Origin of the sequence: Isoptericola luteus (assembly GCF_020297055.1) — a bacterium.
Taxonomy (GTDB): domain Bacteria; phylum Actinomycetota; class Actinomycetes; order Actinomycetales; family Cellulomonadaceae; genus Isoptericola; species Isoptericola luteus.
The window spans coordinates 230,358-344,608 of sequence record NZ_JAIXCQ010000002.1; the positions used below are offsets into that span (position 1 = coordinate 230,358).

98 protein-coding genes, 2 pseudogenes and 1 riboswitch (2 of these 101 cut by a window edge) are annotated in these 114,251 nt (G+C 73.1%); of the genes and pseudogenes, 37 read left to right on the forward strand and 63 right to left on the reverse strand.

Annotated features, from left to right (window positions below):
- Positions 1-190, forward strand: the end of a protein-coding gene (locus LEP48_RS04065; protein ID WP_225564302.1) for a hypothetical protein. Its footprint begins 803 nt before the window's first position; only the last 190 of its 993 coding nucleotides appear in the window; its start codon lies off the left edge, out of view; its stop codon occupies positions 188-190.
- A gap of 3 nt (positions 191-193) precedes the next feature.
- On the opposite strand, the gene LEP48_RS04070 is transcribed toward LEP48_RS04065, so the two are convergent.
- The 11 genes and pseudogenes from LEP48_RS04070 to LEP48_RS04115 form a co-directional block, all read right to left on the reverse strand.
- Positions 194-1,222, reverse strand: coding sequence for a LacI family DNA-binding transcriptional regulator (locus LEP48_RS04070; RefSeq protein WP_225564491.1), 1,029 nt, complete (start codon positions 1,220-1,222; stop codon positions 194-196).
- A gap of 34 nt (positions 1,223-1,256) precedes the next feature.
- Positions 1,257-1,832, reverse strand: coding sequence for a GNAT family N-acetyltransferase (locus LEP48_RS04075; protein WP_225564303.1), 576 nt, complete (start codon positions 1,830-1,832; stop codon positions 1,257-1,259).
- Positions 1,833-2,368: 536 nt separating this feature from the next.
- Positions 2,369-3,322 carry an IS30 family transposase gene (locus LEP48_RS04080; RefSeq protein WP_422723798.1) on the reverse strand — a complete coding sequence of 318 codons (954 nt, stop codon included), beginning with the start codon at positions 3,320-3,322 and terminating at the stop codon, positions 2,369-2,371.
- A 207-nt stretch (positions 3,323-3,529) separates the two neighbouring features.
- A pseudogene (locus LEP48_RS04085) lies at positions 3,530-4,365 on the reverse strand (transposase family protein); the annotation flags it as partial.
- 99 nt (positions 4,366-4,464) lie between these two features.
- Positions 4,465-4,944: a hypothetical protein gene (locus LEP48_RS04090; protein WP_225564304.1), complete on the reverse strand. Its 480-nt coding sequence runs from the start codon at positions 4,942-4,944 to the stop codon at positions 4,465-4,467.
- A complete protein-coding gene (locus LEP48_RS04095) occupies positions 4,944-7,154 on the reverse strand; it encodes a polymorphic toxin-type HINT domain-containing protein (protein WP_225564305.1) in 2,211 nt (736 codons plus the stop codon). Before LEP48_RS04095 ends, LEP48_RS04090 begins: the two co-directional genes overlap by 1 nt.
- A 7-nt stretch (positions 7,155-7,161) precedes the next feature.
- Complete coding sequence (locus tag LEP48_RS04100; protein WP_225564306.1) at positions 7,162-7,569, reverse strand: DUF7878 domain-containing protein; 408 nt, start codon at positions 7,567-7,569, stop codon at positions 7,162-7,164.
- Positions 7,570-7,732: 163 nt separating this feature from the next.
- On the reverse strand, positions 7,733-7,960 hold the full coding sequence (locus LEP48_RS18920) for a DUF7683 domain-containing protein (RefSeq protein ID WP_422723793.1): 228 nt from the start codon (positions 7,958-7,960) through the stop codon (positions 7,733-7,735).
- Positions 7,960-11,148 (reverse strand): colicin E3/pyocin S6 family cytotoxin, encoded by a 3,189-nt coding sequence (locus tag LEP48_RS04105; protein WP_225564307.1) that lies wholly within the window; start codon positions 11,146-11,148, stop codon positions 7,960-7,962. The genes LEP48_RS18920 and LEP48_RS04105 overlap by 1 nt, the downstream gene beginning before the upstream one ends.
- A complete protein-coding gene (locus LEP48_RS04110) occupies positions 11,048-11,716 on the reverse strand; it encodes a hypothetical protein (protein WP_225564308.1) in 669 nt (222 codons plus the stop codon). Before LEP48_RS04110 ends, LEP48_RS04105 begins: the two co-directional genes overlap by 101 nt.
- Positions 11,717-12,287: 571 nt before the next feature.
- Positions 12,288-14,006 (reverse strand): RHS repeat-associated core domain-containing protein, encoded by a 1,719-nt coding sequence (locus LEP48_RS04115; RefSeq protein ID WP_225564309.1) that lies wholly within the window; start codon positions 14,004-14,006, stop codon positions 12,288-12,290.
- Between the two features lie 274 nt (positions 14,007-14,280).
- Between LEP48_RS04115 and purU the strand changes: the two genes are divergently transcribed.
- Entirely contained in the window at positions 14,281-15,156 is an 876-nt protein-coding gene (purU, locus tag LEP48_RS04120) for a formyltetrahydrofolate deformylase (protein ID WP_225564310.1), read from the forward strand.
- 121 nt (positions 15,157-15,277) lie between these two features.
- Here the strand turns inward: purU and LEP48_RS04125 are convergent, their stop codons facing one another.
- Together LEP48_RS04125 and LEP48_RS04130 are read right to left on the reverse strand one after the other, a co-directional pair.
- Positions 15,278-16,147 (reverse strand): VOC family protein, encoded by an 870-nt coding sequence (locus LEP48_RS04125; RefSeq protein ID WP_225564311.1) that lies wholly within the window; start codon positions 16,145-16,147, stop codon positions 15,278-15,280.
- A gap of 46 nt (positions 16,148-16,193) precedes the next feature.
- Positions 16,194-16,805 carry an NADPH-dependent F420 reductase gene (locus LEP48_RS04130; protein WP_225564312.1) on the reverse strand — a complete coding sequence of 204 codons (612 nt, stop codon included), beginning with the start codon at positions 16,803-16,805 and terminating at the stop codon, positions 16,194-16,196.
- A gap of 102 nt (positions 16,806-16,907) precedes the next feature.
- Between LEP48_RS04130 and LEP48_RS04135 the strand changes: the two genes are divergently transcribed.
- A complete protein-coding gene (locus LEP48_RS04135) occupies positions 16,908-17,399 on the forward strand; it encodes a MarR family winged helix-turn-helix transcriptional regulator (RefSeq protein ID WP_225564313.1) in 492 nt (163 codons plus the stop codon).
- On the opposite strand, the gene LEP48_RS04140 is transcribed toward LEP48_RS04135, so the two are convergent.
- From LEP48_RS04140 to LEP48_RS04175, 8 genes are all read right to left on the reverse strand, one after another.
- Positions 17,383-18,117, reverse strand: a complete 735-nt coding sequence (locus LEP48_RS04140) for an ATP-binding cassette domain-containing protein (RefSeq protein WP_225564314.1) — start codon at positions 18,115-18,117, stop codon at positions 17,383-17,385. The genes LEP48_RS04135 and LEP48_RS04140 overlap by 17 nt on opposite strands.
- Complete coding sequence (locus LEP48_RS04145) at positions 18,114-19,307, reverse strand: ROK family transcriptional regulator (protein WP_225564493.1); 1,194 nt, start codon at positions 19,305-19,307, stop codon at positions 18,114-18,116. Before LEP48_RS04145 ends, LEP48_RS04140 begins: the two co-directional genes overlap by 4 nt.
- Positions 19,308-19,433: 126 nt before the next feature.
- A complete protein-coding gene (mmsB, locus tag LEP48_RS04150) occupies positions 19,434-20,612 on the reverse strand; it encodes a multiple monosaccharide ABC transporter permease (RefSeq protein WP_225564315.1) in 1,179 nt (392 codons plus the stop codon).
- Positions 20,609-22,168 carry a multiple monosaccharide ABC transporter ATP-binding protein gene (mmsA, locus tag LEP48_RS04155; protein WP_225564316.1) on the reverse strand — a complete coding sequence of 520 codons (1,560 nt, stop codon included), beginning with the start codon at positions 22,166-22,168 and terminating at the stop codon, positions 20,609-20,611. Before mmsA ends, mmsB begins: the two co-directional genes overlap by 4 nt.
- A 133-nt stretch (positions 22,169-22,301) precedes the next feature.
- Entirely contained in the window at positions 22,302-23,459 is a 1,158-nt protein-coding gene (chvE, locus tag LEP48_RS04160) for a multiple monosaccharide ABC transporter substrate-binding protein (protein ID WP_225564317.1), read from the reverse strand.
- 312 nt (positions 23,460-23,771) lie between these two features.
- Complete coding sequence (gene pulA / locus LEP48_RS04165) at positions 23,772-29,684, reverse strand: pullulanase-type alpha-1,6-glucosidase (RefSeq protein ID WP_225564318.1); 5,913 nt, start codon at positions 29,682-29,684, stop codon at positions 23,772-23,774.
- A gap of 157 nt (positions 29,685-29,841) precedes the next feature.
- Positions 29,842-33,414, reverse strand: a complete 3,573-nt coding sequence (locus LEP48_RS04170) for an ATP-binding cassette domain-containing protein (RefSeq protein ID WP_225564319.1) — start codon at positions 33,412-33,414, stop codon at positions 29,842-29,844.
- A gap of 101 nt (positions 33,415-33,515) precedes the next feature.
- On the reverse strand, positions 33,516-34,502 hold the full coding sequence (locus tag LEP48_RS04175; protein WP_225564320.1) for a malate dehydrogenase: 987 nt from the start codon (positions 34,500-34,502) through the stop codon (positions 33,516-33,518).
- Between the two features lie 289 nt (positions 34,503-34,791).
- Between LEP48_RS04175 and LEP48_RS04180 the strand changes: the two genes are divergently transcribed.
- On the forward strand, positions 34,792-35,874 hold the full coding sequence (locus tag LEP48_RS04180; protein ID WP_225564321.1) for an aquaporin: 1,083 nt from the start codon (positions 34,792-34,794) through the stop codon (positions 35,872-35,874).
- Positions 35,875-36,120: 246 nt separating this feature from the next.
- Positions 36,121-37,227 (forward strand): hypothetical protein, encoded by a 1,107-nt coding sequence (locus LEP48_RS04185; RefSeq protein WP_225564322.1) that lies wholly within the window; start codon positions 36,121-36,123, stop codon positions 37,225-37,227.
- A gap of 4 nt (positions 37,228-37,231) precedes the next feature.
- Here the strand turns inward: LEP48_RS04185 and LEP48_RS04190 are convergent, their stop codons facing one another.
- Positions 37,232-37,582, reverse strand: coding sequence for a DUF3017 domain-containing protein (locus LEP48_RS04190; RefSeq protein ID WP_225564323.1), 351 nt, complete (start codon positions 37,580-37,582; stop codon positions 37,232-37,234).
- Between the two features lie 24 nt (positions 37,583-37,606).
- Here LEP48_RS04190 and LEP48_RS04195 point away from each other — a divergent pair, with 24 nt between their 5' ends.
- The gene (locus LEP48_RS04195; protein ID WP_225564324.1) at positions 37,607-38,953 is read left to right on the forward strand and encodes an NAD(P)/FAD-dependent oxidoreductase; all 1,347 of its coding nucleotides are present in this window, start codon (positions 37,607-37,609) and stop codon (positions 38,951-38,953) included.
- Between the two features lie 139 nt (positions 38,954-39,092).
- Here the strand turns inward: LEP48_RS04195 and purH are convergent, their stop codons facing one another.
- Entirely contained in the window at positions 39,093-40,727 is a 1,635-nt protein-coding gene (gene purH, locus LEP48_RS04200; protein WP_225564325.1) for a bifunctional phosphoribosylaminoimidazolecarboxamide formyltransferase/IMP cyclohydrolase, read from the reverse strand.
- A 159-nt stretch (positions 40,728-40,886) separates the two neighbouring features.
- Complete coding sequence (locus LEP48_RS04205; RefSeq protein WP_225564326.1) at positions 40,887-41,468, reverse strand: helix-turn-helix domain-containing protein; 582 nt, start codon at positions 41,466-41,468, stop codon at positions 40,887-40,889.
- 83 nt (positions 41,469-41,551) lie between these two features.
- Here LEP48_RS04205 and LEP48_RS04210 point away from each other — a divergent pair, with 83 nt between their 5' ends.
- Positions 41,552-42,562, forward strand: coding sequence for an SDR family NAD(P)-dependent oxidoreductase (locus LEP48_RS04210; protein WP_225564327.1), 1,011 nt, complete (start codon positions 41,552-41,554; stop codon positions 42,560-42,562).
- A gap of 118 nt (positions 42,563-42,680) precedes the next feature.
- Here LEP48_RS04210 and LEP48_RS04215 read toward each other — a convergent pair whose 3' ends face one another.
- Positions 42,681-43,976, reverse strand: a complete 1,296-nt coding sequence (locus LEP48_RS04215) for an MFS transporter (RefSeq protein ID WP_225564328.1) — start codon at positions 43,974-43,976, stop codon at positions 42,681-42,683.
- A gap of 96 nt (positions 43,977-44,072) precedes the next feature.
- On the opposite strand from LEP48_RS04215, the gene LEP48_RS04220 reads away from it, so the two are divergent.
- Positions 44,073-44,663: a winged helix-turn-helix domain-containing protein gene (locus LEP48_RS04220; RefSeq protein WP_225564329.1), complete on the forward strand. Its 591-nt coding sequence runs from the start codon at positions 44,073-44,075 to the stop codon at positions 44,661-44,663.
- Between the two features lie 72 nt (positions 44,664-44,735).
- Here LEP48_RS04220 and purN read toward each other — a convergent pair whose 3' ends face one another.
- From purN to sucC, 4 genes are all read right to left on the reverse strand, one after another.
- Positions 44,736-45,392, reverse strand: a complete 657-nt coding sequence (gene purN, locus LEP48_RS04225) for a phosphoribosylglycinamide formyltransferase (RefSeq protein WP_225564330.1) — start codon at positions 45,390-45,392, stop codon at positions 44,736-44,738.
- 10 nt (positions 45,393-45,402) lie between these two features.
- The gene (locus LEP48_RS04230; RefSeq protein WP_225564331.1) at positions 45,403-46,653 is read right to left on the reverse strand and encodes a cell division protein PerM; all 1,251 of its coding nucleotides are present in this window, start codon (positions 46,651-46,653) and stop codon (positions 45,403-45,405) included.
- A gap of 96 nt (positions 46,654-46,749) precedes the next feature.
- Positions 46,750-47,646 carry a succinate--CoA ligase subunit alpha gene (sucD, locus tag LEP48_RS04235; RefSeq protein ID WP_225564332.1) on the reverse strand — a complete coding sequence of 299 codons (897 nt, stop codon included), beginning with the start codon at positions 47,644-47,646 and terminating at the stop codon, positions 46,750-46,752.
- A gap of 39 nt (positions 47,647-47,685) precedes the next feature.
- On the reverse strand, positions 47,686-48,855 hold the full coding sequence (sucC, locus tag LEP48_RS04240) for an ADP-forming succinate--CoA ligase subunit beta (RefSeq protein ID WP_225564333.1): 1,170 nt from the start codon (positions 48,853-48,855) through the stop codon (positions 47,686-47,688).
- Between the two features lie 259 nt (positions 48,856-49,114).
- Between sucC and LEP48_RS04245 the strand changes: the two genes are divergently transcribed.
- From LEP48_RS04245 to LEP48_RS04255, 3 genes are read left to right on the forward strand one after another with little or no spacing between them, the layout of a single operon-like run.
- Complete coding sequence (locus LEP48_RS04245; RefSeq protein ID WP_225564334.1) at positions 49,115-49,816, forward strand: DUF6518 family protein; 702 nt, start codon at positions 49,115-49,117, stop codon at positions 49,814-49,816.
- Between the two features lie 32 nt (positions 49,817-49,848).
- Positions 49,849-50,055: a helix-turn-helix domain-containing protein gene (locus LEP48_RS04250; RefSeq protein WP_225564335.1), complete on the forward strand. Its 207-nt coding sequence runs from the start codon at positions 49,849-49,851 to the stop codon at positions 50,053-50,055.
- A complete protein-coding gene (locus tag LEP48_RS04255; protein WP_225564336.1) occupies positions 50,055-50,609 on the forward strand; it encodes a Clp protease N-terminal domain-containing protein in 555 nt (184 codons plus the stop codon). Before LEP48_RS04250 ends, LEP48_RS04255 begins: the two co-directional genes overlap by 1 nt.
- Before the next feature lie 166 nt (positions 50,610-50,775).
- On the opposite strand, the gene LEP48_RS04260 is transcribed toward LEP48_RS04255, so the two are convergent.
- The 3 genes from LEP48_RS04260 to LEP48_RS04270 form a co-directional block, all read right to left on the reverse strand.
- On the reverse strand, positions 50,776-53,466 hold the full coding sequence (locus LEP48_RS04260; protein WP_225564337.1) for a UvrD-helicase domain-containing protein: 2,691 nt from the start codon (positions 53,464-53,466) through the stop codon (positions 50,776-50,778).
- Between the two features lie 548 nt (positions 53,467-54,014).
- Positions 54,015-54,779 (reverse strand): class I SAM-dependent DNA methyltransferase, encoded by a 765-nt coding sequence (locus LEP48_RS04265; protein WP_225564338.1) that lies wholly within the window; start codon positions 54,777-54,779, stop codon positions 54,015-54,017.
- 52 nt (positions 54,780-54,831) lie between these two features.
- Positions 54,832-55,326 (reverse strand): GNAT family N-acetyltransferase, encoded by a 495-nt coding sequence (locus LEP48_RS04270; protein WP_225564339.1) that lies wholly within the window; start codon positions 55,324-55,326, stop codon positions 54,832-54,834.
- 61 nt (positions 55,327-55,387) lie between these two features.
- Between LEP48_RS04270 and LEP48_RS04275 the strand changes: the two genes are divergently transcribed.
- Positions 55,388-55,852: a hypothetical protein gene (locus LEP48_RS04275; RefSeq protein ID WP_225564340.1), complete on the forward strand. Its 465-nt coding sequence runs from the start codon at positions 55,388-55,390 to the stop codon at positions 55,850-55,852.
- 42 nt (positions 55,853-55,894) lie between these two features.
- Here LEP48_RS04275 and LEP48_RS04280 read toward each other — a convergent pair whose 3' ends face one another.
- Together LEP48_RS04280 and LEP48_RS04285 are read right to left on the reverse strand one after the other, a co-directional pair.
- Positions 55,895-56,377: a DUF456 domain-containing protein gene (locus LEP48_RS04280; protein WP_225564341.1), complete on the reverse strand. Its 483-nt coding sequence runs from the start codon at positions 56,375-56,377 to the stop codon at positions 55,895-55,897.
- 40 nt (positions 56,378-56,417) lie between these two features.
- A complete protein-coding gene (locus tag LEP48_RS04285; RefSeq protein ID WP_225564342.1) occupies positions 56,418-56,789 on the reverse strand; it encodes a hypothetical protein in 372 nt (123 codons plus the stop codon).
- 385 nt (positions 56,790-57,174) lie between these two features.
- Here LEP48_RS04285 and LEP48_RS04290 point away from each other — a divergent pair, with 385 nt between their 5' ends.
- Genes LEP48_RS04290 through LEP48_RS04305 form a run of 4 tightly spaced genes read left to right on the forward strand, consistent with a single transcriptional unit; the run spans position 57,175 to position 61,884 of the window.
- Positions 57,175-58,908, forward strand: coding sequence for a nitrite/sulfite reductase (locus tag LEP48_RS04290; protein WP_225564343.1), 1,734 nt, complete (start codon positions 57,175-57,177; stop codon positions 58,906-58,908).
- A complete protein-coding gene (locus LEP48_RS04295; protein ID WP_225564344.1) occupies positions 58,905-59,762 on the forward strand; it encodes a phosphoadenylyl-sulfate reductase in 858 nt (285 codons plus the stop codon). The genes LEP48_RS04290 and LEP48_RS04295 overlap by 4 nt, the downstream gene beginning before the upstream one ends.
- Before the next feature lie 17 nt (positions 59,763-59,779).
- On the forward strand, positions 59,780-61,060 hold the full coding sequence (cobA, locus tag LEP48_RS04300) for a uroporphyrinogen-III C-methyltransferase (protein ID WP_225564345.1): 1,281 nt from the start codon (positions 59,780-59,782) through the stop codon (positions 61,058-61,060).
- Between the two features lie 56 nt (positions 61,061-61,116).
- Complete coding sequence (locus LEP48_RS04305) at positions 61,117-61,884, forward strand: sirohydrochlorin chelatase (protein ID WP_225564346.1); 768 nt, start codon at positions 61,117-61,119, stop codon at positions 61,882-61,884.
- Here the strand turns inward: LEP48_RS04305 and LEP48_RS04310 are convergent.
- Both LEP48_RS04310 and LEP48_RS04315 read right to left on the reverse strand, forming a co-directional pair.
- A complete protein-coding gene (locus LEP48_RS04310; protein WP_255640662.1) occupies positions 61,842-62,456 on the reverse strand; it encodes a LuxR C-terminal-related transcriptional regulator in 615 nt (204 codons plus the stop codon). The two genes, LEP48_RS04305 and LEP48_RS04310, sit on opposite strands and share 43 nt — an antisense overlap.
- A gap of 71 nt (positions 62,457-62,527) precedes the next feature.
- Complete coding sequence (locus LEP48_RS04315) at positions 62,528-63,844, reverse strand: ATP-binding protein (RefSeq protein ID WP_225564348.1); 1,317 nt, start codon at positions 63,842-63,844, stop codon at positions 62,528-62,530.
- A 137-nt stretch (positions 63,845-63,981) separates the two neighbouring features.
- Between LEP48_RS04315 and LEP48_RS04320 the strand changes: the two genes are divergently transcribed.
- A complete protein-coding gene (locus LEP48_RS04320) occupies positions 63,982-65,472 on the forward strand; it encodes a PspC domain-containing protein (RefSeq protein WP_225564349.1) in 1,491 nt (496 codons plus the stop codon).
- Complete coding sequence (locus LEP48_RS04325) at positions 65,469-66,068, forward strand: hypothetical protein (RefSeq protein WP_225564350.1); 600 nt, start codon at positions 65,469-65,471, stop codon at positions 66,066-66,068. The genes LEP48_RS04320 and LEP48_RS04325 overlap by 4 nt, the downstream gene beginning before the upstream one ends.
- Positions 66,069-66,097: 29 nt before the next feature.
- On the opposite strand, the gene LEP48_RS04330 is transcribed toward LEP48_RS04325, so the two are convergent.
- On the reverse strand, positions 66,098-66,850 hold the full coding sequence (locus tag LEP48_RS04330) for a hypothetical protein (RefSeq protein ID WP_225564351.1): 753 nt from the start codon (positions 66,848-66,850) through the stop codon (positions 66,098-66,100).
- Between the two features lie 133 nt (positions 66,851-66,983).
- Here LEP48_RS04330 and LEP48_RS04335 point away from each other — a divergent pair, with 133 nt between their 5' ends.
- On the forward strand, positions 66,984-68,159 hold the full coding sequence (locus tag LEP48_RS04335; protein ID WP_225564352.1) for a glycosyltransferase family 4 protein: 1,176 nt from the start codon (positions 66,984-66,986) through the stop codon (positions 68,157-68,159).
- Between the two features lie 118 nt (positions 68,160-68,277).
- Here LEP48_RS04335 and guaA read toward each other — a convergent pair whose 3' ends face one another.
- The 4 genes from guaA to thiE form a co-directional block, all read right to left on the reverse strand.
- On the reverse strand, positions 68,278-69,858 hold the full coding sequence (gene guaA, locus LEP48_RS04340; RefSeq protein ID WP_225564353.1) for a glutamine-hydrolyzing GMP synthase: 1,581 nt from the start codon (positions 69,856-69,858) through the stop codon (positions 68,278-68,280).
- A 51-nt stretch (positions 69,859-69,909) separates the two neighbouring features.
- On the reverse strand, positions 69,910-70,626 hold the full coding sequence (locus LEP48_RS04345; RefSeq protein WP_225564354.1) for an OmpA family protein: 717 nt from the start codon (positions 70,624-70,626) through the stop codon (positions 69,910-69,912).
- A 2-nt stretch (positions 70,627-70,628) separates the two neighbouring features.
- Complete coding sequence (locus tag LEP48_RS04350) at positions 70,629-71,312, reverse strand: hypothetical protein (protein WP_225564355.1); 684 nt, start codon at positions 71,310-71,312, stop codon at positions 70,629-70,631.
- 219 nt (positions 71,313-71,531) lie between these two features.
- Positions 71,532-72,212, reverse strand: a complete 681-nt coding sequence (gene thiE, locus LEP48_RS04355) for a thiamine phosphate synthase (protein ID WP_422723794.1) — start codon at positions 72,210-72,212, stop codon at positions 71,532-71,534.
- A gap of 13 nt (positions 72,213-72,225) precedes the next feature.
- A riboswitch (TPP riboswitch) is annotated at positions 72,226-72,329 on the forward strand.
- Between thiE and thiO the strand changes: the two genes are divergently transcribed.
- The 3 genes from thiO to LEP48_RS04370 all read left to right on the forward strand — a co-directional run bounded on the left by thiO (position 72,320) and on the right by LEP48_RS04370 (position 74,660).
- Positions 72,320-73,600 (forward strand): glycine oxidase ThiO, encoded by a 1,281-nt coding sequence (thiO, locus tag LEP48_RS04360; protein ID WP_225564357.1) that lies wholly within the window; start codon positions 72,320-72,322, stop codon positions 73,598-73,600. (Overlaps the previous riboswitch by 10 nt.)
- A complete protein-coding gene (thiS, locus tag LEP48_RS04365; RefSeq protein WP_225564358.1) occupies positions 73,597-73,833 on the forward strand; it encodes a sulfur carrier protein ThiS in 237 nt (78 codons plus the stop codon). The genes thiO and thiS overlap by 4 nt, the downstream gene beginning before the upstream one ends.
- Before the next feature lie 8 nt (positions 73,834-73,841).
- Entirely contained in the window at positions 73,842-74,660 is an 819-nt protein-coding gene (locus LEP48_RS04370; protein ID WP_225564359.1) for a thiazole synthase, read from the forward strand.
- Positions 74,661-74,822: 162 nt separating this feature from the next.
- Here the strand turns inward: LEP48_RS04370 and LEP48_RS04375 are convergent, their stop codons facing one another.
- Together LEP48_RS04375 and LEP48_RS04380 are read right to left on the reverse strand one after the other, a co-directional pair.
- The gene (locus tag LEP48_RS04375) at positions 74,823-76,022 is read right to left on the reverse strand and encodes a ThiF family adenylyltransferase (protein ID WP_225564360.1); all 1,200 of its coding nucleotides are present in this window, start codon (positions 76,020-76,022) and stop codon (positions 74,823-74,825) included.
- On the reverse strand, positions 76,019-76,429 hold the full coding sequence (locus tag LEP48_RS04380) for a DUF3817 domain-containing protein (RefSeq protein WP_225564361.1): 411 nt from the start codon (positions 76,427-76,429) through the stop codon (positions 76,019-76,021). Before LEP48_RS04380 ends, LEP48_RS04375 begins: the two co-directional genes overlap by 4 nt.
- A 64-nt stretch (positions 76,430-76,493) precedes the next feature.
- Here LEP48_RS04380 and LEP48_RS04385 point away from each other — a divergent pair, with 64 nt between their 5' ends.
- The 3 genes from LEP48_RS04385 (at position 76,494) to LEP48_RS04395 (ending at position 81,061) form a co-directional block, all read left to right on the forward strand.
- Positions 76,494-78,272, forward strand: coding sequence for an ABC transporter ATP-binding protein (locus tag LEP48_RS04385; RefSeq protein WP_225564362.1), 1,779 nt, complete (start codon positions 76,494-76,496; stop codon positions 78,270-78,272).
- Positions 78,269-80,017: an ABC transporter ATP-binding protein gene (locus LEP48_RS04390; protein ID WP_225564363.1), complete on the forward strand. Its 1,749-nt coding sequence runs from the start codon at positions 78,269-78,271 to the stop codon at positions 80,015-80,017. Before LEP48_RS04385 ends, LEP48_RS04390 begins: the two co-directional genes overlap by 4 nt.
- A 78-nt stretch (positions 80,018-80,095) precedes the next feature.
- Complete coding sequence (locus LEP48_RS04395; protein ID WP_225564364.1) at positions 80,096-81,061, forward strand: hypothetical protein; 966 nt, start codon at positions 80,096-80,098, stop codon at positions 81,059-81,061.
- Between the two features lie 49 nt (positions 81,062-81,110).
- Here the strand turns inward: LEP48_RS04395 and LEP48_RS04400 are convergent, their stop codons facing one another.
- Positions 81,111-81,722, reverse strand: coding sequence for a GyrI-like domain-containing protein (locus LEP48_RS04400; protein WP_225564365.1), 612 nt, complete (start codon positions 81,720-81,722; stop codon positions 81,111-81,113).
- A gap of 79 nt (positions 81,723-81,801) precedes the next feature.
- Positions 81,802-82,701: an SURF1 family protein gene (locus LEP48_RS04405; protein WP_225564366.1), complete on the reverse strand. Its 900-nt coding sequence runs from the start codon at positions 82,699-82,701 to the stop codon at positions 81,802-81,804.
- 184 nt (positions 82,702-82,885) lie between these two features.
- On the opposite strand from LEP48_RS04405, the gene LEP48_RS04410 reads away from it, so the two are divergent.
- The 3 genes from LEP48_RS04410 (at position 82,886) to LEP48_RS04420 (ending at position 88,916) form a co-directional block, all read left to right on the forward strand.
- Positions 82,886-85,378 (forward strand): phosphoketolase family protein, encoded by a 2,493-nt coding sequence (locus LEP48_RS04410; protein ID WP_225564367.1) that lies wholly within the window; start codon positions 82,886-82,888, stop codon positions 85,376-85,378.
- Between the two features lie 104 nt (positions 85,379-85,482).
- Complete coding sequence (gene pta / locus LEP48_RS04415; RefSeq protein WP_225564368.1) at positions 85,483-87,633, forward strand: phosphate acetyltransferase; 2,151 nt, start codon at positions 85,483-85,485, stop codon at positions 87,631-87,633.
- Entirely contained in the window at positions 87,630-88,916 is a 1,287-nt protein-coding gene (locus LEP48_RS04420; RefSeq protein WP_225564369.1) for an acetate/propionate family kinase, read from the forward strand. The genes pta and LEP48_RS04420 overlap by 4 nt, the downstream gene beginning before the upstream one ends.
- 32 nt (positions 88,917-88,948) lie before the next feature.
- On the opposite strand, the gene LEP48_RS04425 is transcribed toward LEP48_RS04420, so the two are convergent.
- Positions 88,949-90,328: a GntP family permease gene (locus LEP48_RS04425; RefSeq protein ID WP_225564370.1), complete on the reverse strand. Its 1,380-nt coding sequence runs from the start codon at positions 90,326-90,328 to the stop codon at positions 88,949-88,951.
- 13 nt (positions 90,329-90,341) lie between these two features.
- Positions 90,342-90,869 carry a gluconokinase gene (locus tag LEP48_RS04430; protein ID WP_225564371.1) on the reverse strand — a complete coding sequence of 176 codons (528 nt, stop codon included), beginning with the start codon at positions 90,867-90,869 and terminating at the stop codon, positions 90,342-90,344.
- 193 nt (positions 90,870-91,062) lie between these two features.
- Between LEP48_RS04430 and LEP48_RS04435 the strand changes: the two genes are divergently transcribed.
- Genes LEP48_RS04435 through LEP48_RS04445 form a run of 3 tightly spaced genes read left to right on the forward strand, consistent with a single transcriptional unit; the run spans position 91,063 to position 93,518 of the window.
- Positions 91,063-91,755: a FadR/GntR family transcriptional regulator gene (locus LEP48_RS04435; RefSeq protein WP_225564372.1), complete on the forward strand. Its 693-nt coding sequence runs from the start codon at positions 91,063-91,065 to the stop codon at positions 91,753-91,755.
- Positions 91,756-91,783: 28 nt separating this feature from the next.
- On the forward strand, positions 91,784-92,752 hold the full coding sequence (locus tag LEP48_RS04440; RefSeq protein WP_225564373.1) for a DUF4031 domain-containing protein: 969 nt from the start codon (positions 91,784-91,786) through the stop codon (positions 92,750-92,752).
- A 19-nt stretch (positions 92,753-92,771) separates the two neighbouring features.
- The gene (locus tag LEP48_RS04445; RefSeq protein WP_225564374.1) at positions 92,772-93,518 is read left to right on the forward strand and encodes an enoyl-CoA hydratase; all 747 of its coding nucleotides are present in this window, start codon (positions 92,772-92,774) and stop codon (positions 93,516-93,518) included.
- Between the two features lie 41 nt (positions 93,519-93,559).
- Here LEP48_RS04445 and LEP48_RS04450 read toward each other — a convergent pair whose 3' ends face one another.
- The 3 genes from LEP48_RS04450 to LEP48_RS04460 form a co-directional block, all read right to left on the reverse strand.
- On the reverse strand, positions 93,560-95,182 hold the full coding sequence (locus tag LEP48_RS04450) for a succinic semialdehyde dehydrogenase (protein ID WP_225564375.1): 1,623 nt from the start codon (positions 95,180-95,182) through the stop codon (positions 93,560-93,562).
- 104 nt (positions 95,183-95,286) lie between these two features.
- Positions 95,287-95,742, reverse strand: a complete 456-nt coding sequence (locus LEP48_RS04455; protein WP_225564376.1) for a GNAT family acetyltransferase — start codon at positions 95,740-95,742, stop codon at positions 95,287-95,289.
- On the reverse strand, positions 95,739-96,863 hold the full coding sequence (locus LEP48_RS04460) for a GuaB3 family IMP dehydrogenase-related protein (RefSeq protein WP_225564377.1): 1,125 nt from the start codon (positions 96,861-96,863) through the stop codon (positions 95,739-95,741). Before LEP48_RS04460 ends, LEP48_RS04455 begins: the two co-directional genes overlap by 4 nt.
- Positions 96,864-96,986: 123 nt before the next feature.
- On the opposite strand from LEP48_RS04460, the gene LEP48_RS04465 reads away from it, so the two are divergent.
- Positions 96,987-97,727, forward strand: coding sequence for an exonuclease domain-containing protein (locus LEP48_RS04465; RefSeq protein WP_225564378.1), 741 nt, complete (start codon positions 96,987-96,989; stop codon positions 97,725-97,727).
- Between the two features lie 21 nt (positions 97,728-97,748).
- Here LEP48_RS04465 and guaB read toward each other — a convergent pair whose 3' ends face one another.
- The gene (gene guaB / locus LEP48_RS04470) at positions 97,749-99,266 is read right to left on the reverse strand and encodes an IMP dehydrogenase (RefSeq protein ID WP_225564379.1); all 1,518 of its coding nucleotides are present in this window, start codon (positions 99,264-99,266) and stop codon (positions 97,749-97,751) included.
- Positions 99,267-99,347: 81 nt separating this feature from the next.
- Positions 99,348-100,481, reverse strand: coding sequence for a MerR family transcriptional regulator (locus tag LEP48_RS04475; RefSeq protein ID WP_225564380.1), 1,134 nt, complete (start codon positions 100,479-100,481; stop codon positions 99,348-99,350).
- A gap of 202 nt (positions 100,482-100,683) precedes the next feature.
- On the opposite strand from LEP48_RS04475, the gene LEP48_RS04480 reads away from it, so the two are divergent.
- Positions 100,684-100,974: a WhiB family transcriptional regulator gene (locus tag LEP48_RS04480; RefSeq protein ID WP_225564381.1), complete on the forward strand. Its 291-nt coding sequence runs from the start codon at positions 100,684-100,686 to the stop codon at positions 100,972-100,974.
- A 115-nt stretch (positions 100,975-101,089) separates the two neighbouring features.
- Here LEP48_RS04480 and groES read toward each other — a convergent pair whose 3' ends face one another.
- On the reverse strand, positions 101,090-101,386 hold the full coding sequence (gene groES, locus LEP48_RS04485) for a co-chaperone GroES (protein ID WP_225564382.1): 297 nt from the start codon (positions 101,384-101,386) through the stop codon (positions 101,090-101,092).
- Between the two features lie 196 nt (positions 101,387-101,582).
- On the opposite strand from groES, the gene LEP48_RS04490 reads away from it, so the two are divergent.
- Both LEP48_RS04490 and LEP48_RS04495 read left to right on the forward strand, forming a co-directional pair.
- Entirely contained in the window at positions 101,583-102,806 is a 1,224-nt protein-coding gene (locus tag LEP48_RS04490) for a class I SAM-dependent methyltransferase (RefSeq protein ID WP_225564383.1), read from the forward strand.
- A gap of 50 nt (positions 102,807-102,856) precedes the next feature.
- Positions 102,857-104,011 (forward strand): glutamate--cysteine ligase, encoded by a 1,155-nt coding sequence (locus LEP48_RS04495; RefSeq protein ID WP_225564384.1) that lies wholly within the window; start codon positions 102,857-102,859, stop codon positions 104,009-104,011.
- Here the strand turns inward: LEP48_RS04495 and LEP48_RS04500 are convergent, their stop codons facing one another.
- On the reverse strand, positions 104,012-104,968 hold the full coding sequence (locus LEP48_RS04500) for a class I SAM-dependent methyltransferase (RefSeq protein WP_225564385.1): 957 nt from the start codon (positions 104,966-104,968) through the stop codon (positions 104,012-104,014).
- A gap of 85 nt (positions 104,969-105,053) precedes the next feature.
- Positions 105,054-106,106, reverse strand: a complete 1,053-nt coding sequence (gene tsaD, locus LEP48_RS04505) for a tRNA (adenosine(37)-N6)-threonylcarbamoyltransferase complex transferase subunit TsaD (RefSeq protein ID WP_225564386.1) — start codon at positions 106,104-106,106, stop codon at positions 105,054-105,056.
- 114 nt (positions 106,107-106,220) lie between these two features.
- Here tsaD and LEP48_RS04510 point away from each other — a divergent pair, with 114 nt between their 5' ends.
- Positions 106,221-106,829, forward strand: coding sequence for a malonic semialdehyde reductase (locus LEP48_RS04510; RefSeq protein WP_308009975.1), 609 nt, complete (start codon positions 106,221-106,223; stop codon positions 106,827-106,829).
- Positions 106,830-106,856: 27 nt separating this feature from the next.
- Here LEP48_RS04510 and LEP48_RS04515 read toward each other — a convergent pair.
- The 6 genes and pseudogenes from LEP48_RS04515 to LEP48_RS04540 all read right to left on the reverse strand — a co-directional run.
- Positions 106,857-107,708, reverse strand: a pseudogene (locus tag LEP48_RS04515) (sulfurtransferase); the annotation flags it as partial.
- Entirely contained in the window at positions 107,705-108,394 is a 690-nt protein-coding gene (gene rimI, locus LEP48_RS04520; protein ID WP_308009964.1) for a ribosomal protein S18-alanine N-acetyltransferase, read from the reverse strand. The pseudogene LEP48_RS04515 and the gene rimI, both read right to left, overlap by 4 nt.
- Positions 108,391-109,122 carry a tRNA (adenosine(37)-N6)-threonylcarbamoyltransferase complex dimerization subunit type 1 TsaB gene (tsaB, locus tag LEP48_RS04525; protein ID WP_225564388.1) on the reverse strand — a complete coding sequence of 244 codons (732 nt, stop codon included), beginning with the start codon at positions 109,120-109,122 and terminating at the stop codon, positions 108,391-108,393. The genes rimI and tsaB overlap by 4 nt, the downstream gene beginning before the upstream one ends.
- Positions 109,123-109,171: 49 nt before the next feature.
- The gene (gene tsaE, locus LEP48_RS04530) at positions 109,172-109,723 is read right to left on the reverse strand and encodes a tRNA (adenosine(37)-N6)-threonylcarbamoyltransferase complex ATPase subunit type 1 TsaE (protein WP_225564389.1); all 552 of its coding nucleotides are present in this window, start codon (positions 109,721-109,723) and stop codon (positions 109,172-109,174) included.
- Positions 109,720-110,997, reverse strand: coding sequence for an alanine racemase (alr, locus tag LEP48_RS04535; RefSeq protein WP_225564390.1), 1,278 nt, complete (start codon positions 110,995-110,997; stop codon positions 109,720-109,722). The genes tsaE and alr overlap by 4 nt, the downstream gene beginning before the upstream one ends.
- Positions 110,998-111,005: 8 nt before the next feature.
- Complete coding sequence (locus LEP48_RS04540; RefSeq protein WP_225564391.1) at positions 111,006-112,016, reverse strand: pseudouridine synthase; 1,011 nt, start codon at positions 112,014-112,016, stop codon at positions 111,006-111,008.
- Between the two features lie 45 nt (positions 112,017-112,061).
- On the opposite strand from LEP48_RS04540, the gene LEP48_RS04545 reads away from it, so the two are divergent.
- Entirely contained in the window at positions 112,062-112,544 is a 483-nt protein-coding gene (locus tag LEP48_RS04545) for a glutathione peroxidase (RefSeq protein WP_225564392.1), read from the forward strand.
- A 21-nt stretch (positions 112,545-112,565) separates the two neighbouring features.
- On the opposite strand, the gene LEP48_RS04550 is transcribed toward LEP48_RS04545, so the two are convergent.
- Positions 112,566-113,189 carry an acetyltransferase gene (locus tag LEP48_RS04550; protein ID WP_225564393.1) on the reverse strand — a complete coding sequence of 208 codons (624 nt, stop codon included), beginning with the start codon at positions 113,187-113,189 and terminating at the stop codon, positions 112,566-112,568.
- Between the two features lie 32 nt (positions 113,190-113,221).
- Positions 113,222-114,251: the 3' portion of a bifunctional ADP-dependent NAD(P)H-hydrate dehydratase/NAD(P)H-hydrate epimerase gene (locus tag LEP48_RS04555; RefSeq protein ID WP_225564394.1), read on the reverse strand. Its footprint extends 575 nt past the window's final position; 1,030 of the gene's 1,605 nt are visible here — the last part of the coding sequence; its start codon lies beyond the right edge, outside the window; it ends in the stop codon at positions 113,222-113,224.

A 114,251-nucleotide genomic window follows, 5' to 3' on the forward strand; every position in this document is an offset into this window, starting at 1 on the left:
CTACCTCGGCCGACCGTTCGTGCGGCAGCCGAGCGTGCGCGACGGCGTCGGCGACGTGCCCTACTACGCCCTGCTCCTGGCGGTGTCCCAGCAGGACCCCGCCGTGCTGCGCGAGCACTTCGACTGGTACCGGAACCCCGAGGACGACGCTCCCGACGTCGTCTACCAGGAGGAGGACGACGCCCGGTAGGCCCTACCTCACCGGCGGTGCCCCGGTGCTGGAGCGCACCACCAGCTCGGGGGCGATCCGTTCCGTGGGCACCGCCTCGCCCGCGAGCGCAGCCACCACCATCGCGACGCACCGCTGGCCCAGCACCTCGAACGGCTGCCGCACGGTGGTCAGCGGCGGCACGAAGTAGGCCGACCCGGCGACGTCGTCGAACCCCGCCACCGAGACGTCGTCGGGCACCGACAGCCCCCGCTCCCAGAACGCCCGCAGCATGCCGAGAGCCAGCTGGTCGTTGCCCGCGAGGACCGCCGTCGGGCCCTCCCCCGCCGCGATCGCCTCGGCCAGGTCGCGGCCCACCGCATACCCGTCGTCCGCCGCCCACGAGCACGTCCGGGGGCGCGTCGGCACGACGCCGCGCGCCTCCAGGGCCTCACGCCAGCCGGCGGCGCGGGCACGCGCGTCGAACCAGTCCTGCGGTCCGGCGACGTGCAGCACGTCCTCGTGCCCCAGGTCGAGCAGATGCTCGGTCGCGGCACGCGCTCCGGCGCGCTGGTCGACGGCGAGCGACAGCGTCGTCGGGCCGGCCGGCGTCGTGCCTGCCGCCGCGGGCACGTGCTCGAGCGCGGCGACGACGAGCACCGGCACCGGGGCCCGGAAGGTCTCGACCGCGGCCGCCACGTCGTCCTGCGGCGCGATGACGACGATCGCCTCGACGTCCTGCGCCATGAAGTGCTCCAGCACCTCGTGCATGGCCTCCGCGTCGTAGCGGTGCAGCGTCGCGACCGAGACGAAGTAGCCCTGGTCGCGCGCCGCGCCCTCGATCGCGATGAGCGTGCTCGTGGGCCCGAACAGCGCAGACCCCGTCGCGACGACGCCGAGGGTCGTGGAGCGCGACGTCGCGAGAGCGCGGGCGGCGCTGTTGCGGCGGTACCCGAGGCTCGTGATCGCCGCCAGCACCCGCTCCCGCGTCTCGCCACGCACGCTCGGGTGCTCGTTGAGGACCCGCGAGACCGTCTGGTGCGACACCCCCGCGACGGCGGCGACGTCCGACATCGACGGGCGCCGCCCCGAACGAGGTTCGGACACGTCAGCCCTGCAGCTCGGCGTCGTCGGACCCCGACGCCTCGTTGCGCGCGTCGACCTCGCCGAGCACACGACGCAGGTACGTGAGCGTGAGCTTGCCCGCCGCCTGCTCGTACTGCTCCTGATAACCGTGCTTGGAGTACATGGCGAGGTTCTTCTTCGAGTCCTTGCCGGTGAACGCCCACACCTCGGTGACCTGCTCGGGCAGGTAGTTGAGGATCGCGAACATCAACGACGTGCCGAGGCCCTTGCCCTGCTGGTCCGGCGCCACCGCGAGCCGGCCGATCGTGGCCTTCGGGCCCTCGATCTCCAGGCGCAGCGACCCGACGAGCCGGTGCCCCTCCCACGCGCCGACCGTCACCACGTCGTCGCGCGCCATGTCCTCGCGCAGCTCGTGCAGCGTCTGCGTCAGCGGCGGAATGTGCGGGTCGTCGTACAGCTGCGCCTCGCTCACGAACGCCGCCCGGCGCAGCGTGAGCAGCTCGCCCGCGTGCGCGTCGTCGACCAGCTCGATCCGCAGCGTGTCGGTGCCCTTCTCGTGCTGGTCGTCGGGGGCGTCGGTGCCTGGTGCCTCGCTCATGGGGACATCGTTGCAGACGGCGCGCGGATGCGCCGACCCCATCTCCAGATGCTGCGTCGCTTGGCGGCTGCGACTGACCCTCCAGGTCAAGAACTGAACCTCATCATGCCTCGGGGCGTTTCACACGGGCACGTCGTGATCGGACAACATCACGCATTCCCGCACTACCTTGCACCCCTTTCGGAACAAGCCAACCCGGCTTCGCAAACTCATATTCAAGCCAACCCCAAAGTCCGATTATCGCCCACGTCGTCAGCATAAACAGGAGCAACTCGGCTTGAATATCTCGGACCCTTTGACCAAGGGCGGACCACACGAAAAGGGTAACACCAAGGCTGATCATGAAGAAACAACTCTGGGGCGAGGCTCTGATCTGAGATCTTGCACGGTCCAGATCGCCGCCAGTACGAGATCTCGCATACCGCAACACCGCACCCTCGTCATAGGTCGCGCGAAGTATGGCGTACACGCACCAAACGAAGTAGGCGACGCATACGATCCCGACCGCGCCAAAAATGAGCCTGCTGACGGCGGTGTCAATTGGTCGTAGCAACGGCCTCGTCGAGGAGTAGCCGTTCGAACGCTTCGCGTGGGGTGAGGAAGCCGAGGCTTGCGCGGGGTCGTTCGTTGAGTTCTTCGGCGATCGCGTCGAGGTAGGGCTGGTGGTCGGTGATCTCGGTGCCCTTGGGCAGGTACTCACGGATCAGCCCGTTCGTGTTCTCGTTGGAGGGCCGCTGCCACGGTGAACGGGGGTCGGCGAAGTAGACCGGCATGCTCGTGGCCACGGTGAGGGCGGCGTGGCGGGCCATCTCGGTGCCCTGGTCCCAGGTCAAGGACTTGCGCACCAGGGCGGGTAGCTCGTTGAACTCCTCGATCAGCACGTCCGCGAGCCCGTCGGAGTTCTTGACCTGCGGCAGGGCCTTGATCGTCACGAACCGGGTAGTGCGTTCGACCAGGGTCGCCGCGGCGCTCTTGCCGCCCTTGCCGATGATCAGGTCGCCCTCCCAGTGCCCGGGCACCCTGCGCCCGGCCGCCTGCGGGTCGCGGTCGTCGATCGAGATCATCGCGACGATCCGCGCGCTGCGTTCACCAGCCGCCTTGCGGGGCCGGCGAAGGGTGCGCTTGGAACGCAGCATGATCCCCGCGGCGGCGAGCTCACCCTTGGGCAGGGCGTACACGTACTGGTAGATCGCCTCGTGGCTGACCGTGCGGCCCCGGGCGTCGGGCGAGTGCTTCATCGTCGCAACGCTCGCGTCCGTGGCCTCCCGGCGCAACCGTCCCGCGATCTGGCGCGGCGTGCGCGAGCGTCTCAGGTCCGCACGCACCCGCGCCGCCAGCACCGGATCGGCTCCGACCTTGCGCACCTTGGGCCGCATGCGGGACCGCTCGGCACGCGCATCCGCGGTGACCGGCTTGTACGTCCCGTCCGAGAGCCGGTGCCGTCTCAGCTCACGCGAGATGAACCGCCCCAGGTTCTGTGCCGCTCCTATGCGGGTTGAACCTGCTGGTTGAGAGCAGCGTAGTGGGCGTCCTCGTACTCGACGGGGGTGGTCATCCCGAGCGAGCCGTGCAGGCGCCGGTTGTTGTACCAGTCGACCCAGCCGGCGGTCGCGAACTCGACGTCGCCGATGGTGCGGTAGGCGCCATCGTGGAACACGGTGGTACGGATGCACTCGGCCTTGTACAGGCCGTTGATCGATCTTCTGGGCGAACACGTCGACGATGAACGCGACGTAGACCCACCCGGCCCAGGTCCGCACGTAGGTGAAGTCGGTCACCCAGGCGACGTTCGGTGCGGGCGCGGTGAAGTCACGATTGAGCAGGTCACCGGCCCGGATACCGTCCTTCGCGGGGATCGTCGTGCGTAGCTTCTTGTCCCTGCGCACCCCCGACAGCCCCAGCGTCCGCATGGCCCGGTCGACCGCACCCCAGGACGCGTCGGGCAGGTGGTGGCGGCGCACGTACGCCGTCATCTTCCGGCGCCCGTACAACCCCTCCGGGGTCAGCTTGCGGCGCCCGTGCGGCCCGGTCGTCCACGCGATGTCCCGGACCGTGTCCGTCACCACCGCGTCGCTGAGGGTGCGCGCGGCCAGCGGCCGAGACGGCTGCCGCCAGGACCGGTAGGTGCGTGCCGCGACCGTGACGCCCTGCTCACGCAGCACGGCCAGGATCGACTCGACGGCATACCCCTTCGAGCGCATCTGATCGATGAAGCCCACGATCAGCGGTTGCGGGGGTCGAGTTCCCCCGCGAAGAAAATCGAGGCCGCCTTCAAGATCTCGTTGGCCTCACGCAGCCGCTTGTTCTCGGCCTTGAGCCGCTTGATCTCAGCGGACTCCTCGGTCGTGACACCGGGCCGGGAGCCGCCGTCGACCTGGGACTGGATCACCCAGCGACGCACCGACTCCTTCCCGACGCCGAGCTGCTTCGCGACCGCGGCCGACGCCGCGGTCAACGTCGGGTACTCCCCGAGGTGGTCGGTCACGAGACGCACAGCACGCGCCTTAATCTCCGGATCGATCTTCTTGGGCACGAGCCCATCCTTCCTGGTCGGTGACTCAGAAAGGAACGGCATCAAACCTGGGGCGGTTCACCCGGGGCGCAACACAGTCCCGACACCGTCCACCGCCCCTTACAAGCGCTCGTGCGCGAGTCGGCGGATGCGCTTCGTCGCGCCGATGCGTGACAGTTCGTCGAGCACCCAAACGATGTTGCTTTGCTCTGCGGCTCGCAGTTGTAGCCACTGGGACCATCCACCAAGTTCGCCCCGACGAGATTCCCCCAACGCCCCGTCTGCCAAGTCGTCCCACACATGCAGTTCGGCAGCCCGTGTCCTAGCAAATTCCTGAAGGCGCCCGGGTGGTAGCAGATCCACCCACTGTCCACGCTCTCCATCTGAGATCGCCTCTAGCACACGCGTCACGACAGCCGACGCCAATGGCGCATTCACTTCGCCGCAGACCGCCACCTGAAGCAACCGATGCCGTTCAGGATCAGAAACGGATGCCTCATACACGGCCCAGCGAACATGCTCGTCTTCCAGAGCCAGGCTCGGATCTACTCGGGCCAACACCGCGAGTTCCTGCACCGCCTCATTGAACGACTCAGCCATCAGCAGCCCGGATTCTGCTTGTACCAGCTCATGTAGCCACGAATCGAACTACGGATCGCCTTCAGGTTGCTATCAACAACCCGCTGCTGAGCCGAGTTCAACTCGATGTTCGGATCCAGCGGCTTCCCATTCTGACCGATCTGGATGCCATGCCCCTTGATCCCTGGCCCTTGAAGGTGCCCATGCGCCGGCGCGTGGTCGTTCGAGAAGATCTGGAACCGGTAGGCCCCATCCCGGAACACCTCACCAACCGGGCTGTCGTCGCCCGCGTTGTGAACAAGGATGGCGTCAGCGCTGACGTGATACGTGTGCAGGTCTGCGATCGTGAGGTTGTAGGCCATCAAGTCGTACCGGCTGCCCCGGACGCTCGTCACGTTGAGCGTCGAACCGGACGCTGTCACGACCACGTCACCGACCGCCAAGTCGATCGCGTCCACCCACGCGTCCTCGGAGACAACCCAGAACGGGTGCTCGTCGGTCGCGTCGACCTGCCCGCCTCCGAAGAACTCGATGTCGACCATCGTGTGGACCCCGCCGTGGCGGATCACGTCGATGACCTTGCGCGACCCTCGTTCCCCGGTCTCCGGGTCGGTCGCGATGACTTCGTCCCCAAGCTCGACGTCCTCGATCGACTTGCGGGTTCCGTCGGCCATGAGCACGAGGGTTCCCGCGTCGAAACTGTTCGGTAGACGGCATGCAGCCCCAGCGCCTTCGATGACTTCGTCGGCGCTTCTGCCCGCGGCGTTTGCGGCTCGTGTGCCGTCGATCGCGGCGTCGGCGACTTCGAAGCCGGCTTTGCCGAGTCTTGCAAGCTTTCCTGCTGGGATGAAGCTTGCCAGGAGCCATGCGCAGGACTGCCATCTGCCGTCGACGAGGCATCCGATGGCGTCCTCGATGCCGAGCACACCTGCCAGGATGGGGTGGTCTTGTTCGAAGTCGCGGGCCCAGGTGACGATCTCTTCAATGACGCCCTCGTGTGAGTTCCCGACCACGGATGACTGTGTCGACGAGGAGTTTGCAGTACTCGGTGAACCGCCATTTGATGCGCGACCGTCGCCCGAGTCCTTAGTCCTTACCGGCGGCTTGGGTCCGCCGCAACCTGCCATGGCACCGGCGCAGGGGTCGCCGCCTTGGGGGCCGGACTTGGTCGGTGTGTAGCCCACATGTCCGGCACCGACAGGCCGCAGGCCGGTGGGGTCCGACAGGGTGACGGGGTTGTTGTTCGCGTACGCGTAGCCGTGCCATTGCTGGGGGTCGGCGAGGTCCATGATCGGGTCGACGCTGGTGAACCGGCCGATGGTGGGGTCGTAGTAGCGGGCGCCGATCGCGGTCAGGCCGGTGGTGTCGGTGGGCTTGTCGAGGAATCCGTGGTCTCCGGACCAGGCGGTGGGTGTGGTGCCGCGGGTGTTGCCGAACGGGTCTTGGTACCGGTGGGTGATGGTCGCGGTCACGTTCGTGATGGACAGGCCCGCGGTGCCGTGGTGGTCGTTGACCAGGGTTGAGACGTCGTCGAAGCCCGCTCCGGTGCGCACCGCGATGGTCTGCCCGGCCCACGTGTAGTACCGGGTGGCTTTTGTGGTCCCGGCCGCGGTCAGGGTGAGTTCCTGCCCGCCGGGCAGATGCACGGTGGTCGTGCCGTCTTGCTTGCGGATCAGGCGGTCGCCGTCGGCGGTGTAGACGAAGCTCGCGTCCGTGCTGGCGTCCGTCTCCCCGTCCCCGGTGACCTGGGCGAGCTCGCCCTCGGCGTCCCAGGTCAACGTCTGGGCCGCGGCGCCCGCTGGGGCGCGGGTGGTGGTGTTGCCCGACGCGTCATAGGCGTAGCTCGAGACCGCGGTGCCGTCAGTGCCGTTGGTGACCTGGGTGACGGCGTGTGGTTGCTCCTGGCCCGGGGCCGGGTAGGTGTACGAGGCCGTGCTGGTGCCCGAGGTGGTGTGTTCGGTGACGCTGGTGCGGTTGCCGACCGGGTCGTAGGTGTAGTCCATCCAGTACTGCGCCGGGCCGCCCAACCCGGGCACGGTCTTGGCGGTGGTGCAGGACGCGTCCTGGGGGGTCCAGGCCGATGTCAGCCTGCCCAGCCCGTCGTTCGTGAAGCACTGGGTGTCCCGTGCCGGCGCACCCGTAGCGGTCGGGTTGTTGTCGATCCGGGTGACGTTCCCCGCATCGTCATAGGTGTAGGACGCTGCCAGGTCCGTGCCGGTGTCCCGCGTCAAGTTGCCATCACCGCCGAAGCACCTCGACGGGATCGAGCCCCAGCGCGTCAAGGTCGGCCTCGACCCGCGCGATGATTCGACGGCAGCACTCGTCGATGTCGAGCCTGTCTGCTAGCACGGTTCGAGCGCCGGGGGCAAGCACAGAGCCAATTGACCACCGCGCAGGGACCTTCCAGATGGAGATCGCGCCCCGCTCCTCGTATGACATCGAGTCGAACTCAAAGTCGTCCCGCTCGGGATCCACCAGCCAGGCAAGCAAGCTGCGAGCAAGTTCGACCACTGGGAAACCTGGTTCGTCGAGGACATTCGCTCCGCCGTCCACGAGGCGAAGGTGCGCGTCGAGGGAGATGAGGTAGTCCGCTTGCGTGGTGCCCCGCAGTTCGTCGGTGCGCAGGCTGTCGTATATCAGTTCCACCTCGCTACCTCACGTTCACAGGGAAGGCATTGATGTGTTCTCACCAGGGCGGCGTCAAGGAGTCAAAGCAACAGGACATTCGAGAATGCTACTTTTGGACGATGCTGTTGCTATGACCAATTGACACCGTCCCAACCCAGTAGTCAAATTCAGAGACGAACCACTAGGGCCTCAAGAACACAATGAAGAATTCGAGTTCGCCTATAAACTTGGAGTGATCAACCCAACTCGATAATAGATCGCGGATCTGATCGTTTACAGGCCACACTGCCCCGAAGAGCTGATCCGGGTGCCCCAGAATTGCGGCCAGCGCCTCCTCATCGAGTCCCGGGAGATCGACCTCAATTTCAAGGGTGCCGCTGGCTCGGCTGTATCCCTCCAAGTGCCACATTAGGTGTTGCACGTCCTTCCAGGGTCGGCGGGTTTGGTTTGCTCACCCGTCATCGCGTCAAACTCGCCGATGTGCTTGCCTCGCTTGTTGTACTGCTCGACAGTTCCGTGTTGCGAGTCCCACTCAAGGATCGACCTTTCCCAGGTCCACCGCCGGCGCAGGCCACCGCCGCCCGTAATTGGCGTCATCGGCTTCGCGCGTTGCGCACCCGGGAATCCTGGAAGGTCCTTCGGCGCGGGAATGTAGTCCTGGTTGTGCACGAGGACGTCGCCAACGCCCACGTGATATGTATGCAGGTCTGCAATCGTAAGGTTGTAGGCCGTCAGATCGTACCGGCTGTCCCGGACGCTCGCCACGGTCAGCGTCGAACCGGACGCTGTCACGACGACGTCACCGACGGTCAGGTCGATCGCGTTGACCCACGCGTCCTCGGAGGCGACCCAGAAGGGGTGCTCGTCGGTCGCGTCGACCTGCCCGCCTCCGGAGAACTCGATGTCGACCATCGTGTGGACCCCGCTGTGGCGGATCAGGTCGATGACCTTGCGCGGCCCTCGTTCCCCGGTCTCGGGATCGGAGGCTATGACCTCGTCCCCGAGCTGCACGTCCTCGATCGACTTGCGGGTTCCGTCGGCCATGAGCACGAGGGTTCCCGCGTCGAAACTGTTCGGTAGACGGCATGCGGCCCCAGCGCCTTCGATGACTTCGTCCGTGCTCCGGGCCGCGGCGTTCGCGGCTCGTGTGCCGTCGATTGCGGCGTCGGCGATTTCGAAGCCGGCTTTGCCGAGTTTTGCGAGCTTTCCTGCTGGGATGAAGCTTGCCAGGAGCCATGCGCAGGACTGCCATCTGCCGTCGACGAGGCATCCGATGGCGTCCTCGATGCCGAGCACGCCTGCCAGGATGGGGTGGTCTTGTTCGAAGTCGCGGGCCCAGGTGACGATCTCGCCAATGACGCCGTCGTGGGAGTTTCCGACCACGGCTGATTGTGTCGACGAGGAGCTTGCGGTACTCCTTGAACCGCCACTCGAATCGCCACCGCCGCCGGTGTCTTTCACTGTGACCGGGGGGTCGACCTCCTTCTTGCCGCCGCATTCGCTCGTCGCGCCTGCGCAGGGGTCGCCGCCTTGGGGGCCGGACTGGGTCGGTGTGTAGCCCACGTGTCCGGCACCGACAGGCCGCAGGCCGGTGGGGTCCGACAGGGTGACGGGGTTGTTGTTCGCGTACGCGTAGCCGTGCCATTGCTGGGGGTCGGTCAGGTCCATGATCGGGTCGACGCTGGTGAACCGGCCGATGGTGGGGTCGTAGTAGCGGGCGCCGATCGCGGTCAGGCCGGTGGTGTCGGTGGGCTTGTCGAGGAATCCGTGGTCTCCGGACCAGGCGGTGGGTGTGGTGCCGCGGGTGTTGCCGAACGGGTCTTGGTACCGGTGGGTGATGGTCGCGGTCACGTTCGTGATGGACAGGCCCGCGGTGCCGTGGTGGTCGTTGACCAGGGTTGAGACGTCGTCGAAGCCCGCTCCGGTGCGCACCGCGATGGTCTGCCCGGCCCACGTGTAGTACCGGGTGGCTTTTGTGGCCCCGTCCGCGGTCAGGGTGAGCTCTTGCCCGCCGGGCAGGTAGACCGTGGTCGTACCGTCTTGCTTGCGGACGAGGCGGTCGCCGTCGGCGGTGTAGACGAAGGTCGCGTCCGCTTCACCGTCCTGGGTGACCTGGGCGAGCTCGCCCTCCGCGTCCCATGTCAACGCCTGGGTCGTGCCGCCTGCCGGGGTGCGGGTGGTGGTGTTGCCCGACGCGTCATAGGCGTAGCTCGAGACCGTCGAGCCCTCGGTGACCTCAGAGACCGCGTGCGGTTGCTCCTCACCCGGTGCCGGGTAGGTGTACGAGGCCGTGCTGGTGCCCGAGGTGGTGTGTTCGGTGACGCTGGTGCGGTTGCCGACCGGGTCGTAGGTGTAGTCGGTCCAGTAGGTGGCCGGGCCACCCAACCCGGGCACGGTCTTGGCGGTGGTGCAGGACGCGTCCGCCGGGGTCCAGGCCGACGTCAGCCTGCCCAGCCCGTCGTTCGTGAAGCACTGGGTGTCGCGTGCCGGCGCGTCCGCGGCGGTCGGGTTGTTGTCGATCTTGGTGACGTTCCCCGCATCGTCATAGGTGTAGGTCGCTGCCAGGTCCGTGCCGGAGACGCCCTCTTGGTCCAGGCTGATCCCCATCAGCCGCCGGGTGCCCGGGTCCCAGTTGTTCGTGACCACGTAGGAGCGCGTGCTGCCCAGGTCCATCGCCTCGACCTGACCCGTCGAGGTATACCGGGTCGTGGCCACATATACCCCGACGCCGCCGCCGCTGGACAATCGTTGCGGCATTCCCGCGGCGTCGAAGTAGGTCACGACATTCTCCGCGGGCAGGTTGCCCAGAGCAGGCAGCGCCGCCCCCCGATAGGCACCAGAGTCCGTGTAGTGGAAGTTTGCGGAGTAGGAACCCGCGAGCTCACCTTCCGCTGTCGGGAGCGTCACCGTCTGTCCCGTGGCGTGATACCCGTCGTCATACCCGGTGACGGCGGTGACGTACTGGGCGCCGTCAACGTACCGGGTCGCCGAGGTGATCTGCCCCTTGGCCACCGTGTCGTACGCCCAGGAGGCCACGAGGGTCCCGGTCGCTGAGCCGGAACGCCGTTCGGTCGCCCGTCCCAACGCGTCATAGGTGTAGGCAAGGGTCTTGCCGCGGGCATCGGTACTCGTCAGGGTCTGCCCGGCATCGTCGAACGTCGAGGTGGTGGTGCCCTTGTCCGGGTCGATGGACGAGACCAGCCTGCCCAACAGGTCGTAGGAGTATGTCCAGTCGTTCCCGGCAGGATCGGTGACCTTCGCCAGATTCCCCGCCTTGTCGTAGGCGTAGGTGGTGTCCTGGTGCGCGCCGGACGGGGAGCCACCGAGGTACTGGCGCAGCGTGCTGGTCCGGCCCCGGGCATCGCTGATCGTCGTGGTCGGCGTGCCCCCGGCCGGCGGGTCCACGACCACGCGGTCACCGCCGTACCTGGTGGTGGTGCGCCACTTCTCGGCCTCGTTGACCTCAAGCACCTGCGCCACGACCCGCCCGGCGCCATCATGGTCGAATCTGGTGCGGGTGGGCACCGCCGAGTCCGGGGTCACCGCCGTGGTGGCCGGAGCCCCATCGGTGGCCCATGGGGCGACGTCGTAGGCCACCAGACCCCCGCGAGTCGTACAGGGTGTCGGCCACCATCCGGCCGCCGATGTCACGGTTCGCTCCGTCGGCCTGAGTCTGTCGCGCGCGCAGCAGCCCGTCGTAGATGCTCACCAAGGTGCGATACGCGTTGTTCGTGTCCAGGGTCTTGGTCGTCACGGCGTTGTGCCCGGTAGAGCGCACCGTGTACGTGTACTGCACGTGCGCGGTCTCGCTGGCCTTGGCCCGGCCCGGCTTCCACACCTTGGCCAACCGGCCCAGCGCGTCGTAGGTGGCCTCGGTGACCTTACCGTTGGGGTCGCTCACCTTGACCGGCACCCCCCAGGCAGGATCCAAGGTGGTCGTGGTGACCAACGACGCCGCTGCTCCGGCCCCGTCCGGGTCCGGGGTCGTGGTCTTCGTCCCGGTCACCGGGCCACCGGTGGCCGGCACGTAGGCCGTGGTGGACTTGCGCCCCAAGACGTCGGTCACCGAGGTTGACCGCCCCAGTGCGTCATACGTGGTCCGCGACGCGGGGACGTAGACCGGCTCACCGTTCTGGTACTCCTTGAGCGACTCGGTGCGTGTCACCAGCCCAGCCGAACCCAGGGCGCAGCAATCGAGGCTGCGTCATGCCTGCGATTCAATCGCGTTTGCGACAAGGCGCCTCCCTGCTCACCCTACTGCCCGCTCCCCTAGGGGAGCTCCGCGATAGATCTCGCACGGCTCGGCGTTTTGCTAGCGCCTCCGGCAGCGCTCCAGCGTCGCTCCGCATATGGGGCGGCACCACAAACCTCGGTCGATTAAAGAGCACCACGGAAATCTCTAGGAGTAGCGGCCCAACTATCAATGCGATAATGACAAACATTATCGCCCTGCCGGTCGTCGCTCCAGAAGCATGGTCGCCCCCGCTGGGGATCATACTCCAAATCACGCCGATAACGAGGCCCCAGAGCGTCACCGCGGTGAGCGCCGCGGCTCGGACTTCTCCCCGCTTACCTGATTCACCTAGCGGCAGAATCGATAGCGAAATCATAAAAAACTCGACCTGTTTCGGATCCTTCCACAACTTTATGGTCATCCATGACCAAAATGCCGAGATGGCGACGCCAACAATCAGCACAATACCGATGGCCACCTAGTCACACCCTCTCGACACCCTCTACCATTTCTCCTCGATCCTCTGGTTGATAGCACTCGCCGTGAAGAACCCGATGCCTGCACCAATTACTCCCCCGACTCCTGCCCCAATTGCCGTACCGACTCCAGGGAACAGCGATCCGATCGCGGCGCCCACAACCGCACCACCCTTTGCTAAACCCATGATTGCCGCAGTGTCGACCGCGGTCTTGGTTGCGGCCTCGCCCCATCCGTCTCCCGACTCATGGTAAGCCCAGACACCGATACCCACACCGGCGACCCCCAAGGCGCGCCCACCCCACTTGAGAGCCGGACTCTGCGCAAGGCTATTTACGGTCTGTGTAGTGCGGCTCGTCTTGAAAGATTGGGTCTGGCGTCCCCACGCGCTACGCATGCGCGTCTGGAGCCAGTAGGGGCGCACCTCTACCCGGTTCCACCGCTTCACACGCTCCAGGGCCGCAGCCGTCTCTTGCGGCCCCGACATCGCAACGGAGGCTGCGGTTGTTGTCGCCATGGCAGTCGCGTGCGCTCTCGATCGAATGTTCTTCGTGTGAGCTACAACCGACTTGTCCTTATACTTATTGAAGTGTCGATAAGCATGCCTCGTATAGCTCTCGCGCACCCGCACCGTCCCCCCAGCCTTCTTGGCCGTCTTCACACAGGAGGTGGCCTTTGAGCAGGTGTCGTACTTGCGCTTGTCGTTCTTCTGCTTCGGGTTGTATCCCACGTGCCCGGCGCCGATGGGGATCATCCCCGACGGGTCTGACCATGTCAGCGGGTTGTTGTTGGAGTACGCGTACGCGTTCCATTGCTGGGGGTCGGCCAGGTCCATGACGGGGTCGACTGAGATGAAGCGGCCGATGATCGGGTCGTAGTACCTCGCGCCGACCGCGACGAGACCGGTCGCGTCGGCGGTCTTGTCGAGGAACGTGCGGTCACCAGTCCAAGCCGCGGCAGCGCCTCGTGCCTGCCCGTACGGGTCGGTGTACCGACGTGAGACCGAATTGTTCGCCTGCGCCACCTGCAGGACACCGGTGCCGTGATGGTCCGCCACGATCGTGGTCTGGCCCGACGCACCGGCATCGGTACGCACCGCAACCGATTGTCCGTTGAACGCGAAGTACCGCTGAGCCGTCACCGTCGTGCCTGACAGTGACAGTTCCATCCCGCCAGGGAGGAGTACCGTCGTCGTCCCGTCCTGGGTGCGTGTCAACCGGTCACCGTCGGCCGTGTAGACGAACTGGCCCTTGGTCGTGTCACCTTCGGCGACCTTCGACAGCTCACCCTCGGCATCCCACGTCAACGTCTGCGCGGTCTTGCCCGCTACCTGCCGGGTGGTGGTGTTTCCGGTCGCGTCGTAGGAGTATGACGAGGTTCCCGAGGCCGTGCCGGAGGCCGTGACTGAGCTCACTGCGTGCGCCTGGGCCGATCCGGCCGCCGGATACGTGTAGGCCAGGGTGGTGTCCGTCCCACCCGCCGCGGTCGCGTGTTCCACCACGGCAGTGCGGTTGCCGACCTGGTCGAACGTGTAGCTCGTCCAGTACCCTGCTGCACCGCCGACCACCGAGGTGCTGGGCGTGGCCGCGCACGTGGCAGAGTCCTGCGACCAGGCCTGCGTGAGCCGCCGCAGCCCGTCATAGTCGAAGCACTGCACGTCTGCAGTCTCGCCTTCTGGTGCATCGGCGACACTCAGCACGTTCCCTGCCGCGTCGTACGTGTAGTGCGCGTCGTAGTCCCACACGCTCGCCTTCGCGCGCACCACCCACGAGTCCGTCAGCCGGCGATGCCTGACATGACCAGCGCAAGAAGACCACTTGACGCGACGACCCGTCCAAACCGCACCGAAGGCACCATCCCTGATATTCGACTGTGAACGACCCAAAACCTAGCGGTGAAGGTTGCCCACGGCACGGGGAACAGAGGGTGAAAGATTCGGACAATTCGGACTCCCCCAAGAGGCCGCCGTCCGCGGACACGTCGGGCGACGCACTCCGCGCGCGGGCCACAATGTCCCGGTGACGACCTTCGACCCTTCAGTACCGCCGCCCGCCACCGAGTGGGTGCTGACGCTGTCCTGCCCGGACCAGCCCGGCATCGTGCACGCCGTCGCGGGCGCGCTGGCCGAGCGCGGCGGGAACATCACCGAGTCCCAGCAGTTCGGCGACCCGGCGTCGGGTCTGTTCTTCATGCGTGTCCAGGTGCAGGCGGACGCCGGCCGTGCGGAGCTCGAGGCGGCCCTCGCCCCGGTGGTGGAGCGGTTCGCCATGACCTGGGAGCTGGACGTCGTCGGCCGACGACGCCGCACCCTGGTGCTGGTCAGCAAGGCGCCGCACTGCCTGGTGGACCTGCTGTACCGCGAGCGCTACCAGTCGATGCCGATCGACGTCGTCGGCGTGGTGGGCAACCACCGTGACCTGGAGGAGATCGCCGACTTCTACGGCAAGCCGTTCCACCACGTCCCGGTCACCCGGGACACCAAGGCGCAGGCGGAGGGCCGGCTGCGCGAGCTGGTCGCCGAGCTCGACGTCGAGGTCGTCGTCCTCGCCCGCTACATGCAGATCCTCTCGGACGAGCTGTGCCGCGACCTGTCCGGGCAGGTCATCAACATCCACCACTCGTTCCTGCCGTCGTTCAAGGGTGCACGCCCGTACGCCCAGGCCTACGACCGGGGCGTCAAGCTCATCGGCGCCACGTCGCACTACGTCACGGGCGACCTCGACGAGGGGCCGATCATCGAGCAGGACGTCGAGCGGGTCGACCACTCCCGCGCCGTGACGGACCTGGTGGCCATCGGTGAGGACGTCGAGCGCCGCACCCTGGCACGCGCCGTCCGGTGGCACGCCGAGCACCGCGTGCTGCTCGACGGCCACCGCACCGTCGTCTTCCACTGAGAGCTGCCTGAGCCCCGAGCGCCGAACAGGAGATTGACACCGTTATGCGGGCTGATCGGCCCGCATAACGGTGTCAATCTCCTGTTCGGCGCAAGAGCGAGGGCCGCAAGAACGGGGGCGGTCAGGCCACGGAGACCTCGACGAGGGTGTTCCACGGGTCGTCGAACCGCAGTGTCCGGCCGTCGTCGCGCAGCGGGATGCCGGCGTGCCGCAGCCGGTCGGCGAGGGCGCCGACCTCGTCGCGCGTCGGCACGGTGAGCGCCACCTGCCCGAGCCCGAGCGTGGCGGCCCGCGGCCCGGCCCCGGCACTGTTCCAGGTGTTCATCGCCATGTGGTGGTGGTATCCGCCCGCGGCGACGAACAGCGCGCCGTGGAAGGTGGCCATGACCTCGAACCCGAGCGTGTCCACGTAGAACTTCCGCGCCGTCGGGACGTCGCCCACCTGCAGGTGCACGTGCCCCACGTGGGCGGCCTGGTCGGCGGCGCCGGCCATCGCGTCCTCGGTGAGGTGGTGGCGCAGGAACTCCTGCGGGTCGAAGTAGTCGGAGCCCATCGCGACGCCCTGGCCGTCGCGCTGCCAGGTGTCGCGCGGCCGGTCCCAGTACAGCTCGATGCCGTTGTCCTCGGGGTCGGTGAAGTAGAACGCCCGCGAGACCCAGTGGTCCGCGTTGCCCGCGAACCGGGACAGCGGGTGCTGCGCGGCGTGCGCGACGGCGGCCGCGAGGCTCTCCTCGGTGTCGAACAGGATGGCGGTGTGGAACAGGCCCGCCTGGTTCCGCGCCGTCGGGGGCAGTCCCGGCGTGTGCCGGAGCACGACGACGGGGGTGCCGCCGCGACCGAGCACCACCCGGTCGGGCGCGCCGAGTGCCGGGATCTCCTCGAGCGCGATCGCCTCGCGGTAGTAGGCGCTCATCGCGCCGAGGTCCCCCACGTGCAGGGTGACGGCGCCCATCGCGGTCTCGGCCGCGAGCAGGTCGGTGGTGCTGGTCATGGTCGGCTCCTGACGCTGGTGCGAGGACGGGGCGGGGCGGGGCGGCTCAGAGCAGTGCGAACCCGGTGGTCCACTGCGTCCTCTCGCCGGCGGCGAGGGTGAGCTGCAGGAACCCGAGGGCTTCGAGCTCGCGGGCACGGCGCAGGGAGCCGGCGTCGACGACGCGGACGGCGGACCCGTCGAGCGCCGCGGTGAGCGCGGCCTTCGCGTCGGCGTCGTCGCCCGCCACCAGGACGGTCGTGGTCACGTCACCGACGGTGCCGCTGGCGAGCGTGGCGGCGAAGTTGGTGTTGAACGCCTTGAGCACCGTCGCGCCGGGCAGCTTCGCGGCGAGCTCGGCGGCGGCCGAGGAGTCGGCCGGGACGACGAGGGAGTCGAAGGTCGAGAAGTCGAGCGGGTTGGTGATGTCGACGACGGTCCGCCCGGCGAGCTGGTCGCCGTAGGTGGCGACGACGTCGTCCAGGGCGGGGTACGGGAGCGCGAGGACGACGATGTCGCCGGTCAGCGCGTCGCCGAACGAGGCCGTGGTCACGGCGGGGTCGACGGCGACCTTGGCCTGGTCGCGGGCGACGACCTGGACGTCGTTGCCCCCGGCGAGCGCGAGGCCCGCGATCGCGGTGCCCATGTTCCCGCTGCCGACGATGCTGATGGTGGCCATGGTTCCTCCTAGGGTCCGCGCCGCACCCGATTGGTTGACGCTACAACAAACCTACGCCGCTATAGTTGTATCGTCAACCTTTGCGGCCGAGACGGGGACCACATGACGACGAGCACCAGAGACGAGCCGCGATGGCTGGACGACGAGCAGATGCGCAGCTGGCTCCGGCTGCAGGCGGTGATCGAGCTCCTTCCCGCGGCCCTCGACCACCAGCTGCGCCGGGACGCCGACCTCACCCACTTCGAGTACATCGTGCTCGCGATGCTCTCGGAGGCACGCGACCACGAGCTGCGCATGAGCGAGCTGGCGCGTCGCACGAGCGCCACGCTCCCCCGCCTCTCGCACGTCGCACGACGGCTGGAGGCGCGCGGGTACCTCGAGCGCGCCACCGACCCCGACGACAGGCGAGCGACGATCGCGTGCCTCACCGCCCCAGGCCTGCGGAAGGTCGTCGAGACCGCGCCCGGCCACGCCCGCACCGTCCTGGAGAACGTCTACGACGACCTCGACGCCGACGAGGTCACGGCGCTCTCGACCACGCTCGGCAAGGTCCTGGCCCGTCTCGACCCAGGGCCGGTCAGATCGCGCCGGTGATCGCGGCGAGGATCGTCTCGTGAGGCTCGCTGCCCGGGAACGAGCCGTTGTTGCGGCCGTGCCGCAGCACCTCGACGCGGTCCGCGACCGCGCGGACGTCGTTGAGGTTGTGACTGATGAGGATGACGCCCAGCCCCAGCTCCCGCAGGCGCTCGATGTGGGTGAGCACCTCGGCGGTCTGCGCCACGGACAGGGCGGCCGTGGGCTCGTCGAGCACGACGATGCGCGGGGAGCCGATGAGCGTGCGCGCGATCGCGACCGCCTGGCGCTGCCCGGCGGAGAGGTGCCGCAGCGGCGTGCGCACCGACGGGATGCGCACGGTGAGGTGGTCGAGCAGCCGCCGTGTCTCCGTCTCCATCTCGCCGTCGTGCAGCATCCCTCCGCGGCTGCGCAGCTCCTGGCCGAGGAACACGTTGGCCGTCACGTCGAGGTTCTCGCACACGGCCAGGTCCTGGAAGACGCTCGCCACGCCCAGGTGGTTAGCCACCGACGGGCTCGACACGCTCACGGGCTCGCCGCCGATCTCCACCTGGCCGGTGCTGGGCGCGAGCACGCCCGCGATCACCTTCGCCAGCGTCGACTTGCCGGCGCCGTTGTCGCCGACGAGCGCGACCACCTCGTGCGCGTGCACCTCGAGGTCGACGTCGACCAGCGCCTCGACGGCGCCGAAGTACCGGCTCACCTCGCGCAGCGCGAGCAGCGGGATCCGTTCGTTCACTGGCCTTCCTCCCGCACCCTGGGCTGGGCCACGGCATCGTCCTTGGGCTCGAACACGTCGGTGTGTGCGAGGGCGAGCGCCAGTGCCCCCTCGAGCTCGGAGCGCGTCCCGAGCCCGGCGGGCACCACGTCCAGCGGCGTGATGGCCGCCAGCAGCGTCCGTCGGCGCAACGCCTCGCGCAGCGGCGACAGGAAGACGTCACCGGTCTGGGCGAGCGCGCCGCCCACGACGACGATCTCCGGGTTGAACGCCGTCGCCAGGGAGGCGACGACGCCGCCGGTCACCCTACCCGCGTCGGCGACGATCTCGCGGCAGCCGGGGTCGTCGTCGTTGGCCAGCCGTACGACGTCGCGCAGCGTGAGGTTCCCGTGGCTGCTGCGCAGCGGCTCGAGCAGCGCCCGGTCCCCCACGACCGTGTCCAGGCAGCCGCGGCTGCCGCACGCGCAGATGTTGCCCGCCGGGTCCACCTGGACGTGGCCGATCTCGCCGGCCGTCCCGGCGACCCCGCGGTGCACGCGGCCGCCCAGCACGATCCCCGCGCCGACGCCGTGCCCGGCACGCACGTAGACAGCGTCGTGCGCCTCGCGCGCGGCACCCACCGTGCTCTCGGCGAGCGCGCCCAGGTTCGCGTCGTTGTCGACGAAGACCGGCCGCGCGAGACGCTTCGAGAGCACCTGTGCGACGGGGACGCCGTCCCAGCCGCGCAGGATCCCGCGCACCGTGACCTGCCCGGACGACGCGTCGACGGGCGCCGGGATGCCCACGCCGATGCCGAGCACCTCGTCGAGCCCGGCGCCGACGCGCTCCAGCAGGTCCACCAGGAGCAGGGCGGCCCGGTCCAGGCTGGTGTCGGCGCGGTGCTCGGCGGGCAGCGGCAGCACCTGCTCGGCGAGGACCTCGTGCGAGACGTCGGCGACCGCCACCGCCAGGTGCCGGACGCCGACGAGCACCCCGGCCACCAGGCCGACGCGGTGCGCGAGCGTGACGAGCTGGGCGCGCCGCCCGGAGCGGATCGTGTTGCGGACCTCGACGAGGCCACCGCCCACGAGCTCCTTGACGATGGTCGACACGGTCGCCGGGGAGAGCCCCGTCGCGCCGGTCAGCTCGACCTGGGTCAGCCCGCCGTGGCGCTTGACCGCGTCGACGACGCGGGCACGGTTCGCCTCGCGCAACGAGGACTGCGACCCCATCGGCAGCCGTCCTCTCACGCCCGGAAGTCTATGGTGCGACGACGCGCGGGACGACGGTCCTTTGTCGCCCCGCGCGTCGTGACGCCGGTGGCCCGGCCGGGCGACGTCGCGCCCGGCCGATCCCGGTCAGCGGGCGACGCTCGCGCGCCGCTTGTTGTAGATGTCGAACGCCACGGCCAGCAGCAGCACCAGGCCCTTGACGACCTGCTGCATCGACTGCGGCACGCCCATGAGCTGCATGCCGTTCGACATGACGGCCATGATCAGGCCACCGATCATCGCGCCGCCGACGCGGCCGACGCCGCCCGTCGTGGACGCGCCACCGATGAAGCAGGCGGCGATCGCGTCGAGCTCGAACATGTTGCCGGCGCCCGGCTGGGCGCCGTTCATGCGCGAGGAGTAGACGATGCCGGCCACCGAGGCGAGCACGCCCATGTTCACGAAGATCCAGAAGTTGATCTTCTTGACCTTGACGCCGGACAGCTCCGCGGCGTGGACGTTGCCGCCCACGGCGTACACGTGGCGACCGAACACGGACTTCTGCGTGATGAGCGTGTACGCGATGATCAGCACGGCGAGGATGATCAGCACGACGGGCAGGCCGCGCGAGATCGAGAGCTGGTAGCCGAACCACATGACCAGGGCCGCGACCGCCAGGAGCTTGACCACGAACAGCGGCATCGACTCGACGGTCTGCTGGTAGGCGATCTTGCCCTGCCGGGTGCGCCACTGGCCGATCGCGTAGCCGACCACGCCGATCGCGAAGACGACCAGCGTGAAGACGTCGAACCCGTATCCGCCCAGCAGCCCGTTGAGGAACCCGTTGGCGATGTCCTGGTAGATGCCGCCGAACGGCGAGAGCGAGGCGTTGTCGAGCACGAGGAACGTCAGGCCGCGGAACAGCAGCATGCCCGCCAGCGTCACGATGAAGCCGGGGATCCCGACGTAGGCGACCCAGAAGCCCTGCCAGACACCGACCAGCGCCCCGACCACGAGCGCGGCGATGACGCCCACGTACCAGGGCATCCCGTTGCGGACGACGACCACGGCACTGACGGCGCCGGTCAGGGCGACCACCGACCCGACGGACAGGTCGATCTGCCCGGCCACGATGATCATGACCATGCCGATCGCCAGGATCAGGATGTACGAGTACTGCAGGACGATGTTCGTGAGGTTCCCGGGAGACAGGAAGTTCGGGTTCAGCACGGCGAACAGCACGGAGATCGCGATGAAGGCGATGACGATGCCGCTCTGGCGCATGTTCCGGGTCAGGATGTCCCGGACCGAGTCGATGGCGTTCATGAGGCGGTTTCCTTCGTGGGCAGGGGCTGGTCCCGTTCGATCGTCATGAGCTCCATGAGGCGCTCCTGCGTCGCCTCGGCGACGGGGAGCTCACCGGTGATCCGACCGAAGGCGAGGGTGTACACGCGGTCGCAGATGCCGAGCAGCTCGGGCAGCTCCGAGGAGATGACGACGACCGCCTTCCCCGCGGCCACCATCTTGTTGATGATCGTGTAGATCTCGTACTTGGCGCCGACGTCGATGCCGCGGGTGGGCTCGTCGAGGATGAGCACGTCCGGGTCGGTGTACAGCCACTTGGACAGCACGACCTTCTGCTGGTTGCCGCCCGAGAGCTTGCCGACGCTGTCCAGGACGTTGGGGGTCTTGATGTTCAGGGAGTTGCGGTACTCCTCCGCGACCCGGAGCTCCTCGTTGCCGTTGACCCAGCCGCGCGGGGCGAGCTTGTCCAGGGCGGCCGCCGAGATGTTGTGCCGGATGTCGTCGATGAGGTTCAGGCCATAGTGCTTGCGGTCCTCGGTGGCGTAGGCCAGGTTGTGCGAGATCGCCTCGGCGACGTTGCGGACCTGGATCTTCTTCCCGTCCTTGTAGACGTCGCCGCGGATGTTGCGGCCGTAGGTGCGGCCGAAGATGCTCATGGCCAGCTCGGTGCGGCCCGCGCCCATGAGCCCCGCGAGGCCGATGACCTCGCCCGCCCGGACGTGGAACGACGCGTCGAGGATGATCTGACGGCCGAGCTGCGTCGGGTGGTCGACGCTCCAGTTCTCGACCCGCAGCACCTCGTCACCGACCACGGCGGTCCGCTCGGGGTAGCGGTGCTCGAGGTCACGGCCGACCATCCCGCGGATGATGCGGTCCTGCGTCGAGCCGGGCTCCGACATGTCGATCGTCTCGATCGTCCTGCCGTCGCGGATGATCGTGGTGCGGTCGGCGATCTCCTCGATCTCGTTGAGCTTGTGCGAGATGATGATCGAGGTGATCCCGTGCTCCTTCAGCGACCGCAGCAGCCCGAGCAGGTGCTCGGAGTCGGTGTCGTTGAGGGCCGCGGTCGGCTCGTCGAGGATGAGCAGCTTGACCTCCTTCGAGAGCGCCTTGGCGATCTCGATGAGCTGCTGCTTGCCGACGCCGAGCGTGCCGACGGGGGTGGTCGGGTTCTCGTCCAGGCCCACGCGCTTCAGCAGCGCGGCGGCCTTGTGGTTCGCGGCGTTCCAGTCGATCATCCCGAGACGGTTGCGCGTCTCGTTGCCGAGGAAGATGTTCTCGGCGACCGACAGGAACGGCACCAGGGCAAGCTCCTGGTGGATGATGACGACGCCGCGCCGCTCCGAGTCCGAGATGGACCCGAACTCGGCCGGGGCGCCGTCGAAGACGATCTCGCCGTCGTAGGTGCCGTGCGGGTAGACGCCCGAGAGCACCTTCATGAGCGTGGACTTCCCCGCGCCGTTCTCGCCGCAGATGGCGTGGATCTCGCCCTGCTCGACGGTGAGGGTAACGTCCGACAGCGCCTTGACGCCCGGGAACTCCTTGGTGATGGAGCGCATCTCCAGAATCGTGCTCATCTGCGCTCTCGTCCCTCCTTCAGTGGGGTGCGCCGTCGCGGAACGCGGCCGCGGCGAGCCCTGGGGAGGGCCCGCCCGTCGCCGCGGACGGCGACGGGCGGGCCCGTCCGTGATGAGGCCGAAGCCCCGAGGATCAGTCCGCGGTCTGGCCGGACTCGACCTCTTCGGCCGTGTAGTACCCGGCGTCGATGAGCACCGGCGCGATGTCCTCGGCGAACACCGTCTGGACCTCCAGCAGGTACGACGGGACGACCTTGACGCCGTTGTCGTACGTCTCGGTGTCGTTCGCCTCAGGCTCCTCGCCGTTGACGAAGGACTCGGTGGCCTTCACGGCCTGCTCGGCGAGGAGGCGGGTGTCCTTGAAGATGGTCGAGGACTGCACGCCGTCGTTGATGAGCTTGATGTTGGCGATCTCGGCGTCCTGCCCGGTGACGACCGGCAGGCCCTCCTCGAGCGTCGGGCCCATGCCCGCGCCCTGGAGCGCGTTGATGATGCCGCGGGAGAGCACGTCGGCCGGCGCGAGCACGCCGTCCAGCTCCTCGCCGCCGGAGTACGTGGAGGTCAGCAGGTCCTCCATGCGGCTCTGGGCCGTCTCGAGCTCCCAGCGCAGCGTGGCGACCTGGTCGAACTCGGTCTGCTTCGACGGGACGCTGACGACGCCCGAGTCCATGTACGGCTTGAGCGTGTCCATCGCACCGTTGAAGAAGAAGTGCGAGTTGTTGTCGTCGGGCGAGCCGGCGAAGAGCTCGATGTTGAACGGGCCCTTCTCGTCGGTCTCGTTGCCGTCCGCGTCCAGGACGCCGAGGCCACGCAGCAGCGCGTTCGCCTGGGCGACGCCGACCGCGTAGTTGTCGAACGTCGTGTAGAAGTCGACGTTCTCGCTGTCACGGATGAGGCGGTCGTAGGCGATGACCGGGATGTTCGCCGCGGCGGCCGCGTCGAGCTGGCTGGTCAGGGCCGTGCCGTCGATCGAGGCGACGATCAGGGCGTCGACGCCCGCGGTGATCATGGCGTCGATCTGCTGGGTCTGGGTGGGGATGTCGTCGTTGGCGAACTGCAGGTCGACCGTGTAGCCGAGCCCCTCCAGACCCTCCTTGACGTTGTTGCCGTCCTGGATCCAGCGCTCGTAGGTCTGCGTCGGCATGGCGACGCCGACCTTGACCTCCTCGTCACCGTTGCCCGCGGCCCCGTCCCCGGAGCCGCTCCCGGCACCCTCTCCACCGCAGGCGGTCAGTGCCAGCGTCAGCGCCGCTCCGGCGGCCACCGCGCTCATGGTCCTGGCGAGTCGCATCCTCGCGCTCCTTCTCGTCGTCGAGTGTCCCCCGGCGGCGAGGTTCGCCGCCGGCGCCCGTCCCGTCCAGGCGACCCTGGCCGGCGAACTGGTCCGCGTCCCAGCGTGATGTCTTCGAGTTCCGAAGTCAAAGCCGCAGGCGTAACGATCTGGTCACAGGCGCGGCGACCAGCGGGTCAGCACCGTCCTGACCGGGTGAAATGCCCTGGGCCGCACGAAACGAGCCGGGAGGGCGCCCGTGGCGGGCACCCTCCCGGCTCGAACCGCTTCGTTCGCACCCCGAACTCAAGGTGCGCCGGCGACCGCCACCCGTCAGCGCTGGCGGTCCACCAGCACCGCCACGGTCCGGGCGGGCACGGTCACCGTGCCGGAGCCCTCGTCCCACCTGGTGTGACGCACCACCGGGTCGCTGCCGTTCCGCTGCACCGACGACAGACGGTAGTCCCGCCCGGCCAGCTCGGGCACCTCGACGGTCACCGCGTCCGCCGAGGCGTTGAACACCGTGAGCACCCCGTCGAGGCGCCGGTCGACGTCGCGCCCCACGGTGTCGTCCACCGACATCGCGATCACGCCCGGCACGGCGCCCGGCCCCGCGGCGGGGAAAGACACCTTCTGCTCGACGAGCCGCGCGCTGCCGAGCCGGAACAGGTCCGTCGACGAGCGCAGCTCCAGCAGCTCCCGCGAGGCCTCGGACGCCGTCCGGATGTCGGCAGGTGCCGGCTTGAGGTCCGGGTCCGCCAGCAGCGGGCCCAGCACCGGCCAGGCCTCGGAGTTGTCCGCCGCGGGCGGCAGCCCGCGGCCGAACCCGTTGTCCCGCCCCGACCAGTCGATCGCGTTGAACCAGTCGCCCGAGTCGTACGAGTTCCGGTCCAGGGACTTGCTGCGCAGCAGGTCCGTGCCGGCGTGCCAGAACGACGGGGTCTGGGCCAGGGCGGTCGTCGCGAGCGAGACGGTGTTCATCCGCACCCTGTCGTCCATCGACGTGGACTGCGGCAGCTTGAGCGTCAACAGGTCGAACAGCGTCTCGTTGTCGTGCGCGTCGACATAGGTGACCACCTCCTCGGGCGAGTCCGCGTACCCCGCGGGCGACCCGCGGTAGTCGAGGTCCTCGCCCTTCGTGACCTCGCCGTCGGACGCCACGAACGCGAAGTCGCGCAGGTTGCCGGCGAGCCCCAGGCGCACCAGGTCGGTCTGGTGGCCGAGGTCGGCGGCCTCGTCGTCGGACCCGTCGTTCACGCTGCCCGGCTCGCCGGTGCGGGCCTCCCGCCCGTTCGGGTCGGTGAAGAGCCCGGTGCCGAAGCCCTGGGTGAACCGCGACGCCGCGTCCACCGGCGAGCCGCCGTGCACGGCGTCACGCAGGCGGTCGCTGAAGGTGCCGATCCCGGTGCCCCCGAGCTGGCCCTGCGTGGCCTGGGTGAACAGGGCGTTGTCCGCGACCTCGCCGAAGTTCCAGCCCTCGCCGTACAGGTAGACGGCCGACCCGTCGACGCCGTCCTCGCGCGGCGTCAGCGCGTCCAGCGCCGCGCGCACCGCCTCCATGTTCTCCCGGCTGTGGTGGCCCATGAGGTCGAAGCGGAAGCCGTCCACCTTGTAGTCCCGGGCCCACGTCACCACCGAGTCGACCATGAGCCTGCCGGCCATCGCGTGCTCGGTCGCCACGTTCTGGCAGCAGGTGCTCGTCTCGACGGCACCCGTGGTCGGGTGCAGCCGGTGGTAGTACCCGGGGACGACCTTGTCGAGCACGCTCTTCGCGTCCTGCCCGCTCGCCGCCGTGTGGTTGAACACCTGGTCGAGCACCACCTGCAGGCCCGCGTCGTGCAGCGAGCCCACCATCGTGCGGAACTCGGCCACGCGCTCTCCCCCGTCCGGCGCGGTCGCGTACGAGCCCTCCGGCACGGAGAAGTGGTACGGGTCGTAGCCCCAGTTGAAGCCGTCCTCGGCGGCCACCTCGGCCACCGCCGCCTGCTGCTCGTCGGAGTCCGGGGCGAACCCGGTCAGGTCGCCGGTGGTCGCCTGGTCCGCGCGGTCCTCGGGGATCGTCGCGATGTCGAACGTCGGCAGCAGGTGCACGGTGGTCAGGCCCGCGCGCTCGAGCGCGCGCAGGTGCCGCATGCCGTCCGAACGCTTCTCGGCGAACGCGAGGTAGGTGCCCCGGCGGTCGGCCCGCACGGTCTCGTCGGTGATCGAGAAGTCCCGCACGTGCAGCTCGTAGATCGTCTGGTCCACCGGCCGCTCGACGACCGGCTGGCGCGAGGAGCGCCAGACCTTCGGCTGCCACCGGCGGTCGGAGAGGTCGACCACGACCGAGTGCGTCGAGTCGAGCGTCAGGCCCACCGAGTACGGGTCGGTGACGACGTTGGTCTCCACCTGCCCGGTGCCGGGCACGTACACCTCGACCTCGTACCGGTACCGCGCGCCGTCCCAGCCGTGCCTCGTGGCGTGCTTCGACCCGAGCTTCTTCGCGGACCGCGAGCCGTCCAGCGTCCACGACCCGTCGTCCTGGCGGGCGGTGTCGAAGCGCACGGGGTCGTCGTCGAGGTCACGCCCGGCCGGCCAGACCAGCAGGTCGACGTCCTGCGCCGTCGGCGCCCACAGCGCGAACGAGGCCCACCTGCCGTTGCGGTGCACCTGGACGCCGAGCTCCCGGTCGTGGGCAGCCTGCGCGTACAGGTCGTCCAGCACCCCGGGCACCTGCACGCCGGTGGCCGCCGTCAGGCCGTCGCCGGACGCCCGGGTCAGCAGGAGCTGGCCCGTGAGCAGCGCCTCGGCGTCGGCCCGGCCCACGGGCTCGCCGTCCTCGCCGACGAGCGCCAGGGCGGTGTGGCCCGCGAGCGCCGGGAAGTCTTGGGCGACGTCGTCGGGCACGTCGCCCCCTGCCTCGAGCGTCCAGGCCGCCGCACCGTCCGGCAGGTCGCCGCCGTCCGGGCCTCGCACCTGCCCGTCGGCCACGGCGAGCCCTCCGCCGGGCGCCGTCCAGAGCCGCCAGTCGTCACCGGCGCCGAGGCCGCCCGGCACCAGCAGCAGACCCTCGCGGACCCAGTGCGCGGCCTGCTGGCCCGTCCCGGGCAGCGGCGGGTTCGCGGTCTCGATCGTCAGCACGTGGGAGGCGAGGTCGTAGGTGAACACCACGTGCTCGCCGTCGCCCACGCTGAAGGCGTAGTTGGCGCCGTCGGGCGCCCCGCCCACGCCGTAGTTCTCGGCCCAGCTCAGCCCGTGCGCCACCTTGACCTCGTACGCGCCCGCGTCCAGCGCGTCCGTGGACCAGGTGTACGTGCCGTCACCGTCCGGGTCCTTGAGCCAGGAGGCCAGGCAGTCCGGCGCCCACGCGCCCGGGCAGCCCACCTGGTCCTGGAACGACCCCGCCAGCGTGATGACCGGGCCCTGTGCGGTGGAGGAGAAGTCGTGGCTCACCGGGTCCCAGTAGAACGTGACCTCGCCGCCGTCGTGCGTGTACGCGGCGTTGCCGCCGCCGGGAGCGCCGCCGACGCCGTAGTTGACGTCCCAGGACCCGTTGAGCGCGACCTTGTACTCGTGGTCGCCGGCCGGCAGGTCGAACGTCCCGGCCCAGACGCCGTCGGGCCGCTCGGTCAGGCGGGCCGCCTCGCAGTCGGGCGTCCAGTCCCCGGCGCAGCCCATCTCGCTGTTGTGGCTGCCGGGCACGGTGACCATGTCGATCTCCGGCTCGGGCTCGACGTCGCCGACCACGCCGGAGACGTCCACGCCCACGGAGGCGAACGTCGAGGCCGCCGCACGGTCGCCGTCGGCGTCCTGCGTCACCGCGCGGTACTCCACGAGCGTCCCCGCGGCGAGCCCGTCGACGTCGTGGAACAGCCGCGGCGTGGTGTCCTCGGCCGTGCCCAGCGCGGACCACTCGTCCGTGCCCACCTCGCGCCAGGCGAACGACGTCTCGGACCACGCGTCGTCGTCGACGTCGGCCGCGACCGGCGCGGTGCCGCTCACCGCGGCGCCGGCCGCGGGGACGGCGACCTCGAGGGTGCCGTCGCTCTGCGCGCCGACGGTGCGGTCGGCGCGCAGCACGACGACGGAGGCGCCGGGCACGCGGACGGTGACCGAGCCGGCCGAGTCCGCCGTCACGCCCTGGCCGTCGCCCCCGAGCGCGCCGTACAGCACCTCGTAGGACGCACCGGGCGTGAGGGTCGTGAACGTGGCCTCGCGCTCGTCGGCCGCGTTGTTCGCCGCGACCAGGTGCTCCACCTTCTCGGTGCGGTCCACGCGGCTGAAGGCGTAGATCCCGGCCCCGTTCTCGGCGTACCGCTCCAGCTGGGCGCCCGTGGCGAGCGCCGGGTGCGCCTCGCGCAGCGCGGCAAGCCCGGCGACGTGCCTGTACAGCGGGGCGTCGGTGTCGTACCGGTCGACGCTGCCCGCCTGCTCGCCGGTGACGAGGGGCTGGTCGGCGTAGGCGTCCACCTGCGTGGCGAAGAGCGTCTGGCGGGCGTCCTTGTCCCCGCCCGTGCCGGCGAACCCCTGCTCGTCGCCGTAGTAGACGACCGGCTGGCCGCGTGTGAGGTACATCAGCTCGTGCGCCAGCTCGTCACGCGCCAGTGCGTCGTCGGTGCCCGCGAGCATGTAGCCGACCCGGCCCATGTCGTGGTTCCCGAGGAACGTGGGCAGCGCCGCCGCCGACGTCGTCGGGGTGGTGTAGCGGTCGTCGCTCGCGAACAGGCCGGCCAGGCCCCGTGCGCTGTTGCCGCTGGCGTAGCTCGTCGCGGCGGCCTGGAACGAGAAGTCGAGCACCGAGCTCATGGCGGTGTCCCGCACGTAGGGGGAGGTCTTGGCCGCGTCGGCGTCGTACACCTCACCGAACATGAAGAAGTCGTCCTTGCCGCGGGAGTGGGCGTAGTCCATGACCTCGGCGGACCACGTCTCCCAGAACTCCGGGTTCACGTGCTTGACCGTGTCGATGCGGAAGCCGTCGATGCCGAGGTCGATCCAGTCGCTGTAGACGTCGACGAAACCGTCGACGACCGTCGGGTCCTCGGTCATGAGGTCGTCCAGCCCGTCGAAGTCCCCGAACGTGACCGACTCGCCCGTCCACGTCGAGTTGCCCCGGTTGTGGTAGAGCGTCGGGTCGTTGAGCCAGGCCGGCACCTTGACGTCGGCGTCCTCGGGCGCCACCACCGGCGTGTACGGGAACGACGTCGCGGCGTCGAGCTCCGGGAAGTCGGCCGATCCCGCGACCTCGCCCGGGTCAAAGGCGTTCCCCGCCGCGTCGAGGTACGGCGAGGTCTCCTGGTCGACGTAGGAGTACTCCCCTTCGGCGTAGTCCACGACGTCGGCCGTGTGGTTGGTGATGATGTCGAAGTAGACCTTGATGCCCCGCTCGTGGGCGTCCGCGATGAGCGCCTCGAGCTCCGCGTTCGTGCCCAGGTGCGGGTCGATCCGCGTGAAGTCCGTGATCCAGTACCCGTGGTACCCGGCGCTCGCGTCGGCGCCCGTGCCCTGCACGGGGCGGTTGAGGAACGACGGCGTCAGCCAGATCGCCGTCGTCCCCAGACCCTCGACGTAGTCCAGCTTCTCGCGGAGGCCCGCCAGGTCACCGCCGGAGTAGAACCCCTTGTCCGTGGGGTCGAAGCCGTGGTCGAGGCGGTCGCCGTCGAGCCCGCCGGTGTCGTTGGAGGCGTCGCCGTTCGCGAACCGGTCGGTCATGACGAAGTAGAACCGCTCGTCCGATCCCGCCTGCCGCACCGGGGGCGCGACGATGCCGGCGTCCGCGTCCTCGTCGTAGGCGCCGGCCAGCGTGAGCGGCGTCAGGGCGATGCGGTGCGTCGTGTCGTCGTAGGTGACCCGGACGCGGGCGTCGCCGCCGAGCACGAGCGGCGCGTCGGCGTCCGTGCCGTCCCGGCCGTACGACTCGTCCCAGGCGTCGTCGAGCGCCACCTTGTACGCGTACGTACCGGCGGGCAGGTCGAACTCGCCCGTGAAGGTGCCGTCGGCGGCCGGGGTGAGCTCCGTCGCCGCGCACGCCGGGTCCCAGTCGGCGGGGCACCCGAGCTCGGTCTGCAGGTCGCCCACCAGCGCCGCGGTGCGCTCGGCCGCGGAGGCCGGGGCCGCGGAGGCCGTCGCGCCCGCCAGGCCCGCGGCAGCGGCGGGCACGGTGAGGGCGAGGGCGGTCAGCGCGGCCGCGGCCCGGCGGGACGCGCGCCGCGGTGTGGTCGCCGGTGCCGGCTCCGGAGCGGTCGCGGGCGGTCGGGTGGCACGGGGCATGGGAAGACTCCTTCGTCGTCCGGGCGCGAGATCGCGACCACCCGGCGACTGTACCCATTGCTGCAACCTTGCAGCAAGAGCAACAGGAGCCTCTCCGGAACGCCGGACGGCGCGGACCCCGGCAGGGGTCCACGCCGTCGTCGTCCGCGGCCGCGCGTCAGCCGGCCAGGTGACCCCAGCGCGGGGCGAGGTCGCTCCAGGGCCCCACGGCGACCACCTCGCCGTCGGTGAGCACGACCACGCGGTCCGCGCGCGCCAGCGCCGCACGCTTCGACGTCGACCCCACCACGGTGGTGCCGCGCGCCCGCAGGGACTCCCACAGCTCGATCTCGGTCGCCGCGTCGAGCGCGCTCGACACGTCGTCCGCGAGCAGCAGCTCCGCATCCGTCGCGAGCGCCCGGGCGAGCGCCAGGCGCTGCACCTGACCGCCGGAGAGCCGCACGCCCCGGTGCCCCACGAGGGAGTCCGGGCCACCGGCCTCGGCCACGTCCTGCTCCAGCCGGGCGGCCGCGACCGGACCGACGACCTCACGGTCGTGATCCAGGCGCACGTTCTCGGAGAACGTGCCCGAGAGCACCCTCGGCACCTGCGCGACGTGCGACACCTGGCCCGGCCGCAGGAACACCTGCGGGTCGGTCACGTCGGTGCCGTTCCAGCGGATCCGGCCCGTGTGCTCCATGAGACCTGCCAGGGCGGACAGCAGGCTCGACTTGCCGGAGCCGACCTGCCCGAGCAGCAGCACCAGCTCGCCCCGGCGCACCTCGAGGTCGACCCCCGACACGCCGATCGTGCCGTCGTCGTGCACGGCGGTCACTCCCGCCATCTCGAGGTGCCGCAGCTCGGTGCGCGGGCCCCGGCCCGGGTCCGGCGCGTCGCCCGTGAGCAGGTCCACGTCGTCCGGGACGTCCATCAGGTCGGCACCGCCCGCGAACCGGCTCGTGGCCAGCTGCCAGGAACGGGTGCCCGGCGCCTCCGTGACGACGGCACCCGCGACCACCCCGAACCAGCCGAAGCCGTTCACCGCGTTGAAGAGCAGCAGCGCGGTGGCCAGCCCCCACGTCTCCGTGAGGTAGCCCGCCCACGCGGCGACCGCGCCGAGCTGGACCATGATCAGCGGCACGCCGTCGAGCGTGGCCTGCACCCGGTGCTCGAAGATGGCGGCCCGCACGCGCCCGTCGTCGACGTCGCGCAGGTGGGCGTGCACCTGCGGCGTGCGCGCGGCGAGCTTGACGGAGCGCGCCGAGTCGAGGGCCGAGACCAGCGCGCGGCCGAACCCCGCGCGCGCCGCCGACGACCGGGTCGCGGAGCGCCCCGCGATGGGGCGGCCGATCGCCGACGCGCCCGCCGACACCACCATCACCGCGAGCAGCACCGCGCCCGCCAGCCACGAGCGGCTCAGCAGCGCCGTCACCCCCGCGATGAGCAGGCCGTTGACGAAGTCCACCCAGCGGTCCGCGTACCGCACGAACCGGTCCGCGTCCATCGCGCGGGCCACGATCTCGCCGGGCGGCGTGGCCGCGAGACGACGCTGGCGCGTCTGCCCCGCCATGACCGCCATCCGCACGCGCAGCAGCACCTCGACCCACCAGCGGGGGTAGACGTACAGCGCGCGGGCGAGGCACAGCGGAGCCACCACGAGCAGCACCGTGAGCAGCACCAGGAGCACCGTCGGGAACGCACCGGTCTGCAGGCTCTCGACCGCGTGGCCCCAGAGGAAGCCGGAGATCGCACCCTGTGCGGACACCAGGCTCGCGACCAGGAACAGCCCGGCGCCCACCAGGCCCCACCACGGGCGCACGAACAGCGCGTGCAGCACGCCGCGCGCCAGGCTCGGCCCGTCGCCCGGGTCGTCCAGCTCGGGTACGGCCCCGCGGCGGCGGCGTCCGCCGACCGCCTCGGAGCGCACCGCCTCGGAGCGCGCTGCCTCCGGGCCGTTGGACCCGGACGGGACGCCACCGGCCGCCTCCCGGGTCGCGTCGTCGGTCGCCTCGCCGCTGGCCTCCAGGAGCGTGCGGTAGCGCCCGGGCACCCGGGCGAGCTCGGCCCTCGCCCCGGCCTGCACGACGCGCCCGTGGTCCAGCACCGCCACGAGGTGCGCGCGTTCGATGGTCGTGAGCCGGTGCGCGACGAGCACCCCGGTGCGTCCCGCGAGCAGCCGCTCGGACGCCGCCACCACCCGGGCCTCGGTGAGGGGGTCCATGCGTGCCGTCGCCTCGTCCAGCACCACGACCTGGACGTCGCGGACCAGCAGCCGCGCGAACGCCACGAGCTGCTCCTCCCCGGCGGACAGGGTGGTGCCGCCCGGGCCCAGCAGCGTGTCGAGCCCGTCCGTCAGCCCGGCCACCCAGGCGTCCAGCCGCAGCTCGCGCACGGCCGCCTCGACGTCGGTGCGCGGGACGTCGCCGAAGAGCGTGATGTTCTCCGCGAGGGTGCCGGCGATGATCTCGGTGCGCTGCGTCACCACGCCCACCGCGGCGCGCAGCTTCTGTAGGTCCAGGTCGCGCACGTCGACGCCGCCCAGGTGCACCGAGCCGGGCTCCGGCTCGACGGCGCGCGACAGCAGCGACGCGAGGGTCGACTTGCCCGACCCGGTGCGCCCCACCAGGGCGACGGTCTGGCCGGCCGGCACGCGCAGGTTCACCCCCGCGAGCGCGAACGTGCCCTCGGCGTACGAGAAGTGCAGGTCGCGCAGCTCGATCGACAGCGGCCCCTCGGGGACGTCGAGACCGCCGTCAGGCTCCGGCTCGACCGCCAGCATCTGCCGGATCCTGGTGATCGCCCCCAGACCCTCCTGGATGTCCGGGAGGTGGTGGATGAGCTGGTCCACCTGGCCCACGAACATCGCCGTGACGAGGAACAGCGTGACGAGGTCGCCGACCGCCAGCCCGCCGCCGGCGGCGAGGGCGGCACCCACGACGGCGACGCCGCCCAGCAGCGCGGCCAGCACCACGCCGGCGCGGCGCAGCATCTTCGCCTCGACGATCACGACCGCCTCGAAGGTGCGGTGCACCTCCGCCGAGCGCGCGGCGAGGCGGCGGATCGCGAACGGCCGCCCCAGGCTGGTGCGCAGGTCGTTGCGCGCGGCCACGGACTCCTCGAAGGCGGCGGCGTGGTCGGTCCAGGCGGCCTCCTCGATCACCTTGCGCCGAGCGATCTCGCCCAGCATCGGCCGCGCGAGGAGCGCGGCGAGCAGACCGAGGGCCGGGAAGAGCAGCCACGCCGGCCACCAGGTGATGCCGGCCACGACCCACATGGGGACCACGCCGACGACCGTGCGGCCCGCGCCCCAGAGCTGGCGACGCACCAGCGTGCCGACGGCGTGCGTGTCGTCGTCGACCCGGTCCAGCACCTCGCCGACGGCCTGCTCCGTGAGCGTGGCCAGCGGCTGGTGCAGTGCGGCGGTGAGCAGGTCGCCGCGGAGCCGGCCCTCGGCACGGTCGACCACGCCCGCCCACACCACCTGGCCGGCGGTGTCGAACAGGGCGGCGCCCACGATGCTCGTGGCCAGCAGCGCCAGCAGCGCCGCCGTCGGGTCCTCGGCCAGGCGGCCGGCGATGACCGTGCCCAGCGCCGCGCCGACCGCGCCGATGGTCAGCGCGAGCAGCGCGACGAAGGCCACCGGCCCGCGCAGCCGCCTCCAGTCGAGGCGGCGGGCGGGGTCGGTGGGCAGGCTCGCGCGCTGGGGCGACGTGGCGTCGTCCGTGCGGGCGGTGACGGGAGCTTCGATCATGGCCCGAGCAGACTACGTCGGCCCACCGACGACGCACCGCTCTTTATCCCCCGCACCGAACCTGGTGCACCGGGTCACACCGACCCGGTGCACCGCTCCGGTCAGATCAGGCCGAGCGAGGCCACCGCCTGCCGCTCCTCGACCAGCTCGGCCACGCTCGCGTCGATGCGCGCCCGGGAGAGGTCGTCGAGCTCCAGGCCCTCGACGACCTGCCACGCGCCGCCCGACGACGTGACCGGGAACGACGAGACGATGCCCTCGGGCACGCCGTACTGCCCCGTCGACCACAGCCCGGCGCTGGTCCAGTCGCCGTCCGGCGTGCCGCGCACCCAGTCGTGGACGTGGTCGATCGCCGCGTTCGCGGCCGACGCCGCCGACGACGCCCCGCGCGCGTCGATGATCGCCGCACCACGCTTCGCGACCGTCGGGATGAAGTCGTCGGTCAGCCACGCGGTGTCGGCCGCCAGCTCCGCACCCGGGCGTCCCGCGACCTCCGCGTGGAACAGGTCCGGGTACTGCGACGCCGAGTGGTTGCCCCAGATCGTCAGCCGGCGCACGTCCCGCACGGCGACGTCCGCCCGGTGCGCCACCTGCGACAGCGCCCGGTTGTGGTCCAGGCGCGTCATGGCGGTGAACCGGTCCTTGGGGACGTCCGGGGCGTTCGACGCCGCGATGAGAGCGTTCGTGTTCGCCGGGTTGCCCACGACGAGTACCCGGACGTCGTCGGCCGCGTGGTCGTTGATCGCCCTGCCCTGCGGCCCGAAGATGCCGCCGTTCGCCTCGAGCAGGTCGGCGCGCTCCATGCCCGGGCCACGGGGGCGCGCACCCACGAGGAGCGCGACGTTCGTGCCCGCGAAGCCGGCGGCCGCGTCGTCGTGGATGTCGATACCCGCCAGGAGCGGGAACGCACAGTCGTCGAGCTCCATGGCCGTCCCCTCCGCGGCCTTCACCGCCTGGGGGATCTCCAGCAGCCGCAGCCGCACGGGGACCTCGGGGCCGAGCATCGCTCCCGACGCGATCCGGAAGAGCAGCGCGTACCCGATCTGGCCCGCGGCTCCGGTGACGGTGACGTTCACTGGTGCTGTCATGCCCCTACTGTGGCCCAGCGGCGGCCCGCGGTCGACCTCTTGCGGTGCTCCCCATGTCACTTCGCCCGTACCGGGGCAGGGCCACCGCCCTCCGTGACCCCGCACGACCCACTCCCCGAGCCGCCGCCCGTCGCGGTACGGTGCGACCAGCGGCAATGCCGACAGGGCACCTCCAGGAACCGTTCAGCACCCGGTGGAAGCATGCCTGCGCGGCCTTCGGTCGCGGACATCACACGCCCCGTACCGGGGCACACCGAGACGCCCGTCTCCCGAGCAGAGAAGGACTTCCATGTCCCAGGACCTCGCCGCCCAGAGCGGCACGCCTGCGGTCGCCGTCGAGACGGCGGCCGGCACGCCCGAGCACGGCCTGTTCGCCAGGCTCGCCGCCGAGGCGTTCGGCACCTTCGTACTGGTGCTGGGGATCGTCGGCACCGCCACGTTCAACGCCGCCAACAACGGCCAGATCCTCCCGGTGGCGCTCGCTGCCGGCCTCCTGCTGATGGCTGCCTTCGCCGCCGTCGGCGGGGTCTCCGGCGGCCACTTCAACCCGGCGGTCACCCTCGGCATGACGATCGCGGGCCGCGCGTCATGGGCCGACCTCGTCCCGTACTGGTTCGTCCAGACCGTCGGGGGCACCGCCGCCGCGGCGGTGATGTTCTCCGTCATCCCGACGACGCTGCCCGCGCTGCTCGGCCTGGAGGACAAGGCCGCCCTGTTCGCCACGACCGCCAACGGCTTCGGCTCGCACTCGCCGCTGGCGACCCTCACCCAGGGATCCGGCACGCCCGCCGAGTTCTCCCTGTGGGGTGCGCTCCTCGTCGAGGTGGTCGCCACCGCCGTGTTCGTCGGCGTCTTCCTCGCCGTGACCTCCAAGCGCTCCACCGCCACCGGCGCGGCGGCCGTGATCGGCCTCGCGCTGGGCGGCCTGCTCATCGTCACCTGGCCGGTGACGAACGGCTCGCTCAACCCGGTGCGCTCCTTCGCCTCCACCGTGTTCGCCTCGGGATGGACCTGGGACCAGCTGTGGCTGTTCGTCGTCGCCCCGCTGCTGGGTGGCGCGCTCGCCGCGCTCTTCTACCGCGCCTTCATGCCCGTCGTGATCGACGACGAGGTCTACTTCCCGTCGACCACGGAGCGCGTCGGCACCGAGCCCGCCGCCGGGCTCGTCGTCGAGCACGACGTCGTCGACGACGGCGCCCTCGCCTCCGACCCGGAGTCCACGTCCGTCGCGGACCGCGTGACCGGCAAGGCGACGACGACCGACGCCACGTCGTCGGACGCCGGGACCGGCAAGGCTGACGCGACCGACAAGAGCGCGTCCGACGCCGGGGCCACGGACGGCGACGAGGACGGCAAGACCGCCCGGTCCTGACCCACAGGCCGCCACAGCAAGCGCCCCTCCGCCGTCGAGCGAGTCCACGCCCGACGGACGGAGGGGCGTTTCTGGTACACAAGGGGCAAATCCCCGGGACGCGCAGCCACGCACCGCCGCGCGGGCCGCCCCTGCCGAACGGAGCCGTCGTTGTCGACGCCGCACCCCCCGTCCCGTCCCTCACCGAGCGCGCCGCACCTGTCACCGTCGCAGCCGACGACGCCGCACCCGTCACCGCCGCACGGCGTGCTCGCCGATCCGAAGCGGTCCGCATGGGTCGCGCGCAGCGTCGCGTGGACCGTCGCCGCCGTGGTCCTCTTCTGGCCCCTGGCGATCGGCGCGGTGCTGGCGACCCGACGTGCCGCCCGAGCCGTCGAGGTCCACGACGAGGAGTCCGCCGCACGCGAGGCCCGTGACGTCCGGGCGCACGGCCTCGCCGCGATCGCCGTCTGCGGTGCCTGCGCGGTGGTCGCGACCGCTGTTGTCGTGGTGGGGGCCGGGCTCGTGACGCGCGCGGCACCCGCCGTCCAGTCGCTGCTCGCGGCCGGGGCGACGACGTCCACGCAGCGGCTCCCGGAACCCGCCGAGCCCTCGGTCGTCGCGGTGCCGGAGATCGACCTCGGCGAGGGCGTCTCCCTCACGACCGCGAAGCCCTGGTACCTTCTCGCCCCCGGCGACTGCTTCGGCACCGCCGATCTGAACATCTTCGTGCCGCTGGTGGCGTGCGGCTCGGCGAGTGCCCACCACGTGTTCGCCGCGGTTCCCGTCCCGGGACCCTGGCCCGGCGGGGAGCAAGGATCGGGCGCCGCGGAGCAGGCCTGCTCCGCGGCGCTCGCCGAGCTCGGGGGGCTGCCCCGGGACGCGCCCTACACGTTGTGGCACGCCGCCGAGGAACCGTGGGGCCAGGGTCAGGACGTCGTCGTCTGCGCGGCGGACCCGGCGGTTCCAAGCGAGGGCGAGACCGCCGAGACCTTCGAGGGCGACGTCCCGGCGGACTGGACGTCCGTCGAGTTCATCGCCCCACCCGGCTGCTTCGACGCTGCCCCTCTCACCGGCGCGGGCAGTCTCGACGTCGCACCCGTCCACGACTGCGCCGAGCCGCACACCGGCCTGGTGTACGCCGCGAGGTGGGTCGACCTCACCACCGACGAACCGATGGCGCAGAGCTACGCCGACGCCGGCACGTTCTGCGCCGAGGAGTTCCGCGGCCTGGCGGCCCGGGCTCCCGCCGGTCAGCGGCTCGAGATCTGGCCCGTGCTCCCGGCGGCCGACACCCCAGGCCCGATGACGTGCGCCGTGACGTCGGACGAGCCGCTCCCGGAGAGCCTGACCGACGCGGCCCGCCGACGGTGACCGGTCAGCCCAGCCCCGGCGCGGTGAGCGCCAGGACGCCGATCACGACGGCGGCCGACCAGCACGTGAACACGTCGAAGCCGCGGCTGCGCACCACGAGGCCCACGGGGCCGGTGCCCGACGTCGCGCGCCAGGTGCCCGCGACGGCGAGCGTGACCGCGATCGCGAGGGTGCCCAGCCGTGCGCCGACGACGATCCCCAGGAGCACGGCGAGCGCGATGCCCGCGAGCATGGTGACGATGGCGCGTTCGGGGCCGCGGGCGGGTACGGCGGTCGGCGCGGGGGCGGCCGCGCCGACGGCGTGCCACGCGGGCGACCCCGCGTGCTCCGGGTCGGACAGTGCTCGGGGTTCCACGACAGACGAGCCTACCCTCGGAGGGTGAGCGCGAGCACCGAGCCGGACCCCCTGCCCACCACGACGCCCGACGCACCCCCTGCGGTTCCGGCCACCCCGCCCCACCCCCGGTCCGTCGTCGTCGTCGGCGCCGGACTTGCGGGAGCGCAGACGGTGTCCGCGCTACGCACCCACGGGTTCGACGGGCGGATCACGCTGCTGGGCGCCGAGGGCGTGCCCCCGTACGACCGGCCGCCCCTGTCGAAGGAGCTGCTCACCCGCCCTGGGCCCGTCTGGCTGAGCGACGACCTCGGGGTGGACGTCGAGTCGATCGCCGACGACGTCCGCCTGGGCGACCCCGCCGTGGCCCTCGACGTCGCGCCGGACGGGGTCGCGGTGACCGCCGCCTCGGGCGAGCGGACCGCCGCGGACGCCGTCGTGCTCGCCGTCGGGTCGCGTCCTCTGCGCCCGGACGGCTGGGAGCACGCCGACGTGCTGCACACCGCCGCCGACGCCGATCGGCTCCGGACGGCGCTCCGCGAACGTCCCGGGCTGCGCCTCGTGCTCGTGGGCGCAGGGTGGATCGGCGCCGAGCTCGCCGGGGTGGCCGCCGGCGCGGGCGCCGACGTGACGGTCCTGGAGGCGGCCGTGAGCCCGCTGTCCCGGCAGCTCGGACCGGAGGTCGGGGCGCACCTGGCGCCCTGGTACGCCGCCGCGGGCGTCCGGTTGCGCACCGGGGCGGCCGTCGCGGACGTCCGGCCCGACGGGGTGACGCTGGCGTCGGGCGAGGTGGTCCCCGCCGACCTGGTGCTCGCCGCCGTGGGCGCGCGGCCGGCGTCGGACCCGTTCGCCGGCGCGGTCGAGACCGACGCCCGCGGGCACGTGGTGGTCGACGCCGACGGTCGGGTCCCGGGCCTCCCCCGGGTGTGGGCCGTGGGGGACGTCGCGGCGCGGGCGCACCCGGTCTTCGGAACGGTGCCGGGCGGGCACTGGTCGGCCGCGCTGCACGACCCGGACGCCACCGTCCGGGCGATGCTCGGCGTCACAGGTGGCACCGCGCACGCGCCGTACGTCTTCTCCCAGCAGCTCGGCCACGACCTGGCGCTGCTCGGGCTGCCGCCCGCGGCAGGGCCCGTCGTCTGGCGCGGCATCCCGGGCCAGGGGCCCTGGGCCGCGCTCTACCTGGACCCGGCCGAGGACGTCGGACCCGGCGGCGCCGAGGCACCTCGCGACGGCGTCGCCACCGTGCGCGCCGTCCTGCTCGTGGACTCGCCCCGCGACGTCGGCGGCGTGCGGCGGCTCATGAACCGCGGCGTCCCCCTGCGGCTCGACCTCGCCCGGGCCACCGACCTCGCCGTCCCGCTCAAGTCCGCCCTCGCCCCGCCGAGATAGAGAGCCCACCTCGCCGAGATAGAGAGCCCACCCGGCCGAGATAGAGAGCCGGGCTCGCCGAGATAGAGAGCCCACCGGCTCTCTATCTCGGCGAGGTGGGCTCTCTATCTCGGCGAGGTGGGCTCTCTATCTCGCGGGGTCAGTGGGCGAAGTGGCGCGTGCCCGTGAGGTACATCGTCACGCCGGCGGCCCGGGCCGCCTCGACCACCTCGGCGTCACGGATGGACCCGCCCGGCTGCACGACGGCGCGCACGCCGGCGTCGAGCAGCACCTGGAGCCCGTCGGCGAACGGGAAGAACGCGTCGGACGCCGCGACGGCGCCTCGCGCCCGCTCGAGCGGACCCGCGTCGCCCTCGGCGAGCGTGTTGGCGCGCTCGACGGACAGCCGGCAGGAGTCGACCCGGTTGACCTGGCCCATGCCGATGCCCACCGCGGCGCCGCCGGAGGCGAGCAGGATCGCGTTGGACTTGGCCGCGCGCACGGCCCTCCACGCGAACGCGAGGTCGGCGAGCGTCGCCTCGTCCGCGGCGTCGCCGGCGGCGAGGGTCCACGACGCCGGGTCGTCGCCCTCGGCCTGGAAGCGGTCGACCTCCTGGACGAGCATGCCGCCGGAGATCGGGCGGTTCTCGGCGGCGGCGTGCGGCGGGGCGTCGACCACGAGCAGGCGCACGTTCTTCTTGGCCTGCAGGATCTCCAGCGCCTCAGGCTCGAACCCGGGTGCCACGACGACCTCCGTGAAGACCGGGGCGATCTGCTCGGCCGCGGCCTTCGTGACCACACGGTTCGCGGCGATGACGCCGCCGTACGCGGACACCGGGTCCGTGGCGTGCGCGCGGGCGTGGGCCTGCGCCACGTCGTCGCCGACGGCGATGCCGCACGGGTTGGCGTGCTTGATGATCGCGACGGCGGGTCCGTCGTGGTCGTGCGCGGCGCGCCAGGCGGCGTCGGCGTCCACGTAGTTGTTGTAGCTCATCGCCTTGCCGTGCAGCTGGGTGGCCTGGGCGAGCCCCGTCGCGCCGTCGGTCCGCGTGTACAGGGCGGCCTTCTGGTGGGGGTTCTCGCCGTAGCGCAGCACGCTGGCCCGCTCGAGGGCAGCACCGGTGACGTCGGGCAGCCCGGTCTCGAGCGCCGCCTCGTCGGGCGCGTAGGCGCTGGCGAACCAGGAGGCGACCGCGACGTCGTACTGCGCGGTGTGCGCGAAGGCCGCCGCAGCGAGGCGCTTGCGCTGCGCGAACGTGAACCCGCCGCCGGTGACGGCGGCCACGACGTCGTCGTACCGCGCCGGGTCGACGACGACGGCCACGCTCGGGTGGTTCTTGGCGGCGGCACGCACCATGGACGGCCCGCCGATGTCGATCTGCTCGACGACCTCGTCCGGGCCGGCGCCCGACGCGACCGTGGCGGCGAACGGGTACAGGTTGACGACGACGAGCTCGAACGCCTCGATGCCGAGGTCGGCGAGCTGGGCGAGGTGGTCTGCCTTGCGGGTGTCGGCGAGGATCCCGGCGTGCACGCGCGGGTGCAGCGTCTTGACACGCCCCTCGAGGCACTCGGGGAACCCGGTGAGCTCTTCGACGCGGGTCACGGGGACGCCGGCGTCGGCGATCCTCGCCGCCGTGGACCCGGTGGACACGAGCTCGACCCCGGCGGCGTGCAGGGCAGTGGCGAGCTCGGTCAGGCCGGTCTTGTCGTAGACGCTGAGCAGCGCGCGCCGCACGGGGCGCTGGGCGTCGTCGGTGAGCTGGACGTCGGGGGCGGTGGGTGCGCCGGTCATGGGGATCTCCTCGGTGCGGGGTTCTCGCGGAAAGACCCTCGCACCCAGGCGGGCGGCGCGCATGGTGGCCGGTCGCACGACGCCGCGTGCTGCACGCCGACGACCGGGCGGCCGCTCCCCGGTGGTGACCCACCCTCGCCAGTCACGGCCGGTGCGAGTCTAGCGGCCCGCGGCGGACCGGTCCTCGTCCTGGACGTCGCGCACCCGGACGCCCACGAGGGCCCACGCGCGGGTGGCGAGCTCCGCACGCTCGGGCACGGGACGCCGTGTGAGCGCACCGGACACCATCTCGATGCCGAGCATGAGGTCGGCGACCGTGGTCCCGGCCGGCACGTCGTCGGCCGCCAGCCCGTCGGCGAGGTGCGCGTCGAGCACGGCGGCGACCCGGTCGCGCAGCTCCAGCATGCGCCCCGGGCGGTCCTCGGCGAGCAGGTCGACGACGCCGACGGACTCGATGGCGTGGCGCGTCACGAGGCCGAGGAGCCCCACCAGGGTGGCGCCCTGGTCGATCGAGGCCTCTTCGAGCCGCTCGACGTTCTCCTCGACGACCGCGGCGACAAGCGTCAGGCGGTCCGGGAAGTGCCGGTAGAGGCTGCCCTGACCGACGCCCGCGCGGCGCGCGATCGAGCTCAGCGGCGCCTGGGCGCCGGACTCGGCGAAGACGGCGTGCGCCGAGGCGAGCAGGGCCGCACGATTGCCGGCTGCTGCGGCCGGGCCGAGGTTGCGTCGGGGAGGGGGCACGGGCTTAACCTAGTACCGGACACTGTTGTCCGGTAGACCGCCGGGCAGCCCGCTCGTGCGGGACCGCCCACCAAGGAGGCACCATGGCACTGTCCGCAACCTCGACCGTCGGCGAATGGCTCGACCACCCGGTGGGCGGCCGCATCCTCGGAGCGGTCCTCGAGCAGGCCGGCGCCTCGGCCGAGGCACTCGCCCCGGCGCGGACCCTCCCGCTCCAGCAGCTCGTGGCGATGTCGGACGGCACGTTCCCCGCCGAGATGGTGGACGGCCTCGTCGCCGCCTACCGCGCCGAGATCCCCGAGGGCACCGAGGACCCGGCCGCCACCGCACCCGCGGCCTGGGTCGAGGAGATCACGCCCGGCCGCTTCACCGGCCAGACCGTGATCGTCACCGGCGCAGCGTCCGGCATCGGCCGCGCCGTCGCCTCCCGCGTGGCGCGCGAGGGCGGCCGCGTCGTCGCCGTCGACCTCGCCAAGGAGAAGCTCGACGAGCTCGCCGCTTCCCTGCCCGGCACCGACGTGGTCGCCGTCGCGGGCGACATCGCGGACGCCGACGCCGTCGCCGAGATCGTGCGCACGGCCGGCGAGCGGGTCGACGCGCTGGCGAACGTCGCCGGCATCATGGACGACATGAGCGCGGTGCACGAGATGGCCGACGCCACCTGGGAGCGCGTCATGCGCGTCAACGTCGACGGGACCATGCGCCTCATGCGCGCGGTGGCCCCGGGGATGCTCGAGGCGAGGTCCGGGCGGATCGTCAACGTCGCCTCCGAGGCGGCCCTGCGCGGCTCCGCGGCGGGCGCCGCCTACACGGCGTCCAAGCACGCCGTGATCGGGCTGACCAAGTCGTCCGCGGTGATGTACTCCGGCACCGGGGTCACGGTGAACGCCGTCGCGCCGGGCGGCGTCGCCACCGGCATCACGCCGGGCCGGGCCGAGTTCGGCTCGGCGCGCCTCGGCCGGTACATGGGCAACATCCCCGGCATCGCCCAGTCCGAGCACCTGGCGGCGTCGATCACGTTCCTGCTGTCGCGGGACTCCGTGAACCTCAACGGCGCGATCCTCGCCTCGGACGGCGGCTGGTCCGCCGTCTGACCTCCGCCGAGCTGTCAGGACCAGGTGCACGGATGCATGCACCTGGCCCTGACAACTCCCGGTCCTGACAACTCCCGGCCCTGACGACTCCCGGTCCTGACAGCTCGCGGCGGGGTGGTCACTCCCCCGGCATCGGGAGGGCGTCGTCCGCCCAGTCGTCCGGGCGGCCGACCCGCCACAGCGAGGGCACCAGGGCGAGCGCGACGACGGTCGCGCCGAGCAGCGCCACAAGCGTCCACAGCACGACGCCGATGCCGCCGGCGTCGAGCAGGCTGCCGCCCACCAGCGGGGCGATCGGCATCGCCGCCACGCCGCTCAGCCCGAGCACCGAGGAGAGGCGGCCCTGCATCTGCGCGGGCGTGATCGCCGCGACATACCCGGCCATCGCCGAGTTCACGGCCGGGACGAGCAGGACACCGACGGCGATCCCGACGACGTAGCCGACGTAGGTCTGGATCATGGCCATCACGGCGAACGCCACCACCAGCAGCCCCAGCGCGGGCACGACGACGGCGCCCAGGCGCAGCCGCCGGACGAGCACAGGCGCCAGGACGGCGCCGAGGAGCAGCGACGCCGCGGCCGCCATGTCGAAGACGCCGATGAGCACCGGGTCCGTCCCCGTCTGCGCGAGCTCGAGGTTGATGCCGATCATCATGCCGCTCAGGGCGATGTTGACGGTGACGAACAGGCCGAGGCTGGCGCGGAACAGCGGCAACGACCACACGTAGGCCAGCCCTTCGCGCAGCGCCGCCACCGGACGCGTGACGCGCGCGGCCGTGACGTCGTCGTTGAGGGGCACCCTGACGAAGAACGTGCAGAACGCCGTCGCCGCCTGGCCGACGACGGCGCCGATCACCGGCACGACGTGGCCGACGCCGTAGAGCACGCCGCCCAGCGGCCCCCCGAGCAGGCCTGCGACGGCGTCGCGGCCCTGCGCCGTGGCGTACGCAGTGGGGAGCTGCGGCGTGGGCACCACCGAGCGGAACGCACCGCTGATCGCCGGGTCGAGGAACGCCGTGGCGACCGCCGCCCCGAAGAGGACGGCAGCGAGGTGCCAGGCCGACAGCACCCCGAGCGCCCCGGCGACCAGGACCGTCGCCCACAGCACGGTGGCCGCGCCTGCCGCGAGCACGACGAGCCGGCGCCGGTCGGTGCGGTCGGCGACCACGCCGGCGGGCAGCGTCGCCGCGAGGGCTCCCGCGTGCCCGATCGCGGCGACGGCTCCCGCCGCGGTGGCGGATCCCGTGAGCTCGAGCGCCAGCAGCGGCACGGCGAACGTCGCCACCCCGACCCCGACGGACTGGGTGGTGAGCCCGGTCATGAGCAGCGTGAACGGGCGGTTCCGGCGCAGCGGAGGAATGTCGACGGCGGGCGCCGCACCCGAGGTCGTCGCTGCGGTCTGCGAGGTGGTCATGAGAAGGACGATAGTTCCGCAATCAACCTTGCGCAATACTTATTGCGCGCTAGTTCTTGCGCAACGCTCCGTGCGCGTCGTTGCTAGGCTCGATCCGTGCTCGAGACCATGGAGATCAGCGACCCGGACGCCCTGCGCGCCATCGCGAACCCCGTCCGCCAGCGGATCCTGATGCAGCTTGCCGTGGTGGGGCACGCCAGGGCCGCCGACCTCGCCGCGGCGATCGGCCAGCCGGCCAACTCCGTCAGCTTCCACCTCCGGGTCCTCGCCAAGGCCGGGATGATCACGGAGGCGCCGGAGCACGCCCGCGACAAGCGCGACCGGGTGTGGACGAACGTCGCGGACACCTACAGCGTCAAGGGCGACACCCCCGCAGCGGGCGAGGCTCTCCTGCGGCCGGCCCTCAGGTGGACGGCGGACGTCTTCGCGCACGGCGACCGGGACGACGCGTCCGCCCGCCGGCAGTTCGTCATGACGACGCTGCTGATGACCAAGGACGAGGCCGACGCGCTGGCCACGGAGATCGCCGAGGTGTTCGACCGCTGGTCCGAGCGGAGCCTCGCGGCGTCGCGCGAGACGCCCGACGTCCGCCGCGACGTCTACCAGATGCTCAGCGTCCTGGGCCCCCGCGACGACGCGAGCGACGGCACCGGCGACGGCCCGGCGAAGGGCGACACGTCCGGCTGAGGTCAACCACGCGGACGCCGGACGACGGACGACGGCACAGCGGCGCCAGGGTCCCGTCCGGCGCGCGGTGACTCAGCCGATGACGGCGTGGCGCCCGTCGACGCGCAGGCCCTCGCGCGCGACGCGGCCGACGGTCTCCACGAGCAGGGCACGCTCGGCGACCTTGATGCGCTCGTGCAGCGAGGCCTCGTCGTCGCCGTCCGCGACCGGGACCACGGCCTGCGCGAGGATCGGCCCGGTGTCGACGCCGGCGTCGACGACGTGGACGGTGCAGCCGGTCACCCGGACCCCGTACGCGAGGGCGTCCCGCACGCCGTGCGCGCCGGGGAACGACGGGAGCAGCGCGGGGTGCGTGTTGACGATCCGCCCCGCGAACCGTTCGACGAACGACGGCGCGAGGATGCGCATGAACCCGGCCAGCACCACGTAGTCCGGCCGGAAGACGGCCACGGCCTCGGCGACGCCGGCGTTCCAGTCCGCCCGGTCGGCGAAGTCCGCCGGGGCGACGACGACCGACGCGACGCCGGCGCCGCGCGCCAGGTCCAGGGCGCCCGCGGCGGGCTTGTCCGAGACCACGCCGACCACGCGCGCGCCGTAGGCGGCGTCGTCGTGGGCGGCGAGCAGCGCCGCGAGGTTGGAGCCACCTCCGGAGGCGAGGACGACGAGGCGCGCCTGAGCGGACGCCTCCGCGGACGTCGAGGCGACGGGGTGGCCGGAGGGGGTCTGCACGCGCGTCAGCCTACCGGCGCCGCAGCCGCCCGGTGAGGCCCGCCCGCGCGGACGCGAGCACGAGCGCCGCGCCCACGCCCACCTCCGCCGCGACCACCGCGGCGAGGCGCAGCGGATCGCCGCCCACCTCGGAGAGCCGCGCGGCGCCCACCGCTCCCCCGGCCCACCACTGCAGCAGCGCGGTGGCCGCGCCGACCGCGAGCACCAGCCCGGCGAGCACCCACGCGACGTCGGCCCACCGCACCCGCCCCGGGTCCAGGCGCGTCCATGCGAACCAGCCGGCGACCGCGCCGCAGACGACCACCACGACCGGCCCGGCCACGACGGCGGCGGGGCTCACCCAGTCCGGGCCGGGCAGCGCGCCCAGCAGCGGTACCGCGGGCAGCGGGCCGGCGTCCGTGCCGCCCGCGGAGAACACGGTGCCCTGCCCCACGGCGAACCCCGGACCGGCCAGCCAGGCCGTGGCCCACAGCACGAGGTTCGGCAGCAGGGCGAGCTGCGCCACGGCGAGGACGAACCCGCCGATCCAGCCCGGGTCGAGCCCGGTGACGATGTCGTCCGACGTGGCCCGGCCGGCGACGACCCACACGATCGTGACGACGCCCCCGGCTGCGACGAGCAGCGCGAGGGCAACGACGGCGGCGCGCACCCCCAGCCGCATCACGTCGGGCACGACCCGGTCCAGCCGGCCACCGGGCACGACGAACGTCGGCCGGTCCGGCGGCACGAGGATGCCCCCCGCCGCACCCAGGCCCCCGACGACGGCACCACCGAGCGCGGCGAGCGCCCACCGTCCGACCTCCCCGCCGACCTCGCCACCGGCCGCGGCGGCACCCGTCGCGACGGCGGTGAGCGTGCCGGTCGTCAGCGCGTAGGTCGCCGTCGCCGCCAGCCACGCGGCAAGAGTCGGCACGGTCGAGCGTTTCACCGCGACGTAGCAGGTGAACACGGCGAGGGCCCCGATGCCGAGCGGCACAAGCGTCACGACGGCGCCCCCCGCCTCGAGCGCCACCCCGTGCCCCAGCAGCCAGAGCACCGTGGCCGCGCCGAACCCCGACGTCCAGGCCGCGCCGGTGGCCTGGGGCCCGCCGAGGACGGCGACGACGGACAGCAGCATGACGACGGCGTACGACAGCACGACGCCCTGGAGCGTCGCCCACACCCCGGACGTGACGGCGGCGAGCCGCTCCCCGGCGACGCCGGCGCGGGCTCCGCCGCCGTCCTCGACGGTGCGGGGGGTTCGGGTCGAGGTGGCACTCACGCGCCCATGGTCACCCGGGCCGGCCCCGAAGTGGTGCAGACACGACGACGGCGCCCTCCCCCGAGGGGGTGGGCGCCGTCGTCGGGCGGTCCGGGGTCAGAGCCCCTGGAGGATCTCCCGCATGAGCGCGGCGGTCTCGGACGGCGTCTTGCCGACCTTGACGCCGACGGCCTCGAGGGCCTCCTTCTTCGCCTGCGCGGTGCCGGCGGAGCCGGACACGATGGCGCCGGCGTGGCCCATGGTCTTGCCCTCGGGGGCGGTGAAGCCCGCGACGTAACCGACGACCGGCTTGGTCACGTGCTCGGCGATGTACGCGGCCGCACGCTCCTCGGCGTCGCCGCCGATCTCGCCGATCATGACGATCGCCTTGGTCTCGGGGTCGTTCTCGAACGCCTCGAGCGCGTCGATGTGCGTGGTGCCGACGATGGGGTCGCCGCCGATCCCGATGGCGGTGGAGAACCCGAGGTCCTTCAGCTCGTACATCATCTGGTAGGTCAGGGTGCCCGACTTCGACACGAGGCCGATGGGTCCCTTGCCCGTGATGGTGTGCGGGGTGATGCCGGCGAGCGACTCGCCCGGCGTGATGATGCCGGGGCAGTTCGGGCCGATCATCCGGGTCTTCTTGCCCTGCAGGTAGGCCCAGACCGCGGCCGAGTCCTGCACGGGGACACCCTCGGTGATGACGACGATCAGCGGCATCTCGGCGTCGACGGCCTCGATCGCCGCGTCCTTGGTGAACGCCGGGGGCACGAAGAGCACCGAGACGTTCGCCCCGGTCTCCGCCATGGCCTCCTTGACGGTGCCGAAGACGGGCAGGACGACGTCGTTGCCGTCGTGGTCCTTGTGCGCCACGGTGGTGCCGGCCTTGCGGGCGTTGACACCGCCCACGATCTGGGCGCCGGAGTCGAGCATCAGGGCGGTGTGCTTGGCACCCATGCCGCCGGTGATGCCCTGGACGATGATCTTGCTGTCCTTGTTCAGGTAGATGGACATATCAGTGAGGTCTCTGCTTTCCGCGTCTTCTCGGGGCGATCAGGCGTTGGCCAGCTCGGCAGCCTTGTCGGCGCCGCCGTCCATGGTCTCGGCCAGGGTGACCAGCGGGTGGTTCGCGTCGGTGAGGATCTGGCGGCCCAGGTCGACGTTGTTGCCGTCGAGGCGCACGACCAGCGGCTTGCTGGCCTCGTCGCCGAGGATCTCCAGTGCGCCGACGATGCCCTTGGCGACCTCGTCGCAGGCGGTGATGCCGCCGAAGACGTTGACGAACACGCTCTTGACCTGCGGGTCGTTCAGGATGACGTCCAGGCCGTTGGCCATGACCTTCGCGTTGGCGCCGCCGCCGATGTCGAGGAAGTTGGCGGGCTTGACGCCGCCGTGGGCCTCGCCGGCGTAGGCGACGACGTCGAGCGTGCTCATGACGAGCCCCGCGCCGTTGCCGATGATGCCGACCTCGCCGTCGAGCTTGACGTAGTTGAGACCGTTGGCCTTGGCCTTGGCCTCGAGCGGGTCGGCCGCCTCCTTGTCCTCGAGCGCCTCGTGGTCCGGGTGCCGGACCTCGGAGGCGTTGTCGTCGAGGGTGACCTTGCCGTCGAGCGCGACGATGGCGCCGTCCTCGGTGCGGACGAGCGGGTTCACCTCGACCAGCGTGGCGTCCTCCGCCGTGAAGACGGTCCAGAGCTTGCGGATGACGTCTGCGACCGGGGCCTTGAGCTCCTCGGCGAAGCCGGCGACGTCCACGATCTCGGCGGCCTTGGCCTCGTCGATGCCCACGATCGGGTCGACGGCGACCTTGGCGAGCGCCTCGGGGCGCTCGACGGCGAGCTGCTCGATCTCCATGCCGCCCTCGACGGAGCACATGGCGAGGTAGTTGCGGTTCGAGCGGTCCAGGAGCACGGAGAAGTAGAACTCCTCGGCGATCTTGGCGCCCTGGGCCACCATGACGCGGTGCACGGTGTGGCCCTTGATGTCCATCCCGAGGATCTCGCCGGCCTTCTCGGCGGCCTCCTCGGGCGAGTGCGCCAGCTTCACGCCGCCGGCCTTGCCGCGGCCGCCGGTCTTCACCTGGGCCTTGACGACGACGGTCCCGCCGCCGAGCTCCTGAGCACCCGCGCGAGCCTCTTCGGGCGTCGTCGCGACGACGCCGCCGAGCACGGGCACGCCGTGCTTCTCGAAGATGTCGCGAGCCTGGTATTCGAACAGGTCCACCCTGCTGCGTCCTTCCATCGGTGGTGCCTCTGGGTCGGCAGAGGCCGGCACGAGCGATGTCTCGACATCAAGACATCTTCGCCAAGGGTAGCCGCGTCATGAGCGGAACCCCACCCGCCCAGCGTCCCACAGCCCGTCGTCGCCTGTCGGGTTGCTCACTCGCGAGCGACCCGGCCGTCCGCCCACGGGTGGACCTCGGCACCGAAGACGGGCCCGGGGGTGGATCCCTCCGGGTAGGCCCGCCGCCTACGGTCGTCGCGTGACGTACCAGACCGCTACACCCACCCGACCCGCGGGCCCTCGCCGCACGGGACCTCGCGAGACGACCCCGACCGCCGGGCCGGCCGCGATGACGTGGCGCCGCGCGGCGCTGCGCTCCGCGGCCGTGGCCGCCGCGAGCTTCGCCCTCGGCGGCCTCACCTCGTTCGCGCAGGGCGCCCTGCCGGAGGCGCTGGTGCCGTTCGCCAACTCGGCGAGCGGCTGGACCGTGCTCACGGCGGTCCTGATCGGCTGGTCGCGGGTCCGGACCGGCCTGGCCGCCGCACTGGGGGCGACGAGCTTCGTGCTGCTCGTGCTCGGGTACGCCGCCGTGTCGGCGGCGCGGGACCTGTACTACGACCCGATGCTCTTCGGCGTGGTGGGGCTCGCCGTCGGACCCTTCGTCGGGATCGCCGCGTCGTGGCTGCGCCGGGACCCGTGGCGCGCCGCGGTCGGCACCGCGCTCCTCGCGGGCATCGGCGCCGGGGAGTCCGTCTACGGCCTGACGACCGTCGTCGACACCACCGGTCCGACGTACTGGGTGATCGCCGGGGTGGGCGCCGTCGCCCTGGTGGTCGTCATGCTCGCGCGTCGCGTGCGCACGGCCGGACCGGTCCTGGTGGCCACGCTGGGCGCCTCCGCCGTCGCCGCCGCGTTCGTGTTTGCCTACACCTGGCTCGGCGGCGGCGTCAACGTGGGTTGACAACCGGTGGCCCCGTCAACGAAGGTTGACGCATGACGGAGAACACTCTCGTCGCCGCCGCTGGTGACGACCCGACCGAAGGCCTCCGCGCGGTCGTCGCGCTCCGCGACCTCGCCGAGCGGCTGGAGACGCTGCAGGTCGAGCGTGCCCGGCAGCTCGGCTGGTCGTGGCAGCAGGTCGCCGACGCGCTCGGCGTCAGCAGGCAGGCGGTCCACAAGAAGCACGGCAGGAGGATCTGATGTTCGAGAGGTTCACGAAGGAAGCCCGGGCGGCGGTCGTCGACGCCCAGCTGGTCGCCCGCGAGCTGAGGTCGGCCCGGATCGACAGCCGCCACCTGCTCATCGCCCTCGTCGGCTCCCCCGGTCCGGCGTCGTCCGCCCTGCGCGACGTCGGCCTCGACCCGGACGCGCTCGTCGTCGCCGCACGGCGCGACATCTCCCAGGGCGAACCGCTCGACGCCGAGGCCCTGGCCGCCGTCGGCGTGGACCTCGACGAGATCCGGCGCCGCACCGACGAGGTCTTCGGCGCGGGAGCGCTCGACCGGGCAGGCGCCCCTGAGCACCGGCGGGGCAAGCACATCCCGTTCACGGCCGACGCCAAGAAGACGCTCGAGCTCGCCCTGCGCGAGTCGGTCCGGCTCAAGGACCGCGGCATCCACGGCGGACACCTGCTGCTCGGCCTCGTGCGGGCCGACTGCCCGGGCGGGCGGGTCCTCGAGACCGCGCTGCTCGCCGCCGGCACGGACGTGCCCGGGCTGCGCACCGCCGTCGAGCAGGCGCACAGCGCCGCCTGACGTCCGCCCCCCATCACGTTGTGAGCGGACGATTGGCCCCGTGGACTCTGTCCAAGTGGGCCAATCGCCCGCTCACAACGGGGACCCCGCGCAGCGTCCTGGCGTCGAGCAGCACACGATCACCCTGCCAGCGCGAACGAACCGCCGCCCGGTGACCGCTCGCGCCTCAGAGCTTCGTGACCGGCGAGTAGCGCAGCAGCAGCCGCTTGGTGCCGTCGGCACCGAAGTCGATCTTCGCCACGGTGTTCGGGCCCGATCCCTCGAGCGACACGACCGTGCCCAGCCCGTACGCGTCATGGGTGACCTTGTCCCCCAGGCCCAGCGACGGGATCTGGCTGTCCGTGCGGGGCGTGGCGGAGCCGAACGTCGCGCCGGTCGACTCCTTGGGCCGGCCGATGCGCCCGCCCTCGGGCTTCGACGGGGCCGACCGGCGGGCGGGGTCGGCCGCACGGCGCTCCGACGACCAGGTGCTGCCGCCGCGCCCCGACCGGTCGCCCCACGCCGAGCCCCCGCGACGCAGCACCTGCGTGGAGGACTCGCGCCGGCGCCAGTCCCACAGCTCCTCGGGGACCTCACCCAGGAACCGGCTGGGCGGGAACTCGTTCGCCATGCCCCACGCCGACCGGGTGGCCGACCGGGAGATGTACAGGCGCTGCCGCGCCCGGGTGATGCCGACGTACGCCAGCCGCCGTTCCTCGGCCAGCTCGGAGTCGTCGTGCAGCGAGCGCATGTGCGGGAACGTGCCGTCCTCCATGCCCGTGAGGAACACGACCGGGAACTCCAGACCCTTGGCCGTGTGCAGGGTCATCAGCGTGACGACGCCCTGGTCCTGGATCGGCTCCTCCTCTGCGGCGCCGTCGGCGACGTCCTCGTCGGGGATCTGGTCGGCGTCCGCGACGAGGGACACCCGCTCGAGGAAGTCGGCCAGGTCTCCCTCCGGGTCCAGCTCGCTGAACTCCGCCGCGACGGCGTGCAGCTCGGCGAGGTTCTCCACGCGCGAGGCGTCCTGGGGGTCGTCGCTCGCGCGCAGCTCCGCCAGGTAACCGGTGCGGTCCAGGACCGCGCCGAGGATCGTGGCCGGCGCGTCGCCGTCGTCCACCAGCGCGCGCAGGTCGCGCATCATGTCGCGGAACGCGAACAGCGGCTTGGTGGTGCGGGTGGTGAGCCCGGGGATCTCGTCAGCCCGTTCGAGGGCGGCGCCGAACGAGATGCGCTCGCGGTCCGCGAAGCCCGCGACCATCGACTCGGCCTTGTCGCCCAGCCCACGCTTGGGCACGTTGAGCACGCGGCGCAGGTTGACGTCGTCGTCGGGGTTGGCGAGCGCGCGCAGGTACGCGACGGCGTCCTTGACCTCCCGGCGCTCGTAGAACCGCGTGCCGCCCACCACCTTGTACGGCAGCCCGACCCGGATCAGCACCTCCTCCAGCGCCCGCGACTGGGCGTTGGTGCGGTAGAAGACCGCGACGTCGCCCGGCCGCACGCCCTCCGTGTCGCCGAGCCGGTCGATCTCCTCCGCGACGAACCGGGCCTCTGCGTGCTCGTCGTCGGCCACGTAGCCGACGATCTTGGCGCCCTCCCCGGCGTCCGTCCACAGCCGCTTGGGCTTGCGGTCGACGTTGCGCGAGATGACGGCGTTCGCGGCGGTGAGGATGTTCTGCGTCGAGCGGTAGTTCTGCTCGAGCAGGATGGTCGTGGCGTCCGGGTAGTCCTCCTCGAACTCCACGATGTTGCGGATCGTGGCGCCACGGAAGGCGTAGATGGACTGGTCCGCGTCGCCCACGACGGTCAACTCGGCCGGGTCGAGACCGTCCACGCCGCCCGCACCGCCTGCGCCGGACGCCGCGTCGGCCGTGGCGCCCGCCAGCTCGCGCACCAGCATGTACTGCGCGTGGTTCGTGTCCTGGTACTCGTCGACGAGGATGTGCCGGAACCGGCGCCGGTAGTGCTCGGCGACGTTCGGGAACGCCTGCAGCAGGTTCACCGTCGTCATGATGATGTCGTCGAAGTCGAGGGCGTTCGCCTGCGCCAGCCGTGCCTGGTAGCGCCGGTAGACGTCGGCCAGGACGGCGTCGAACTCCGGCACCTGCGAGGGCAGGGTGCCTGCCTCGGCACGGGCCGCCCGCTCCCGCCAGCCCTCCGGCGTCGCGTCCGCGCCCGAGCTGCGCGCGTACGACTCGGGGTCGATCAGCTCGTTCTTGAGGTCGCTGATCTTGTGCGCGAGCCCGCGCGCCGGGTACTTCTTCGGGTCCAGGTCGAGCTCGCGCACCACGAGGGACACCAGCCGCTGGGAGTCGGCGGCGTCATAGATGGAGAAGCTGCTGCGCAGGCCGAGCGTCTTGGCCTCCTTGCGCAGGATCCGCACGCAGGCGGAGTGGAACGTCGAGACCCACATGCGGCCCCCGGCGGGCCCGACCAGGCCCGTGACGCGCTCACGCATCTCGGCCGCGGCCTTGTTGGTGAACGTGATCGCGAGGATCTCCCCGGTCCGCGCCCGGCCCGTCGCCAGCAGGTGCGCGATGCGGTGCGTGAGCACCCGCGTCTTGCCCGAGCCGGCCCCCGCGACGATGAGCAGCGGCGAGCCGTGGTGCACGACGGCGGCCCGCTGCTGCGGGTTGAGGCCGTCGAGCAGCGCGTCCGGGTCGAGGTGGGAGAACGCACCGCCCGCGCGCGACGCCGGGGCGTGCGGCGCGCCCTCGTGCGCCTCGGCCGCGACGTCGCGCACCCAGTCGGGGGCGCCGGCCGCGGGGTCGGCGGCGTCGTCGTCCCAGCGCGGGGCGGTGGAAGGCAGGCGCGCGGTGTCGTCCTTGGCGGTGGTCGTGAACCCGGGGAGCGAGAGGCTGTCGAACAGGGATGTCATCGTGGACCAAGCCTAGGCTCCGCAGCCGACATCCCGGTGCCGCCGTAGCGCTCGATCCGCCTACTCGCGGCGGACAGCTCTCTCCGTGGTGCACTCAGACGCGGGCCTGGCTACTCTCTTCCGGGCGGGAGACCGACATCTTCTTCATCAAGGGCAGCTCGAGCCCGAGCGTCGTCCCCGCCACCCCAAGACGGACCTCGTGATGACCCTGCCCACACCGCAGAACCTCGAAGACGCTCCGCTGTGGGAGAACTACGTCGTCGCCCAGCTGACGCAGGCTGCGCTCGGGCTCGTCCCCGAGAGCACGCTGGCGTTCGGCGTCGAGGTCAACGAGTTCGACCTCGTCGTCGTGTGCCAGGTGCCGGAGGCAGCCCCCACCCTGACGACGACGTCGATGAGATCGCGCAGGAGCTGGTGTTCCTGCTGGGCGAAGCCGCACGAGACCCGGAATCCAGCTGACCACGACCCGGAACCGACGCCACGCCGTCCCGTGGCCGGGCGTCGTCCCGCTCCAGTGGACGTGACGACGGAGGAAATGCCCACACAGCCTAGGCCGGATTCTCCCAGACCGACACGTGCGACCGGCTCTCGGCGGTGAACGGCGACCGGTCCCAGTCCGCCCAGCGGTGCACCAGCCGCAGGCCCGCGATCCGGGCCATGAGGTCCAGCTCGGACGGCCAGACGTAGCGGAAGGGGATCGAGCGGAACCGGCCGTGCCCGCCCTCGACGGTCACGTGGTTCGACGTGAACTCCTGCGTCACCGTGTCGTAGCGGTCGAAGCCGACGTAGCCGCCGCCCTCCCACGGCTCGATGCCGAAGGGCACGGTGTCCTGACCGGGCGGCAGTCGGCGCAGGTTCGGCACACCCACCTCGACCACGAACCGCCCACCCGGGCGCAGGTGCGCCGCGGCGTTCACGAAGCAGGCCACCTGGGCGTCCTGGGTCGTGACGTTGCCGATCGTGTTGAAGACGAGGTAGGCGAGCAAGAACTCACCCGGTACGCGGGTGCTCGTCATGTCGCCGATCGTGACCTCGACACGGTCGCCGCCCGGCTTGGCCGCGATCCGCGCTGCCATGGCCCGGCTCAGCTCGATGCCGTGCACCCGCACGCCCCGGGCGGCCAGGGGCGCGGCGATCCGCCCGGTGCCGACGGCGAGCTCGAGCGCCGCACCGTCGCCGGCGAGCTCGGCGAGCACGTCGACCGTCCGGGTGATCGCGGCCGGGTCGTTGGAGGGTCCGCCGACGTCGTACCTGGCCGCGACGCTCTCCGGGAACCAGCCGTCGGCCGGGTCGTCGTGCTCTTCGCTCGTCATGTCCTCGACGGTAGTGAGCCGGGTGACGGAGGTCACCCGATTTCCCGTGCGGCTACCGGCGGTGCAGCCGCATCGGCGTGTGCGGGATGTCGTCCTCGAGGTACTCCGGGCCGTCGGGCACGAACCCGAACGTCCCGTACCAGCGGGTCAACGGCGACTGCGCTCCGAGCACCACGTCGGCCCGTGGCGCCGCCGTCGTCGCGGCGTCCAGCGCCGCCTGCATCAGCGCGGCCGAGGCGCCCGTCCCCCGCGCGTCCGGGTGGCAGGCGACGCGCCCGATCCGCTGGACGTCCCCGTCGTCGAGCACCCGGGCGACGCCGACGACGCGCCGCCCGCCGTCCCCGTCGTCGAGCAGCACGACGTGGCGGGTGCCCGGCTCGAGGTCGCGGCCGTCCAGGTCCCGGTAGGCGCAGTCCTGCTCGACGACGAACACGTCCTGCCGCAGCGCCCATGCCTGGTACGCGGTCCGCGCGTCCAGCTCGTCCAGCGTCGCGACGCGCACCACCCACCGGTCGTCGCGCTGCTGCCGCGGGTCGTGCTGGTTCATGGTCTCCTCCGAGGTGCCGTACCTGCCGCAGACACCCTAGGCCCGGCGCTAGTCTTCGGCCGTGACGATCCCCGCGCGCATCGGCGCGCTCCTGCTGTGCGGCGTGGCCGCGCTCACCCTGTCCGCCTGCACGACGGACGCCCCCGCCCGTGAGGCGGGCGAGGGCACCGACCTCGTCGGGGCGGTGTCCATCTCCTGCTCCACGCCCGACGGGCTGACCGTCGCCGTCTACTCGGTCACCCGGCCCGCGGAGGGCACACCCGACTTCGGCCCGGTGTGGGAGCTCTCGGCCCACTACCCGACGTGCGAGGCCACGACCGAGGCGCCCGCCACGAGCGAGGCGGAGGTCGCCGCCGTAGGCGACGGGGCCGAGAGCGGTCACGTGTACTCGAGGTGCGCGTCCAACGAACCCACGGCACCGGACGTCGTCGGGCCGGTCGTGCTCGCCCCCGGCCAGGAGCTCACCGCGGCCGCGCTGCTGGCACTGTGCCCCGACCACCCGCAGGCGTCGTCGTGGCAGGGATGATGCCCCGCCACGTGCCGTGCCCCCGAACGGACCTCGGCGACGTCAGGTGAGGATCAGCCCCGCGACCCAGGCGAGGGTCGCGACGAGGCCGCCGGCGAGCTGGACGCCGATGGTGATGGCGGTCGCCTGGAGGGCGGCGACGGTCGCCCGCCATGCCGCACGCCCGTCGCGCCGGCGCGACAGCTCGACGAGGTAGACCGCGCCCGCGAAGAAGAGGAACAGGCCGACGACCGGCACGACGAAGAACCCGACCAGGCCCGCCACCCCGGCGAGCGCCAGCGTCGACCAGGGGACGTCGGCCCGCCGCATGTGCTTGCCCGCGAGGAGCCACTGGCCGAGCTCGGCCAGCACGATCGCGACCGCGGCGACGGCGAAGCACGTCCACGCCGTCGGGCCGCCCGTGACCCAGGCCCACACGAGCACCGAGCCCAGCACGAGGACGTTGCCCGGCAGCACCTGGACGACGATCCCCACCAGCCCGACGGCGATGCCCAGGCCGACGAGGACCTCGCCGAGGAGGCTCATCCGCGCGCCCGCCGCACGGCACGCGAGGGCGAGCCGGTCGTCACCAGAAGACGGCGATCAGGATGTTGACCAGCGTCAGGGCGCCGATCGAGTGCTTGAGCCCGGGCGCGACGGCACCTGTCCCGTTGTCACCCTTGGAGCCCTGGCGCTTGGCCACGAACGCGAGCACGGTGATGATCAGCGCGATCGTCAGCTTGACGCCGATCTTGGCCATGCTCGGGCCGCCGTCGCCCCACAGGTCGCTCATCTCCGCGACGCCCACCATGAGCACGCCGGCCACCAGGGCCGTCGCCGCGCCGTGGAACACCCCGCGGTACAGCCCAGGGCTGGTGATCGACGCGATGTACCCGCCCAGGACGATCGCCCAGCCGAGGAAGTGCAGCACGAGCAGGGCGTTGTAGAGGATCTCCATGCGCACAGCCTAGCCGCGCACCGGGAAGGTTACCGACAGGCGTCGGCAACCTGGGCCGGGCCGGGGCGCCCGCGCCGCCTCGCCGACGCGCGTCCATATGCTGGTCCCACGATGTGGACCTGCCCTCGCGCACCTGCGAGGACGTCGGCTACGGTCAACGCCATGACCACGGCCGCGCACCAGGACCTCGTGACACGTCACGAGACGTCGGCGTGCGCCCACACGTGCAGCTGTCTGTGCCGCTGTCGCTGATCGCGCCCCACCTCAGCCCGTCCGCCTGACCGCGGAGCTGAGCACCGGCGCGCGCCGTCGGTCCTCGGCCCCTTCCTGCTGAGCTGCTCGTCGTCGCGCGTCCCCGCCCCCGAGGACCACGAGGAACTCCCAGATGACCACGCAGACCACCGCACCTGCCGCCACCGACACGGGCGCCGCCCCGTCCCGAGTGCGCCCCTCCCGTGCCGGCAAGCCGAACGGGCAGTGGAAGGTGGACGGCACCACCCCGCTGAACCGCAACGAGGAGGTCAAGCAGGAGGGGCCGCCGCTGGCCGTCCGTGAGCGCATCGAGACGATCTACGCCCACCAGGGCTTCGACTCCATCGCCGACGACGACCTCCACGGCCGCTTCCGCTGGTGGGGCCTGTACACCCAGCGCAAGCAGGGCATCGACGGCGGCCGCACGGCGACGCTCGAGCCGCACGAGCTCGAGGACCGATACTTCATGCTCCGGGTGCGCTCCGACGGGCAGGCGCTGACGCCCGCGGCCCTGCGCGTGCTCGGCGGCATCTCCACCGACTTCGCCCGCGGGTCGGCCGACATCACCGACCGGCAGAACATCCAGTACCACTGGGTCGAGATCGAGGACGTGCCCGAGATCTGGCGCCGCCTGGAGAGCGTCGGCCTGGAGACGACCACCGCCTGCGGCGACTCCCCGCGCGGGTTCCTGGGCAGCCCGGTGGCCGGCATCGCCGCCGACGAGATCATCGACCCCACCCCCGTCCTCCTGCGGATCAAGCAGCGCTTCCTCGGTGACCCGGACCTCGCCGACCTCCCCCGCAAGTTCAAGACCGCCGTCACCGGCCACCCCAGCCTCGACGTCGTCCACGAGATCAACGACATCTCGCTCGTCGGCGTCGTCCACCCGGAGCTCGGCCCCGGCTACGACCTGTGGGTGGGCGGTGCGCTCTCGACGACCCCGCGCCTCGGCGAGCGTCTCGGGGCGTTCGTCACCGCGGAGCAGGCGCCCGACGTCTGGCACGGCGTCATCCGCATCTTCCGCGACTACGGCTACCGCCGGCTGCGCAACAAGGCGCGCCTGAAGTTCCTCCTGGCCGACTGGGGCACCGAGAAGTTCCGCGACGTCCTCGAGACGGAGTACCTCGGGTACCGCCTGCCCGACGGCCCGCCGCCCGCGCCGGCGACCCGGCCCGGCGACCACGTCGGCGTCCACGAGCAGAAGGACGGCCGGTTCTACGTCGGTGCCGCGCCCGTCGTCGGCCGGGTCGGCGGGGGCACCCTCACCGGGCTGGCCGACCTCATCGAGCGCGTCGGCGCGGACTCCGCCCGGCTCACCGCCCACCAGAAGATCGTGGTCCTCGGCGTACCGGCGGACCGCGTGGACGAGCTCGTCGCCGGCCTGGAGCCGCTCGGCCTCACGGCCCGCCCCAGCCTGTTCCGTCGCTCGACGATCGCCTGCACCGGCGTCGAGTTCTGCAAGCTCGCCATCGTGGACACCAAGGACACCGCCGCCGGGGTCATCGCCGAGCTGGAGCAGCGGCTCGGCGGCCTGACCGACCGCCTGGAGCGGCCGATCGAGCTCAACGTCAACGGCTGCCCCAACTCCTGCGCGCGCATCCAGACCGCCGACATCGGCCTCAAGGGACAGATCATCACCGTCGACGGCGAGCAGATGCCCGGTTTCCAGGTGCACCTGGGCGGCGGGCTCGTCGGCGAGGGCCGTGACGCCGGTGGCCTCGGGCGCACGGTGCGCGGCCTGAAGGTCCCCGCCGACGAGGTCGCGGACTACGTCGAGCGGCTGGTCCGGCGGTACGAGGCGGACCGCGACGGCGACGAGACGTTCGCCCAGTGGGCGCACCGGTCCGACGAGGACGTGCTGCGGTGAGCGCCATCCAGCTCGCCGACCCCGTGACCCTCGGCGCCACCACCTCCGTGACCGGCGGCGAGCGCCTCGCCCGGGTCCGGGAACGTGCGGCCACGCGCGAGCGCACCCGCATCGAGCGCCGCGCCGCCCGCGCGTCCCGGCAGCGCCGCAGCCTCACCGACCTGCGGCACGTCGTCGAGCGCGGGCAGGCACAGCTCCACGCCGACGGCGACCGCCCCGAGGCCACGGCGCAGGAGGTCATCGCGTGGGCCGTCCGCGAGTTCGGCCCCTGGCTCGCGGTGGCGTCCTCCATGCAGGACACCGTGCTGTCCCACCTGGTCTCCCGCCAGCTGCCGTTCGTCGACGTCCTCTTCGGCGACACCGGCTACCACTTCGCCGAGACGCTCGGCACCCGGGGCGCCGTCGAGATCGAGATGGACGTCGACGTCGTGGACGTGCTCCCCGAGCTGACGGTGGCCCAGCAGGACGCCGAGCACGGCCCGCGCCTGCACGAGCGCGACCCCGAGGCCTGCTGCGCGATGCGCAAGGTCGCCCCCATGCGGCAGGCGCTGCAGGGGTACGAGGCGTGGGCCACCGGCGTACGTCGTCGCGAGACCGCGGCGCGCGCGAACGCCCCGCTCGTCTCCTTCGACGAGCGCAACGGCGTCGTGAAGATCAACCCCCTGGCCGCGTGGACCGACGAGCAGGTGGCCGAGTACTCGCGGCGGCACGGCCTGGTCGTCAACCCGCTGCTGGACGACGGCTACCCGTCGGTCGGCTGCGAGCCGTGCACCCAGCGCGTCGAGGCCGGCCAGGACTCCCGGGCGGGACGCTGGGCCGGGCTGGACAAGTCCGAGTGCGGGCTGCACGGATGAGCCGGAAGGTGTCCACCATGCACGAGACCTACCCCCTGGGGCTGCGGGTCGCCGGCCGCCTCGTCATCGTGGTCGGCGGCGGCCCCGTCGCGCTGCGCCGCGTGCGCGGCCTCCTCGCGGCCGGAGCGCGGGTGCGGGTCGTCGCGCCCGACGTCGTCCCCGAGCTCGCCGCGCTGGTTGCCGCGGGCGTCGTCGAACGCGCGACGCGCGGCTACTGCGACGGCGACCTGGACGACGCGTGGCTCGTGCACACCGCCACCGGCGACCCTGTCGTCGACGCGCGCGTGGCCGCCGACGCCGAGCAGCTGCGCACGTTCTGCATCACGGCCTCGTCCGCGGGGCTCGGCAGCGCGTGGGTGCCCGCGGTCGCCCGCACGCGGGTGGACGACGACGGACCGGCGCGCACCGCGGGCGAGGTGACCGTCGCGGTCACCGCGCACCGGGACCCCCGGCGTGCCCAGCGGGTGCGCGACGCCGTGGCGGCTGGCCTGGACGACGGCACCCTGCCGTTGCGGCGCGTCCGGCCGGACGTGGAGCCGCGCGCGGGGCGCGTCGCCCTCGTCGGCGGCGGCCCCGGGTCCGCGGGGCTGCTCACCACGCGCGGACGCCGCCTGCTCGCGACGGCCGACGTCGTCGTCGTGGACCGGCTCGCCCCCCGCTCGCTCCTGGCCCGGCTCGGCAGCGACGTCGAGGTGATCGACGTCGGCAAGTCCGCCGGCCACCACCCGGTGCCGCAGGAGCGGATCTCGGAGCTGCTCGTCGAGCACGCCCTCGCCGGGCGGGACGTCGTGCGCCTCAAGGGCGGCGACCCGTACGTCTTCGGGCGGGGCGGCGAGGAGCTCGAGGCGTGCCGCGCGCACGGGATCGAGGTCGAGGTGGTGCCGGGCGTCACCTCGGCCGTGTCGGTGCCCGCCGCGGCCGGGATCCCCGTGACGCACCGCGGCGTCGCCCACGGCTTCAGCGTGCTCACGGGGCACGACGGGATCGGGGAGGTGCCCGGGGGGACGGACCACACCGTGGTGCTGCTCATGGGTGTCACCCGCCTCGCGGACACCGCCCGTGCGCTCGTCGCGGCCGGACGCCCGACCACGACGCCGGTCGCCGTGGTGGAGGACGGCTTCGGGCCGCGCCAGCGCACCACCGTGGGCACGCTCGCGGACATCGCCGCGCGGGCGGCCGCGGTGGGCGTGCGCGCCCCCGCCGTGACGGTCGTCGGCGACGTCGTCCGCCTCAGTCCGGCATGGCCGGGGCAGGACGACGCGCACAGGGCGGCCGCGCCCGCCGTGAGGACCTCGTGACAGGGGTTCACCTCCGCGCAACCGTCCCGGCCGACCCGTCCCCTAGCGTGGTGCGCATGGACGTCGCACCCGCTCTGCTCGCCGTCTCGCACGGCACGTCGTCGGACGCCGGAGCCGAGGCCGTCGCCACCCTGGTGGAGGCGGTGGCCGCCCGGCTGGCCCCGGCTGCCGGCGCGGGGGTGCCCGTCGAGGTGCACGCCGGCTTCGTCGACGTCCAGCAGCCTGACGTGCCCACGTGCCTGACGGGGCTCGTCGGCCGGGCCACCGTCGTCGTGCCCCTGCTCCTGTCGGCCGGTTTCCACGTGCACGTCGACCTGCGGGACGACGTCGACGCCGCGCTCGCGCGGGGCATGGACGTCACGCTCGGCGGCGCCCTGGGACCGGACGACCGGCTCGTGGACCTGCTCGCACGGCGCCTGGACGAGGCCGGCCTCACGGACGACGACGTCGTCGTGCTCGCCGCGGCCGGGTCGAGCGACCCGCGGGCCGTCGCCGACTGCGAGGCGACCGCGGCTCGGCTCGCGGAACGCCTGCGCCGCGACGTGCCCGTCGGGTACATCGCCAACGCGGACCCCCGGGTGCACGAGGTGGTCGGCGCGGCCCGGGCCGCCCACCCCGGGCGGCGCGTCGTCGTGGCGTCCTACCTGCTGGCGCCCGGGTTCTTCGCCGACCTCGCCGCGAGGGCGGGGGGCGACGTGACGACCCCCGCGCTGCTCGTGGCGGACGACGACGCGCCCGCCGAGCTCGTCGACGTGGTGCTGGACCGCTACCGCGCGGCGGCTCAGAGCAGGCGGCGCGCCGCCGCCCAGCGGGTGAGCTCGTAGCGGCTGGAGAGCTGCAGCTTGCGCAGCACCGCGGAGACGTGGGTCTCGACCGTCTTGATGGAGATGAACAGCTCGCTCGCGACCTCGCGGTAGGAGTAGCCGCGGGCGATGAGCCGCATCACCTCCTGCTCGCGCTTGGAGAGTCGGTCGAGCTCGTCGTCCGCCACCGCGACGTCGCCCGCCGCTGTGCCGAACGCGTCCAGCACGAACCCGGCGAGCCGCGGCGAGAACACCGCGTCACCGCTCGCGACCCGCACCACGGCGCCCGACAGGTCCGACGCAGAGATGTTCTTGGTGACGTATCCGCGCGCACCCGCCCGGATGACCGCGACGACGTCCTCCGCCGCGTCCGAGACCGACAGGGCGAGGAAGCGGGTGCCCCCCAGCAGGTCGGCGCAGCGCTGCACCACCTCGGCCCCGCCACCGCCGTTGCCTCCGGGCAGGTGCACGTCGAGCAGCACGACGGGCGGCCGGTGCTCGTGGACGACGGCGACCGCCTGGTCGACGTCCGCGGCCTCCCCCACGACGCGCACGCGCTCGTCGAGGCTCGCGCGCACGCCCGTGCGGAACATGTGGTGGTCGTCGACGAGGACGACCGGCACGGGGCCGGACGCGGGGGCGGGGGTGGCGGTGTCCGGGGTGGTCACGGGCGGGCTCCTTCGGGGCTGTCGGCGGGTACGGCGGTCGGGGAGGTCCCAGGGGTCGAGGGGGCTTCCGGCGGCGGCTCGGTCGCCGCCCGGGGCATGCGCAGGCGCACCTCGGTGCCCCACCCCGGCCGGCTGGTCACGCCGGCGGTACCACCCCGGCGCCGGACCCGGCCGAGGATGGACTCCCGCACGCCGAACCGGTCGGGGGCGATGTCCTCCATGTCGAAGCCCTCGCCGCGGTCCCGCACGAAGACCTCCACGGCGTCGTCGGCCACCTCCAGGTAGACCGTGACGGGCGGGCTGCCGTGCACCACCGCGTTGACCAGCGCCTCGCGCGCCGCCTGCAGCAGCGCCTGCGTCTCCTCGGTGGGCACGCAGTCGCCCACGACGACGGTCTCGATCTCGACGGCGCGGCCGTCCTCCACCTCGCCCACGAGGTCGCGCAGCTCGGCCGCCAGCGACGTGCCCGGGGCGGTGCGGTCCGTGTAGAGCCACTCACGCAGCTCCCGCTCCTGGGCGCGGGCCATGCGGGCGACCTCTTCGGGGTCGTCCGCGCGGGCGCGGATGAGGGCGAGGGTCTGCAGCACGGAGTCGTGCAGGTGGGCCGCGATGTCGGCCCGCTCCGCCTCACGGGCGCGCGCCGCGCGCTCGTCGCCGAGCTCGCGCACGAGCCGCAGCCACCACGGCGCGAGCATCAGGGCCGCACCGGCCAGCACCGCCAGCGACGCTGCCGCCGCCTGCAGCAGCACCGGCAGCGGCGCGTCCTGCCCGATGAGGAGGAGCACGCCGACCATGACGAGGATGACGCCGCCGGCCAGCCGGAGGACCAGCGCCGAACGCCGTCCGCCGCCCCGCCCCAGGTCCCGCTGGGCCGCATCGAGCTGGCTCCAGGCCAGCGCGAGCCCGCCCACGGCGACGAGCACCGGGAGCACCCACGACGCGCCCAGCTCCCAGCCGAGCCGCACCGCCACCAGGAGGAAGGCTCCCGCGATGAGGGCCACGCCGATCGCGATGTCGCGGATCGGCAGGGACGACACGGAACCCTGCAGCCGCAGCCGGGGCGCCAGCCGCTGCAGCGACGACTGGCCCGCGTCCGCCGCGGCCGTCCGCGGGTCGCCCGCGGGGACCGTCACCCACCAGAACACGTACGCGAACCCGCCGGCGCCGCCCGCGAGCACGAGCACGAGGAAGCAGATCCGGACCAGCACGACGGGTAGCCCCAGGTGCGCGGCGAGGCCCGCGGCGACGCCACCGAGCAGCCGGCCCTGGGGGGGCCGGCGCAGCGGGAGCCGGGGCGCACGATCGGTGGTCACGGCATCGATCCTGACACGCCGGGAACACCCTCGGGGGCGTATCGCCAGGGATTCAGGGTCCGCTCCCCCAGGGTTTCAGGGTCGGCTCAGGGCAGCACCCGATGCCGAGCGGGCGCCGTTCTTGCCAGCATGGAGCCATGACCACCGACGACCACAACCCCCCGACCGGGGGCGACGCGCCGCCCACCGGCGGCCCCACGCCCCCGCCCCAGCGCAGCGGTGACGGCTTCTTCGACTCCGTCCGCCGCCTCGGCCTCTACCGCTCCGACGACCGCTGGGTCGGCGGTGTCGCCGGAGGCCTGGCGCAACGCTTCGGCCTCGACCCCCTCCTGGTGCGGGGCCTGCTCGTGCTGAGCTTCTTCCTCACCGGCGCCGGGATCGTCGTGTACGCCATCGCCTGGGCGCTCCTGCCCGAGCAGCGTGACGGCCGGATCCACCTCCAGCAGGCGGTCCGCGGCGACTTCGACGTGGCTCTCCTGGGCGCCGTCGTCGCGCTCGTCGTCGGGATCGCCTGGAACGGCGGGGTCGGCTGGTGGTCGGGCTACTTCGACTGGGTCGACGGACTGATCTGGATCGCCGTCTGGGTCGCGATCGTCTGGGTGATCGTCAAGCTCGTCCGCAGCCGCCGGCCGCGCACGACGCCGCCCGCCCGCCCGGGCTACGGCCCCGTGCCGCCGCAGCCCGGCCCCTGGCAGACCGGGCCCTCGCAGACCGGACCGTCGCCGGCAGCGCCCGGCGACCCGCACTTCGTGCCCGCACCGCCCGCGCCGTACCTCTCGACGCCGGCGACGCCCGCACCGTACCCGACGACGTACCCGGCGACGCCGCCCCGGGGTGCGGCGACGGCCTCCGCGCCGTATCTCTCGGCGCCCGTGGCGTCACGGCCCACGCCGCTGCCCGCGCCGGCAGCTCCGCCGCTGCCCCCGATGCCCGTGCGCCGCGGCCCCGGTGCCACAACCGTCGGAGTCGTGCTCGGTCTCGTCCTGCTCGGCGGGGCGCTGCTCCTCGTGGCCGACCGCATGGGCGAGCTCGACCTGCCGCTGTGGCCCACCTGGCTGGGCGTCTCGATCGTCGTCCTGGGCCTCGGGATCGTCGTGTGCGGTCTGCGCAGCCGCAAAGGTGGCGGCCTGACGTTCCTCGCCGTCGTCGCGGTCATCGCGGGAATCCTCACCTGGCCCCTCGCCGGCGGACCGGACCCGTGGGACTGGTGGGACGTGTCGGACGACACGGACGCGCCGGGCACCACCATCAGCAACGGCACGGTGGTCCCGCGGACGATCGAGCAGGCCGAGGACGGCGTGCAGGTGTCCTTCGGCAGTGCGGTCGTCGACCTCACCGAGCTCGACCTCGACGGTGTGTCCCCGGGGGATCCGGTCGTCGTCCCGATCTCGATGACCGCAGGCAGCACGACCGTGCTCATTCCCGACGGCGAGGCCGTCGCCGCGGACGTGAACGTCCGGGCCGGCAACGCGAACTGGCGGGTGGACGACCAGGAGCAGTCCGTCAACACGTTTACCGACGCCCCCGCGCGGTTCACGACCCAGGAGGTCAGCGGTGCGGACACCATCGTGCTGCTGCTCGACCTCGACGTCCGCGCCGGCGACCTGACCATCAAGGAGACCCGATGAGCGACGACAAGCCCACGACGCCCCTGCACCGCGACGGGTCGGAGGAGGTCGACGAGACGCAGGCCCTCCCCGCGGCCGACGAGACGCAGGCCCTCCCCGCGGCCGACGAGACGCAGGCCCTCCCCGCGGCCGACGAGACGCAGGCCCTCCCCGCGGCCGACGAGACGCGGGCGCTCCCCGTCGCCGGGCCCGACGACCCGCTGTCGGTCTTCGACCGGCCCGATCCCCGACCGTCCGGCGAGCCCGCGCCGTCGGTCGGCGCTCCGCCCTTCGACCCGGGCCGGTCCACCGAGCGGTCCTCCGCCCCTGCCTCACCGCTCGACCGGGCACCGGCACCGGCTTCGGCCCGCTCGGACGAGCCGGCCCGCACCGCTCCGGTCAAGCCCCCGGTGTCCTCGGGACCGCGGTCCAGCACGATCGTCTGGGGTTTCCTCGTCGTCGCGTTCGGCGTCGGGCTGCTCGCCAACGCCGCGGGCGCACGGATCGACATCGAGCTGGCCGCGATCGTGCTGCTCGCGGCGGCGGGCGTGCTGCTCGTCGTCGGTTCGGCGGTCAGCGCGCTCCGGCGGCGTCGCCAGGGGGCGCCCACCCCCTGAGCGCGGTCGGGTCGGCGACCTGACTCCCCTCAGGCCGTCGGCCCGGTCTCCGGGCTGCGCGTGGACCCCGGCGCCGAGGCGTCGGGGTCCGCCTGCGTCGGCTGCTCCGGTGCCGGGGTCCGTGTCGTGGGCGTGTCCGTCGTCCGGGCCGGCATCGCCGTCGTGCTTGGCGTCCGCGTCTCCGGTGCCGGCGCTTCCGCCGTGCGGTACGACGTCCGCGAGGGCGGCGGCGGGGTCGGCTCGGCGGGGCCGTTCGGCGTCGCGGTGGTGTCGGCATGACGCGGGGCGGTCGAGAGGTCGCCCTGCGAGCTCAGTCCCGGCCCTTCGACCGAGACCTGCGGCCCCCCGGCCAGCTTGCGCAGGGCCACGCCGACCAGGATGAACAGGAGGCCGATGCCGACGACCAGAGCACACACCCCGAACGCGACGACCGACGTGAACAGGGACGCCCGCAGGAACGACGCGTTCATGACGCTCGCGCGGAGCGGGTCGTCCTGCGGCAGCTCCGCGTACGTCTGGCCGCCCGCCATCTCCTTGGCGTGCATGTCGATGACGTCGGCCTGCGCGTAGGCGGTCAGCGGGCCGGTGACGGACTGGCCCGCGAACATCCCGCCCAGGAGTGTGGAGTCGTCCGCCACCGTGATGTTCTCGTTGGAGAGGGTCATGGCCACGACGGCCCAGACCACGACCCCCGCGATGATCAGCACGATCCCGGCGATGATGGAGAACAGACCGATCCCTCGGACGCCCCTGGTGGGCTGGATCGTGACCGTGCTTGACATGGGAGGCACCTTCCGTGGACGCGGGACGAGCGGACCAGGCACTTCTGAGGCTCACGGTAGTCCGATCGCTACGGCGAGTCGCGGCGAACGTGCAGGCTGCGGATACCTGGCCCGCAGGTGGAAGGATGTCCCGGTGCGCATCACCCACGTGTCGGACTCCTACCTGCCCCTGCTCGGCGGCATCGAGACACAGGTCGCCCGGCTCGCCCGCCGGCAGGCGGACGCCGGTCACGACGTCGAGGTGATCACGACGACGCCCGCCCGGCCCGGCGCGCACGGCATCACGACCGGCCGCGGCGACGACGGCGTCACCGTGCACCGCGTCGCCGCGCGGGTCCCTGGCGGCTACCCGGTCCACCCCCGCTCCACCCGCCACGTCCGGGGCCGGCTGCGCGCCGCCGACGCCGAGGGCCGACGCCCCGACGTCGTCCACCTGCACATGGGCGTCCTCGCGCCGACGACACAGGCAGCCCTGCGGCCGGTCACCCGCCTGGGGCTCCCCGCCCTGCTCACCGTCCACTCGGTCTGGGACGGCTGGGAGCGCGCGTTCGCCGCGCTCGACGGCGCCGCACGCTGGTCGGCCTGGCCGGTGCAGTGGTCCGCGGTGAGCGAGCTGACCGCGGCGCCGCTGCGCCGGATCGTGGGGCGCCGGCTCGGTGCCGCCGAGGCCGACGCCCGGGTGTCCGTGCTCGGCAACGGCATCGACGTCGACGCCTGGCGCCTGCCGCGCACGGAGCGCGGCGACCGGGCGGAAGGCCACGAGGTGCACGTCGTGTCGGCCACCCGGTTCGCCCCCCGCAAGCGGGTGCTGCCGATGCTCGAGGCGATCGCGGCCGCGGCCGGGCGCGCCCCCGGCGCCCTGGTCGCGACGATCGGCGGTGACGGACCCCAGCTCGCCGAGGCCCGGGCGTGGGTGCGCGACAAGGGGCTGTCCGACGTCGTCCGCCTGGTCGGCCGGCTGAGCCCGACGGAGCTCAAGCGCCTCTACGTGCGGGCCGACGTGTTCGTCGCGCCCGCCGTCCAGGACGCGTTCGGCATCGCAGCGCTGGAGGCGCAGGCGGCCGGGCTCGCCGTCGTCAGCCGGTCACAGTCCGGGGTCGCGGAGCGGCTGGTCGACGGCCGTGACGCCCTGCTGGTGGACGACGACGACGCGATGGCCGACGCCCTCGTCCGCCTCGCCCGGCAGCCGGACCTGCTCGACGCGATCATCGCCCACAACCGGACGGCAGACCTCGCGACGTCCTGGCCGCGCGTCCTCGCGGACACCGAGGCCGCCTACCGCCGCGCGGCAACCCTCACCCAGCGCTGAGCGAGTCCCACCTCACCCACGAGGCAGGGTGGGACGGGGCGTCGTTCGTGAGAGCCGAGCGAGGAACGAGCGATTCATTCGAACGAACGACGCCCCGTCCCACCCGAGAACCCCAGACTCACTCCCACTCGATCGTGCCCGGCGGCTTGCTCGTCACGTCGAGCACCACGCGGTTGACCTCGGAGACCTCGTTGGTGATACGGGTGGAGATCACCGACAGCACGTCGTAGGGCAGGCGCGTCCAGTCGGCGGTCATGGCGTCCTCGGAGGAGACCGGCCGCAGCACGACGGGGTGCCCGTAGGTGCGGCCGTCGCCCTGGACCCCGACGGAGCGGACGTCGGCGAGCAGCACCACCGGGCACTGCCAGATCTCACCGTCGAGGCCGGCCTTCGTCAGCTCCTCGCGGGCGATGGCGTCGGCCTTGCGGAGGGTCTCCAGGCGCTCGGCGGTGACCTCGCCGACGATCCGGATGCCGAGGCCCGGGCCGGGGAACGGCTGGCGCGAGACGATCTCCTCCGGCACGCCCAGCTCGCGGCCCACGGCGCGGACCTCGTCCTTGAACAGGGTGCGCAGGGGTTCGACGAGCTCGAACGTGAGGTCGTCGGGCAGGCCGCCCACGTTGTGGTGGCTCTTGATGTTGGCAGCGCCCTCGCCGCCGCCGGACTCGACGACGTCGGGGTACAGGGTGCCCTGCACGAGGAAGCGGACCTCTTCGCCGTGCGCGCCGGCCTCGGCGACGATGTCGCGCTGGGCGTCCTCGAAGACACGGATGAACTCGCGCCCGATGATCTTGCGCTTGGTCTCCGGGTCGCTGACGCCCGCGAGCGCCGTCAGGAAGCGCTCCTTCTCGTCGCGCACGATCAGGCGCACGCCAGTGGAGGCGACGAAGTCGTTCTCGATCTGCTCGACCTCGCCGGCGCGCATCAGGCCGTGGTCGACGTGCACGCAGGTGAGCTGGTCGCCGACGGCCTTCTGGACGAGGGCGGCGGCCACGGCGGAGTCGACGCCACCGGACAGGGCGCAGATGACGCGCGCGTCGCCGATCTGGGCACGGATCGCGGCGACCTGGTCGGCGATGACGTTGCCGGCGGTCCAGTCGGGCGCGAGCCCCGCGCCCTCGTACAGGAAGTGCTCCAGCACCGTCTGCCCGTGCGCGGAGTGCTTGACCTCGGGGTGCCACTGCACGCCGTAGAGGCGACGGCCGGAGTCCTCGAAGGCGGCGACCGGCGAGCCGGAGGACGTCGCGAGCACCTCGAAGCCCTCGGGTGCCGCGTGCACGGCGTCGCCGTGGCTCATCCAGGTGGTCTGGTTCGCGGGCGTGCCCGCGAGCAGCACGCCGGCCGAGCAGACCTCCACCTCGGTGCCGCCGTACTCGCGCGAGCCGGTCTGCGCGACCGTGCCGCCGAGCGCGCGGGCCATCGCCTGGAAGCCGTAGCAGATGCCGAGCACGGGCACGCCCGCCTCGAACAGCGCCGGGTCCACGAACGGGGCGCCCGCGGCGTACACCGACGACGGCCCCCCGGACAGGATGATCGCGGCCGGGTTCTTCGCGAGCATCTGCTCGGTCGTGAACGTGTGCGGCACGATCTCGGAGTAGACCTTGGCCTCGCGCACGCGGCGCGCGATGAGCTGCGCGTACTGCGCGCCGAAGTCGACGACGAGAACCGGGCGGGGCTGGGTGGTGGCGGGGGACGTCACCGGCACATCCTAGCCGCCGCGCCCTGCCGCCCTTTCGCGCCCCGAGGCCCGCTACCCGGTGGGGTAGGTCACCTCGACGCGCCGGTTGAGGGCTCGTCCGGCAGGGTTGTCGTCGCCCTCCACCTCGTTCGCCGCGACGGGGTCGGACTCGCCGTGACCCTCGACCTCGAGCGTGAGGTCGGGGCGCGCGTCCGACAGCACGTCGGCGACGGCGTGCGCGCGCTTCTTCGACAGGGTGAGGTTGCGGGCGTCCGAGCCGATCGCGTCCGTGTGCCCGTCCACCCGGACCGTCGCGTCCTGCGGGACGTCCCCGGCGAGGTCGGCGACGGCGGCCTCCGCCTCAGCAGTCAGGGTCGCCTCGCCGAAGTCGAACAGCAGGTCGGAGGTGAGCGTCACGACCGTGTCGTCCTCCTCCTGGCGCTCGGTCTCGAGCACCGTGGTGGAGTCCTCGGCACGCAGCACGAACGTCGAGTCGTCGGTACGCAGGTCGTGCGTCGCGTCGTCGGCGGCGAGGTCGATGACGGCGGCCGCGCGCATGGTGTCCGTGATCGTCGTGTCCTCGATGCGTGCGCGGTCGGCGGCGAGGTCCTCCGCCGCGTCCTCGACGAGCGTCGGGTCCGGCGTCCGGTCGCCCGGCGACGACGTCACGCTCGGGTCCGCCCCGCTCACGACAGGTCCGGCCGCGCCTGCCGCCCCTGCAGGACCGGCGGCACCGGCGACGAGGAGGACGGCGACGGCGACGGCGGCCGCGCCCCGGTGACGACGCACCGTCACTTCTGGGCCCCGTCGAGGTAGGTCACCGTGGCGTCGGTGAACAGCGGCAGGCCCTCCCCCGGCGCGACGTCGACCGTGGCGGGCTCGCCCTCCGGCGCCGGCAGGATCGCCCAGGCCTCGATCGTGCCGTGGTTGGGGAACTGGAAGCCGATGTTCTCGAGCGGCGAGACCAGCATCGACTTGGAGCACTTCAGCCGCTCCAGGCCCGCGTCGCCGGCGCTCGCCGTGTCCGGCTGCCAGGCGCCGTCCGTGCAGTACGGCTTGTAGGCCTTCAGCGCGCTGCGGTCGGTGACGGTCGTCGCGGGGACGACGCCCAGGTCGTAGTAGCTGGCCCCGGCGTCGGCCGGGGCCTCGTCGTCGTCCCAGCGCAGCGCCCAGCGCACGGTCATGTTCTCGCTGCCCACCTCCACGGAGCGCAGGGTGACGGTGACCTCGCCGCCCCAGGAGTCCCCGCTGCCGTGCGGCGTGGCCATCGTCTGCTCGCCCATGACCTGGTCCGCGACCGACGCCGTGCCGGGGTCGGCCGCGCCACCGCCGGCCTGGTTCGTGGAGGTGCCGCTGCCCTTCCCGCCGTCGTCGGCGGTGTCCTCGCCGCCGCCGGTGCAGCCGGCGAGGAGGAGCGTGCCCGCGAGGGCGATAGCGGCGGCGCTACGGGCGCGCGTGGTCCACGTGGACGTCATGGGGTCTCCGGGATCTGGGAACGGGCGTGACGGCCCGGTGCACGGGCCGGCCCCAGCGTGGCACACCCCACCGACGGCGCACAGCCTGCGCACATGGGGAGGACTGCCCGTCTCAGGCGGCGACCGCACAGCGATCCGGTCGCAGTTCGGCGGCAGCTCAGGCAACTCGGCGGCAGCTCGTCGGCGCCCAGCCGGCGACCTGGCGGCCGCCGCACGGACTCAGCCCAGCCGTTCGCGCAGCTCCCGCGCCGCCCGCTGCGGGTCCGCGGCCTGCGTGATGGCCCGCACCACGACCACGCGCGTCGCCCCGGCGGCGAGCACCTCGTCCAGGCGCCCGCCGTCGACGCCGCCGATGGCGAACCACGGGGTGGCGGGCCGGCTCGCGGCGACCTCGCGGAGCAGGTCGAGGCCGACCGCAGCCCGCCCGGGCTTGGTGGGCGTCGCCCACAGCGGGCCGACGCAGAAGTAGTCGACGTCCGGGTCCGCCTCGGCGGCGGCCGCCTGCGCGGCGGAGTGCGTCGAGCGGCCCAGCACCGGGTCCGTGCCCAGCAGCGAGCGCACCGCGGCCACGGGCAGGTCGCCCTGGCCCATGTGCACCGCGGGCGCGCCGACCAGGCTCGCGACGTCGGCCCGGTCGTTGACCGCCCACAGCGCGCCGTGCTCGTCGGCGACGCGCGCGACGAGGTCCTGCAGCTCGAGCTCGCGGGCCACGTCGAGCGTCTTGTCGCGGAGTTGGACGACGTCGACGCCGCCCGCGAGCGCCGCGTGCAGGAAGTCCGCCAGGTCGCCGCGCTCCTCGCGGGCGTCGGTGCACAGGTACAGGCGCGCGGCGGCGAGCCGGGCGCGCGGGTCGGGGCCAGGGGTGCTCACCTGCCGGAGCGTACCCACCCGCTCGGTCATCGGCGGCGTAGGGTGACCGCAGCACGGGAGCCCACACCGGGGCTGAGAGGGCGAGGGACGCCGACCGTCGAACCTGATCTGGGTCATGCCAGCGAAGGGAGCACATCATGCACGTGCCCGAGCAGCGGGAGCTGCCGGCCCGCGACGTCGTCGTGGTCGGCGGCGGGATCGTCGGCCTGTCGGTCGCTTGGCGTGCCGCACGCGCCGGGCTGACCGTCACCGTGCTCGACCCGTCGCCCGGCGACGGCGCGACGCACGCCGCGGCCGGCATGCTCGCCGCCGTGACCGAGGCGGACTTCGGCGAGGAGCACCTGACCCGACTTAACCTCGCGTCCGCCGCGCGCTGGCCGGCGTTCGCCGCCGACCTCGCCGCCGCGAGCGGTCAGGACGTCGGGCTGCAGCGCCGCGGCACCCTCGCCGTCGCGTACGACCGCGACGACCTCGCCGTGCTGCGCCGCGTGCTGGCCCTGCACCGGCGCTGGGGCCTGGCCTCGGCCGAGGTCCCGGTCGCCGAGGCGCGGCGGCGCGAGCCGTTCCTGGGCCCCCGGCTGGCCGGGGCCGCGCTGGTCGACGGCGACCGCGCCGTCGACCCGCGCGCCGTGCACGCCGCGCTGACCCGTGCGCTCGTTCACGCGGACGGTCGAGCGGGCAGTCGTGCGGGCGGCGGCGCCCTCGTGCGCCGGGCCGCGGTACGTCTGGAGCAGGACCACGCGGGCCGCGTGGTCGCGGTGCACGACGACGCGGGCGGGCGTCACACGGCGGGCGCGGTCGTCCTGGCGACCGGCACGCCCCGGGACGACACCCTGCTCGACGGCGTCCCCGGGGTGCGCCTCCCGGTGCGTCCGGTCAAGGGCCTGACGCTGCGCCTCGACGCCGGGCCCGGGCTCACGCCCGAGCACGTGGTGCGCGGCATCGTGCAGGGTCGGCCCGTGTACGTCGTGCCGCGCCCGGCGGGCACCGGGACCGGGCCCGGCAGCGGGCCGGAGCACCGGGAGGTCGTCGTCGGCGCCACGAGCGACGAGCGTCCCGACGACCGGCGGGCGGAGGCCGGCAGCGTCTTCTCCCTGCTGCGCGACGCCCGAGCCCTGGTCCCCGGCCTCGACGAGGCGGCGCTCGTCGACGTCACTCCCCGCGCCCGGCCCGCCACCCCGGACAACCTGCCGCTGATCGGCGCCACCGCCGTGCCCGGGCTGCTCGCCGCCACCGGGCACGGGCGCAACGGCGTGCTGCTCGCCCCGCTCACGGCGGACGCCGTCCTCGCGGCCCTCACCGACGGTGGAGTCCCCCTCCGCCTGCCCGCCGACGCCCCCGCCGACCTGCTCGGCGCCGCCGACCCGCGGCGCTTCGCGACCACCACCCGACGCGCCCCCGAAGGAGCACCCGCGTGACGACCGCACCGACCGCCGTCGTGAACGGCGAGACCTACCCGCTCGACGGGCCGCACGGCGACGGCGTCGAACAGGTCGTCGCCACGCTCGTCCCCGCGTTCGTCGCCGACGGGACGGTGCAGGGCATCGCCGTCGCGGTGAACGACGCCGTCGTCCCGCGCGGCCTGTGGGCCGCCACCCGGATCGCGCCCGGCGACCGGGTCGAGATCGTCGCCGCCGTCCAGGGCGGCTGAGGAGGAACATGTCCACCACGCACGCCGAGACGCCCGCCGAGCCGCTCGTGGTCGCGGGCGTCACGATCGGCTCCCGCCTCGTCATGGGCACCGGGGGCGCCGCCAACCTCATGACGCTCGAGGACGCGCTGGTCGCCTCCGGGACCCGGCTCACCACCGTGGCGATGCGCCGGGTCGCCGTCCGGCCGGGGGGCGCGGGAGCCGACGACGGCGGCATCTGGGGGCTGCTCGCGCGGCTCGGCATCCGCGCGCTGCCGAACACCGCGGGCTGCTTCTCGGCGTCCGAGGCCGTGCTCACCGCCCAGCTCGCGCGCGAGGCGTGCGGCACCGACTGGGTCAAGCTCGAGGTGATCGCCGACGACGTCACGCTCCTGCCCGACCCGCTCGGCCTCGTCGAGGCGGCCGACCAGCTCGTGCGCGACGGGTTCGTCGTGCTGCCGTACACCAACGACGACCCGATCCTCGCCCGCCGGCTCGAGGACGTGGGCTGCGCCGCCGTCATGCCCCTCGGAGCCCCGATCGGCACCGGGCTGGGCGTGCTCAACCCGCGCAACATCGAGGCGATCGCCGCCGCCGCCGCCGTGCCGGTGATCCTGGACGCGGGCGTCGGCACGGCGTCCGACGCCGCCCTCGCGATGGAGCTGGGCTGCGACGGCGTGCTGCTCGCCACCGCCGTCACCCGAGCCGCCGACCCGGTGCGCATGGCCCACGCGATGCGTCTCGCCGTCGCCTCCGGGCACCTCGCCGCCGGGGCGGGACGCATCCCGCGGCGCGAGGGCGCACTGGCGAGCTCCTCGCCCGACGGGCGTCTCGACCTCGCCCTCTGACCCGCCCTCCCCGCCGAGACAGGGAGCACCCTCGCCGAGATAGAGAGCACCAGGGCGCGAGATAGAGAGGGCACCGGGCCGAGATAGAGACCCCCGACCGACGAGATAGTGCGAAGAGCTATCTCGTCGGCCGGGGGTCTCTATCTCGTCGGTCCCGGGTCTCTATCTCGCGGCGATGAGGGCAGGCGCTCCGCCGTCCACGGAGCGCGCGTCGATGCCGACGGCCCGCACCACGTCCGCCACGCGGGCCGACCGCGCGCCCGCGGCGCACACCAGGAGCACGGGCCGGTCCGCGGGCAGCTCGGCCCGCGCGGCGTCCGCGCCGTCCGGCCCCAGGAACACGCCGCTCGGCACCAGGTGCGACCCGGCCAGCGGGAGCAGCCGCGCCTCCCACTCCTCCCGCACGTCGACCAGCGCGACCGTGGGGTCGCCGGCGAGCAGGTCGGCGGCGTCCCGGGCGGACACCGCTGCGGGGCCCAGCCCCGACGACGACGGCACGGGCAGCCCGCAGAACGCGGCGTACGCGGCGTCGTCCGGCAGCAGGGCGACGACCGGCTCCCGCGTCGGGTCCGGGCGCACGGTGAGCTGGCGCCACGTGAGGTCGAGGGCGTCGTAGACGGCGATGCGGCCCAGCAAGGTGGTGCCCGCGCCGGTGATCAGCTTGATCGCCTCGGTGGCCATGACCGACCCGACGGTGCCGCACAGGGCACCGAGCACGCCGCCCGTCGCGCAGTCGGGCACGGTGCCCGCGGGCGGGGGCACCGGGAAGACGTCGCGGTAGGTGGCGCCGCGCTCCCGGGAGCCGTCGGCCAGCCGCGGCGCGCCCCAGAAGACGCTCACCTGGCCGTCGAACTGGTGGATGGCGCCCCACACGACCGGGACGCCGAGGATCTCCGCCGCGTCGGAGACGAGGTAGCGCGTGGGAAAGTTGTCCGCGCCGTCCAGCACGACGTCGTACCCGCCCACGACGTCGAGCACGTTCTCGGGGGTGAGCCGCACCGGGTGCGGCACGACGTGCACGTCGGGAGCCAGGTCCGCGAGCCGGTCCCGGGCGGACTCCACCTTGGGCCGGCCGAGGTCCGCGGTGCCGTGCACCACCTGGCGCTGCAGGTTGGTGACGTCGACGACGTCGTCGTCCACGACGCCGAGGGTGCCGACCCCCGCGGCCGCGAGATACTGCAGCGCGGGGCTGCCGAGCCCGCCCGCCCCGACGACGAGGACGCGCGCCGCACCCAGCCGCCGCTGTCCCTCGACGCCGACGCCCGGCAGCGGCAGGTGCCGGGCGTACCGGGCCAGGCGCGCGGCGTCGAGCTCGGCGCCCGGAGCGACGAGGGGGGCGAGGGCCGGGCCGTCGGTCGTCATGCCGCGTACCGCTGCTCCAGCGCGCGGAGCTTGGCCTCGGCGTCGGCGTGCACGCGCTTCTCCAGGACGAACGACATGACGGGGACCACGCCCGCGAAGACCATGGTGGCGAGGCGGCCGAAGCGCCAGCGCATCTTGGACCACAGGTCGAACACGGTGACGAGGTACACGACGTAGATCCAGCCGTGCGCGTACGGGACCCAGCCCAGGTAGTCGATGACCGGCTGCACCTCGACGACGTACTTGAAGAAGAGCTCCAGGCACAGGATCAGCAGCATCACACCGGTGAGGATCGCCATGAAGCGGTAGCGCGACATCGCTCCGCGGGCCTTGCGGATCGCGGTGGCGGCCTGCTCGGAGGTGGCCTGGCCCTCGGCCGGCACGGGGTTCTGCTGTGGCGTGGTCACCTTGGCATCGTAGTGAGAAAAATCCGGTGCCCGGTGTCGGTAGGCGTGCCTAGGCTTGACGACCGTGCGCCCCCTCCCCCCGCCCGACCCGGGCACCCCTCCGCTGACGTCGCCCGCCCGGCTCCTGGCCTGGCAGGCCTGGCGTCAGCGCGACGTGCTGGCGAAGTCGCTGGTGGTGGGCGTGGTCGTGATGCTCGCCCAGGCCGCGTCGCCGCTGCTCCTCGGGCGCGCGATCGACGACGGGCTGAGCCACGGCTTCGGTCCCGAGCTCTTCGCCTGGTGCGGCGCGATGCTGCTCGCGGCGGCGGTGATCGTCGGCGGCGGCGTCTACAACCACGTCTGGGACGTCGAGAACTGGGTGCGCGCGTCGCTCGCCTTCTCTCAGCTCATCGGCCACAAGTCCTCCCGTGCGGGGCACGCCCTGACCCGCAAGCTGCCCACCGGCGAGGTCGTGGCCGCGGTCGCGAACGACGCGCTGCGCGTGGGCGACATGTTCTCCATGGCCGGCCGCTTCACCGGCGCCGTGCTCGCGTACGTCGCCGTCGTCGTCGTCATGCTGTCCCAGCACGTGCAGCTCGGCCTCGTGCTGGCGCTCGGCGTGCCCGTCGTGGCGGCGGCGCTCGGGCTGCTGGTCAAGCCCCTGCAGTCGCGTCAGCTCACGCAGCGGGAGGCGACCGGCCGCCTGACCTCGCTCGGCTCGGACACCGTCTCGGGTCTGCGCATCCTGCGCGGCATCGGCGGCGAGGAGGTCTTCGCCGGGCGGTACGCGCGCCAGTCGCAGGAGGTGAGGCGCCAGGGCGTGCGGGTCGCGGGGCTGCAGTCCGTCCTGGACGGTTTGCAGGTGCTGCTCCCCGGCCTGCTGGCCGCGCTCGTGCTGTGGCTCGGCGCCCGGGCGACCGTGCGCGGCGAGATCACCGCCGGGCAGATGGTGACCTTCTACGGCTACGCGGCGTTCCTCGCGTGGCCCGTGCAGATGGCCACGCAGATGCTGCAGATGGTGATCCGCGCGGTGATCTCGTCCCGCAAGGTCCTCGACGTGCTGCGCGTCACCGAGGCGACGCCGTCGCCGGCCGTCCCGGTGCCCGCGCCGCCCGCGGAGGCCGAGCTGGTCGACGAGACCAGCGGGCTCGTGCTGCGCCCGGGCCGGGTCGTGGGACTGGTGTGCGCCGACCCCGACGTCTCGGCCGCCGTCGCGACCCGCCTCGGCAGGCTCGACGACGACGCCGAGGCCGGCACGCCGGTGCGCCTCGGCGGCGTGCTGCTCGCCGACCTCGACAAGGAGGAGCTGCGTCGTCGGGTCGTCGTCTCGGAGGCGACGCCGCACCTCTTCTCGGGCGTGCTGGGCACCGAGCTCGACGCCCGCGGCCGCGCCACCGAGGCGGAGCTGCTCGCCGCGATGCTCACCGCCGACGCGCAGGACGTCCTCGACAGCGTGCCCGGCGGCCTGAGCGGCGAGCTGCCCGAGAAGGGCCGGTCGCTCTCGGGCGGCCAGCGGCAGCGGCTCGCGCTCGCCCGCGCGCTGCTCACCGAGCCGGAGATCCTCGTGCTGGTCGAGCCGACCAGCGCGGTCGACGCCCACACCGAGGCCCGCATCGCCGAGCGGGTGTCCCTCGCGCGCCGCGGCCGCACGACGCTCGTCGTCACGGCCAGCCCGCTCGTGCTCGACCACCTCGACGAGGTCGTGCTGCTCGACGGCGACGGCCGCGTCGCGACCTCCAGCACGCACGCCGCGCTGCTCCGGCGCACCGACGCCGACGGCGCCGCGTACCGGGACGTCGTGGGCCGCAGCATGGCCGAGGACGACGCCGCACCCGACGAGAGCATGGAAGGGGCCGCACGATGAGCACGCCGTCGAACCAGCTGCCGATCGCCGGGCGCCCCGAGGTCAACCGCACGGTGGGCCGGCTCTTCCGCCGCCACCGCGGCCAGCTCGGCGGCGTCGCGACGCTGCACACGCTCGCGGCCCTGGCGGGCCTGGTCGGGCCGTTCGTGCTCGGCCGCATCATCGACGAGGTGGCGGGCGGCACCACGATCGGCGCCGTCGACCAGCTCGCGCTGATCCTGCTGGGCGCCGTCGTCGCGCAGGCAGTCGTGACGCGGTACGCGCAGCGGCTGTCCATGGTGTTCGGCGAGCGGGTGTTCGCCGAGCTCCGCGAGGAGTTCATGGACGCCGTCACCCGGCTGCCGCTGTCCACCGTGGAGAAGGCCGGCACGGGCGACCTCGTGGCCCGCACCACGAACGACGTGAACAAGCTGCAGCACGCGGTCCGCTTCGGCGTCCCACGGGTGCTCGTGTGCGTCGTGACCATCACGCTGACGCTGGTGGCGTCGTTCCTCACCTCCCCGCTCGTCGCGCTCGGGCTCGTCACCGGGGTGCCGCTGATCGTCGTCGCGACCCGCTGGTACCTGCGGCGGGCCACCCCCGGCTACCTGCGCGAGTCCGCCGCCTACGCCGCGATCAACGGCTCCATCACGGAGGCCGTCGAGGGCGCCCGCACGACGGACGCCCTGCACCTGGGCGCCCGGGTCCGCCGCCGCGTCGACCGCGACCTGCGCGAGGCGTTCGACGCCGAGGCGTACACGCTCGGCCTCCGGCTGCGGCTCATCCCGTCGCTCGACGCCGCTGTCGCGGTCGCGCCGATCGTCGTCGTGCTGTGGGGCGGCTGGCTCGCGTCGCAGGGCACGGTGAGCATCGGCGCCGTGACGACCATCGCGATGTACGGGTACCAGATGGGCGGGACGGTGTTCGATCTCGTCTTCTGGCTGGACGAGATGCAGGTCGCCGCGGTCGCGCTGGCCCGGGTCGTCGGCGTCGGGCTGGTAGGCCCGGACCGCGTCACCGGTACCGCCGTCCCGGCGTCGGAGGAGGTGCGTGCCCACACCGTGCGGTACGCCTACCGCGCGGGGCACGACGTGCTGCACGGCATCGACCTCGACCTCGCGCCCGGCGAGCGGCTTGCCGTCGTCGGGCCGTCCGGGGCGGGCAAGTCGACGCTCGGCCGCATGCTGGCCGGCATCCATCCGCCCACCGGCGGGTCGGTCACCGTGGGTGGTGTCCCCCTGGTCGAGCTGCCGCTGGAGGACCTGCGCACGCACGTCGCGCTGGTCACCCAGGAGCACCACGTGTTCGTCGGGACGCTGGCGGAGAACCTCCGGCTGGCCGACACGTCCGCCTCCGACGAGGCGCTGTGGAACGCGCTGGACGCCGTCGACGCCACCGGGTGGGTCGGGGCGCTCCCCGATCGGTTGGCCACCGAGGTCGGCTCGGGTGGGCACACGCTGACGCCCGCGCAGGCGCAGCAGGTGGCGCTCGCGCGGCTCGTGCTGCTCGACCCGCACACCCTCGTCCTCGACGAGGCGACGTCTCTGCTCGACCCCCGCGCGGCCCGGCACCTGGAGCGGTCGCTGGGCGCCGTGCTCACCGGGCGCACGGTGGTCGCCATCGCGCACCGGTTGCACACCGCGCACGACGCCGACCGCGTGGCCGTCGTCGACGGCGGGCGGATCACCGAGATCGGCCCGCACGACGAGCTGGTGGCCGCCGGGGGCGACTACGCGAAGCTCTGGCAGAGCTGGCAGCACGAGTAGCCCCGCGAGATCGAGGTATCTCGCGAGTTGTCCACAGGGCCCCAGCGATGCGGCGAGGCGTTCTGCCAGCATCCCGGCATGACGACGCACGCACCGCGGCCGGGCGACCGCCGGGACCTCGACGCCCCGACAGTGCCCCCTGCCACCCGGTTCAGCGAGAGCCGACGAGCCGAGATCGCACGGCGGACGGCGACCGGGGACCTCCAGCGCGTACGCAAGGGCGTCTATCTGGCCCCTGTCGACGAGGACGGTCCGGCGCGGGCCAGGCGGGCCGAGGTGCTCCGACGCGTCCGCGCCGTGCAGCTACGGCTCACCACCGCCTACTGGTACTCGCACACCACCGCGGCGGTGCTGCACGGGTGCTGGACGTGGCGTCTCTCCGACGCCGTGCACGTGACGCAGCTGCGGGCCCCCAACGCGGAGCAGTCCCGGGAACGCGGCCTTCGCCGCCACTGGACGGCGCTGCCGCCGCGCGACCGGACGACGATCGACGGCCTCCCCGCCACGACGCTGGAGCGCACGGTGGTGGACTGCGCGCGAACCTTGCCACCCGACCAGGGGCTGGTCGTCACCGACTCGGCCCTGCGCGGGGGTGCCGACCTCGACGTGCTGTGCGCGATCCTGGACGAATCGGCCGGGAGACGCGGGGTGCGCAGGGCCCGAGAGGTCGTCGACCTGGCCGATCCTCGATCCGAGTCGCCGGGCGAGTCGTTGCTGCGCTGGGTGGTGCACGACGCCGGGCTGCCGACGCCCGAGGCGGGCCACCGCACGATGACGCGACGCGGCGACGTCTGGCTCGACCTCGCCTGGCCCGAGCGCAAGGTCGCCCTCGAGTTCGACGGCGCGGTGAAGTACTCGGGCGGCGACTACGGCGACCCTGCGGGTCGTGTCTTCGCGGAGAAGCTCCGGCAGGACGCGCTGGAGGAGGCGGGCTGGCTGGTCGTGCGGGTCACGTGGGACGACCTGCACCAAGCGGAGGCGCTGGCGGCCCGCATCCGGGCTGCGCTCCGCACCCGTTCGCCGAGATCGAGGTATCCGTCGTGAGATCGACCTTCAGTAGGTCGACCTCGCGACGGGTACCTCGATCTCGCGCTCAGGCCGGCGCGACGGGCTGGCGGATGATGGTCCGCATCTTCTCCGGAGCGGCCCGGCGCGGGTCGGACAGGTAGATCTCGTGGTGCCGCCCGCTCAGCGCCAGCCCCTGCGCGGCGACGAAGGCGTGCAGCCCGTCGATGGTCGGCGGCTCGGTGGCGAACGGCCCGACGTGCAGCACCTGGGCCGCCAGGCCGTCTCCGAAGGGCTCGAGCCGCACGCGGTCGCCGGCGGGCAGGTCCTTGGCGCGCGCCGCGCGGGCGACGACGTCCTCCGCCTCCACCTGGGTGACGACGGCGGGAAGGCTGATCATCATCGTCCACCGCCACTCGTCCTTGGCATCGACGCTGAACCGGCTCATGTCGTCGGCCCACCACAGCCCCTCGAGCGGCATCACGGTGTAGGCGTCACCGGTCGCCTCCTTCACCGCAGCTCGCAGGGCGTACGCGAGCGGGTACAGCGTCTCGACGGCCTCGCGATAGGCGGGCACCAGGTTCGGGTCGCCCGCGCCGTCCACCATCAGGTGGGGGCGCGGCGGCACCTGGACGAGCGTCGGCGTCGTCGTCGCGGAGTACTGGTCACGCAGCTCACGCTTCGAGTCGATGGTCACCATGTCGGCAGAATGGCAGCCGGCACCGACACCGCCGACTCCCCACCACCACCGTCACCCACGCGACGAGGTCGGGGTGGGGTCAGCCCGGGAGGCCGGCGATCCCCCGGCCGACGGCGTCGTCGGCGTCGTCCCCGCGGTGCCCGCGCCGTCCGCCGGCCGCTTCGTCGCGGACCAGGCGCACCCACAGCAGCACCGCGAAGAGCCCGAACACCCACCACTGCAGCGCGTAGAACAGGTTCTGCAGGTTGACGCCCTCGCTCCCCTCGATGACGGGGCGGGGCAGCGGCTCGGGCCCGCCGCCGGCCGCCGCGACCTGCGCCGGGTCCGAGCCGGTGAGCACGACGTAACCCGTGTACGTCGGCCCGCCCCAGGTGTTCACCAGGGCGCCGGTGGCGATGGAGTCGACCAGCGGCGGACCGTCCAGGTTGTCCGGGAGCGGCTCGACGCCCTCCTGGACCGACTCGGACGCCTGGAGCCACCCGCTCACGCGCACCTCGCCACCGGGGACGTCCAGCACCTCTCCGGCCGCGGACGGCGTGGGGACCCAGCCGCGCACGACGGGCAGCACGGGGGCGCCGGACAGGTCCGCCCACGACGCTCCCCCCGTCCCGTCGTCCACGACGCGCAGCGGGGTGAGCACCAGGTAGCCCTGGCGGCCGTCCAGCGAACGCCCGGCCACGAGCAGCTGGTCCGCGGCCTCGTAGGTGCCGGTCGCCCAGACCTCGCGGCCCACGAGCTCGCCGGGGAACGACTCCTGGGGCCTCAGCAGCTCGCCCAGCGCCGCCGGACCTTGGGCGAGGGCTTCCGCGGCCTCCTGCTGCGCGGCCAGCTCGGCCCGCTGGTAGGCGCGGTCGAGCTGCCAGACCCCGAGCCGCGCGCACACCGCGGCGGCGAGCAGGAAGACGAGCAGGATCCCGATCATGCGGGGCTGGACGGCCACCGCCCAGAGCGGCCTGCGGACGGGCTGGGGGCTGGACACCAGCACACCGTAGACGTCGCGGACGCCCCGCACGGAATCCGGGCGCACCTGACGAGGCGACAGATCGATGTCACCTCCGCCACCTCGCGGGTCATGGTGCATCGAGCCTCGGACTGCGATGGAATGAGGCCAGGTCGGCAGCACCACGCACGCCGGCCGTCCCCGAGCAGCTCAGGAGCGTGTGATGAGCACCCCTTCGTCGACCGTCCACCCGTCGTCATGGCGCGCGACCGGCGCCGCCGAGCTCACGCCGGAGGCGATCGACCAGATCGACCGGTGGTGGCGGGCCGCGAACTACCTGTCGGTGGGCCAGATCTACCTGCTGGACAACCCGCTGATGCGCGAGCCCCTGACGCGTGACCACGTCAAGCCCCGCCTGCTGGGCCACTGGGGCACGACGCCCGGTCTGAACTTCCTGTACGCCCACCTCAACCGGGCGATCAGGGAGCGGGAGCAGTCGACGCTCTACGTCACCGGTCCCGGCCACGGCGGGCCGGGCCTGGTCGCGAACTCCTACCTCGAGGGCACGTACTCCGAGACGTACTCGGACATCACGCAGGACGACGAGGGCCTGCGCCGGCTGTTCCGCCAGTTCTCGTTCCCGGGCGGCATCCCGAGCCACGTCGCCCCGGAGACGCCGGGCTCGATCCACGAGGGCGGCGAGCTGGGCTACGCGCTCAGCCACGCGTACGGCGCCGCGTTCGACAACCCGGACCTGCTGGTGGCGGCCGTGGTGGGCGACGGCGAGGCGGAGACCGGCCCGCTGGCCACGAGCTGGCACTCGAACAAGTTCGTCAACCCCGTCCAGGACGGCGTGGTGCTGCCGATCCTGCACCTCAACGGCTACAAGATCGCCAACCCGACAGTGCTGGACCGCATCAGCGACGACGAGCTGCGCGACCTCATGACCGGCTACGGCCACACGCCGTACTTCTTCAACGGCGGGTTCGACGGCGAGGACCCCGTCGAGGTGCACCGTCGGTTCGCCGGGCTGCTGGACGAGGTGCTCGACCACATCGCCCGCATCAAGGCCGACGCGCACGCCGGGAACGAGGAGCGGCCCGCCTGGCCCATGATCGTCTTCCGCACCCCCAAGGGCTGGACCTGCCCGCCGGTCATCGACGGCAAGAAGACCGAGGACTCCTGGCGCGCGCACCAGGTGCCGCTCGCAAGCGCCCGCGACACCCCGGAGCACCTCGAGGTGCTGCGTGGCTGGCTCGAGTCGTACCGCGCGGACGAGCTCTTCGATGCCGACGGTCGTCTGCTCCCCGAGATCGCCGACCTGGCTCCGGCCGGCGAGCTGCGGATGAGCGGCAACCCGCACGCCAACGGCGGCCTGCTGCTGAAGGACCTGCGGCTGCCGGACTTCCGCGACTTCGCGGTCGACGTGCCCACCCCCGGCGGCGCGGTGGCCGAGGCGACCCGCGTCCTGGGGACCTGGCTCACCGACGTGGTGCGCAACAACCCGGACAACTTCCGCATCTTCGGCCCCGACGAGACGGCGTCGAACCGTCTGCAGGCGGTCTACGACGCCACGGACAAGCAGTGGAACGGGGAGTTCTACGGCCCGGAGGTCGACGAGCACCTGGCCCGCGCCGGGCGCGTCATGGAGATGCTGAGCGAGCACCAGTGCCAGGGCTGGCTCGAGGGCTACCTGCTCACGGGGCGGCACGGCCTGTTCACCAGCTACGAGGCCTTCATCCACATCGTCGACTCGATGTTCAACCAGCACGCCAAGTGGCTCAAGGTCACAGGCGACATCCCGTGGCGCCGGCCGGTCGCGAGCCTCAACTACCTGCTGTCGAGCCACGTGTGGCGCCAGGACCACAACGGCTTCAGCCACCAGGACCCGGGGTTCATCGACCACGTGGTGAACAAGAAGGCCGAGATCGTGCGGGTGTACCTGCCGCCGGACGCAAACACGCTGCTGTCCACCTATGACCACTGCCTGCGCTCGCGGCAGTACGTGAACGTCGTGGTGGCGGGTAAGCAGCCGGCGCCGCAGTTCCTGTCCATGGAGCAGGCGATCGCGCACTGCAGCCGCGGCCTGGGCATCTGGGAGTGGGCGGGTACCGAGGTCGTGGGCGAGGACCCGGACGTCGTGCTCGGTGCGGCGGGCGACGTGCCCACGCTGGAGGTCCTCGCGGCGGCCGACATCCTGCGCCACCGCATCCCCGACCTCAAGGTGCGAGTGGTCAACGTGGTCGACCTGATGCGCCTGCAGGACGAGAAGGAGCATCCGCACGGCCTGTCCGACAAGGACTTCGACACCCTGTTCACCTCCGACAGGCCGGTGATCTTCAACTACCACGGCTACCCGTGGCTCATCCACCGCCTCACGTACCGGCGCACCAACCACCCCAACATCCACGTGCGCGGGTACAAGGAGGAGGGCACCACGACGACGCCCTTCGACATGGCGATGCTCAACGACATCGACCGCTACCACCTGGTGATCGACGTCATCGACCGGGTCCCGTCCCTGCGCTCCACCTACGCGGGGCTGCGCCAGGAGATGGTCGACGCGCGCCTCGCGGCCCGTCAGTACACGCGGGAGCACGGCGAGGACATCCCCGAGGTGCGCGAGTGGGTGTGGCCGGACGTCGGGGAGACGGCCACGGAGAACGGCGGGCCGCAGTACGACGCGGCCGCGGCCACGGGCGGCGACAACGAGTGAGGAACCCCACCTCGGCACGTCCCGGGCCCGGGGCGTGGCCTGGGACGATGGACCCGTAGCACGGGCACGACCGCACCACCGATCCGCACGACGACAGGACATCCGTGAGCGCTGCACCCGTCACCAGGAGCATCTACGTCACTTCTCCGGAGGGTGACACCGGCAAGTCGACCGTCGCCCTGGGAGTGCTGGACCTGCTGGTCCGGCAGGTCCGGAAGGTGGGGGTCTACCGGGCGGTGGCCCGGGTGACGGACCCGCCCGCGTCGGACGCCGGTGCGCTCGCGCCGCGCGACCACGTGCTGGAGATGCTCCTGGCGCACGACGGCGTCGACATCAGCTACGAGCAGGCCGTCGGCGTCACCTACGACGACGTGCACGCCGACCCGGAGGCGGCGCTCGCCAGGATCGTCGACCGGTACCACGCGGTCGCCGAGCAGTGCGACGCCGTCGTGGTGGTCGGCACGGACTACACGGACGTGGCGGGCGCCACCGAGCTGTCGTTCAACGCCCGCGTCGCGGCGAACCTGGGCGCGCCGGTGCTGCTGGTCGTGTCCGGGAACGGGCGCACCACCGACGACGTGCACGCCCTGACCCGCCTCAGCCTGGCCGAGCTGCGCGCCAACCACGCGCAGCCGGTCGGGGTGGTGGTCAACCGCTCCGACCACGCGCTCGTGGCGTCGCCCGCCAAGCAGTCGCTGGCGGACGGCGACCTGCCCGTGTGGACCATCCCGGAGGAGCCGTTCCTGCAGGCCCCGACGGTGGGCCGGCTCACCGAGGCGGTCGGCGGCCGGCTCATGCTGGGCGATCCCGACCTGCTGCACCGCGAGGCCCTCGACCTCATCGTCGGGGCGATGTCGTTCGAGCACGTGCTGGACCACCTGTCGGACGGCGCCGTCGTCATCACGCCGGGCGACCGCTCCGACGTGCTGCTCGGGCTGCTCTCCGCGCACGCCGCGGCGTCGTTCCCGTCGCTCGCGGGGATCATCCTCACCGGCGGCTACGTGCCGCACGGGATGATCGCGCAGCTCCTGTCGGCGCTCGGCCCCCGCGTGCCGGTGGTGTCCACGACGATGGGCACGTACGCCGCGGCCCGGGCCGCCGCCGAGACCCGCGGGCACGTCACGGTGACGTCGGGCCGCAAGATCGACGTCGCCCGCGCCCTGTTCGAGCAGCACGTGGACGGCGCGGAGCTCCTCGCCCGCCTCGACCTGCCGCGAGCGCCCGTCGTCACGCCGCTGATGTTCGAGTACGGCCTCATCGAGCGCGCCCGGGCCGACCGCAAGCGCGTGGTGCTGCCCGAGGGCGACGACGACCGTGTGCTGAGGGCGGCGTCGACCGTCCTGGCGCGCGGCATCGCCGACCTGGTGATCCTCGGCGACGAGTCGGCGATCCGGGCGCGGGCGGCCGAGCTCGGCCTCGACATCTCCGCCGCCACCGTGCTGTCCCCCACCGACCCGGAGCACGTGGAGCGGTTCGCCGCCGAGTACGCGCGGCTGCGCGCGCACAAGGGCATGACGGCGGAGCGCGCCCGCGAGATCGTCACCGACGTGTCGTACTTCGGCACGATGATGGTGCACCTCGGCCTCGCGGACGGCATGGTCTCCGGCGCCGCGCACACCACGGCGCACACGATCCGGCCGTCGTTCGAGATCGTCAAGACGGCGCCCGGGGTGTCCGTGGTGTCGTCCGTGTTCCTCATGTGCCTGCCCGACCGGGTGCTCGTGTACGGCGACTGCGCCGTCATCCCCGACCCGACGGCGGAGCAGCTCGCGGACATCGCGATCTCGTCGTCGGCCACTGCCACCCAGTTCGGCGTGGATCCGCGCGTGGCGATGCTCTCCTACTCGACGGGGACGTCGGGCTCCGGCGCCGACGTCGACAAGGTGCGCGCCGCGACCGAGCTGGTCCGCGAGCGCCGTCCCGACCTGTCGGTGGAGGGCCCGATCCAGTACGACGCCGCCGTGGACGCCTCGGTCGCGGCGTCCAAGCTGCCGGAGTCGTCGGTGGCGGGGCGGGCCACCGTCTTCGTCTTCCCCGACCTCAACACGGGCAACAACACGTACAAGGCGGTGCAGCGCTCGGCGGGCGCGGTCGCCGTCGGGCCGGTGCTGCAGGGGCTGAACAAGCCCGTGAACGACCTGTCCCGCGGCGCGCTCGTCGCCGACATCGTCAGCACCGTCACCATCACAGCGATCCAGGCGCAGGCCGAGGCGCAGGCCCAGGCAGAAGCGCAGGCGAAGGAGGCCACCGCATGAGCATCGTCCCCGAGGCCGAGCGGCCGAACCCGTACAGCGCCTACGGGGCTCACGGCTCGGTGCTGGTGCTCAACTCCGGCTCCTCGTCGCTGAAGTACCAGCTCGTCAACCCGGTGGGCGGCGAGGCCATCGCGGCGGGCATCGTCGAGCGCATCGGCGAGACGTCGGGCGGTTCCCAGGGGATCGTCACGCACACGTTCGCGGGCAACCGCACGCGCCGCGAGGTCGAGGTGCCCGACCACGGGGAAGCGCTGCGGCTCGCCCTGGGCCTGTTCGAGGAGATCGGGCCGCGCCTCGCGGACGCCGGGATCTACGCCGTCGGGCATCGCGTGGTGCACGGCGGGTCGGAGTTCTCCGGCCCGGTCGTCGTGGACGACGACGTCGTGGCGCGCATCGACGCGCTCGTGCCGCTCGCCCCGCTGCACAACCCGGCGAACGTCCAGGGCATCCGCGTGGCCCGCGAGCTGCTGGACGACGTGCCGCACGTCGCCGTCTTCGACACGGCGTTCTTCTCGTCGCTGCCCGCCGAGGCGTACACGTACGCCATCGACCGGCAGGTGGCCGCCGAGCACGACGTGCGCCGGTACGGCTTCCACGGCACGAGCCACCAGTACGTGGCGGGCAAGGTGGCGCGCGTGCTGGGCCGCCGGGTGCAGGACCTCAACACGATCGTGCTGCACCTGGGCAACGGCGCGTCAGCGTCGGCCGTGTCCGGCGGGGTGCCGATCGACACCTCGATGGGGCTGACGCCGCTGGAGGGCCTGGTCATGGGCACCCGCTCCGGCGACATCGACCCTGCCGTCGTGTTCCACCTGGCCCGCAACGCGGGCATGGGCATCGACGAGCTGGACCGGCTGCTCAACAAGCGTTCGGGCGTGCTCGGCATGGCGGGCGTGAACGACTTCCGCGAGCTGCGCCGGCTCATCGACGAGGGCGACGAGCACGCGGCGCTCGCGTTCGACGTGTACATCCATCGGCTGAAGAAGTACGTCGGCGCGTACGCGGCGCTGCTCGGCCGGGTGGACGTCATCGCCTTCACGGCGGGCGTTGGCGAGAACGACACCTTCGTGCGGGCCGCGGTCTGCGAGGGGCTGGCGGGCATGGGCATCGCCGTGGACCCGGAGCGCAACACCGGCGCCGGGTCGGGCGAGCGCATCATCTCGCCGGACTGGACGTCCACGCTGGTCATGGTGATCCCCACGCAGGAGGAGCTCGCCATCGCGCGGCAGTGTGTCGAGGCCGTCGACGGGCAGCACCCGACGGCGGCCGTCACGTCCGGCTGAGGTCGGCGCACCGCATCGTGCGTGTCCGGGGGTCAGGCGATGGCGAACGCCAGGCAGGCGATCGCGAACCCCATGACCCCGATGCCTGTCTCCATGACGGTCCACGTGCGCAGCGTGGTCTTCACGTCCATGTCGAAGAACCGGCCCACGAGCCAGAAGCCCGAGTCGTTGACGTGGCTCAGGACGACGGACCCGGCGGCGACGGCGATCACGATGGCGGCCGTCTCGACAGGATTGAAACCGCCCGCGGCGACGGCCGGGGCGACGAGCCCGGCGGCGGTGGTGAGCGCTACGGTCGCGGAGCCCTGCGCCACCCGCAGGACGGTGGCGATGACGAAGCCGGCCACGATGACGGGCAGCCCCATGTCCCCGAGCACGTCGGAGAGCGCCTCGCCGATGCCGGAGGCCCGGAGCACACCGCCGAACATGCCGCCCGCGCCCGTGATGAGGATGACGGAGCAGACCGGTCCGAGGGCGGAGTCGAGCAGCTTCTCCAGGGCGGAGCCCTCGACGCCGCGGCGCCGCCCGAGCGCCCACGCGGCGACCAGCACGGAGATCAGCAGCGCGACGGGCGTCGATCCGATCAGGCCGGCCCAGGTCACGACCGGGCTCTCGGCGTCGACCCAGCCGGCGCTGGCTGCGGCCGCCAGGCCGGTGTTGGCGAAGATCAGCACGAGGGGCAGCAGCAGGATGCCGACGACGGTGCCGAACCGCGGCGGGTTCTCCACCTCGGCGTCGTCGGTCCGGCCGAGGATGTCCGGCACGGGGATCGCGATGCGCCCGCCGGCGAACCTGCCGAACAGGTAGGCGGTGACGTACCACGTCGGGATCGCGACGACGAGGCCCAGCAGCAGCACCAGCCCGACGTTCGCGCCGAGGAACTCCGACGCCGCGACGGGGCCCGGGTGCGGCGGCACGAACACGTGCATCACCGAGAACGCACCGGCCACGGGCAGGCCGTAGAGCAGCAGCGACCCGCCGAGGCGCCGCGCGATCGTGAACACGATCGGCAGCATGACCACGAGTCCGGCGTCGAAGAAGATCGGGAAGCCGAAGATCAGCGACGCGACCCCGAGCGCGAGCGGCGCCCGCTTCTCGCCGAACCTGGCGATGAGGACGTCGGTCATCACGTTCGCCCCGCCGCTCGTCTCGATGAGCCGGCCGAGCATCGCGCCGAGCCCGACGAGCAGGGCGACGGAGGCGAGCGTGCTGCCGAAGCCGTCGAGCAGGATGTCCACGACGCCGCCGCTGGGCAGGCCCGCCGCGACGGCGGTGAGCAGGCTGACCAGCACCAGCGCGAGGAAGGCGTGCAGCCGTACCTTGATGATGAGCAGGAGCAGGAGGGCTACCGCGCCCGCCGCGATGGCGAGCAGGGGGCCGGCCGTGAGGGTCTGGGTCCAGTCGTCGGTCATGGTGCGAGCCTCCTCAGTTGTCCGAGAGCCAGTGCAGGACGGTCTCGACGATCGCGGCAGGCGGTTCGGCGATGTCGACCACGAGCCCGTCCTCGGCGCCGGTGAGCGGCTCGAGCGTGGCGAGCTGGGACGGGAGCAGCGTGGGCGGCATGAAGTGCCCGCTGCGGTGCGTCATCCGCTCGGCGAGCAGGTCGGCGCTGCCTTGCAGGTGCACGAAGCGCACACGTCCGCGGGCGTCGCGCAGCACGTCGCGGTAGGAGCGCTTGAGCGCCGAGCAGGTCACCACGGCGGACTTCCCGGCGTCGGTCTCGGTGCCGAGCCAGTCGCGGATGGCGGCGAGCCACGGGGCGCGGTCGGAGTCGGTCAGGGCCGTCCCGGCCGTCATCTTCGCGATGTTCGCCTCCGGGTGGAACTCGTCGGCCTCCGCGAGGTCGTACCCGAGCCGCTCGGCCAGGAGGCCGGCGATCGTGGTCTTCCCCGACCCCGACACCCCCATGACGACGAGGTGTGCGGGGGTGATGCTGGTGACGTCGGTGTCCATGTCCTTCGACTTCCCTGTCCGTGTCCTGGCGGGCGAGGCTCCGGCCTCGTCCTGAGTCTGTGGTGCTTCGGCGATGCCCGCAGCGACGACCCCGTCGCGACGTCGTCCGAGCATGGACCATTGGTAGCATCTTTCGCAACAGAGGTATCACCATTGGCGGCTCGGAAGGCCCGCCCCTCGGTAGGCTCGGGCCATGTCGCGACCCGCCCTGCACGCCGCCGTCCTCGACGCCGTCGGGCGCGCCATCACCAGCGGCGACGTCCCGCCCGGCACCCCGCTCACCCTCGAGGCCATCGGCGCGGTCCACGGGGTGTCGCGCACGGTCGCCCGCGAGGTGATGCGCCTCCTGGAAGGGCTCGGGCTCGTGCGCTCGAAGCGGCGGGTCGGCCTCGTCGTCCTCGGCATGAGCGAGTGGAACGTCCTGGACCCGCGCGTCATCCGCTGGCGCCTGGCCGGCCCCGGGCGCGACGACCAGCTCCGCACGCTCACCGAGCTCCGTCACGCCGTCGAGCCCCTCGCGGCGGCCGGGGCCGCGACGCACGCCACCGCCGAGGCCCGGGCCGAGCTTCTCGACCTCGCCGGGCGGATGCGCGTGCTCGGCAGCCATGGAGACCTCGCCGAGTTCCTCGCGCTCGACGTCCGGATGCACGAGCTGCTGCTGCGCTCGAGCGGCAACGAGATGTTCGGCGCCCTCGCCGACGTCGTCGCCGAGGTGCTGACCGGGCGTACCCGCCTCGGACTCATGCCGCCCGCACCCGTCCCCGAGGCGCTCGACCAGCACGAGAAGGTCGCCCGGGCCGTGGCGGACGGCGACCCCGGCCGCGCCGAGGCGACGATGTCTGCCCTCGTCGGCGAGGTCCGCCGCACCCTGTCGAGCGGGGCATGACCCGCCCCCCTCGTTCCAGGAGCCACAGGTGACGCTGTACGTCGACCCGCCCGCCTGGCCGGCGCACGACCGGCTGTGGTCACACCTGGTCTCCGACTCCTCGCTGCACGAGCTGCGGACCTTCGCCCGGGCGCAAGGGCTGCCCGACCGGTCGTTCGACCTGGACCACTACGACGTGCCCGCGGACCGGCACGACGACCTGGTCGCGGCGGGCGCGCTGGCCGTGAGCGGCGGTGACCTGGCCCGCCGCCTCGGCGCGTCCGTGCTGCGGGTGCCGGGACGGGAACGGCGCGGAGCCTCCCGGCCGGCACTTCTGGCAAGGTGGGCGGGCCTGTGGCCCGAGCCGACGGCGTCCGTCCGCGCGGCCGGGGCCGAGCTCGTGGGCCGGTGGCGCGAACCGCACCGGGTGTACCACTCGCGGCTGCACCTGGCGGACGCCCTCGACGCGCTCGACACGCTCGTCTCAGGCGGGGCCCCGGGGTCCGCCCGCCTCGCGGCCCTCGCCCTGTGGTTCCACGACGCGGTGCACGACGGCGAGGCGGGCCGCGACGAGGAGCGCTCGGCCGCGCTCGCCGTCCGCCTGCTGGCGCCGCTCGCCACCGGCGCGCGGGGCGCGCGCGGCACAGGTCTGCTCGCGGCCGACGACGTCGACGAGGTCGCGCGGCTCGTGCTCGTCACGGCCGATCACGATCCCGCGCACGGCGACGCCACGGGGGCGCTGGTCAGCGACGCGGACCTCGCCGTCCTGGGCGGCGAGCCGCGGCGGTACGCGCGCTACGCCGCCCAGGTACGGGCGGAGTACGGCCACGTCCCCGACGACGCCTTCCGCACGGGGCGGTCCGCTGTGCTCGACGAGCTGCTCGCCCGGCTCCCCGACCGACTCCCCGACCGGCCGGGCGCCGCGCCGACACTGTTCCGCTCGGCCGCCGGCGCGGCGCGCTGGTCCGGCGCCGCCGGGCGCAACCTTCGCGCCGAGCGGGCGTCGCTCACCGACTGAGGGCCGCTATCGTCTCGGCATGACCGATGACGTCCGCACCAGCGTCGCCGAGGGCGTCGCCACCGTGACCCTGAACCGCCCGTCGAAGAGGAACTCGATCACCAGGTCGATGTACTCGGCACTGACGGACGCGCTCGACGCGGCCGAGGCGGACGCCGACGTCCGCGCCGTGCTGCTCCAGGGCGACGACGCGGTGTTCTGCGCCGGCAACGACATCGGCGACTTCGTCGACCGCCCCCAGGCCGGCTCCGACGACCCAGGGTTCCGCTTCCTGCGGACGATCGCACGGTTCCCCAAGCCTCTCGTCGCCGCCGTCTGCGGACCGGCCGTCGGTATCGGCGCGACCATGCTGCTGCACTGCGACCTCGTGTACGCGGGCGAGGGCGCGACGCTCCTGTTCCCGTTCGTGGACCTGGGGCTGGTGCCCGAGGCGGGCTCCAGCCTCCTGCTGCCCCAGGTCGTCGGCCATCAGCGGGCCGCCGCGGCCCTGATGCTCGGTGAGCCGCTCCCCGCCGCCGCCGCGCTCGAGGCCGGCCTGGTCAACCAGGTGCTGCCCGACGCCGAGGTGCTCGGCTTCGCCCGCGCGCAGGCGGCCCGGCTGGCCGGGAAGCCCGTCACGGCGCTCATGGAGACCAAGCGGCTCCTGCGTGCCGGTACGCAGGCCGCCCTGCTCGACCGGATCGAGGACGAGGGCGAGGTGTTCACCCGACTCTTGGGAGAGCCCGCGGCGCAGGCCGCCCTGGGCTCCTTCCTCGCCCGCCCCTGAGAGTGCCTGGCGCGTCGTCCGCCTCCCGGCCGTCAGTACACCTAGCGCAGGCGCAGGCGGCGCATCGCGTCCATGGCGACGGTGAGCACCTTGCTCGGTGTCTCTCCGCCGAGCGCGTAGAGCGAGTCGACCGAGATCCCGAACCGGGCGCCGCGCTGCACCGCGACCGTCTGCACCTCGGTCACCGACTCGATCGCCTCCCGCCCGTGCCGGCGGCCCTGGCCCGACGCCTTGAACCCGCCCATCGGCGCCGCGACCGAGCCCCACGCCGACAGGTAACCGTCGTTGATCACGACGGTGCCCGCCTCGACCTGGGCGGCCAGCCGACGGGCGCGCGCCACGTCGACCGACCAGATGCTCGCATTGAGGCCCATGTCCGTGGCGTTCATGACGCGCACGGCCTCCGCGTCCGAGGCGACGCGCGTCACGGACACGACCGGACCGAAGGTCTCCTGCGTGGCGCACAGCGCGTCGGCGGGGACGTCGTCGAGCACGGTGGGTGCGTAGAAGAAGGGCCCGACGTCGGAGCGGTGCACGCCGCCCACCAGCGCCCGCGCGCCCTTGGCGAGCGCGTCGTCCACGTGCTCGGTGACGCGGGCGAGCTGGTCGGCCGAGACCAAGGACCCGACGTCCGCGGTGTAGTCGAGCGCGGAGCCGAGCTCCAGCCCGCGGACGGCCTCCACGAAGCGCTCGAGGAACTCGTCCGCGATCCGCTCGTGCAGCACCAGCCGCTCGATCGACATGCACAGCTGGCCGGAGTTGGAGAAGCAGGCGCGCACGACACCGGGCACGGTGGTGTCGAGGTCGGCGTCCGCGGCCACGTAGAGCGGGTTCTTCCCACCGAGCTCGAGCGTGGCGCCGATGAGCCGCTCCCCCGCGCGTGCCGCGACCTTGCGGCCGGTGGCCGTCGACCCGGTGAACGCGATGTGGTCCACCTGGTCCACGAGGGCGGCGCCGACGTCCCCGCCACCGGCGACGACGGAGAAGAGGTCCTCCGGCAGCCCCGACTCCTCCAGCGCCTCGGCCACCCACAGGGCGCACAGGGTCGTCTGAGGGTCGGGCTTGACCACCACGGCGTTGCCCGCGACAAGCGCGGGCAGCGCCTCGGAGAGCACGAGCGTCAGCGGGTAGTTCCAGGGCGCGATCGCGCCGACGACGCCGACGGGACGGCGGTGCACGCGCACCCCGGTGAGCACCGGGAACACGCCGGACGCGCGACGGTCGGCGAGGTAGCGCCGACCCCGCACCGCGTAGTGCCGCGTCACCTGCGCGACGTCGGCGACCTCCTCGAACGCGCTGCGCCGGGACTTGCCCGTCTCCATCTGGATCAGGTCGAGGATCTCCGACTGGCGCCGCAGCACGGTGGCCCCGAGGCGGTCGAGCACGACGGTCCGCTCGCGCAGGGAGAGCGCGGCCCAGGCCGGCTGCGCGGCGCGGGCACGCCGGACCGCCCCCTCGACGTCGGCCACGGACGACAACGGGAACGACACCAGCGGCGCGCCCGAGAACGGCAGCGTCGACCGGTGGGTGCCGGCGTCGTCCGACGTGACGATCCGTCGCACCAGCGGGGCGACGACGTCAGGCTCGAGGACATAGGTGGCGGCAGGAAGCTCCGGATCGATGAGATCCCCCAGAGCGCCGTCGCTCTCGTGCGCGGTGGACATGGCCGCCACCCTACGTGCCCCGGACGACATGTCGGCAACGCGCGCGGCGCGGTTCGCTCTCAGCGCGACCGGGAACCTTCGCGGCCACCGCGGTGCGGGGGGCGCTACAGGTCGCGGCCCAGCACCACGCAGTCGGAGTCGGCATAGCCGAGGCCCTCGTAGAAGCCCAGGACCTGCTCGTTCCCGCGCCGCACCATGAGACGGAGCTTGCGGACGCCGCGGTCCCGGAGCCAGCTCTCGGCCGCTCCCGTCGTGGCTCGTCCGAGGCCGGACCGCTGCGCGCCGGGGCTCACCGCGAGGTAGTAGAGCCACCCCCGGTGACCGTCGTAGCCGACCATGGCGGTGGCCAGCACCTCGTCGCCGAGCACGCCGACCAGCACGGTCGAGGTCGGGTTCGCCCGGGCGTCGGCGACGTCCAGGCGCGGGTCGTTCCACGGCCGCGTCAGCCCGCAGGTCTCCCACAGCGAGACCACCTGCTCGACGTCGGCGTCGGCGATGTCGCGGAAGTCCACCGTCGTCGGGACGCCGGCGTCGACGTGGGCGGCGTGCCGGGCGCTCACCGCGGCTGGTAGGGCGAGACCACGACCTCGACCCGCTGGAACTCCTTGAGGTCGGAGTAGCCGGTGGTCGCCATCGCGCGGCGCAGGGCGCCGACGAGGTTCGAGGTGCCGTCCGCCGAGCTGCTCGGCCCGAAGAGGACCTGCTCGAGCGTGCCCGCGGTCCCGACCTCGACCCGCTCGCCGCGCGGGAGCGCGTGGTGGTGCGCCTCCGGGCCCCAGTGCCAGCCCTGCCCGGGCGCCTCGCTCGCGCGGGCCAGCGCGGCGCCCAGCATGACGGCGTCGGCCCCGCACGCGATCGCCTTGACGACGTCGCCCGAGTGCCCGACCCCGCCGTCGGCGATGACGTGCACGTACCGGCCACCGGACTCGTCGAGGTAGTCGCGGCGCGCGGCCGCGACGTCGGACACGGCCGTCGCCATCGGCGCGTGGATGCCCAGGCCGACGCGCGTGGTGTGGGCGGCGCCGCCGCCGAAGCCGACCAGGACGCCGGCCGCGCCCGTGCGCATGAGGTGGAGCGCGGCGGTGTACGTCGACGCGCCACCGACGACGACGGGCACGTCGAGCTCGTAGATGAACCGCTTGAGGTTGAGCGGCTCGGCGTTGCCCGAGACGTGCTCGGCGGAGACCGTGGTGCCGCGGATGACGAACAGGTCGACGCCGGCGTCGACCACCGTCTGGTAGTACTCCTGCGTGCGCTGCGGCGAGAGCGCGCCCGCGACCGTGACGCCGGCGGCGCGCACCTCCTTGAGCCGCTGCGTGATCAGCTCGGGCTTGATCGGCTCCGCGTAGATCTCCTGCATGCGGCGCGTGGCCTCGCCCGCGGGGAGCCCGCGGATCTCCGCGAGCAGCGCCTCGGGCGACTCGTAGCGCGTCCACAGGCCCTCGAGGTCGAGGACGCCGAGCCCGCCGTGGTTGCCGAGCGCGACCGCCGTGGCCGGGCTCATCACCGAGTCCATCGGGGCCGCCAGGATCGGCAGCTCGAAGTGGTAGGCGTCGATCTGCCACTCGACCGAGACGTCCTTCGGGTCGCGCGTACGCCGCGAGGGCACCACCGCGATGTCGTCGAAGGAGTATGCGCGGCGTCCGCGCTTTCCACGTCCGATCTCGATCTCGTTGCTCACCGGACCAGACTACCGGCGGGGGCCGGGGGCGGCCGTCTCCGTCCGCGCGCCCTGTCGGTGGCGCGTGGCACAGTCCGTGCCAGGCCCGGGGCGGCAACAGCCCTCGGGACGGAGAGGACGACGATGAACGACCACGGCGACACCGGATGGGCCCACGGCCCGCTCGTCGGCTTCGACACGGAGACCACGGGCGTGGACGTCACCCGCGACCGGATCGTCACGGCGGCCGTGGTCGTGCGCGCGCCCGGCCGGCACACCGACGTGCGGACCTGGCTGCTCGACCCGGGCGTCGAGATCCCCACCGAGGCCACCGCCATCCACGGCATCACGACGGCGCACGCGCGCGGGCGCGGACGCCCCCCGGCCGGGGCGCTCGACGAGATCGCCCGCAGCCTCGTCTCGCACCTGCGGGCCGGCACCCCGCTCGTGGCCTACAACGCGACGTTCGACCTGTCGCTGCTGGACGTCGAGCTCGCGCGGCACGGCCTCGCGACGCTCGCCGAACGCCTCGGGCGCCCCGTCGCGCCGGTGCTGGACCCGCTGGTGCTCGACCGTTGGCTCGACGGCGGGCGGGAGGGCAAGCGCCGGCTCGGCGACCTGTGCGCCCTGTACGGCATCGCGGGCGACCTCGCGCTGCACACGGCCGACGTCGACGTGCTCGCCACGCTCGACGTGCTCGACGCCCAGCTCGTGCGGCACCCGCACCTGCGGGGCGTCGCTCTCGACGCGCTGCACGCCGCACAGGCCGGCGCCTACCGCCGCTGGGCGCAGCGGGTCAACGCCGAGCGCGCCGCCGAGGCCGTGCCCCGGCCGCCCGCCCCGGTCGCCTGGCCCGCCGACCGCGTCGCCGCGGTGGCTCGCTGAGCCGCGCGGGCCCGCGGAGCCTCAGAACCCGCTGTAGTTCGGCGCCTCCGCGGTGACCTGCACGTCGTGCGGGTGCGACTCCTTGAGCGACGCGGAGGTGATCCGCACGAACTTGCCCTTGGCCTGCAGCTCCGGGATCGTCCGGGCGCCGACGTAGAACATCGACTGGTGCAGCCCGCCCACGAGCTGGTGCGCCACCGTGTTCAGCGTGCCCTTGTAGGCCACCTGCCCCTCGACGCCCTCGGGCACGATCATGTCGTCGCTGACGACCTCGGCCTGGAAGTACCGGTCCTTGGAGTAGGACTTCTTGCCGCGCGACGACATGGCGCCCATGGAGCCCATGCCGCGGTACGCCTTGTACTGCTTGCCGCCCACGAGGATGGTGTCGCCCGGCGCCTCCTCGGTGCCCGCGAGCATCGAGCCCAGCATGACCGCCTCGGCACCGGCGACGATCGCCTTGCCGATCTCGCCCGAGTGGCGCATCCCGCCGTCGGCGATCACGGGGATCCCGGCCTCGCGGGCCGCGAGCGACGCCTCGTACACCGCGGTGATCTGCGGGACGCCGACGCCGGTGACGACGCGGGTGGTGCAGATGGACCCCGGCCCGACGCCGACCTTGATGCCGTCCGCGCCCGCGTCGACGAACGACTGGGCACCGTCGCGGGTGGCGACGTTGCCGCCGATCACCTGGACGTGGCGCGTGGCGGGGTCCGTCTTGAGCCGGTGGACCATCTCGACGAGCATCCGCACGTTGCCGTGGGCGGTGTCCGCGACCAGGACGTCGACACCCGCGTCGACGAGCGTCGTCGCCCGCTCCCACGCGTCGCCGAAGTAGCCGATCGCGGCTCCGACCAGCAGCCGCCCCTGCCCGTCCTTCGAGGCGTTCGGGAACTGCTCGGACTTGACGAAGTCCTTGACGGTGATGAGCCCGGCGAGCCGGCCCTCGTCGTCGACGAGCGGCAGGCGCTCGAGCTTGTGCTTGCGCAGCAGCAGCGTGGCGTCCTCGCGCGCGATGCCCGCCGGCCCGGTGATGAGCGGTGCCGGGGTCATGACCTCGGACACCTTGGTGCCGGCCCACTCGGCGACGGGCGTGAAGCGCAGGTCGCGGTTGGTGACGATGCCGATCAGCCGGCCGGCGGCGTCGACCACGGGGAACCCGGAGATGCGGTACTCGCCGGCGCGCTGGTCGAGCTCCTCCAGCGTGGCGTCGGGGCCGATCGTCACCGGGTTGGTGATGATGCCCGTCTGCGTGCGCTTGACGAGGTCGACCTGGTAGGCCTGGTCGGCGATCGACAGGTTGCGGTGCAGCACGCCGATCCCGCCCTGGCGGGCCATCGCGATGGCCATCCGCGACTCAGTGACGGTGTCCATCGCCGCGGACACCAGCGGCACCCGCAGCGAGATCTCGCGGGTCAGCCGCGAGGTCGTGTCGATCTGGGACGGGGCCAGGTCCGAGTAGCCCGGCAGCAGCAGGACGTCGTCGTAGGTGAGGCCGAGGAATCCGAACGGGTCGTGCGCGGGCGAGGTCGAGTCCGTCATGACAGGAGTCTACGGTCCCCGCGCACCCCTCATCCGGGGGCTCGACGGGTGGGACGCCTCACCGCCGCCCGGTGCCGGGCGTCACCCCACGACGGCGAGCACCTCGTGGAGCATGCCGGTGAACGACCGGACCCGCTGCACCGTCGGGGCGAGCGGCAGCTCGCTGGCCGCGTCGTCGCGGCGCAGGCCGACGACGATCGGCAGGTCGGGGAAGCCCTCGTGCACGGCGTGCACGACGTCGAGGTCCGGTCGCCGCTGCGTCGTGGCCAGCACGAGCGCGGCGGGCCGCACCATCGTCACGAGCTCCAGAGCGCGGTGGGTGTTGGCCGGGCCCGTGACGATCCGGGCCGTGGCGCGCTTCGCGGTCAGCGACGCGGCCAGCGCGTGCGCCGACAGCGGGACCACCTCGTCCGGGGCGGCGAAGATCAGCACGATGTTGCGCATGCGGCTCGGGTGGTTGGCCGGGGGCGCACCGCCGGCGACCGTCGCCTGCTCGAACGCCTCGGTGAAGTCCCGCAGCGCTCCCAGGGCGGCGGTGGCGAGCACGACCTCGGGCACGGCACCCGGCCCGGCGAGCACGGTCCGCTGGGCGACCCGCTGCCAGGCCGGCTCCACGACGTGCACCCACCACGCGGCCGGGTCCCCGTGCGCGGGGATCCGCAGCAGCTCGTCGCAGCGCGCCTGGTCGTAGGCGAGGGTCGCGTCGACCACGGCGGACACCCGTGCGGAAGCGCTCCCAGCCCCAGTCCCCTCGGACCGGCCGGGCCCGCTGGACGACCCCGCTCCGCCGCCCGGGAGCGCGCGCAGGTGCGCCCGCCCCTGCCGGGTGCCGGGCTCCTCGGCGGACGCGGCGTCCTCGGCGTGCTCGGTGTCCCGCTCCTGCCCGCCCTCGGGCTCAGGATCCGGCCCGCCGGCCCGGTCGGCGGCGGCCTCGAGCTCGTCCACCCCGGCCTTGAGCGCGGCCTCGGCCGCGTCGACGGGCGCAACCCCTTCGAGCGTCAGCCGGCGCATGACGAGCAGGCGCGCCACGTCTTCCGGCGTGTAGCGACGGTGCGAACCAGCGGTGCGCGCCGAGGGGCCCAGCCCGTAGCGACGGTCCCACGTGCGCAGCGTCGCGGGAGCAACTCCCAGGCGCCGGGCGACCGCTGCGACGGCGAGGCCAGGACTCGACGCGCGAGACCCGTCCCCCTGCGGGACGGGTCGAGAGGTGGTCATGCCCTCGATTCTGCCGAGAGGACCGACACGTCGCCACCGCGCCAGGGCGCATGCCGCGATACTTCGCCAAACTCGCACACAAAGCCGTTCAGAACCCGTTCGAACCGATTCGTGCCTGACTCAGAGGTTGAACACTGAACGATTCATCGTTGCTGGAAAGAGACCCTTGAACAACTTCTGCACAACTTGTAGGTTGTTCGCCATGACGGAGATCTCACGACTGCCCGGCCCGGTGATGGAGCTGTGGGAGTGGCAGTACCAAGGAGCATGCAGGGACACCGACGACACCCTCTTCTTCCACCCCGAGGGTGAGCGCGGCTCGACGCGCCGGCGCCGCGCAGAGGCCGCCAAGGCGATCTGCCGCAGCTGCCCCGTGATGATGGAGTGCCGCGAGCAGTCGCTGCGCGTCCGCGAGCCGTACGGCGTGTGGGGCGGGCTCAGCGAGGACGAGCGGTCCGCCATCCTCGCCGGCACCACCCGCAAGACCGGTTGACGCGCAGACGCACGAAGGCCCCGCACCGGGATCGGTGCAGGGCCTGCGTGTCCGGCGGGTGCGCCGCCGGGCGGCGCACGTGCCGCGGGTCGTCAGACGACCCGGTGGAGCGTCGTCAGGCGACGACGACGGCGAGGATGTCGCGCGCGGACAGGACGAGGTAGTCCTCACCGGCGTACTTGACCTCGGTGCCGCCGTACTTGCTGTAGATCACCTTGTCGCCGACCTTGACGTCGACCGGGACGCGGTTGCCCTTGTCGTCGAAGCGGCCGTCGCCCACGGCCAGGACCTCGCCCTCCTGGGGCTTCTCCTTGGCGGTGTCCGGGATGACCAGGCCGGAAGCGGTCGTGGTCTCGGCCTCGATGGCCTTGACGACGATCCGGTCCTCGAGCGGCTTGATGGGGACCGACACGTCGGACCTCCTTGTTTCGCAGTGCGGGATGGACTTGCTGATTGACCAGGTCGCGTCCGAGGGCTGGCCGTCGTCGCGGGTGCCGGTGACAGCCTGCGGTCGCTGACGACAAATCTAGGCAGCCGTTAGCACTCTGACAAGTCGAGTGCCAGCAGTTCGCCGAGGGCGTCACGTCCGGGTCTGACACGATGGCCCGATGGACGCCCCCTCGCTCACCAAGCTGCTCAGTCCGCAGGGGTGGGCCCTGGTCAACTCGCTGCCGCCGTACGACGAGAAGCAGGCGATGGCGCTGGCGATGCGGCTGCGCGCCGAGGGCGTCGACCCGGACCTCGCGGCGGCGGCCCTCACCCAGTCCAGGCTGCGGGCGAAGGCACGCGCCAAGCTCGGGGACTTCGCCGACGGCATGCTGTTCACCGCCGACGGCGTCGAGCAGGCGACGCGGCTCGTCGTCGCCGCCCTGCACGCCCGGCGCTATCTCGCAGCGGGCGTCACCAAGGTCGCCGACCTCACCACCGGCGTCGGTGCCGACGCGCTCGCGTTCGCCGGCACGGGGCTCCGCGTGCTCGCCACCGACGTCGACGAGGTCACCGCCGCCGTCGCCACCGTCAACCTGCGGCACTTCCCCGAGGCCGAGGTGCGGCACGCCGACGGCCTGTCCCTCGACCTCGTGGCCGAGGGGGTGGACGGCGTGTACGCCGACCCCGCCCGGCGCACCCGCGGGGGCAGGCGGGTGTTCGACCCCGCCGCCTACGCTCCCCCGCTCGACGCCGTGTGGGCGCTGCGCGACCAGGTCCCAGCGCTCGGCATCAAGGTCGGCCCCGGCATCCCGCACCCGGGGCTGCCCGCCGACGCCGAGACGCAGTGGGTCTCCGTCGACGGGGACGTCGTGGAGGCGGGCCTGTGGTTCGGTCCCCTCGCCCCCGACGGCCCCGGGCGGTCCGCGCTCGTCCTCGCCACCGCCGGCGGCACCACCACCTCCCGGCTGCTGCGGTCGGGCGGCGACGACGACCTCGCGCCCGACGTGGGCGCCGTCGGCGCGTACCTCTACGAGCCCGACGGCGCCGTCATCCGCGCCGGCCTGGTCGCGCACGCAACCGCCGAGCTCGGCGGGCGGCTGCTCGACCGGACCATCGCGTACGTCACGACGGACGCCCCGGCCCCCGCGCCCGACGACGCCACCGCACCGCTCGCCACCGGCTACCGGGTGCTCGACGTCATGGGCTTCAGCCTCAAGCGGCTCAAGGCCTATCTGCGCGAGCGCGGCGTCGGGCGGCTCACCGTCAAGAAGCGCGGCACCGCCGTCACCCCGGAGCAGCTCCGGTCCCAGCTCGCGCTCAAGGGGGACGCGGAGGCGACGCTCGTGCTCACGCGGATCGCGGGCGCGCAGCACGTGCTCGTCGTCGAGCCCCTCGCCGGCTGAGCCCACGTTCGACAGGCTCCGGGGCGGGTGCTCGTGGAAGCATTGCCCGCATGGTGCTGGAATACGCCCGCTCGGCCCGGTCGAGCGTCGGGCTGGAGTGGGAGCTCGCCCTGGTCGACGCCGACTCCGGCACCCTGCGACAGGTCGGCCCGGCGGTGATCGAGTCCGTCGCGGACGACGTGCGGCACCGCTTCGTCAAGCCGGAGTTCCTGCGCAACACCGTGGAGGTGATCAGCGACGTGCGGCGCACCGTGGGCGAGGCGATCACGGACCTCGAGCGCGGGATCGCCGCCGTCCACGACGCGACCGGCCCGATGCGGGTGGACCTCATGGGGGCGGGCACCCACCCGTTCGCGCACTGGTCCCAGCAGAAGGTCACCGACAAGCAGCGGTACGCCACCGTGGTCGACCGCGCCCAGGTGTGGGGGCGCCAGCAGATCGTCTACGGCGTGCACGCGCACGTGGGGATCGAGGACCGGGCCAAGGTGCTGCCGATCGTCAGCTCGCTGCTCGTGTACCTGCCCTACCTCCAGGCGCTGTCGGCGTCCTCGCCGTACTTCGGCGGCGACGACACGGGCTACGCGTCGATGCGGGCCATGATCTTCCAGCAGCTGCCCACGGCCGGGCTGCCCTACCAGTTCACGGACTGGTCCCAGCTCGAGCGGTACACCGACGACCTGCTCCGCACGGGCGTCATCGACGACTTCACGGAGGTGCGCTGGGACGTGCGGCCGGCGCCGCACTTCGGGACGATCGAGGTGCGGGTCTGCGACGGCACGTCGAACACCCTGGAGCTCGCCGCGCTCGGGGCGCTCGTGCACTGCCTCGTGGAGCACCTGTCGACGCTGCTCGACGACGGGAGCCCGCTGCCGACCATGCCGCCCTGGTTCGTGCACGAGAACAAGTGGCGGGCCGCCCGCTACGGCACCGACGCCATCATCATCCTCGACGACGCCGGGAACGAGGAGCTGATCACCGACGCGCTCCCCCGCCTGCTCACGACGCTCGAGCCCGTCGCGGACCGGCTGGGCTGCGCCGCCGAGCTCGACGGCGTGCGCGAGATCACGCGGTGCGGCGCGTCCTACCAGCGCCAGCGGGCCGTCGCGGCCGCGCACGGCGGCGCCGGCCCCGAGGCGCTGGAGGCAGTGGTCGCGTCGCTCGTCGCCGAGCTGCACGCCGGTCGCCCGCTCCGGGCGGCCGGGTAGCTACACCCGCTCGAAGTCCCACACGATCAGGACCGGGCTCTCGGCGTAGGCCGCACCGGCCGCCGCCTCGACCCAGGTCATCATCTCCCACACGTCCGGCGGCCTGGTCCGGTCCGCGACCTCGGTCGGCGCGTCGGGGTCGAAACCACCGGCCCCGCCGTCCGCCCGCGCGGTGAACTCGCGGCCCTCGTCGACGTCGTCGGCCCCGCCCCCGGCGTACTCGCGGCAGAACCGCGGCGCCAGACCGACCGGCAGGGCCGCCTGGAGGTACTCGCTCGTGGCGTGGTACCAGTTCGGGATGTACCCGAACGTGCCGTCCGCCCCTTCCACGAGCGGGTAGAGCGGCGAGCCGACGTAGAACCCGCGCGTGTCGGAGACGACGAGGTGGCCGCCCGGGCGCAGCACCCGTGCCAGCTCCGCGAACACCGGCCCGAGGTCCCGCACGTGGGAGAGGGCGAGCGTGACGAGGACCAGGTCGGCGGAGGCGTCGGCCAGCGGCAGGTCACGCAGGTCCGCCTCGGCGAAGTGCGCTCCCGGCACCTTGGCCCGGGCGATCTCGAGCATGTCCGGCGAGGTGTCGAACGCGAGCACCTCGTGTCCCTGCCCCACGAGCCAGGCCGTGTGGCGGCCCGTGCCGCACGCCGCGTCGACCGCGACGCCGCGGGGCAGGCCCTCCATCAGCGGTCGGACGAGCGGCTCCTCCGTCCCCCAGAACCCGTTCGGGCCGTCGTACCTCGGCGCCCAGTGCCGGTAGCCGACCCGGGTGTCGATCGGCGGGACGTCGCGGCCGGGGCCGAAGCGGTCGGCGGCGTCGAGCAGCGCCCGGACGTCGGCCAGCCGCGCCTCGACGAACGCGCGGTCGTGCTCGCCGGCGAAGGCGCGCATAAGCGCCACGCCCTGGAGCCCGACGAGATAGGCGAGCGGGTGCTGGTAGATGCTGGGCCGCGTGTCCGTCACGCCGGCCACGCTAGCGACGGCCGCGCCGGTCTCCCAGGGCTTTCCCGGGGGCGCGCGGCCGACCCTCGGACGGGCCGGGCCCGCGTCAGACGGTGATCGTGGACATCGGCATCGAGGAGTCGACGCCGATGTCCAGGTCCGAGGGCGCCACCCCCGCACGCACGACGGCGGACCCGAGCGCGGCGATCATCGCCCCGTTGTCCGTGCAGTAGCGGATCGGCGGGATGCGCAGGTCGATCCCGGCCTCGGCGCACCGCTGCGCCGCGAGCTCCCGGAGCTGGCTGTTCGCGGAGAACCCGCCGCCGATGACGAGCGTGTCGACCTCGTGCGCACGGCACGCGGCGATCGTCTTCGCCGTGAGCACGTCGGCCACGGCCACCGCGAACGACGCCGCGACGTCGGCGGTCGGGATCTCCCGGCCGGAGTCGACGCACGCCTCGATCCAGCGCGCGACGGCCGTCTTGAGCCCGGAGAACGAGAAGTCGTAGGCGTGCTTCGCCTGGTCCTTGGCAGCGGTGAGGCCGCGCGGGAAGCGGATCGCCTCGGGGTCGCCGGCGCGGGCGAGACGGTCCACGTGCGGCCCGCCCGGATAGGGCAGGCCGAGCAGCCGGCCGACCTTGTCGAACGCCTCGCCGGCCGCGTCGTCGAGCGTGGACCCCAGCTCCGTCACGGACATCGCGACGTCGTCCACCAGCATGAGCGTGCTGTGCCCGCCCGAGACGACGAGCGCCATGGTGCGACCCGGGAACGGGCCGTCGACGAGCTGGTTCACGGCAGCGTGGCCGATGACGTGATTGACCCCGTACAGGGGCCGGTTCAGCCCGATCGCCAGCGCCTTCGCGGCCGAGGCGCCGATCGTCAGGGGCCCCACGAGCCCCGGACCGGCGGTGACGGCGATCGCGTCCACCTGCGACAGGTCGACGTCCGCCTCGGACATCGCCCGGCGGATGGTGGGGACCATCGCCTCGAGGTGGGCGCGGCTGGCCACCTCCGGGATGATGCCGCCGTAGCGGGCGTGCTCGTCCATCGAGCTCGCCACCGCGTCGAAGAGCAGCTCGTCCCCACGGACGAGCGCGACGCCCGTCTCGTCGCAGGACGTCTCGATGCCGAGGACGAGGGGGTCACCACCGGATGCCATGGCCCCATGATCGCATCGCGTCGGACGCGGCCCGGCACCGGTGTGCGGTACGTCACGCGGGATCGAGGAATCATGCGAATGCATCGACATGTTCAGCCAGGCATGACCGAGACCATGATCCACCCGGGCCCTCTCGCCGTCGGCGACGACGTGGCGGACCGCCTCTTCCGCACCGCCCGCACCACCTCGCAGTTCACCGACGAGCCGGTGACCGACGAGCAGCTCGAGGCGGCGTGGGGCCTGGCCAAGTTCGGCCCCACCGCCATGAACACGCTGCCGCTACGCGTCCTCGTGGTGCGGTCCGCCGAGGCCTGCGAGCGCCTCGCCGCCCACATGAACGACGGCAACAAGGACCGCGTCCTGGGCGCCCCCGTCTCCCTCGTGCTCGCCGCCGACCCGGCGTTCCACGAGCACCTCGACTACCTCTTCCCCGCTGTCTCCGGCGTCAAGGAGCAGCTCGCCCCCGCCGTCGAGGCGCGTGAGGCCATGGCCCGCAAGAGCGCCCTGATCCAGGCCGGCTACCTCATCGTCGGCCTGCGCGCCGCGGGCCTGGCCGCCGGGCCGATGGACGGCATGGACTTCGACGGTGCCGACGCCGAGTTCTTCGGCGAGACCGGCTGGAAGTCGCTCCTGGTCGTCAACGTCGGTCACGCCGAGGGTGAGGGCACCTCGTACCCGCGCGGCCCGCGGCTGAGCTTCGAGCAGGTCACCGAGGTCCTCTGACGCCGAGGCAGAGCTTCCTCGCTGTGAGCGGGCGGGGTCGTGGGACCACTGCGACCACGACCCGGCGTAGAGCGCGGCGGGCAGGCCCACGCACGCCAGCGCCGCGACCTGGTGCGCCGCCGTCACACCGGAGCCGCAGTACACACCGACGGGCACACCCTCCTGGGCACCCAGGTCCGCGAACCGCTCGCGCAGCACCGCGTCGTCGAGGAACTCCCCGTCGGCGGCGAGGTTCTGTGCCGTCGGCGCGGACACCGCGCCGGGCACGTGGCCCGCCCGCGGGTCGACCGGCTCCACCTCGCCCCGGTACCGCTCGGCGGCTCGGGCGTCGAGCAGCAGGCCGTCCTCGGCGACGTCGGCCGCCTCGTCGGCGTCGAGCACCCGCAGGTGCCCCGGGCGCACCACGAGGTCGCCCGGCGCGTGCGTCACGTCACCCACCTCGAGGGCCAGCCCGGCGCGCTCCCAGGCCTGCAGCCCGCCGTCGAGGATCCGCACGTCGGCGACGCCGAAGTAGTGCAGCAGCCACCAGGCACGCGCGGCCGACGTCCCGCCCACGGCGTCATAGACGACCACGCGCGACCCGGCGCGCACGCCCCAGCGCCGGGCGGCCGCCTGGAACGACGACGCCGAGGGCAGCGGGTGGCGGCCCTGCTCCGGCGAGGGTGCCGCCGCGAGCTCCGTCTCCAGGTCCACGTACACGGCGCCGGGCAGGTGGCCGGCCAGGTAGCGCTCGCGCCCGTCCGCGACCCCGAGGGCCCACCGCACGTCGAGCAGCACCGGGACGCCGGCGGTCGGGTCCACGTCGCCACCGACCTGCAGGTCGGCAGCCAGCTCCCGCGCGCGGACGAGCACCCGCTCGCGCGGGGTCGGCGCGCTCATGCCGCGTCCCCCACGGGCCGGTCCGGGTCGCCGCCGCTCGGGCCGCCGCCGCTCGGGTCGTCACCGCTCGGACCTTCGTCGCCCGGGCCGCCGTCGCCCGCCGGGCCCTCGGTCGCGCCGTCGGCGCCGGGCCGCGCGGCCGCGAGGTCGAGGCGCATCGTGAAGGCGTCCACGTCCTCGGGCTGGTAGTAGCGCCTGCGCAGCCCGATCCGTTCGAACCCGGCCTTCTCGTACAGGGCCAGCGCCGCGTCGTTGTCCACCCGCACCTCGAGCAGGACGGCGCTGGCGCGCAGCGTGCGGGAACGCTCCAGGAGCGCGTGCAGCAGCTCCCGGCCGACCCCGTGCCGCTGGTAGTGGGGGTCCACGCCGATCGTCATGATCTGTGCGACGTCGCCGTCGAACCAGAGGCCCGCGTACCCGACCACGGGCTTGGGCCCGGGGCCGTAGATCGCGACCGCGTCGGGGCCCGCGGGCTCCGCCACGACGTACCAGCGACCGAGCGCCGCCAGCTCGTCGGCCAGCATCCCGTAGGTCCACGCGCCGGCGCCGAAGAGGACGCGCTCGAGCTCGAGGATCCGGTCGAAGTCGGCGCTGCCGAGCGGCCTCAGCCGGCACGCGGGCGCGTACACGTGCTGCACGGTGCGGGGCAGGCTCTCCCCGGACGACGTGCGCTCCCCGGCGGTCATGCCGGGCTCCCGGTCGCGGGCACGAGGCGCGCGGGCGCCGGCTCCTGCACGTCGGGACGACGCAGGTAGAGCGGCTCGGTGGGCAGGTCCGCGCCGGCGGCCCGGCGGGCGAGCGCCAGCCGGCCCAGCACGGCCGCGTCCGGGGAGAGCGGGGCGTCCTCGTCGGCCGGCAGGTGCTCCGGATACAGCGCGGCGCCCTCGCCCACGACGACCAGCCGTCCGTCACCGGGGGCGTCCGCGAGCCGGGCGGCCACCTCCGCGGGGCGGTCCACGCCGGGACCGGCCAGCGTCTCGACGACGGGCACGCCGTGCGGCCCCTCGTGCGCGACCACCCGGTAGTGCGCCCAGTAGACCTCCCTGCGGCGTGCGTCGGTCGCGACGAGCACCTCGTCGCCCGGCGTCAGGCCCAGGTCGGCGACGGCCTGCACCGCGATCGCGTCGACGCTCGGCACCCCGAGCACGTCGATGCCGAGGCTCAGGGCGAGGGTGCGCGCGGTGACCAGACCGACGCGCAGCCCGGTGAACGGGGCCGGCCCGGTACCGACGGCGACGGCCGACAGCGCCGTGCGGTCGAGGCCGGCGTCGTCGAGCACCTGCGCGACGAGGGGCGCGAGCGACTCGGCGTGCCGGCGACGTTCGTCGGCCGTCCGCGAGGCCAGGCGGGAGCCGTCGTCGTCGACGAGCGCGACGGCGACGGCTGCGGAGGTGTCGAGAGCGAGGACTGCCACGCCCCCAGCCTACGTTTCCCGCCGCTCGACGAGGCAACGTGCGAAAGCTCTAGCTCGGCACGAGGGCGGCCAGGTCCACGCCCGCCCAGCGCGGCCCGACGCCGCGCAGCGTGGCGCGCCGGGTCCCGGCACCCGGGTCGTCCTCGTCGACGACGCCGCCGCGCGGCCGCTCGAGGTCGATCTCCAGCCGGTCGTCGGTGAGCGCCTCGGCCAGGCCGCGACCCCACTCGACGACGGTGACGGTGTCGTCCAGCGACGCGTCGAGGTCGAGGGCGTCGAGCTCGTCCAGCCCGCCGAGCCGGTAGGCGTCCACGTGCACCAGGCCCGGGCCTTCGGACCCGTCGGGGCGCGGCACCGGCGGGTGCTCGCGCGCCACGATGAACGTCGGTGACGCCACCTGGCCCCGCACCCCGAGCGCGGCGCCGAGGCCCTGGGTGAGGGTGGTCTTGCCGGCGCCGAGGTCCCCGGTGAGGATCACGAGGTCCCCGGCCCGCAGCACGCCGACCAGCGCGGCGCCGAGCGCCCGCGCGGCGTCGGCGTCGGGCAGGTCCACCCGCACGGGGCCCTGGTCGGTCCCGGTGGCGTCGGTCTCGGCGGTCACAGCGCTGCCTCCGTGGTCGGGCGGGGGGCGGTGTCGAGCGCGGTCGCGCCCACGTGCACGCGCGGCACCCGCCCGCCGATCCCGGTGACGATCTCATAGCTGATGGTGCCCGCGGCGTCCGCCCAGTCCTGGGCGTTCGGGCGGAGCGCGCCCCGCGCGACGCCGTCGGACGCCCCGAAGAGCGTGACGACGTCGCCCGCCCGCTCGGTCGCGCCCGGGCCGAGGTCGAGGACCACCTGGTCCATGCACACCCGGCCGGCGACGCGCAGCACGCGGGCTGTGCCCCGGGAGCCGACGCCGACCGGGCCGCCGACGCCCACGGCGCCGCCCGACGCGTGCCGCGGGATGCCGTCGGCGTACCCCAGCGGGACGACGCCGAGCCGGGTGTCCTGCGTCGTCGTGTAGTGGTGCCCGTAGGAGACCCCGTGGCCCGCGGGGACGTCCTTGACGGTCACGAGGCGGGCCTGGAGCGTCATCGCGCCCCGCAGCCCGAAGTCTCCGGGGGCGCCCAGCGCCGGCGCCGGGCTGTGCCCGTAGACGGAGATGCCGGGCCGCACCAGGTCGTAGTGCAGGCGGGGATCGGTGAGCACGCCGGCGGAGTTCGCCAGGTGCCGCACCTCGGGCCGCAGCCCGGCGGCCTCGACCGTCGCCGCCGCCTCGTCGAACGCCCGTGCCTGGAGCATGATCGACGGGTGCCCCGGCTCGTCCGCGCACGCGAGGTGCGACATCACGCCGACGACGCGCAGCACGCCGTCCGCCTCGTACGCGGCGGCACGGCGCACGACGTCGGGCAGGTCGGCGGGCATGATCCCGCTGCGTCCCAGCCCGGTGTCCACCTTGAGGTGCACGCGCGCCGGCTCGCCCGCGGCCCGCGCCCCGGCGGCGACCTCGTCCAGGGCCCAGGGCGCCGCGACGGCGACGTCGACCTGCGCCGACACCAGGCGCTCGAACGGGGCGCCGGGCGTGCACAACCACGTCAGGACCCGGGCGTCCGCGGGCGTGACACCCCCCGCGCGCAGCGCGAACGCCTCCGCGGGGACGGCGGTGCCGAGCCAGGTGGCACCGCCCGCGAGCGCCGCACGGGCCACGGGCAGCATGCCGTGCCCGTACCCGTCGGCCTTGACCACCGCCATGACGGCGGCGCCCGCGGCGCGCTCCCCCAGCGCACGGACGTTGTCACGCACGGCCGTGAGGTCGACGACGGCGCGCGCGGCGGTCCCGGCCTCGAACGGGAGGTCGGCAGGGTGCGGCAGGGCGGGTGCGCTCACGGTCATGGATTCTCTCACCGGCCCGGGGCCGGGGCGCCGGCGGGCCACTCGGCGAGCGTGCGGCGCGAGACGAAGCGGCGGCGCTCGCCCGTGAACGGGTCGTCGAGCTCGAGGCTCCGGGAGAGCAGCTGCAGCGGACGTGCCGGGTCGTCGGGAGCGTCGTCGCGAAGCTCCGGCCAGAACGGGTCGTGCAGGATCGGCAGCCCGAGCGACGCCAGGTGCAGGCGCAGCTGGTGCGTCTTGCCGGTGTGCGGCTCGAGCCGGTACAGACCCAGGCCGCGGGCCTCGTCGCGCGCGACGAGCGCGACCCGCGACTCGGCGTTCGGCTCCCCCGGCTCCTCGACGGCGCGCACGACGCCGCGGTGCTTGACGATGCGCGAGCGCACCGTCGTCGTGCCGTCGGCACCGAGCAGCCCGGCGGCCCGGGAGCCCGGCAGCGGCAACGGCGCGACGGCCTCGTAGACCTTGCGCACCGTGCGGTCCTGGAACGTCGTCTGGTAGGGCCCGCGGGCCTGCGGGCGCACCGTGAACACGAGCACGCCCGCCGTCGGGCGGTCCAGCCGGTGCGCGGGCACGAGGTCGGGCAGGTCGAGCGTCGCACGCAGGTGCACCAGCGCCGTCTGCGTGACCCAGCGCCCGCGCGGCATGGTGGCGACATGGTGCGGCTTGTCGACGACCAGCAGGTCGTCGTCGCGGTGCAGCACCTCGAGCTCGGCCAGGGCGGGCGCCGCGGGCTCGTCGGCGGGCGGGTCCCGGTACAGGTAGAGGAAGCCGCGGGGCTCGTACGGCGTGAGTCCGTCGACGACGGCGCCCGCACCGGTGACGATCTCGCCCGCGGCGAGCTTGGCGCGCAGCGGCTCCGCCTCGTGGGCGAACCGGTGCAGCAGGTAGGCGGCGGCGGTGGGGTACCGGGCGACGCTCGCCGCGTCGTGCGGCAGCACGAGGCGCGTGGGGTTGAGGCCGTCACGCACCGGGAGCGGCGGGCGGTGCGGTGCCGGGCCGCGGCGGACGGGGTGGGCGGGCATGCCCCCATTGTCCCGCGGTGCCCGGGCGCGCGGCATGATGGGCGCATGAGCCTCTACGACATCCCCTTCGCGCGCATGGACGGCACCACCACGTCGCTGGCCGAGCATCGCGACGACGTCGTGCTGGTGGTGAACGTCGCCTCGCGCTGCGGGCTGGCCCCGCAGTACGAGACGCTCGAGCGGATGCAGAAGTCGTACGCCGACCGGGGGTTCACCGTGCTCGGCTTCCCGAGCAACCAGTTCCTGCAGGAGCTGTCCACGGACGAGAAGGTCGCCGAGTTCTGCTCCATGACCTACGGCGTGACGTTCCCCGTGCTCGCCCGGGTCCGGGTCAACGGCCGGCACACCCACCCGCTGTACGCCGAGCTGAAGAAGTCCGCCGACGACTCCGGCCACTCCGGCCGCGTCCGCTGGAACTTCGAGAAGTTCCTCGTGCTGCCGGGCGGCGACGTGCACCGCTTCTCCCCGCAGACGCTGCCGGACGACCCCGCCGTCGTCGCGCTGGTCGAGAAGGGCCTTCCCCGCTGATCGTGACCGGGTCGACGGCCCTCAGCCGGCCGGCACCTCCAGGTGCAGCCAGCGCTCGGTGACCTCGTAGCCCAACGCCTCGTTGGCCCGTCGCGACGCCGCGTTGGCGCCCGCCCCGCCGGTGCCGAACCAGGCGTGCCCCTGACCTGCGAGGGCGAGGACGGCGGCCGCCTTGACGGCGGTCGCGAGCCCCCGGCGCCGTGACGCCGCCCGGGTCACGGTGAGATCGGTGTCGACCCGGTCGGTCAGGCGGGTCAGGACGGTCACGGCGTCCAGCCGGCCGCCCGGAGTCAGCGCACCGAACGCCCACGTCCCGCCGCGCCCCAGGGCCGCCGCCAGTGCCGCGGCGTCCGGCACGTCGTGGGCCGTCGCCACGGTGTGCGGGTAGTCCGCGGCCGAGACGGTGTCGAGGTCGACGACGGCCTCCGCCTCGGTCGCCGCGAGCGCACGGACGGTCCAGCCCGCCCCGGTCGCGCCGTCGACGGCCGCGCGGCACGAGGCGAGCACGGCGGGCGTGACCCGCAGGCGGGCTCCCCACGACTCAGACCGCAGGCTCGCCCCGGCGTCCAGCAGGCGGAGCGCCTCCGGGTCGTCGGAGCGCAGGATCTGCACCGCGGGCACGGTCGGGGCGGGGGTGGTCGACACGGGCGTCACCGTAGCGACGCCGCGGCGGCCAGTCACGCCGAATTCACGAGTGCCGCGACCTCTGCGGGCACGGCGTGCGCGACGTCCAGCGCGGCGACCGGCCCGCCCGGGTTCGCCCGGTGGGCGGCGCGCCCGTGCACGAGCACCGCGGCGGCGGCCACCTCGGCCGCGAGCGCCGGGGACGCCACGACGTCGTCGGACCGGGCGGCGAGCATCGCCCCGAGCACGCCCGCCAGGACGTCGCCGGCCCCGGCGGTGGCGAGCCAGCCCGGGCCGTCGGCCTGGGCGTACGCGACCCCGGGCCCGACGACGACGGTCACGCCGCCCTTGAGCAGCACCGTCGCGCCGGTGAGCTCGTGCGCCCGGCGGGCCCAGCGCAGCGGTTCGGCCTCGACGTCGGCGCGGCGCACGTCGACGCCCCGGGAGCGCAGGAGCGTCGTGAGCTCGCCCGCGTGCGGCGTGAGCACGAACCAGGGCGGGCTGGTCTCCTCGAGCAGGTCGAGCCCGCCGGCGTCGACGACGGCGGGGACCGGTCCGCCGGCCAGCCCCCCGAGCCGGCCCGCCGCGGCCGCGAGCCCGCCCCGGCCGCGCTCGCGCTGACCGTCGTCGTTCCCGTTCTCGTCGACGTCCGGGCCCCCGGGCACGCCCGGCCCGACGACCCAGGACTGCACCCGCCCCGGCGCGGTGACGACCTCGGGGCGCGCACCCACCACGGCGCGCCCCACGTCGTCGGACCCGCGGTAGCGCACCATCCCGGCTCCCGCGCGCACCGCGGCGGTCGTGGTGAGCAGCGCGGCGCCCGGGTACGTCGTCGTGCCGGCCACCACGCCCACGACGCCACGCGTGTACTTGTGGTCCGCGCCGCCGGGCACCGGCCACGCCCGGGCCACGTCCGCGGCCTCCAGACGACGCACGGCGGGCTCGACGTCGAGGCGCAGACCGATGTCCACGACGGTCAGCTCTCCCACCAGGCCCGCGGCGGGCGGCAGCAGCAGGCCCGGCTTGGCCGCCCCGAAGGTCACCGTCCGGTCGGCGGGGAGCACCGGGCCGCCCACGAAGCCG

Bases quoted from the DNA above. Each gene is read 5' to 3' on its own strand.
- LEP48_RS04175 (WP_225564320.1), bottom strand. From the start codon at position 34,502: ATGACAGCACCAGTGAACGTCACCGTCACCGGAGCCGCGGGCCAGATC.
- LEP48_RS04255 (WP_225564336.1), top strand. From the start codon at position 50,055: ATGTTCGAGAGGTTCACGAAGGAAGCCCGGGCGGCGGTCGTCGACGCC.
- LEP48_RS04210 (WP_225564327.1), top strand. From the start codon at position 41,552: ATGGCACTGTCCGCAACCTCGACCGTCGGCGAATGGCTCGACCACCCG.
- LEP48_RS04465 (WP_225564378.1), top strand. From the start codon at position 96,987: ATGAACGACCACGGCGACACCGGATGGGCCCACGGCCCGCTCGTCGGC.
- thiE (WP_422723794.1), bottom strand. From the start codon at position 72,212: ATGACCGAGCGGGTGGGTACGCTCCGGCAGGTGAGCACCCCTGGCCCC.
- LEP48_RS04475 (WP_225564380.1), bottom strand. From the start codon at position 100,481: ATGACCACCTCTCGACCCGTCCCGCAGGGGGACGGGTCTCGCGCGTCG.
- LEP48_RS04425 (WP_225564370.1), bottom strand. From the start codon at position 90,328: ATGACCGACGACTGGACCCAGACCCTCACGGCCGGCCCCCTGCTCGCC.
- LEP48_RS04325 (WP_225564350.1), top strand. From the start codon at position 65,469: ATGAGCGACGACAAGCCCACGACGCCCCTGCACCGCGACGGGTCGGAG.
- LEP48_RS04510 (WP_308009975.1), top strand. From the start codon at position 106,221: ATGATCCACCCGGGCCCTCTCGCCGTCGGCGACGACGTGGCGGACCGC.
- LEP48_RS04075 (WP_225564303.1), bottom strand. From the start codon at position 1,832: ATGAGCGAGGCACCAGGCACCGACGCCCCCGACGACCAGCACGAGAAG.
- LEP48_RS04265 (WP_225564338.1), bottom strand. From the start codon at position 54,779: ATGACGAGCGAAGAGCACGACGACCCGGCCGACGGCTGGTTCCCGGAG.
- LEP48_RS04435 (WP_225564372.1), top strand. From the start codon at position 91,063: ATGTCGCGACCCGCCCTGCACGCCGCCGTCCTCGACGCCGTCGGGCGC.
- LEP48_RS04290 (WP_225564343.1), top strand. From the start codon at position 57,175: ATGACCACGCAGACCACCGCACCTGCCGCCACCGACACGGGCGCCGCC.
- LEP48_RS04320 (WP_225564349.1), top strand. From the start codon at position 63,982: ATGACCACCGACGACCACAACCCCCCGACCGGGGGCGACGCGCCGCCC.
- LEP48_RS04490 (WP_225564383.1), top strand. From the start codon at position 101,583: ATGGACGCCCCCTCGCTCACCAAGCTGCTCAGTCCGCAGGGGTGGGCC.
- LEP48_RS04135 (WP_225564313.1), top strand. From the start codon at position 16,908: ATGACGACGAGCACCAGAGACGAGCCGCGATGGCTGGACGACGAGCAG.
- LEP48_RS04370 (WP_225564359.1), top strand. From the start codon at position 73,842: ATGTCCACCACGCACGCCGAGACGCCCGCCGAGCCGCTCGTGGTCGCG.
- LEP48_RS04390 (WP_225564363.1), top strand. From the start codon at position 78,269: ATGAGCACGCCGTCGAACCAGCTGCCGATCGCCGGGCGCCCCGAGGTC.
- LEP48_RS04170 (WP_225564319.1), bottom strand. From the start codon at position 33,414: ATGATCGAAGCTCCCGTCACCGCCCGCACGGACGACGCCACGTCGCCC.
- LEP48_RS04070 (WP_225564491.1), bottom strand. From the start codon at position 1,222: ATGTCGGACGTCGCCGCCGTCGCGGGGGTGTCGCACCAGACGGTCTCG.
- LEP48_RS04420 (WP_225564369.1), top strand. From the start codon at position 87,630: ATGAGCATCGTCCCCGAGGCCGAGCGGCCGAACCCGTACAGCGCCTAC.
- LEP48_RS04260 (WP_225564337.1), bottom strand. From the start codon at position 53,466: ATGACATCCCTGTTCGACAGCCTCTCGCTCCCCGGGTTCACGACCACC.
- mmsA (WP_225564316.1), bottom strand. From the start codon at position 22,168: ATGAGCACGATTCTGGAGATGCGCTCCATCACCAAGGAGTTCCCGGGC.
- LEP48_RS04495 (WP_225564384.1), top strand. From the start codon at position 102,857: ATGGTGCTGGAATACGCCCGCTCGGCCCGGTCGAGCGTCGGGCTGGAG.
- LEP48_RS04270 (WP_225564339.1), bottom strand. From the start codon at position 55,326: ATGAACCAGCACGACCCGCGGCAGCAGCGCGACGACCGGTGGGTGGTG.
- LEP48_RS04430 (WP_225564371.1), bottom strand. From the start codon at position 90,869: ATGGACACCGACGTCACCAGCATCACCCCCGCACACCTCGTCGTCATG.
- purH (WP_225564325.1), bottom strand. From the start codon at position 40,727: ATGACCGGCGCACCCACCGCCCCCGACGTCCAGCTCACCGACGACGCC.
- LEP48_RS04545 (WP_225564392.1), top strand. From the start codon at position 112,062: ATGAGCCTCTACGACATCCCCTTCGCGCGCATGGACGGCACCACCACG.
- LEP48_RS04350 (WP_225564355.1), bottom strand. From the start codon at position 71,312: ATGACGTCCACGTGGACCACGCGCGCCCGTAGCGCCGCCGCTATCGCC.
- tsaD (WP_225564386.1), bottom strand. From the start codon at position 106,106: ATGGCATCCGGTGGTGACCCCCTCGTCCTCGGCATCGAGACGTCCTGC.
- LEP48_RS04375 (WP_225564360.1), bottom strand. From the start codon at position 76,022: ATGACGACCGACGGCCCGGCCCTCGCCCCCCTCGTCGCTCCGGGCGCC.
- LEP48_RS04330 (WP_225564351.1), bottom strand. From the start codon at position 66,850: ATGTCAAGCACGGTCACGATCCAGCCCACCAGGGGCGTCCGAGGGATC.
- LEP48_RS04445 (WP_225564374.1), top strand. From the start codon at position 92,772: ATGACCGATGACGTCCGCACCAGCGTCGCCGAGGGCGTCGCCACCGTG.
- pulA (WP_225564318.1), bottom strand. From the start codon at position 29,684: ATGCCCCGTGCCACCCGACCGCCCGCGACCGCTCCGGAGCCGGCACCG.
- LEP48_RS18920 (WP_422723793.1), bottom strand. From the start codon at position 7,960: ATGTGGCACTTGGAGGGATACAGCCGAGCCAGCGGCACCCTTGAAATT.
- LEP48_RS04395 (WP_225564364.1), top strand. From the start codon at position 80,096: ATGACGACGCACGCACCGCGGCCGGGCGACCGCCGGGACCTCGACGCC.
- LEP48_RS04450 (WP_225564375.1), bottom strand. From the start codon at position 95,182: ATGTCCACCGCGCACGAGAGCGACGGCGCTCTGGGGGATCTCATCGAT.
- LEP48_RS04285 (WP_225564342.1), bottom strand. From the start codon at position 56,789: ATGGAGATCCTCTACAACGCCCTGCTCGTGCTGCACTTCCTCGGCTGG.
- mmsB (WP_225564315.1), bottom strand. From the start codon at position 20,612: ATGAACGCCATCGACTCGGTCCGGGACATCCTGACCCGGAACATGCGC.
- thiO (WP_225564357.1), top strand. From the start codon at position 72,320: ATGCACGTGCCCGAGCAGCGGGAGCTGCCGGCCCGCGACGTCGTCGTG.
- LEP48_RS04305 (WP_225564346.1), top strand. From the start codon at position 61,117: ATGGACGTCGCACCCGCTCTGCTCGCCGTCTCGCACGGCACGTCGTCG.
- alr (WP_225564390.1), bottom strand. From the start codon at position 110,997: ATGACCGTGAGCGCACCCGCCCTGCCGCACCCTGCCGACCTCCCGTTC.
- rimI (WP_308009964.1), bottom strand. From the start codon at position 108,394: ATGACCGCCGGGGAGCGCACGTCGTCCGGGGAGAGCCTGCCCCGCACC.
- LEP48_RS04310 (WP_255640662.1), bottom strand. From the start codon at position 62,456: ATGTTCCGCACGGGCGTGCGCGCGAGCCTCGACGAGCGCGTGCGCGTC.
- LEP48_RS04090 (WP_225564304.1), bottom strand. From the start codon at position 4,944: ATGGCTGAGTCGTTCAATGAGGCGGTGCAGGAACTCGCGGTGTTGGCC.
- LEP48_RS04250 (WP_225564335.1), top strand. From the start codon at position 49,849: ATGACGGAGAACACTCTCGTCGCCGCCGCTGGTGACGACCCGACCGAA.
- LEP48_RS04480 (WP_225564381.1), top strand. From the start codon at position 100,684: ATGACGGAGATCTCACGACTGCCCGGCCCGGTGATGGAGCTGTGGGAG.
- cobA (WP_225564345.1), top strand. From the start codon at position 59,780: ATGCACGAGACCTACCCCCTGGGGCTGCGGGTCGCCGGCCGCCTCGTC.
- chvE (WP_225564317.1), bottom strand. From the start codon at position 23,459: ATGCGACTCGCCAGGACCATGAGCGCGGTGGCCGCCGGAGCGGCGCTG.
- LEP48_RS04125 (WP_225564311.1), bottom strand. From the start codon at position 16,147: ATGACCAGCACCACCGACCTGCTCGCGGCCGAGACCGCGATGGGCGCC.
- LEP48_RS04540 (WP_225564391.1), bottom strand. From the start codon at position 112,016: ATGCCCGCCCACCCCGTCCGCCGCGGCCCGGCACCGCACCGCCCGCCG.
- LEP48_RS04410 (WP_225564367.1), top strand. From the start codon at position 82,886: ATGAGCACCCCTTCGTCGACCGTCCACCCGTCGTCATGGCGCGCGACC.
- LEP48_RS04145 (WP_225564493.1), bottom strand. From the start codon at position 19,307: ATGGGGTCGCAGTCCTCGTTGCGCGAGGCGAACCGTGCCCGCGTCGTC.
- LEP48_RS04130 (WP_225564312.1), bottom strand. From the start codon at position 16,805: ATGGCCACCATCAGCATCGTCGGCAGCGGGAACATGGGCACCGCGATC.
- LEP48_RS04215 (WP_225564328.1), bottom strand. From the start codon at position 43,976: ATGACCACCTCGCAGACCGCAGCGACGACCTCGGGTGCGGCGCCCGCC.
- LEP48_RS04400 (WP_225564365.1), bottom strand. From the start codon at position 81,722: ATGGTGACCATCGACTCGAAGCGTGAGCTGCGTGACCAGTACTCCGCG.
- LEP48_RS04280 (WP_225564341.1), bottom strand. From the start codon at position 56,377: ATGAGCCTCCTCGGCGAGGTCCTCGTCGGCCTGGGCATCGCCGTCGGG.
- guaB (WP_225564379.1), bottom strand. From the start codon at position 99,266: ATGACGGACTCGACCTCGCCCGCGCACGACCCGTTCGGATTCCTCGGC.
- LEP48_RS04180 (WP_225564321.1), top strand. From the start codon at position 34,792: ATGTCCCAGGACCTCGCCGCCCAGAGCGGCACGCCTGCGGTCGCCGTC.
- sucD (WP_225564332.1), bottom strand. From the start codon at position 47,646: ATGTCCATCTACCTGAACAAGGACAGCAAGATCATCGTCCAGGGCATC.